Source organism: Methylotuvimicrobium sp. KM2 (genome assembly GCF_038051925.1).
Taxonomy (GTDB): domain Bacteria; phylum Pseudomonadota; class Gammaproteobacteria; order Methylococcales; family Methylomonadaceae; genus Methylotuvimicrobium.
The window spans coordinates 3,228,942-3,344,284 of sequence record NZ_CP150634.1; the positions used below are offsets into that span (position 1 = coordinate 3,228,942).

The 115,343-nt window shown below is 49.4% G+C and carries 90 protein-coding genes, 3 tRNA genes and 2 pseudogenes (1 of these 95 only partly in view); 33 read left to right on the forward strand and 62 right to left on the reverse strand.

Annotation, left to right across the window (positions count from 1 at the left end; translation table 11 throughout):
- From WJM45_RS13485 to WJM45_RS13530, 10 genes are all read right to left on the reverse strand, one after another.
- On the reverse strand, positions 1–199 hold the 5' end (the start) of the coding sequence (locus WJM45_RS13485) for an iron-containing alcohol dehydrogenase (RefSeq protein ID WP_341325615.1). 995 nt of this gene lie to the left of the window's left edge; 199 of the gene's 1,194 nt are visible here — the first part of the coding sequence; its start codon is at positions 197–199; its stop codon lies beyond the left edge, outside the window.
- A gap of 3 nt (positions 200–202) precedes the next feature.
- Positions 203–499: an antibiotic biosynthesis monooxygenase gene (locus WJM45_RS13490; protein ID WP_341325616.1), complete on the reverse strand. Its 297-nt coding sequence runs from the start codon at positions 497–499 to the stop codon at positions 203–205.
- 671 nt (positions 500–1,170) lie between these two features.
- A complete protein-coding gene (locus WJM45_RS13495) occupies positions 1,171–3,645 on the reverse strand; it encodes a fused MFS/spermidine synthase (RefSeq protein ID WP_341325617.1) in 2,475 nt (824 codons plus the stop codon).
- 17 nt (positions 3,646–3,662) lie between these two features.
- The gene (locus WJM45_RS13500) at positions 3,663–4,145 is read right to left on the reverse strand and encodes a protein disulfide oxidoreductase (protein WP_341325618.1); all 483 of its coding nucleotides are present in this window, start codon (positions 4,143–4,145) and stop codon (positions 3,663–3,665) included.
- Between the two features lie 177 nt (positions 4,146–4,322).
- Positions 4,323–5,072 (reverse strand): SprT family zinc-dependent metalloprotease, encoded by a 750-nt coding sequence (locus tag WJM45_RS13505; RefSeq protein WP_341328943.1) that lies wholly within the window; start codon positions 5,070–5,072, stop codon positions 4,323–4,325.
- A gap of 541 nt (positions 5,073–5,613) precedes the next feature.
- A complete protein-coding gene (locus WJM45_RS13510; RefSeq protein WP_341325619.1) occupies positions 5,614–7,131 on the reverse strand; it encodes a cbb3-type cytochrome c oxidase subunit I in 1,518 nt (505 codons plus the stop codon).
- 2 nt (positions 7,132–7,133) lie between these two features.
- Entirely contained in the window at positions 7,134–7,730 is a 597-nt protein-coding gene (locus WJM45_RS13515; RefSeq protein ID WP_341325620.1) for a cytochrome c, read from the reverse strand.
- On the reverse strand, positions 7,723–8,061 hold the full coding sequence (locus tag WJM45_RS13520; RefSeq protein ID WP_341325621.1) for a hypothetical protein: 339 nt from the start codon (positions 8,059–8,061) through the stop codon (positions 7,723–7,725). Before WJM45_RS13520 ends, WJM45_RS13515 begins: the two co-directional genes overlap by 8 nt.
- A gap of 480 nt (positions 8,062–8,541) precedes the next feature.
- Positions 8,542–9,528, reverse strand: coding sequence for an FAD-binding oxidoreductase (locus tag WJM45_RS13525; protein ID WP_341325622.1), 987 nt, complete (start codon positions 9,526–9,528; stop codon positions 8,542–8,544).
- A 17-nt stretch (positions 9,529–9,545) separates the two neighbouring features.
- On the reverse strand, positions 9,546–9,929 hold the full coding sequence (locus WJM45_RS13530) for a group 1 truncated hemoglobin (protein WP_341325623.1): 384 nt from the start codon (positions 9,927–9,929) through the stop codon (positions 9,546–9,548).
- Between the two features lie 197 nt (positions 9,930–10,126).
- Between WJM45_RS13530 and WJM45_RS13535 the strand changes: the two genes are divergently transcribed.
- Positions 10,127–10,762 carry an HTH domain-containing protein gene (locus tag WJM45_RS13535; RefSeq protein ID WP_341325624.1) on the forward strand — a complete coding sequence of 212 codons (636 nt, stop codon included), beginning with the start codon at positions 10,127–10,129 and terminating at the stop codon, positions 10,760–10,762.
- A 786-nt stretch (positions 10,763–11,548) separates the two neighbouring features.
- On the opposite strand, the gene WJM45_RS13540 is transcribed toward WJM45_RS13535, so the two are convergent.
- The 12 genes from WJM45_RS13540 to WJM45_RS13595 all read right to left on the reverse strand — a co-directional run bounded on the left by WJM45_RS13540 (position 11,549) and on the right by WJM45_RS13595 (position 26,802).
- Positions 11,549–13,171, reverse strand: coding sequence for a SulP family inorganic anion transporter (locus WJM45_RS13540; protein ID WP_341325625.1), 1,623 nt, complete (start codon positions 13,169–13,171; stop codon positions 11,549–11,551).
- Positions 13,172–13,739: 568 nt separating this feature from the next.
- Positions 13,740–14,915, reverse strand: coding sequence for a DUF3322 domain-containing protein (locus WJM45_RS13545; protein WP_341325626.1), 1,176 nt, complete (start codon positions 14,913–14,915; stop codon positions 13,740–13,742).
- Positions 14,912–15,697, reverse strand: coding sequence for a hypothetical protein (locus WJM45_RS13550; RefSeq protein WP_341325627.1), 786 nt, complete (start codon positions 15,695–15,697; stop codon positions 14,912–14,914). The genes WJM45_RS13545 and WJM45_RS13550 overlap by 4 nt, the downstream gene beginning before the upstream one ends.
- Before the next feature lie 519 nt (positions 15,698–16,216).
- On the reverse strand, positions 16,217–17,491 hold the full coding sequence (locus WJM45_RS13555; RefSeq protein WP_341325628.1) for a zinc-ribbon domain-containing protein: 1,275 nt from the start codon (positions 17,489–17,491) through the stop codon (positions 16,217–16,219).
- A gap of 158 nt (positions 17,492–17,649) precedes the next feature.
- A complete protein-coding gene (locus WJM45_RS13560) occupies positions 17,650–18,171 on the reverse strand; it encodes a type II secretion system protein GspG (protein ID WP_341325629.1) in 522 nt (173 codons plus the stop codon).
- Between the two features lie 177 nt (positions 18,172–18,348).
- Entirely contained in the window at positions 18,349–19,188 is an 840-nt protein-coding gene (locus tag WJM45_RS13565; RefSeq protein WP_341325630.1) for a transposase, read from the reverse strand.
- Between the two features lie 163 nt (positions 19,189–19,351).
- The gene (locus WJM45_RS13570) at positions 19,352–19,705 is read right to left on the reverse strand and encodes a type II toxin-antitoxin system PemK/MazF family toxin (protein ID WP_341325631.1); all 354 of its coding nucleotides are present in this window, start codon (positions 19,703–19,705) and stop codon (positions 19,352–19,354) included.
- Positions 19,705–19,962 (reverse strand): AbrB/MazE/SpoVT family DNA-binding domain-containing protein, encoded by a 258-nt coding sequence (locus WJM45_RS13575; protein WP_341325632.1) that lies wholly within the window; start codon positions 19,960–19,962, stop codon positions 19,705–19,707. Before WJM45_RS13575 ends, WJM45_RS13570 begins: the two co-directional genes overlap by 1 nt.
- Before the next feature lie 89 nt (positions 19,963–20,051).
- Positions 20,052–20,624, reverse strand: a complete 573-nt coding sequence (locus tag WJM45_RS13580) for a Uma2 family endonuclease (protein ID WP_341325633.1) — start codon at positions 20,622–20,624, stop codon at positions 20,052–20,054.
- A gap of 595 nt (positions 20,625–21,219) precedes the next feature.
- On the reverse strand, positions 21,220–24,573 hold the full coding sequence (locus WJM45_RS13585; protein ID WP_341325634.1) for an ATP-binding protein: 3,354 nt from the start codon (positions 24,571–24,573) through the stop codon (positions 21,220–21,222).
- Entirely contained in the window at positions 24,566–25,342 is a 777-nt protein-coding gene (locus tag WJM45_RS13590) for a DUF4194 domain-containing protein (protein ID WP_341325635.1), read from the reverse strand. The genes WJM45_RS13585 and WJM45_RS13590 overlap by 8 nt, the downstream gene beginning before the upstream one ends.
- Positions 25,339–26,802: a DUF3375 domain-containing protein gene (locus tag WJM45_RS13595; RefSeq protein ID WP_341325636.1), complete on the reverse strand. Its 1,464-nt coding sequence runs from the start codon at positions 26,800–26,802 to the stop codon at positions 25,339–25,341. The genes WJM45_RS13590 and WJM45_RS13595 overlap by 4 nt, the downstream gene beginning before the upstream one ends.
- 371 nt (positions 26,803–27,173) lie before the next feature.
- Between WJM45_RS13595 and WJM45_RS13600 the strand changes: the two genes are divergently transcribed.
- From WJM45_RS13600 to WJM45_RS13625, 6 genes are all read left to right on the forward strand, one after another.
- Positions 27,174–27,458, forward strand: coding sequence for a ferritin-like domain-containing protein (locus tag WJM45_RS13600; protein ID WP_014147637.1), 285 nt, complete (start codon positions 27,174–27,176; stop codon positions 27,456–27,458).
- 21 nt (positions 27,459–27,479) lie between these two features.
- Positions 27,480–28,001, forward strand: coding sequence for a peroxiredoxin (locus WJM45_RS13605; RefSeq protein ID WP_341325637.1), 522 nt, complete (start codon positions 27,480–27,482; stop codon positions 27,999–28,001).
- Positions 28,002–28,256: 255 nt separating this feature from the next.
- A complete protein-coding gene (gene gorA, locus WJM45_RS13610) occupies positions 28,257–29,609 on the forward strand; it encodes a glutathione-disulfide reductase (RefSeq protein WP_341325638.1) in 1,353 nt (450 codons plus the stop codon).
- 802 nt (positions 29,610–30,411) lie between these two features.
- Positions 30,412–31,839 carry an OFA family MFS transporter gene (locus tag WJM45_RS13615; protein ID WP_341328944.1) on the forward strand — a complete coding sequence of 476 codons (1,428 nt, stop codon included), beginning with the start codon at positions 30,412–30,414 and terminating at the stop codon, positions 31,837–31,839.
- A gap of 10 nt (positions 31,840–31,849) precedes the next feature.
- Positions 31,850–31,978 (forward strand): hypothetical protein, encoded by a 129-nt coding sequence (locus tag WJM45_RS13620; RefSeq protein WP_341325639.1) that lies wholly within the window; start codon positions 31,850–31,852, stop codon positions 31,976–31,978.
- A 49-nt stretch (positions 31,979–32,027) separates the two neighbouring features.
- Positions 32,028–32,609 carry a TIGR00730 family Rossman fold protein gene (locus tag WJM45_RS13625; RefSeq protein ID WP_341325640.1) on the forward strand — a complete coding sequence of 194 codons (582 nt, stop codon included), beginning with the start codon at positions 32,028–32,030 and terminating at the stop codon, positions 32,607–32,609.
- A 282-nt stretch (positions 32,610–32,891) separates the two neighbouring features.
- Here the strand turns inward: WJM45_RS13625 and WJM45_RS13630 are convergent, their stop codons facing one another.
- From WJM45_RS13630 to WJM45_RS13660, 7 genes are all read right to left on the reverse strand, one after another.
- A complete protein-coding gene (locus WJM45_RS13630) occupies positions 32,892–33,224 on the reverse strand; it encodes an exosortase system-associated protein, TIGR04073 family (RefSeq protein WP_341325641.1) in 333 nt (110 codons plus the stop codon).
- Positions 33,225–33,322: 98 nt separating this feature from the next.
- Positions 33,323–33,790, reverse strand: coding sequence for a bacterioferritin (gene bfr, locus WJM45_RS13635; RefSeq protein WP_341325642.1), 468 nt, complete (start codon positions 33,788–33,790; stop codon positions 33,323–33,325).
- 728 nt (positions 33,791–34,518) lie between these two features.
- Positions 34,519–34,594, reverse strand: a tRNA-Glu gene (locus WJM45_RS13640).
- A 54-nt stretch (positions 34,595–34,648) separates the two neighbouring features.
- Positions 34,649–34,724, reverse strand: a tRNA-Glu gene (locus tag WJM45_RS13645).
- Between the two features lie 18 nt (positions 34,725–34,742).
- Positions 34,743–34,818 (reverse strand) — tRNA-Ala (locus WJM45_RS13650).
- A 47-nt stretch (positions 34,819–34,865) separates the two neighbouring features.
- Positions 34,866–36,269 carry a glutamate--tRNA ligase gene (gene gltX, locus WJM45_RS13655; RefSeq protein ID WP_341325643.1) on the reverse strand — a complete coding sequence of 468 codons (1,404 nt, stop codon included), beginning with the start codon at positions 36,267–36,269 and terminating at the stop codon, positions 34,866–34,868.
- A 3-nt stretch (positions 36,270–36,272) separates the two neighbouring features.
- Complete coding sequence (locus WJM45_RS13660; protein ID WP_341325644.1) at positions 36,273–36,746, reverse strand: tetratricopeptide repeat protein; 474 nt, start codon at positions 36,744–36,746, stop codon at positions 36,273–36,275.
- 1,299 nt (positions 36,747–38,045) lie between these two features.
- On the opposite strand from WJM45_RS13660, the gene WJM45_RS13665 reads away from it, so the two are divergent.
- Entirely contained in the window at positions 38,046–39,029 is a 984-nt protein-coding gene (locus tag WJM45_RS13665) for an ABC transporter substrate-binding protein (RefSeq protein ID WP_341325645.1), read from the forward strand.
- Here WJM45_RS13665 and WJM45_RS13670 read toward each other — a convergent pair whose 3' ends face one another.
- Both WJM45_RS13670 and WJM45_RS13675 read right to left on the reverse strand, forming a co-directional pair.
- Positions 39,030–40,040, reverse strand: coding sequence for a Gfo/Idh/MocA family oxidoreductase (locus tag WJM45_RS13670; RefSeq protein WP_341325646.1), 1,011 nt, complete (start codon positions 40,038–40,040; stop codon positions 39,030–39,032).
- A 15-nt stretch (positions 40,041–40,055) separates the two neighbouring features.
- Positions 40,056–40,520: a CinA family protein gene (locus WJM45_RS13675; RefSeq protein WP_341328945.1), complete on the reverse strand. Its 465-nt coding sequence runs from the start codon at positions 40,518–40,520 to the stop codon at positions 40,056–40,058.
- 331 nt (positions 40,521–40,851) lie between these two features.
- Here WJM45_RS13675 and mutS point away from each other — a divergent pair, with 331 nt between their 5' ends.
- Entirely contained in the window at positions 40,852–43,419 is a 2,568-nt protein-coding gene (gene mutS, locus WJM45_RS13680; RefSeq protein WP_341325647.1) for a DNA mismatch repair protein MutS, read from the forward strand.
- Positions 43,420–43,642: 223 nt separating this feature from the next.
- On the opposite strand, the gene WJM45_RS13685 is transcribed toward mutS, so the two are convergent.
- From WJM45_RS13685 to WJM45_RS13710, 6 genes are all read right to left on the reverse strand, one after another.
- Complete coding sequence (locus tag WJM45_RS13685; protein ID WP_341325648.1) at positions 43,643–44,812, reverse strand: primosomal protein N' (replication factor Y) - superfamily II helicase; 1,170 nt, start codon at positions 44,810–44,812, stop codon at positions 43,643–43,645.
- 140 nt (positions 44,813–44,952) lie between these two features.
- Positions 44,953–46,050: an SPFH domain-containing protein gene (locus tag WJM45_RS13690; protein ID WP_341325649.1), complete on the reverse strand. Its 1,098-nt coding sequence runs from the start codon at positions 46,048–46,050 to the stop codon at positions 44,953–44,955.
- 188 nt (positions 46,051–46,238) lie between these two features.
- Entirely contained in the window at positions 46,239–49,019 is a 2,781-nt protein-coding gene (locus WJM45_RS13695; RefSeq protein ID WP_341325650.1) for an Hsp70 family protein, read from the reverse strand.
- A gap of 210 nt (positions 49,020–49,229) precedes the next feature.
- Entirely contained in the window at positions 49,230–51,083 is a 1,854-nt protein-coding gene (locus tag WJM45_RS13700) for an Hsp70 family protein (protein ID WP_341328946.1), read from the reverse strand.
- 263 nt (positions 51,084–51,346) lie between these two features.
- Positions 51,347–52,027 (reverse strand): DUF2760 domain-containing protein, encoded by a 681-nt coding sequence (locus tag WJM45_RS13705; RefSeq protein WP_341325651.1) that lies wholly within the window; start codon positions 52,025–52,027, stop codon positions 51,347–51,349.
- Between the two features lie 19 nt (positions 52,028–52,046).
- Complete coding sequence (locus WJM45_RS13710; protein ID WP_341325652.1) at positions 52,047–52,427, reverse strand: hypothetical protein; 381 nt, start codon at positions 52,425–52,427, stop codon at positions 52,047–52,049.
- A gap of 239 nt (positions 52,428–52,666) precedes the next feature.
- On the opposite strand from WJM45_RS13710, the gene pdxA reads away from it, so the two are divergent.
- Positions 52,667–53,680 carry a 4-hydroxythreonine-4-phosphate dehydrogenase PdxA gene (gene pdxA, locus WJM45_RS13715; RefSeq protein ID WP_341325653.1) on the forward strand — a complete coding sequence of 338 codons (1,014 nt, stop codon included), beginning with the start codon at positions 52,667–52,669 and terminating at the stop codon, positions 53,678–53,680.
- The gene (gene rsmA / locus WJM45_RS13720) at positions 53,670–54,458 is read left to right on the forward strand and encodes a 16S rRNA (adenine(1518)-N(6)/adenine(1519)-N(6))-dimethyltransferase RsmA (RefSeq protein ID WP_341325654.1); all 789 of its coding nucleotides are present in this window, start codon (positions 53,670–53,672) and stop codon (positions 54,456–54,458) included. The genes pdxA and rsmA overlap by 11 nt, the downstream gene beginning before the upstream one ends.
- A 194-nt stretch (positions 54,459–54,652) precedes the next feature.
- Here rsmA and WJM45_RS13725 read toward each other — a convergent pair whose 3' ends face one another.
- On the reverse strand, positions 54,653–57,133 hold the full coding sequence (locus tag WJM45_RS13725) for a glycogen/starch/alpha-glucan phosphorylase (protein WP_341325655.1): 2,481 nt from the start codon (positions 57,131–57,133) through the stop codon (positions 54,653–54,655).
- A 447-nt stretch (positions 57,134–57,580) separates the two neighbouring features.
- On the opposite strand from WJM45_RS13725, the gene WJM45_RS13730 reads away from it, so the two are divergent.
- Positions 57,581–59,272, forward strand: a complete 1,692-nt coding sequence (locus tag WJM45_RS13730) for an NAD-dependent malic enzyme (RefSeq protein WP_341325656.1) — start codon at positions 57,581–57,583, stop codon at positions 59,270–59,272.
- A 295-nt stretch (positions 59,273–59,567) separates the two neighbouring features.
- Here the strand turns inward: WJM45_RS13730 and WJM45_RS13735 are convergent, their stop codons facing one another.
- Together WJM45_RS13735 and WJM45_RS13740 are read right to left on the reverse strand one after the other, a co-directional pair.
- Positions 59,568–59,873 carry a hypothetical protein gene (locus tag WJM45_RS13735; RefSeq protein WP_341325657.1) on the reverse strand — a complete coding sequence of 102 codons (306 nt, stop codon included), beginning with the start codon at positions 59,871–59,873 and terminating at the stop codon, positions 59,568–59,570.
- Between the two features lie 123 nt (positions 59,874–59,996).
- Complete coding sequence (locus WJM45_RS13740) at positions 59,997–60,578, reverse strand: cytochrome c (protein ID WP_341325658.1); 582 nt, start codon at positions 60,576–60,578, stop codon at positions 59,997–59,999.
- A gap of 122 nt (positions 60,579–60,700) precedes the next feature.
- Between WJM45_RS13740 and WJM45_RS13745 the strand changes: the two genes are divergently transcribed.
- The 5 genes from WJM45_RS13745 (at position 60,701) to WJM45_RS13765 (ending at position 69,636) form a co-directional block, all read left to right on the forward strand.
- A complete protein-coding gene (locus WJM45_RS13745) occupies positions 60,701–61,195 on the forward strand; it encodes an NUDIX hydrolase (RefSeq protein ID WP_341325659.1) in 495 nt (164 codons plus the stop codon).
- Positions 61,196–61,353: 158 nt separating this feature from the next.
- Complete coding sequence (nifJ, locus tag WJM45_RS13750; protein WP_341325660.1) at positions 61,354–64,950, forward strand: pyruvate:ferredoxin (flavodoxin) oxidoreductase; 3,597 nt, start codon at positions 61,354–61,356, stop codon at positions 64,948–64,950.
- Positions 64,947–65,966: a dihydroorotate dehydrogenase-like protein gene (locus WJM45_RS13755; protein WP_341325661.1), complete on the forward strand. Its 1,020-nt coding sequence runs from the start codon at positions 64,947–64,949 to the stop codon at positions 65,964–65,966. The genes nifJ and WJM45_RS13755 overlap by 4 nt, the downstream gene beginning before the upstream one ends.
- Before the next feature lie 39 nt (positions 65,967–66,005).
- Complete coding sequence (locus WJM45_RS13760) at positions 66,006–66,902, forward strand: GGDEF domain-containing protein (RefSeq protein WP_341325662.1); 897 nt, start codon at positions 66,006–66,008, stop codon at positions 66,900–66,902.
- Between the two features lie 286 nt (positions 66,903–67,188).
- The gene (locus WJM45_RS13765) at positions 67,189–69,636 is read left to right on the forward strand and encodes a cation:proton antiporter (RefSeq protein WP_341325663.1); all 2,448 of its coding nucleotides are present in this window, start codon (positions 67,189–67,191) and stop codon (positions 69,634–69,636) included.
- Positions 69,637–69,953: 317 nt separating this feature from the next.
- Here the strand turns inward: WJM45_RS13765 and WJM45_RS13770 are convergent, their stop codons facing one another.
- The 5 genes from WJM45_RS13770 to WJM45_RS13790 form a co-directional block, all read right to left on the reverse strand.
- A complete protein-coding gene (locus WJM45_RS13770) occupies positions 69,954–71,453 on the reverse strand; it encodes a GTPase (RefSeq protein ID WP_341325664.1) in 1,500 nt (499 codons plus the stop codon).
- Positions 71,454–71,455: 2 nt separating this feature from the next.
- Positions 71,456–72,673, reverse strand: coding sequence for a DUF697 domain-containing protein (locus WJM45_RS13775; RefSeq protein ID WP_341325665.1), 1,218 nt, complete (start codon positions 72,671–72,673; stop codon positions 71,456–71,458).
- Between the two features lie 873 nt (positions 72,674–73,546).
- A complete protein-coding gene (locus tag WJM45_RS13780; RefSeq protein WP_341325532.1) occupies positions 73,547–74,563 on the reverse strand; it encodes an IS110 family transposase in 1,017 nt (338 codons plus the stop codon).
- Between the two features lie 257 nt (positions 74,564–74,820).
- Positions 74,821–76,752 carry a TonB-dependent receptor gene (locus WJM45_RS13785; RefSeq protein WP_341325666.1) on the reverse strand — a complete coding sequence of 644 codons (1,932 nt, stop codon included), beginning with the start codon at positions 76,750–76,752 and terminating at the stop codon, positions 74,821–74,823.
- A gap of 3 nt (positions 76,753–76,755) precedes the next feature.
- A complete protein-coding gene (locus WJM45_RS13790) occupies positions 76,756–77,139 on the reverse strand; it encodes a Plug domain-containing protein (protein ID WP_341325667.1) in 384 nt (127 codons plus the stop codon).
- 217 nt (positions 77,140–77,356) lie between these two features.
- Here WJM45_RS13790 and WJM45_RS13795 point away from each other — a divergent pair, with 217 nt between their 5' ends.
- The 3 genes from WJM45_RS13795 (at position 77,357) to WJM45_RS13805 (ending at position 79,397) form a co-directional block, all read left to right on the forward strand.
- On the forward strand, positions 77,357–78,304 hold the full coding sequence (locus WJM45_RS13795; protein WP_341325668.1) for a ZIP family metal transporter: 948 nt from the start codon (positions 77,357–77,359) through the stop codon (positions 78,302–78,304).
- Between the two features lie 49 nt (positions 78,305–78,353).
- On the forward strand, positions 78,354–79,013 hold the full coding sequence (locus WJM45_RS13800; RefSeq protein ID WP_341325669.1) for a TMEM165/GDT1 family protein: 660 nt from the start codon (positions 78,354–78,356) through the stop codon (positions 79,011–79,013).
- A gap of 189 nt (positions 79,014–79,202) precedes the next feature.
- The gene (locus WJM45_RS13805) at positions 79,203–79,397 is read left to right on the forward strand and encodes a hypothetical protein (RefSeq protein WP_017842585.1); all 195 of its coding nucleotides are present in this window, start codon (positions 79,203–79,205) and stop codon (positions 79,395–79,397) included.
- Between the two features lie 89 nt (positions 79,398–79,486).
- Here WJM45_RS13805 and WJM45_RS13810 read toward each other — a convergent pair whose 3' ends face one another.
- A complete protein-coding gene (locus tag WJM45_RS13810) occupies positions 79,487–79,621 on the reverse strand; it encodes a hypothetical protein (protein WP_341325670.1) in 135 nt (44 codons plus the stop codon).
- Positions 79,622–79,715: 94 nt separating this feature from the next.
- Here WJM45_RS13810 and WJM45_RS13815 point away from each other — a divergent pair, with 94 nt between their 5' ends.
- From WJM45_RS13815 to WJM45_RS13825, 3 genes are all read left to right on the forward strand, one after another.
- Positions 79,716–80,888, forward strand: coding sequence for an EAL domain-containing protein (locus WJM45_RS13815; protein ID WP_341325671.1), 1,173 nt, complete (start codon positions 79,716–79,718; stop codon positions 80,886–80,888).
- Positions 80,889–81,470: 582 nt separating this feature from the next.
- Positions 81,471–82,295 carry an HAD-IIB family hydrolase gene (locus WJM45_RS13820; protein WP_341325672.1) on the forward strand — a complete coding sequence of 275 codons (825 nt, stop codon included), beginning with the start codon at positions 81,471–81,473 and terminating at the stop codon, positions 82,293–82,295.
- Positions 82,288–83,502: a glycosyl transferase gene (locus WJM45_RS13825; protein ID WP_341325673.1), complete on the forward strand. Its 1,215-nt coding sequence runs from the start codon at positions 82,288–82,290 to the stop codon at positions 83,500–83,502. Before WJM45_RS13820 ends, WJM45_RS13825 begins: the two co-directional genes overlap by 8 nt.
- A gap of 467 nt (positions 83,503–83,969) precedes the next feature.
- On the opposite strand, the gene WJM45_RS13830 is transcribed toward WJM45_RS13825, so the two are convergent.
- Positions 83,970–86,144, reverse strand: coding sequence for a bifunctional diguanylate cyclase/phosphodiesterase (locus tag WJM45_RS13830; RefSeq protein WP_341325674.1), 2,175 nt, complete (start codon positions 86,142–86,144; stop codon positions 83,970–83,972).
- Entirely contained in the window at positions 86,134–86,916 is a 783-nt protein-coding gene (locus WJM45_RS13835) for an MBL fold metallo-hydrolase (RefSeq protein WP_341325675.1), read from the reverse strand. The genes WJM45_RS13830 and WJM45_RS13835 overlap by 11 nt, the downstream gene beginning before the upstream one ends.
- A 771-nt stretch (positions 86,917–87,687) precedes the next feature.
- Here WJM45_RS13835 and WJM45_RS13840 point away from each other — a divergent pair.
- Positions 87,688–89,139, forward strand: a complete 1,452-nt coding sequence (locus tag WJM45_RS13840) for a circularly permuted type 2 ATP-grasp protein (protein ID WP_341325676.1) — start codon at positions 87,688–87,690, stop codon at positions 89,137–89,139.
- On the forward strand, positions 89,139–90,110 hold the full coding sequence (locus tag WJM45_RS13845; protein ID WP_341325677.1) for an alpha-E domain-containing protein: 972 nt from the start codon (positions 89,139–89,141) through the stop codon (positions 90,108–90,110). Before WJM45_RS13840 ends, WJM45_RS13845 begins: the two co-directional genes overlap by 1 nt.
- A gap of 237 nt (positions 90,111–90,347) precedes the next feature.
- On the opposite strand, the gene WJM45_RS13850 is transcribed toward WJM45_RS13845, so the two are convergent.
- Entirely contained in the window at positions 90,348–93,032 is a 2,685-nt protein-coding gene (locus tag WJM45_RS13850) for a GNAT family N-acetyltransferase (RefSeq protein WP_341325678.1), read from the reverse strand.
- 148 nt (positions 93,033–93,180) lie between these two features.
- Positions 93,181–93,450 (reverse strand): hypothetical protein, encoded by a 270-nt coding sequence (locus WJM45_RS13855; protein WP_341325679.1) that lies wholly within the window; start codon positions 93,448–93,450, stop codon positions 93,181–93,183.
- Between the two features lie 693 nt (positions 93,451–94,143).
- Here WJM45_RS13855 and WJM45_RS13860 point away from each other — a divergent pair.
- Positions 94,144–94,554, forward strand: a complete 411-nt coding sequence (locus WJM45_RS13860; protein WP_341325680.1) for a hypothetical protein — start codon at positions 94,144–94,146, stop codon at positions 94,552–94,554.
- A 1,052-nt stretch (positions 94,555–95,606) separates the two neighbouring features.
- On the opposite strand, the gene WJM45_RS13865 is transcribed toward WJM45_RS13860, so the two are convergent.
- Together WJM45_RS13865 and WJM45_RS13870 are read right to left on the reverse strand one after the other, a co-directional pair.
- On the reverse strand, positions 95,607–97,052 hold the full coding sequence (locus WJM45_RS13865) for an HDOD domain-containing protein (RefSeq protein ID WP_341325681.1): 1,446 nt from the start codon (positions 97,050–97,052) through the stop codon (positions 95,607–95,609).
- A 440-nt stretch (positions 97,053–97,492) separates the two neighbouring features.
- On the reverse strand, positions 97,493–98,098 hold the full coding sequence (locus tag WJM45_RS13870) for a DedA family protein (protein WP_341325682.1): 606 nt from the start codon (positions 98,096–98,098) through the stop codon (positions 97,493–97,495).
- A 106-nt stretch (positions 98,099–98,204) separates the two neighbouring features.
- Between WJM45_RS13870 and WJM45_RS13875 the strand changes: the two genes are divergently transcribed.
- Positions 98,205–99,818 carry a SagB/ThcOx family dehydrogenase gene (locus WJM45_RS13875; RefSeq protein WP_341325683.1) on the forward strand — a complete coding sequence of 538 codons (1,614 nt, stop codon included), beginning with the start codon at positions 98,205–98,207 and terminating at the stop codon, positions 99,816–99,818.
- A 59-nt stretch (positions 99,819–99,877) separates the two neighbouring features.
- Entirely contained in the window at positions 99,878–100,459 is a 582-nt protein-coding gene (locus WJM45_RS13880; protein WP_341325684.1) for a DUF4405 domain-containing protein, read from the forward strand.
- Positions 100,460–100,553: 94 nt separating this feature from the next.
- Here WJM45_RS13880 and WJM45_RS13885 read toward each other — a convergent pair whose 3' ends face one another.
- Positions 100,554–101,153 (reverse strand): DUF3365 domain-containing protein, encoded by a 600-nt coding sequence (locus WJM45_RS13885; protein WP_341325685.1) that lies wholly within the window; start codon positions 101,151–101,153, stop codon positions 100,554–100,556.
- A 448-nt stretch (positions 101,154–101,601) separates the two neighbouring features.
- On the opposite strand from WJM45_RS13885, the gene mgtE reads away from it, so the two are divergent.
- The 3 genes from mgtE (at position 101,602) to WJM45_RS13900 (ending at position 104,445) form a co-directional block, all read left to right on the forward strand.
- Positions 101,602–102,954: a magnesium transporter gene (gene mgtE / locus WJM45_RS13890; RefSeq protein ID WP_341325686.1), complete on the forward strand. Its 1,353-nt coding sequence runs from the start codon at positions 101,602–101,604 to the stop codon at positions 102,952–102,954.
- Positions 102,955–103,242: 288 nt separating this feature from the next.
- On the forward strand, positions 103,243–103,722 hold the full coding sequence (locus WJM45_RS13895) for an inorganic diphosphatase (RefSeq protein WP_341325687.1): 480 nt from the start codon (positions 103,243–103,245) through the stop codon (positions 103,720–103,722).
- 408 nt (positions 103,723–104,130) lie between these two features.
- Positions 104,131–104,445: a hypothetical protein gene (locus WJM45_RS13900; protein WP_341325688.1), complete on the forward strand. Its 315-nt coding sequence runs from the start codon at positions 104,131–104,133 to the stop codon at positions 104,443–104,445.
- Between the two features lie 241 nt (positions 104,446–104,686).
- Here WJM45_RS13900 and WJM45_RS13905 read toward each other — a convergent pair.
- Both WJM45_RS13905 and WJM45_RS13910 read right to left on the reverse strand, forming a co-directional pair.
- Positions 104,687–104,989 (reverse strand): annotated as a pseudogene (locus tag WJM45_RS13905) (ATP-binding protein); the annotation flags it as partial.
- A 142-nt stretch (positions 104,990–105,131) separates the two neighbouring features.
- Positions 105,132–105,323 (reverse strand): annotated as a pseudogene (locus WJM45_RS13910) (ATP-binding protein); the annotation flags it as partial.
- 1,583 nt (positions 105,324–106,906) lie between these two features.
- Here WJM45_RS13910 and WJM45_RS13915 point away from each other — a divergent pair.
- Both WJM45_RS13915 and WJM45_RS13920 read left to right on the forward strand, forming a co-directional pair.
- Positions 106,907–107,317 (forward strand): tyrosine-type recombinase/integrase, encoded by a 411-nt coding sequence (locus tag WJM45_RS13915; RefSeq protein ID WP_341325689.1) that lies wholly within the window; start codon positions 106,907–106,909, stop codon positions 107,315–107,317.
- 33 nt (positions 107,318–107,350) lie between these two features.
- Complete coding sequence (locus tag WJM45_RS13920; RefSeq protein ID WP_341325690.1) at positions 107,351–107,488, forward strand: hypothetical protein; 138 nt, start codon at positions 107,351–107,353, stop codon at positions 107,486–107,488.
- 89 nt (positions 107,489–107,577) lie between these two features.
- Here WJM45_RS13920 and cas6 read toward each other — a convergent pair whose 3' ends face one another.
- The 7 genes from cas6 to cmr1 are packed head-to-tail and all read right to left on the reverse strand — an operon-like array spanning position 107,578 to position 115,115.
- Positions 107,578–108,501: a CRISPR system precrRNA processing endoribonuclease RAMP protein Cas6 gene (cas6, locus tag WJM45_RS13925; RefSeq protein ID WP_341325691.1), complete on the reverse strand. Its 924-nt coding sequence runs from the start codon at positions 108,499–108,501 to the stop codon at positions 107,578–107,580.
- A gap of 3 nt (positions 108,502–108,504) precedes the next feature.
- Positions 108,505–109,617, reverse strand: coding sequence for a type III-B CRISPR module RAMP protein Cmr6 (gene cmr6, locus WJM45_RS13930; protein WP_341325692.1), 1,113 nt, complete (start codon positions 109,615–109,617; stop codon positions 108,505–108,507).
- Complete coding sequence (cmr5, locus tag WJM45_RS13935; protein ID WP_341325693.1) at positions 109,614–110,000, reverse strand: type III-B CRISPR module-associated protein Cmr5; 387 nt, start codon at positions 109,998–110,000, stop codon at positions 109,614–109,616. The genes cmr6 and cmr5 overlap by 4 nt, the downstream gene beginning before the upstream one ends.
- 2 nt (positions 110,001–110,002) lie before the next feature.
- Entirely contained in the window at positions 110,003–110,875 is an 873-nt protein-coding gene (gene cmr4 / locus WJM45_RS13940) for a type III-B CRISPR module RAMP protein Cmr4 (RefSeq protein WP_341325694.1), read from the reverse strand.
- A 19-nt stretch (positions 110,876–110,894) separates the two neighbouring features.
- The gene (locus WJM45_RS13945; RefSeq protein ID WP_341325695.1) at positions 110,895–112,196 is read right to left on the reverse strand and encodes a type III-B CRISPR module-associated Cmr3 family protein; all 1,302 of its coding nucleotides are present in this window, start codon (positions 112,194–112,196) and stop codon (positions 110,895–110,897) included.
- Positions 112,189–114,126, reverse strand: a complete 1,938-nt coding sequence (gene cas10, locus WJM45_RS13950) for a type III-B CRISPR-associated protein Cas10/Cmr2 (RefSeq protein ID WP_341325696.1) — start codon at positions 114,124–114,126, stop codon at positions 112,189–112,191. The genes WJM45_RS13945 and cas10 overlap by 8 nt, the downstream gene beginning before the upstream one ends.
- Complete coding sequence (gene cmr1, locus WJM45_RS13955; protein WP_341325697.1) at positions 114,123–115,115, reverse strand: type III-B CRISPR module RAMP protein Cmr1; 993 nt, start codon at positions 115,113–115,115, stop codon at positions 114,123–114,125. The genes cas10 and cmr1 overlap by 4 nt, the downstream gene beginning before the upstream one ends.
- Between the last annotated feature and the right edge of the window lie 228 nt (positions 115,116–115,343).

A 115,343-nucleotide genomic window follows, 5' to 3' on the forward strand; every position in this document is an offset into this window, starting at 1 on the left:
CATGCGACCAGCAAACGCCTTGCATTTCCAAGAACTCGATAAACGACGGCCAACGATCCGTACCACAAAAAGATTGCTTACCGGTAACCAACAAGGCTTTGCCGCCGTAACTAGCCGTCAAGGCTGGCACTTCGCTGAGCCGGCCCCTGCCGTAGCTAATGCGCGGCAGGCGTGAAATCGAAAATGGTTTAAATTGCATCGTTTACCCCTGCGGAAAAAGCCCTTCGTAACGAATCCCTTGCCGAGGCTCGGCCATCCAATCGGCGACCGTATCGCGCCAAGCCAAATAATGCGCGGTTTGTTTATGGGCTGCGGCATCTTCGGCAGAAACGTAGGCTTCGTATAAAACGAATTGTCCCGGATTTTCGGGCGATTGCAACACATCGAAGCGGCGATTGCCGGCTTCGCGAATCGACGCTTCATGATTGCGTTTCGTGGCGGCGACAAAATCGTCGATATGATCGGGCTTAACGTGAACATGAACCAAAGTGACGTGCATAAAAACTCCTTGATACGTTTTGAAGGGTGAAAGCTTTCAGTGAAAGCTGAATCGTATTTCTTACTCTGGTTCCCACGGTCCTCCGTGGGAACCCATACCTAGGCTGCCGAAGCAAAATCGATATGCATTCCCACACCGGAGCGTGGGAACGAGAAAATAGGTATTCACTCAATCGCTGTAGCGCCGTACGCTGCGCTTACTATGGCAACCCATACGCATCAAGCTAACACCGATCCCCGTCTATAAATCGCTACCGTTCGCTTTCGGCGAGTCTACACAGCGTAGCCCGGATGGAGCTTAGCGGAATCCGAGAAGCTCGAAGCCACGCCATTCCCGTATTCCGCTTCGCTGCATACGGGCTACGCGCTAATTTTACCTCGATACCGTTTGTTGTCACCTACTCTCCCGACTTCGAAATCGCGACGAAGGCGTCGCTCCCACAGAGGGTGGCTCGGAGTGCCCACAACACCCTGTGGGAGCGATCCCCAGATCGCGATCATAGAAGCCCGGAAGTTTAAGATAACTAACAGATGATATCGAAGCCGAAAGCGCCAAGACCTCGATAAAAGCCAGTGGCTGCCAAGCAGCAATGGGTTCGACATCGCAACGAAGGTATTGCTCCCACAATGAGCACTCCTCCGTGGAAACGAGAAAAACAAGCGAGTTTCTCGCTATTGTTCTTCTTCGCCAAGCAATTTCCGATAGTTCGCCATGGCTTGCTCGGCCTCTTTAAGCCGACCCTGATAGCGAAACCATTGCGCCTTTTGCAAGTTGAAACCGGCTTGCGGCCATTGCTTCGAAGGTTCCGACACATCGACTATATAATCCGAAACGCTAGGTTGTAGCGCCTCCATTAATTCAATCAACTCCGCGCCGACCAGCCACTCCTGCCGTCCGGTTTTAATCGAGCGTTGACTCACCGGCGCGGAAAATTCAATGATAGGCCTGTCGTCGGTATTCAGTCGCGCCTGTTCGAAACGACTGCTTATCGAAACCAAATCGCCGGCAAAATGCAACAGTAGTTTTTGATGACGCCCCGCAGACAATGCCGCAAGATCTTGGTTACTCTTGCTACCCAACAAACCCAAAACCGGCCTTAATGCGCCAAAATCGGCTCGCCACACTGTCGCGTAAGGAAACACTTCCAAAAACGTTTTGGCGATCACATCGAATTCGACTTGAGACAATTGATAAGCCGGCAGCCATTGCATGAACAAACCGTTTTCATTCAAGCGTTCGGAGACTGTCTTAAAATGATCGAGCGAATAAAGACTTCCGGTACCGGCTTCCCAGGGTACGAACAAATCGCCGATAATCACATCGTATTGTTCACGCGCGCCGCGCAAATAATTACGGCCGTCCTCATGCAAGACACGCACTCTCGGATCGTAAAACAAACCATTGGTGTAGTCGCCGAAATATTTATCCGATGCCGCGACGACATCTTTCAGCAATTCGGTTACGGTCAGATTCCGGATCGGGTGTTTCAACACGCCGCCCGCCGTGATGCCGGTACCCAGGCCCAACACATAAACCGAACGCGGCTCACGATGCAAGGCAACCGGCAACAAGCCGGTTAATTGCTCAAGCTCGAAAGAACCTGTTCCGCCCAAGGTATAATGATTGTTGACCTTGATTTTCAAATGTTCGCCGCGCCGGATGACCGCGACCGTGCCGGCGCTGCTTTCCCAAAATTCCAGCAGGCTTTCCTCTTCGTTGACCGGATCGACTTTAACCAGGGGCAACTTGCCGGTGTCGAATGCCGAAACCGCCAATAAAATGCCGATTGCCGGTAAATACAAACCTCCCCGCTTATTCCAGTCTGATCTAAAAAATTTCTGACTTTCGGAACGGTCAGGCTGTCGACAGTAGGAAGCCGTCTCCGTGGTCCGACTAAACCAATAAGCGGCCGTCAAAAAATACAGCACCGCAATCAATCGAATTCCGGTCCATAGCCCTATCCATTCCAATATCAAGAAACCGGCGATGATGGAACCGGCTATCGCGCCCAAGGTATTGATCCCGACCAATTGCCCGACCAGCGTTCCACCGCTTGGTCCATGATTTTGCGCCAAACGAATCGACAGCGGCAAAGCCATACCCAACAGCAGCAATGGCGGCCCCATGATAAACGCCGCCGGCGCCGAGATTTGCAGCAAATAAGCATACCAACCGACATCCGAACCGATATAGTGTAGCTCGTCAGTCCACGCCAAAAACACGAAAGGTCCGAGGTTAACCAAAAGACCGCCGGCAATCAGCGACCCGAACAACAGCTTTCCGGCATCGAAGCGAACGGCAATCAACCAGCGCGCCAGAAACCCCGACAAAGCTAGGCAAACCAGAAACACCGATAGAATCAACGCGAAGGTGTAGACTGAATTCTGCAATACCTGCGCGAACATCCTCCCCCACAATACTTGCAGGGCCAGCATCGAAAGCCCCGACATGAACGCAATGACGGCGAGCGGACGAAAAGCGATGCCGTCGGTTTCAATCGGCGCTCGGCTTTGCTCAGTGTGCGGTTTCGATAAGACATAAGCGCCCGCCGCGACCGTCAACGAAATCGCCATCGCCAATCCGTAACTGGCCTTGAAACCTAGCCAAATCGGCAAATAAAACCCTGCCAACAGCGCACCGGCCACCGCACCCAAGGTATTGACGCCGTATAACAAGGCCGTGTTATGACCTAAATCATTACGATTCGGCGCCGCGAAATGACTCAGTACCGGCAGCGTGCCGCCCATGAAAAAAGCCGGGGGAAACAATATCGTCAACGACAAGGCGAATTTGACGCCGGTGAACAATCCGGCATGATTGCCGCAGCAATCGAATACCCACGGATAGAGCCGGCCATAGGCCGCAAGCAATAGAAAATAACCTGCCGCGCAAACGGCAACCGCGACTTCGAGCCCGGCGTACAATTTTAGCGGCTCACGATAAGCAGCAACTTTCCGCCCCCAATAATGACTACCGGCGGCCAGTCCCAAAAAAAACGCGGCCAATGTCGTCGCCATGGCTTGACTGGTATTGCCGAACAACAAACCCAGTTCTTTCAGCCAAAGCACCTCGTAAATCAACGCCGCCATGCCGGTCAAGAAAAACAGCGCGGCGACAGACGCGAGCGGCGGACTTGATGACCTCATCTCGGAATCTTTCACGTTCAAAACCAAGCAGCCAGCCAAAGCCTAAAGCGCAAGCCCCATTCGGTACTGTAGCCGACCGACGTAAAAACGATCTCGCCTTCAGGATTTAAAATAAAAACCGACGGTACACCACGAATCCCGAAGCGATCACCGATCAAACCGCCTTCGTCGTTGATCGCAGGCCAATTTAATGCTTTCTTATGGAGATATTCCTTCACCTCATCCGCATCGCCCGATCTCAAAGCCACAGTCACGCCCGGAAAATCGTTCAATACCGCACTAACCGGCGCCTGCATCATCGCGCATATTCGGCACCATTCGGCCCAGAAATAAATCAAGCCGGGGCCGGCCGCGATTCGGTCGGAAACATGCTCGCCCTGAATTGTCGTTTGCGCTAATTCAGGCGGTTTTCCGGTCGCCAGCCCCCGGCTGTATAAAAACTGCCCGGCAAACAAAATGACGGCAATCGCGCCGTAAAACAAAAGTTTTTTGATCGTCATCGGTATTTATCCTGAATTCGGCAGTTTAACCATGAAGCACATGAAGTTCATGAAGGATTCCAAGAACTTACCAAATCCTTCTCGCTAACCTTTTTGGTGAGTGAAAGTTCTATACAAACGCGTAATAAGCTATTGAATTAACTTCCTATTCTTCATGGTGAAATGCTTTTTCTAGGTTTATAGCCCCATCATCAGCCGGCTGCCTTGCTCTTTAAGCCAATTCCGCCGCTGCCTGTAATCGGGTAAATGGTCGGCGACCAACTGCCAAAACGAGCTCGAATGATTTCTAACTTTAATATGACACAATTCATGCACGACGACATATTCGAATACCTCGGGTGGAGCCAGAATCAAGAGCCAATTGAGATGAATGTCGTTATGAATGCCGCAACTTCCCCAGCGGCTTTTTTGCGAGCGAATCGAGATCGACCGGGGCGACAACAAATGTCTGTGCTTATGTCTTTCGACATAATGTTCGGTCTTAAGCTTGGCATCGATCTTCATCCACCGAATCAAAGCATCCCGTATCGCCTCACTATGATCGCCCGAAGGCATGGCTTCCGGCACATGAGCAATGAAACGATCGAAAAATTCGAGTTTAACTCGCTTCAAACGAGTCGGCATGACGTTGAGCCGATAGCGCTCGCCCTGGTATGGAATATCGACGCCGTCTATGTAAAACTCCGGCGCCAAACTTTCCACCTGTTGGACGCGTGCTTCCAAGCGGTTCAGCGCTTGAATAACCCACTGCTGTTTTTGCTCAACGAAACGATGCAACGTTCGCTCGGAAATCCCGGCCGGCGCGACGACTTGCACCTTTCCGGGCGCCACCGTGATCCGCGCTTTAGTCGCCTTAGAACTACGGCGAATTTGATAAGTAAAAGGTAAGCTGGAAATTGTCTTGTCTCGGATTGGTTCAGTTAGCAGTTAGCAGTTAGCAGTTAGCAGTTAGCAGTTAGCAGTTAGCAGTTAGCAGTTAGCAGTTAGCAGTTAGCAGTTAGCAGTTAGCAGTTAGCAGTTAGCAGTTAGCAGTTAGCAGTTAGCAGTTAGCAGTTAGCAGCATGATGCGACATTTAAAGCACTTGTCAAGCCCTAATTTCCTCTTTCCTCTTTCCTCTTTCCTCTTTCCTCTTTCCTCTTTCCTCTTTATCTCGTCTTGCCATTGGAACTGAGCTTTTTGATCTAGATATACTTAGAATTTGGTCATATACCTTTCGCACTTCAAATTTCGGCAGTGCCGGAAAAGGCGCCTGGGTGCTCAGGCGCCGAATTTTGATCTACTCCCTTTATAGTCAAAAAATGGCTAACTTTATGAAGGTATGGGGTGTGGCTAGGGAGGATGTCGGCAGCAGGGATTGCTGCCGTCAAGCCCCCATGGAAGGGTTTACGGCGGTCCTCGATAGACACATCCCACACCTTTTATTCTTAGACGGTTTTTCGATCAAAAGGGAGTACGACGGGTATATTTTTAAACCTGTTGCGGCATTTCGGCCTTACGCTCCTCGCCTTTGCCGATCGTTAACAAGTCCCAAACCAACAAACCTAAGCCGCTTGCGGTGATCAACCCGAAAAACAAACGCCACGTCATCGCGCTTTGGAAGGCCGGATGAGACTGCGCCGCGAAATAACCGCCCCAAGTCGATCCTTCGACGGCACGCTCGACGAACGATTGTTCGTAACCGGCAATCAATAAGGCAATCGTCATCCCAAGGACGCCAATATTCAGTAGACCCAAGGCCCATTTCCAGCGCCAGGCATTCTTGATGCCTCCAGCCATCCAGACATCGCCTCGCCAATGCTGTATCGCCAAATAAAAGAATGCGATATTAATCGTCGCATAGGCGCCGAAGAAGGCCAAATGCCCGTGCGAAGCTGACCATTGCGTGCCGTGCGTGTACAAGTTGATCTGCGGCAACGTATGCATGAAGCCCCAAACGCCCGCGCCGAAGAAGTTACCGAAGGCCTGCGCAATGATCCAGGCCAAGGCCGGATGGTTGCCGGTCTTGAACGAATGCGCGCCGGCGTCGTATACGGCATGCACGACCATCGCGACCAACGGTATCGGTTCCAGCGCCGAGAAAAAACCGCCGATCGTGAGCCAATATTCCGGCGTGCCGATCCAAAAATAATGGTGTCCCAAACCCAGTATGCCGGAACCGAACATCAGCGCCACTTCGATATACAGCCAGGTTTCGACGATTTTGCGCCGGACGCCGAGCAGTTTCATCAAGGACCAGGCCATGATCACGCCAACCAAGACTTCCCATGTCGCTTCGACCCAAAGATGAATGACCCACCACCACCAATATTGTTCGTGCGTGATATTGGTCATGTAAAACATGCCGGCCACATACAAACCGGCCAATGCGACCAAGTCCAGCGTCAACACACCTGCGATTCCGGACCATTTGCCTTTGCTGAAGGTCGCGACGACGTTATAAAAGAACGTCAACACAACCGCGACGATGCCGATATCGGCCCAGCGCGGCGCTTCGATATATTCGCGGCCTTCGTTGATGAACCATAGGCTGGAGTCCTTGCCCGGCCCGATTTGCACGAATAGATAAACCAACACAACCAAGGCCACCGCACCGGTCAATATCCAAAACGCCCAAATGCCATATTTCAAGCCGACGATTTCGGTTCCGCTTTCATCCTCCAACAGCCAATAGATACAACCGAAGAACCCGAACAGCATCCAAACGACCATCGCATTGATGTGTACCATCCTATTAACGCTGAAATCCAAAAATTCGTAGAGAAATCCCGGAAAGATAAATTGCAGCGCGGCCAACAGTCCGAACAGAATCTGCGCACAAAACAAAATCACCGCGACGATGAAGTATTTAACCGCCAGTTGCCTGCCCGGACTTAAGGTACTACTATCCAGTTGCACCCAGTTCTGAAAATCCTGCCAATAACCGCGCGACCGGTCGACCAATACGCCCGCGTTTTCAATCACACCCGCTAATCCGCCCGATTTCATGATCAATCCTCCGCATACAATGTTTTGAAGTTATAAGGGAAACCATTCGTGTCGATACTCGACATCCATTTCAAAAAGGCCACGACGCCTCTAGCTTCGGCTTCGGTAATGCCCAAGTTCGGCATCTTGCGGCCTGTACCATAAGTACGAGCGTTCTTTTCCGGGTTCATTAAAAATTGAATCATCATGTCCTCGCGCATCTCGGGACTGATCCAGCCTTGATCCAACCAGGCTTTGGTCAAGTCCGGCGCGTAATAGGCGCCGTTACCGAGCAAGGTATGGCAGTTCATGCAATTTTTAGCCTGTGTGGTCTTTTTACCCAAATCGACTAACTCCCTGGCTTCTTCCTCGGTGAATTCCTTACCGAATAACAGCTCTTCTCCGCCTATAACCGGCATAAATTTATTCAATTCCTTATCGAATTGATAATCGATTTGTTTATTGATCACCTCATAGGCCGGGACCCTCTGCGTTCCTGCCGTAGTTTTTTTGAGTGAATCGAATGTTAAGACGACTAAAATTAAAAACGACCCGGCCGTTACCCAGATCGCGGTTTTTTTCCAGAATGACTCCGATGCCCACAGCGGTGTTTCATTCATTGCTCCTCCTCTTATTTATTGTTATTGCGGCCTCTTCATTATGATGCGTTTTAACACATAGATGCCAGATGCCTATCGGTGCAAAAAAATAGCCGATGATCATCAAAATAGTGACAATCAGCCAGTAACCCGAAAAATTGGCGGCACTCGACAATACGCCGACCGATATGACCAACACGGCGTAAGAAAAGTAAGCGGCAATTTTGATTCGGGAATTCGGATTCACTTTAGACCAAGCATAGAGCAGCGCATAGCTTGCACCGGCCAAAATGATCAAAGCGGATGAAAAAAACGTGATGAAAAAATCTTTTAAGGCAACGGGTTCGATCATGGGCTACTCAAGAATTTGCACAGCGAAATCCGGCTGGAATGAAATAACTTCGACAACTGTTAGAAGGGGTTCGGTGGCTCGATTGACAGGTGTCGGCGGCAGGGCAGATTTTTGCTCCTCGGCAATTGCTCCTGCATTGCCCTAATACACGCCATCCGTGGCGTAATGCAAAATCTGCATTCATGCCATCCATGGCAATCAGATTCCGCCGTCAAGCCTACATGGATGTATTCACCCAGCCCCTAAATTCCATAGCCCATCGGTCATGGTTAATAGTCTTACTAATTTAGGGGCTGGGTCCTGTCAAGCGAGCCACCGAACCTCCGCAAAGCCTACTACTTGTAGCAGTTATTTTGTGCATATTCCTTAGGAACGGGGTCTAAGGCTCAACGAGAGGCATCGAACCATTGACAAACGTAATAGAAAAAAACAAACCTCGAAATAGGTACGCGATGCGTACCGTACGAAAATCCGTATATATCAATCCAGTGTAGGCGATGCGACATGAAATGCGTCGGAATAAATATCTTGTAGCGAAGCGCCGTTTAAGTAGGCCATTCTTTTCGCATGATTTACCATGTCCGGATGGCCGCACAAATAGACGCGCCAGCCTTTCAAGTCGGGAATGTTTGCCATTGCAACATCGTTAGCGCGGCCTTGCGCGACGCCTTCCGGCGCTTCGCCTCTCGATACGCAAGGCGTATAGTGAAAGTTCTCGTATTGTTCAGCGAGTTCACGCATCTCGTCGATCCAATAGAGTCCATCCACTTCTCGACTGCCATGATACAAATGGATAGGGCCGCTATGCCCCTCCTCCAAGGCTTCATGGATTATCCCCGCCAATGGAGCCAAACCGCTACCGGTGCCGATCAACAAAAGACTTTGTTCCATTTTATCGGGCAAATAGTAACAAAGTCCCTGAGGGTCGGATACGGCAATGGTATCCCCGATATTCAATTCCTGATGCACCCATTCGCTGAACTTTCCGCCCGCCAATCGACGAATATGAAAAGACAGTTTTTCCGCATGTCTTCGGCTATTGGAGATCGAATAACTCCGAATCAAACCGTCCGTACGTTTTAAATTGACAAATTGCCCCGCATAATAATCCAGTGCGTCCTTGCACTGTATCGTCAATAAAACAGTCTCAGGATTGAGCAATTCCTTTTCGATAACCGTACCTTCGGTGAAGTATTCGGGTAGATGGCCCAGAGTAATCGACATGTCCTGTTCGGGATAGCATAAGCAAGCCAAAAAATGGTTTTGTTTACACAATACATCCTTCAAGCCCTTTTGCGCATGAGCGGGGGGTGGAACGTCCAAACTGCGCACCATACAGCTTTGGCAGGCGCCTTGTTTGCAACTAAAGGGAATATCGACATTGTCGCGCAATAAAGCTTCAAGAACTGTTTCACCCTCATGGCAAATAGTCTCATGCTCGTCCAATATGATTTTTTTCAGGGCCATCGTCAAAGCTTCCCTAATTATCTGCCTAAAACATCGTTGCGGGTACTTTCTGCAATCGAAGCGACTTGCTCGATTAGGTTATCAGGCACGTTCAATTCTTTCAATGTTCCACCTAAATGCTCCATAACGGCATCAAAATGCGAATCGTCCAGCCCCATTTTGACCAGTCTAGCATGTGCGTTGCGCATATCGGCACCGGTGTAATTATTTGGTCCGCCGAATGCCATCGTTAAAAACGCTTTTTGTTTCGCCGCCTGCTGCTCCATGTCGACATTATCGAAAAAACGATTGATTCGGTGATCCGCTAAGACTTTACGGTAAAAAATATCGACCGCCGCATTAACAGCTGCTTCTCCGCCAATTTGTTCAAATAATGATTGATTAGGTGTTGCTTCACTCATCGTTATCTTCCTTTGTTTATGTTTATATTTCTATCGCTGAGCACCAAAAGCTCAACAACAAGTTTAGTCTCGATACCATGCTTTTGCAATATCTATATTACAAAAGTTACATATTTGCCTTTCTATGCTATGCTTGCTATTTTAAAAGCCTAAAAAGTCTAGGCGCGATAACGATTATTCAAGGGGAGGAGGTTGATTTGACAAAAGGAATCGGTACGCGACGCGAGCAAATATTGAAATTACTGCTCGAATCACGATTAGGCCTGGGTATCGATGAGATTGCCGAGCAGCTGGATATTTCCAGAAATGCGGTTCAACAACATCTATCCAGCCTTGAACAAGAACAGTTGATCAAAAAAGACATATTCAAAAGTACCGGCGGGCGGCCCTCCCGAAATTATGTCCTGACCGAGCGCGGCATCAATTATTTTCCGAAACAATATTCTTGGTTTGGTAATCTAGTGTTATCGGAACTCAAGTCCGAAATGTCTGAAGAAGCCTTTAGACAGTTTATGTGGCGACTCGGTGTAAAGCTTGCCAATACTCTGGCCGCTCAATTCAGCGACAAAAAGCTCGAAGAGAAAATCGTGGCGCTAATTAATACCATGCAAAGCTTGGGTTATCATGCATCGCTCGACACCAACACCGGTCAGCCTGTCATTAAAGCATCCAATTGCGTCTACCACGACTTGGCTCAACAATTTTCGGATCTTTGCGATTTCGATCATGCCTTGATTTCAACATTGCTCGATCGACCGATTGAACAAACCGCCTGCATGGCTCGCGGAGATTGCTCATGTAAATTTTTAATCAAATCCGAAACGTCCGGATGATGGAGTTTGTTAAATCGAAAGACGTATTTCTTCTATAAAGAACTGAAATATACCTTTCGCACTTCAAATTTCGGCAGTGCCAGAGGATCCGATTAAGGCTTTGCCGGCATGGAGCTGACATAGAGCCTACATGGACGTATTCACCCAGCACCTAAATAAGCCATGATTTTGAATCATTGCCAAAGACCTATGGAATTCATCCAGCACCTAAATTAGTCATGATATTAAACATAGCCAATCGGCTATGGAATTTAGGTGCTGGATTTAGGTGCTGGGTTCACGGCGTCCTTTAGCGGACACCCAGGCACCGAATTTTGATCTACGACGGGTATGTTTCCCGCAGAGGCGCAGCGTTTCTAATTTTCTAGTTTGTTAAACCCGATAAACCCAATGACTTGTGAAAGCCTAAAAGTATTTGTAATCTTTATACTCTCAGCGCCTTTTGCCCATACGCATCAAGCTAAAAACGGCCACACCACGTCTACTCTTTCCAAAGTTGCTATTAAAGCACGTAGCCCGTATGCAGCGAAGCGGAATACGGGAATGGCGTGGCTCCGAGCTTCCCGGGTTGCGCTACGCTCCATCCGGGCTACGCTGTTTAGACTCGCCGAAAGCGGTTGGTAGCGATTTAGCAGCAGGGATGTCTGTGCTTAGGATTTGGTCGTAAACAACTTTCCTATCTTAGGGAGTTTTCTTGCTTTTCACAACCGCGGCAAAGAAATCCAATAGCAACATACCGACAATCAATTTGAAACCGAAGTTAGGGCCAAAAGCCTAGTTCGACCCTCAATAATCTTTTTGCATAATTCTCATAGAATCGAGCTCATGAAGGCTTTGTAGTTGCGCAACCGGCGCCAGCGCTTCATGTAGACTCGTAAAAAGAATTCGCTCATTAAAACTCGAACTCTTTGCATTGAGTAATTGATCGCGCAGAGCTGACTTAACCAGAACTCTAACCTGCATCGAACGCCCCTGCAGATAGCGCACCACTTCATCCAACATCACGATAGCACTCAGATCCATCAAATCTACGCGCCGGCAGTCGAGTATCACCTCCTCGGTATCCATGATGCTGTCGACCGCCTCGATTCGGTCCAACATCTGACTGGTCGAACCGAAAAACAACGGTCCCTTGATCGACATAATTCTAACACCCTCCCCTGGTTTTTCTGTCAAATGATAGTCATGATTGGTCTCGAAACTAATGTCGGCCTGCTGCGCTAAACGCCAAGTCAACATCCCCATGGCCAAAATCACGCCGACCGTCACGCCAATGACCAAATCGACTAACACGGTCAGTAGCAACACACAAAACATGATCAGCAATTCCGAACGAGTCGAGCTCGACGCCAATTTGAACATTCTATAATCGATGATATTAAAACCGACCTTAATCAAGATACCGGCAAGCACCGGTAACGGAATTTGACTGGCCAGCGGCGACAGTTCGAGCAATAACAATAATAGGAATAAAGCATGCATCACAGAGCTTAGCCGCGTTTGCCCACCGGCCTTGACATTGACCACTGTGCGCATCGTCGCTCCCGCACCCGGCAAGCCGCCGATAAAAGCACACAAAATGTTACCCAACCCTTGCGCAATCAACTCTCGATTGGGCTTATGATGCGTGTGCGTAATCGAATCGGTGACTAATGAAGTCAACAAGCTATCGATACTCCCCAACAAAGCCAAGGTCAACCCTAACATAAATACCGAGGACCAATGTTCCAGACTAAAAGACGGGAAATGCAACTTAGGTAACCCGGCCGGGATATCGCCGATCACGGCGGTTTCAAGGCCTGCAAAGACGGCCAGCTGGGTTCCAATAAAAAGCGCCAACAACGGCGAAGGAATGAAGCGGCTGATTTTAATCGGCGTCAAAAAAACAATGGCCAAGGTCAACGAACCCAAAAACATCGAATCGAACTGGACCGATTCGAAGACTGACGGTAAATTAAACAAGGCCGATAGTGTCGAGGAATACGTTGTACCGCCTAAAAGCGGCGCCATCTGCAGAATGATAATGATCATGCCTACGCCGCTCATGAAGCCGGAAATCACCGGATAAGGAATAAACCGCACCAAGCCGCCCAACCGAATCAAACCGAACAAAATTTGTAACAAGCCGCCAATCAAAACAACGGCCAACGCCAACTGGAAATTCCCTCCGAAAGTCGTCAAAGCCGAAGCAAAAACGACCGTCATCGGCCCAGTAGGTCCACTCACCTGTAATTGCGTACCGCCAAAAACGGCGGCAACCAAACCTAACGCAATCGCACCATAAAGACCGGCCAATGCACCAGCACCGGATGCGACACCAAATGCCAGCGCCAACGGCAATGCAACGACACCCGCAGTCAACCCGCCGAATATATCGCCTTTCAGCATCGCAAAGGAATAGTTTTTCATAAAGCCCAACACCAAAAAAATTAACCCTTAAAACTCAAGCAATAAATAATCCAACTCGGGCTTCACAAATCTACTCCTGATTAGCAAGTTTCTTTAGCGAAAAACGGCCAAACCACATCACGCTCTTTCCCAAGCTCCGGCTCTCATCGTTATACATAAATTGTAGGGTACGCTGCGCGTACCAAAGTCGTGCCCTGGCGGCTCGGTTGGCACATGAACATTGCGGGGCTACCATGGTACGCACAGCGCACCCTACGCGGATCGCCTAGCCGCGAGTGTTAAGCAGCGTAGCCCGGATGGAGCACAGCGCAATCCGGGAAATTCGAAGCCTCGCCATTCCCGTATTCCGCTACGCTACATACGGGCTACCTAATTTAACAGCAGTTCAAGAAACTGGAGCGAGGGAAAGAGCGGATGCCGGTTGACCGTTTTTTTCTTGATACGTAAGGGAATAACCGTGCCTCACAACCCAAAGCACTTTCAGTTTCCGGGCTGATGAAAGCTTCTTCTTGATCGTTGAGTTTTAAATGCGTCTTCTAGGATAAAAAGGTGCCATCGCGGGTCATAATCAATGCCAGTTCCGCAAACACGCCCGAATATAATCCGGCGCCAAGCGCTCTTGTTCCAGCCGCGTTTTTTCGTAATGCCGACTTTGCAAGCGTTCAAACAATTGTTGTTCCGGTTCGGTCAGATATTCCGGCAGCCTAGTCTGGTGGCTCTCCTCATCGACCATGCGGTTTCGATGCTCGAGCACGGTAATATCATCCATCATCAACGCCTGCAAATGCGGTTGACGCCGACGCGCGTCGCTCAAAATCGTCAGGCCCCAGCTATCGATATCGCCCCAGTAAGCGATACTTTTCTGCTTGAGCCACTCGGTATCCATCCAGGCAGTATTCCTGCCGCCGCCGAATACCGCAATGGTGTCGTCCAGTTCCGGCAACGCATAACCGCTTTGCTTGTTCTCGACGACCAGAATACGATTGGCAGGCAAAACATAGCTTTGCAGCGTCCGCGTATCCATTTGCAAAACCGGCAAACCGGCTAATCGATCGCGGCTTTGCCGACACAACGGACGCACCAGCAGCCAGCCGCTCGGATTGGCGATACAATTCAACCAACGCAACAAGCCGCCTCGTTCGGTCACCGCGCCCTCATACAGCCGGTCCGCCAAGGCTTCGATCAGTCCATAATAATTTTCAACGAACTTGGTGTCGACGCCCTTCAGCGGCAAGGCGCGCAAATAAGCGCCCTGCCCCATGCCCCGATGCAATTGCGGCAGCAATTGCGCCAATAGCGCGCTATCGTCCGGCGCCATACTTTCCAGTACGGACAGTTGTTTGATTAAAACGGTAGACAAGCGAGCATCGATATTCAACAGCGGACGCATTAACTGCTCCCAGCGCTGTTTTCTAGCTTCGGCTTTCGAACCCAGAACGGCTATCAACGCCGGCATCGAATCGATTTGCACGGCAACGGGCAGTGCTTGCTCGCCCAGTTGCAGGAATTTTTTAGTTTGCCAGTTCACTTGACTTGGATTAGGCCAGCGCCTCCAGCTTTCGACAAAGCACCGGAAATGCTCGAGATCGGCCAAGGCCTGAGCACCGGTCGGCGCTTTGAGCGCTATTCGGATAGGAAAAGGACGGTCGCCGCTTAAACGGCTGCGCAGATTTTCAATATTCAGCCACTCGCGTGTTCGTAATTGCGCCAGCACATCTTCCGGCAACAGTCCCCATCGGCTCATTGATTACGGTTTGCTTGCTTGACTTGTCGGTAGATATCATCGAGCCTGGGCGTTTCCAAACCGGCCTCCTTCGCATAATGCAGGGCACGCTCCAAGCGAAATCGAGCGCTACGGCCGAGGCAATTTCTGCCGGGGCAATCCTCGATGCCTTCGATCATGCCGGCAATCAACTTTTCTGCAGGAAGTTCTTGGCCGCTTAGCCATTCCATAATACCGATCGCTTCCAATGCGACTTCCCGGACGAGTTCGCGATGCCTCGCCCATAGCTCTCCGACCGTACCGCCGCAAGACAAGCCGCAGATATTGACCGTCATGATATAAAGCGATTTGCGCAGAAGTTGGTATACCAATTGAGATTCATCTTTCAGTAAACGCGTAGGAATATCGATTGCCTCCAAAGCGTTTATCAGCAGATCGGCATGCGGGCCATACACCGGTGTATAGAGAATATTGGTCAACGCTACCCCCGGTTTCTTTTCAAACCAGACCACGGCAACGGTCGGATTATCGATGCCGTGCTGCCGCCAATGGCGAGGCAACAATTCGTTTTGCACGAGTCCGACTCTACCGCGCCAGGACTCGGGAAGGTCCTTCAATATCCCGTCCAGCTCGCTTTCTTGCACCGTAATCAAAACGAGTTCCGGTGTCGGTATTTGACGGGCCGCGTCAGGGATAGCTATTTGTCGGGTGATCGGATAAACCGGATGTCCGCAACGTAAAAAACCGCGCGCGAATTCGCCGCCTAACTCCCCGATGCCGATCAATACAATAGGTGCTTTCATAGTATTAACAAAACTTCCAGACAAGCCGGCGATGTTAAACAATTAACCATCACAACTCAAGCGCCCCGCCTTAAACAATTTGCATCCAACAAGTGACTAAAAATGCTTGAAGCACGATTCCGAAAGCCGCAAACTCCTTTTCGTTCTGGAACAAAAAAATCCATATGTCAATTACAAGGCCTGACCCCATCTTTCGTGACCCCATCTTTCGTGACCCCATCTTTCGTGACCCCATCTTTCGTGACCCCATCTTTCCGCACGACGGCCTTCCCTATACAGGCACGAGGTCGGCAACCGCATTAAGTTTACGAGGCTACATCTAGGTTCACTTGCGTTACGGCCTGCATCTTTGCCGTTTAGGAACTCACGACCCTTGATTGCTCAAACGCCGCTCCTGCGTACTACCAAGGCGTATGGACAACTCCTTGGACGGGACTTTAACCCGCTAGTTAAATTACTGTTACTGCGAACGCCTGACCCTTAATTTCTCTAACCTCTAATTTCTCACGTTGTTAGATTTCATTCTTTGTACTCTAGGACATCCTTTGCAAAATCCGTCGGCATATTGCATTGCAAAAGCGCCTTTTTCAGTATATCCAAGCCAACATATACCGATGCAGGTCGAACTCCTGATGAATAATACTCATTCGTGTATGTGTAAGCACCGTCCTTGACCGTTTCCTTGACGAATATTGCGCCCGGCGACTCCGAATAGTCTCGCTTGTATTGCCATGCCCCTTTTTCGCTTGGGGAAACTTCGTTCGGTAACGTATCGAGCACAGCCTCTATCAAGTCAAACTGAAGATGAGGACACAAACGACAGTTGTGCAGGTTTGTTTCAATTTCATGCCTAATCCGGTTCTTGTCAAATTCGAATACGACAGTCTTCGATAAAACGCCTGACTTCCTGAACGATCCGTATCCAAACCAGTCACCCCAATCACTCCACTCCATTCTTGCTTGTTTGCAGCCCCAGATATTTAAGCGCTTTTCATCAATACCGAAGCAATACTCATTCGGACGATATGCTGAATTGCGGTTACTCGCACACCAGGAAAACCCAAAAACATCGTTCCACTGAGTTTCCTTACCATCTAGGTAGACTTTTCTGTTACGTAATCCTTTTAGGTGTTCTACTAAATCTAGAGCATCCGCAATTTCACTCTTTGGCCATGCGCCTAAAAACCAACGCTTTTTTCCCTTAACGCATTCTTTGCTGATTGGCGCTTTCATAGATGATTGCACCGCCAATGCAAATCCTGCTCCTGTTGATTCTGCGAACTCTATAGCCACGCCGGATTCCGGAATTTCGTATGACACAGCAACGGGTTGCGTTGACAGCGACGTCTCAACGCTTTGCCCGCATTCAGGGCAGAATTTTGCAGACACACTTATTCTTGCGTTACATTTCGTGCACGTAACGTCCTGCGATGCATTAGAAATTGTTCGTTTCGCATCTTTGATTATTAGGGTCAATTGATCTTGACTTATTTTTACTTGCTTAGCGAAGTTAATCACATACTGCTTTTCGTCACCTTCGATGGCTCCATCAATTAGGGCAATATAGATTATGTGCTCAAGGTTCTTAATTTGGTCTGACCAAGACCCAACCACCCGGGGAATAAACGCATCGCTTTCGGCGTTTTTATAAGCCCTGTTCAGTTCTGTCTTTCGTGCGCCAATAGCCTTTTGAACAAGTTCGATAGCTTCCGTTTCTTGTCGAGTGATCTTCCCGTCAGCGCGTGCCAAGCCGATAACGTTAGCCAGATAATCAACTTGCTGTTCATTGCTCAAAATCTTTTTCGTCCCCAATGCGAATTAATGGACCCGGTACGCTTGCCACAAGACCTAACGATTTTCTCAGGCGCGCCGCGCGCCGGAAGCATGAAAAAAACACGTAAGCTTTCCGGCATCGCCTGGAGCTAGTGGTTAGGTTCTGTTAAAGTAATTTCTCAATACGACTTGATAGATAAAACAATATTACTAGAACCGCCGTTATTTTCATAAACAAAATCATCAATTGATTCGGCTATCAATTTGCTAATATATGGGCCATTCCAATGATTATAACCATATGGTTTATTTACTAGAGCGACTAAACCTTCCTCAGTGGACGGATAACGCCCAGTGTCTAACCGGAATAAATCTAATGCGGCTTGTAAATCTTCTTTTTGAACTTGTTTGGCTTGTAATTCAGTTTCATCAATTTTTGTTCGTATGTTTTTATTAATGCCCCCTAATACCTTTAGAGACATTAGAATTTTATTCACTTCAACTGCTGTTTCTGTGTCGGGATATGAAGAGATTATTTCTTTATAAACTTCAATTGCTTTGTCATTATTGCCTTGTTGCTGCAAAGTCATGCTTTCATTATAAAGCTTTCTAGCTGATGATTCTGAATCTGTACAGCCTTGAGTAACTAGTAATGAGAGAATCAATAACAATTGTAATATTTGATGTTGATGTTTTGACATTTAAATTCCTTTCAAAATTTACATTAGATAGCGGTGACGGCATAGAGAAACCTAACATGGAGGTCACCGGAGCTGCGCGGCTTTATCGCGCAGCAGAAAATCGGGGTCAAAGGAAAATCGCAAAGAAAATCGGGGTCAAAGAAAATCGGGGTCAGGCCTTACATTTGACTTTTACTCTCACTTTTCCACCTGTTTCACTGCGCGGCTTACTGTAGCATAGCTCACACCAAAATATTCGCCCACTTGAGCCAGCGTATAATGACCGCTTAAATAGGCATGCGCCATGCTTTCATTGCGAGTTTTATAACGTTCGGCATAATACGCCAACGGTTTTATCGGTGCCTGTTTTTGCTTTTTGGGGATATCCTTCAGCGATTGCTCGGGATCGAGTTTGCTTTGCATGTCCTTGATGAATTCATCATCGCCTAAATAGATCTGGTTCTTTAAGCATTGCCACGGTGACGGCTGCCTCTTGCCGGCTTTTACAAATTCGCGGTATCGCAGCTGCGCTTCATTTTTTGTGCCGGCAAATCCCGCAAGTATCCAATCCGTGGTTAAACAGGCATGAGCTTCATCATAACCGGCCGTTGCTCGATAACTGCTCCAACGCCATTGTTTGATAGCCCTCACCATTTGAGCCCTTACCGGATTCAACACGATATAACGGGCCAGTTCTAGCAGGTAGGCGTCTTTTTGTACCAATATCGCTTTGAATCGGCCTTGATATACATGACCGACGCGGTGATGCCGACGATTAAAAGCTTGCGTATAAGTGCCGTTAAGATATTTCATTCCCTTGGATAATGTCGGTGCGCCGGTTTCAATCAACAAGTGGTAATGATTGTCCATTAAACAATACGAATGGCAATACCAATCGTAACGATTAACGGCATTTTGTAACAATGCCAAAAACTGCTCCCGATCAGCATCGTCACGATAGATGTTTTCCTGAGCGTTGCCGCGAGCGGTCACATGGTACAGCGCTCCTGCAAATTCAATGCGTAAAGGCCTGGCCATTCTCGTATCCTGTCAATTTAAATTAAGCCTAAAAATAGAACAACAAGGCCTGGATGTCAAATTAAAGACCTGACCCTAATTTTTTCTAATTTTTTTATTTTTTTGAACAAAAATTACGCTGAGTAGTTACTCGAATCTGTCCTATGTTTGATGATCCGACAGCCTAGTCTTCAAAAAATGTCTCGGCTCCAATCAACGGAATCAAACGTATCAATGCCTCTTCCATGACGCCTACTTCTGCGGTTGTGATGAACTTGGCCTTTATATCCTTCCAAGACATTGTCTGAATCAAGCTGGCGGCAACGACCGACGGCTCGTCAAGGTTGCGGACAGGGACTTCCGTGATCCCGCCCCGAATACTCGTACTGATGGGACAACAAATCACTAATCCGCTGCTCTTGTTATATTCCAGGCTGGACAAGACCAAAGCAGACCGATATTTACCAATTTCTTTTCCCTTGACCGGTTCAAAATCCAGCCAGATAATATCGTTTCTCTTCGGGACATAGGCGGCCATCACTCACCCAATTCAGCGGAGGTGATGTTTGCCAACTCATCGGCATGGGCAAGGTAAGGATTCATCCCATTCAAAAGCTCCTGCTCGCTGAACTTTAGGCGCTCGCTCGTCTTCTTCTTTACGGGTTCGATGATAATTCGATTGCCCTCGGTTTGGACCTCAATTTCAGCTCCCTCCTCAAGATTTAACTGACGAATAATTCCAGCAGGAATGATGTTACCCAGGCTGTTACCTATTTTTCTGATGTGCGTGCGCATGACCCATCCTGTACTAACTTTGTTACCACGGGCATTGTTATCCGAATTGGCAAGAGTGTCAACTGATATCATTTAAAGGGGCAGAGCCCTTAAGGGCAGTCTTGCGGCAGCCAAAGATCGCCCAAGTTCATACTGATCGCATCGAACGGTGGCGCATTGACGATATCGTCATTCTGCCAAGTGCGCTCCAACAGCCAATGTCCGTCGAGAAGACGATAGACCTCTAATATCCGAAGATCGGGGTCGACCAGCCACAACCATTGTACCGACTCCGCTGCATAAATCGGCATTTTGACAACTCGGTCAGTGCGTGCGGTACCGGGTGAAATCACTTCACAAACCCAGTCGGGCGCGAGACTGAAATAAGCCTCATCAGGAAAACGCGGCATCCGCTCTTTACGCCAACCGGCGAGATTGGGTACCAAAATATGGGGCCCCAAATGCAGCTCCGGTTCATCCAAAATCCACCAGCCGCCCGGCCCGCCTTTGCCTTGATCGAAAGGCCCCATCACTTCACCGCCGATAATCGAGGCGGATCGGGCGTGTTTAGGTGCCGGACGAGGCTGGGTAATCAATTGTCCATGCAGAATTTCGCCGATGACATGCTCGGGCAAATCGAACAAGTCTTCATAAACGGCTAAACGATAGGCGGGTTGGTTCATAAACGGTTACCGGGAAGAAGATTAGGCTCGGGTTTTGAATTCATATCTCGACAGACATGCCCAATTATTGTTGACTGTTCTTCTGACAAATGCAAGATAGGCTTAATGCGCTACTAACGCAAAGGACACCGAAATCGTCATCCCGGCAAGCATTGCCGGGATCCGGAACACAAGGACGTGATGACCCTCGCCATTCATGATCTCTAGTCCCCGGCAGCCAGCCAGTAGGCTACGCATCGTGCACCCTTCGCCTCCATACGCATCAAGCTAAATCGCAATCAAACCTGCGCTCAAACAAAGCGATGGGTTTCCGCTTCGCTGCTACCCATCCTACGGCGCTGTTTCCCAAGCTCCAGTTACTGTGAAAGTTCGTAGATTGAGACTACTTATCTAATTTTTCGACATGCAAAAGCTCAGCAACAAAAATGCCGGTTCCGAATAGGGTGCGGTTGCTCGACCGGCAGGCGTCGGCGGCAGGGATAGCCGCCGTCGAGCTTACATGGACGTATTCACGGCGTCCTGTCGGGCGAGTGACCGCACCCTCCGCCACCAGAGAACTTTCATTTGCTGGGCGATGGACTGGCTTTCATGAACGTTAGGATGCCAATACCACGTCGAATGCTTCGGCTTGTTGCCGCAAACGCTCGTCGATCTCTTGCCAGGTCACTTCGCACAGGCTGCTTTCATGCACAGCGCCGTCGCGTTCGGCAATCAACAGCGAGCTGGCCGACTCGCGCGCCAAATTAAGATTCTTGTAGGGCGTGATCAAATTGACATGAATGTGGAGTTCCTTGAAGATGCGTAGCACCCGGCGGCTGACCGCTTCGGCCGTATTCGAAAAGGCCTCATCGAGAAATACGGTGCTGTAAACAGGCCGATCGCTGCCGTCCGGCGTCAATACATAGGCCAAGCTCGCCGCGACGATGGTGCCTGCAAACGATTCTTTCTCGCCGCCGGATTTACCGCTGGACGACATCAATACATCGCGAATCTCGCCGTCTTCCGCGCCGATTTCTTCGGCATAAAACGACAACTGATGACGCGGATCGAGCAAACGCAGGCTTTCCTGCGTATTGGCCGTGGCCGGATTGCTGGCCTTGTCCAGAATGGCGATGACCTGCTGCAAGCCGGCGAAACGCGCTTCGTGATCGTCGCTGGTCAATTGTTCCATGACTTTGCTCAACAAGCGATTGAAATGCTGCACATGCTCGTATTGCTCGTTTTTCATGCCCAATTGCAAATAACTTCCGGCCCGGAATTCGGTCCGCTCCAGCACCCGGTTTATCGTTTGGATGCGCTCGTCGATATCTTCCCGCTCCGATTCGATTCGTGTGCGTATCCCCGCCAGCGATTGCGTCGCGTGTCGGTTAAGGCGTTCGCGAAATTTTTCCACGAGAGCCGGCAAGCCTTCTTGCTCCAACTGAACTAAATGCGTCAGATAATCCTGCAGACTCAACAGATCCCCGCCCCAATCCGCGGCGATGACTTCCCATTTCGCGCGAAAATTGGTCATGATGCCGATCGCCGACCGGCTTGCCCGGTCTTTGCGGCCGCGAACGACGCCGCGTTGCTGTTCCATATCCCGGCGATAGCGTTCCTCGATTTTCGCGGCTTCTTCCAGTTGCGTATCCTTGAGCGCGCCTATTTTTTTCAGCAATGCCGCGCGCAAAACGTCGGCCACGCCGGTTTCGGCCAGCTTTAAGGCTTGCTGTCTGTTTTTTTCGGCGTTTTCATGGTCCTTGCCGATTGCGCTCACGCGCCCGATTTGACTTTCCTTTTGTTTTTGTAAATCCTGCAATGCCGCTTTCGAAGCTTCCCAACGCGCCTTCGCGGCGGCCAGGTCGCCTCCGGCCCGTTCCAATTGTTCGATATCGTTTTTATGACCCTCGATACGGTTTTGCCAAAACGGCACATCGATGTCGACCCAGCGGAATTTGCTGAGTTCTTCCCATTGCCGGTCGCGCAGGTCGACCGCGTCCATTGTCTCGCGTGCCTTGCCAACTAACGCCTCGAACTCGATGATATCCTGTTTCAAGCGTTCGACATCCTGACGCAACAGAGCCAGTCGGCTTTTGTTGGAAAATCCCAATTGCCAGGCGCGGCGGTCGTCGATGCGCTGCTGATCTTTTTTCTCGAAGCGCCCGCGATCCATATGCATTAAACCTTGCCGCGTCATCGAAAAAGGCGTCCGGTCGAGCCGTTCGGTGTTTTCGACGCAATGCAGATCGAAACGCGCCAGGTGCCGTTTCAGCCAGTCGCGGTAGGGATGATCGCGCCAGACCAGTTTGCGCAAATAACCATCGGCTTTAAAATCCGGCGCCTGATTGAGCTCGCGAACGACCTGCACGCGCACATGCAAGCCGGTGTGACGCTGATTCAACCAGCGCGTGACCAACGGAAAATCGCTTTCCGGCACCACCAGCGTCGTGCGGAACCCGCCTAACGCACGCTCTATCGCACCCTGCCAAGCGCGCTCGTCTTCGCGCACGTCCAGTAATTCGCCGATGAACATCAGCTTGCCGCGATCCAAGCCTAGCGCTTCGGCCATTTCATCGCGCAGGATTTGAAACTTGGCGTCGATATTGGAATCGGGGCGCGCCTCGATTTCGCCGATTTCGTCCTGCAAGTGCCGTTGCTGTTCCTGGGCATTGCTCAGTTTGGCGGCCTGAGCGGCGAAATCGTTCTGGACTTGCGTTTTTTCGTTGGCGATGGCTTCTCGGGCCTGTTGCGCCTGACGCTGATTGTCTTGAAAAACCGCCTCTTCGAGCCTACCGTCCAATTGCAATTCACCGGCGACTCGTTGGTAACGCGCAGCCTTGAGATTGACCTCGGCCAGTTTGGCTTCGGCGGCCTGCAAGTCTTTCTTGATGAATTCGATACGCTCGCCGCCGGCCTGCAGATAATCGGCATGGCATTGCTCGGAACGCTCCGCGGCTTCGTTCACTTGAATTTCCAGCCGTTCGAGATGCCCCTTGGCCTGCTGCAGCGCCGAAGCGATGGTTTCGATGCGCAACTGCCATAGCCCGGCGCATTGTTCGCCGAACCAAGCCGATAGGCCGTCCAATTCGGCATCCAGCTTTTGCAAATCCTGTTCGGCGCGCTGCAAGTCTTCGGTCACGCCGGGCAAATCCGCCAAGGCATCGCGCTGCTGACGGGCGTCGAGTAACTGATTGTGAATGCCGACCAGATCGGCGAATTCGTCGACCGCTTTACGCGCATCGTCGCGCACATTGCTGGGTTCGAGCACCAGATCGCGGATCAATGAAGTCAGATCGTCGATTTTCTTCAGGCCCAAAGCCCTCGCCAATAGCGCCGGCGCATTCGGGTTATCCATATGCAACAAGCGCCGGTAGCGTTCCTGATATTCGGAAAAACGGTCGTCGCAAGCGGTGATCATGGGATCCTGACGTAAAAACTGTTTCAACGCGCGCGGATCGCCGTCGCCGAAGGCATCGAGCAATTCTTTCAAGGTCACATTGCGGCGCGCGACTAGATAGACCCGCTTTAGGTCGCCCAGGGCATTACCGGCATGCGACATCCAAAACAAGGCCGCGAGCGTTATTTGCGAACCGTCGTCGGCCTGATAAAAAGCCCGAAGTCCGGTCACGACCGCGCCTTCGCGCTTACTCAATATTCGGGTTCGTCCGCCGTCGTGAGCGCTGCCGAAACTGCCGCGAATATAGCTCATCAAGCTTCGGTCGCTACGATCGCCCTGAGCCGCCGCGACATTGAACGTCGCCTTGCCGGCCGGCAGCAACAAGGCCATCAAGCCGTCCACCAAAGTCGACTTTCCGGCGCCGTTATCGCCGGTGATCAAGGTGCCGTCCGGATCGATACGGGCCGTATGCAATCCGTGGAACGAGCCCCAGTTGTAGACCGACAATTCTCGCAGCCGGATCGAACCGCAGGCAAACAAATCGCGGACTTGCGCGCTAGGCACATCAGTCATCGGATGCCTCCTGTTCCATACTCAGCCCGGCCCCGGCCGCCAGTTTCAGGTATTCCTCCAGCATTTGCTCGAGAAAGGCCGCATTGACCACATAACGGATCACCGGCGTAATATCAAAACGCTCTTCATCGCCGCGCACCGCCGCCAAAATTTTCCGGTCTTTCATGTTTTTCAAGGCGCCGCTCAACTGCCGCCGGTCGCTACGGCTGCTGTTGGTCAGCGGCAAAAACGGCCGCAAGGCAACATCGATGCGGTCGATATCGATAATGACGCGCTGTTCGCCGGCGTTTTGCCGCTCTTGGTAATGCTTGCGCAATACCAATAGCAATAAGGTGTCGTACAGAGTCAAGGTTCTCCGGACGATCAAACTGCTGACTTCGTCGTCCTCATCGAGATCTTCCGCTTCTTGCTGCAACAGGATAGCCAACCCCGCTTGTTCGTCCAGTAACAGGCGCAGATACATATCGGCCAGATGCGCTTCGATTGGCGCGCGGTAGCGGCATAAGGACTCGAACTGCAGCCGTTTGCCGTCGGCCATGATCACGCCGTGGCGCAGCAATCCGACCAGCGCACGGCGCGCCTCCGGCGGCAATCGACCGGAATGGTTTTCGGTCTCGCCGCCGGTTTCGGACGTTTCGTCGAGAACGAAGGACTCCTCCGATTGCTGCGCGCTTGAAAACTCAGCCGGCTCGATTCGGCCGCGCAGCATATCGAACAAATCGGGTTGCTCGGCAGACTGACCCCTAAGCGATTTATCGAAAAGACTCACAAAATCAACTCCTCAAGTTGTTCGGGAAATTGCTCGGCGCTGAGCAAATAATGCGGAATATCGGCTTTGAGACGCTGCCCGTTTCTGTCCTTGATCTCAACGGTTTCCCTGCCCTGCAATTCGGTCGCGCCGACCGCGCGCGCGACCCTGAGAAATGCGATCAACTCTTCCAAACCGGCCTGAATCGGCTGGCGTGCGACCAGACCGGCGATACTGAGCGGAATTCGGCTGACCCGCAAGGTATTGCGTAATTTTTCCGCGACAGCCAACACCTGTACCGCATGTAATTGCCGCAGCATCGTATCGCTGGGCGTGCCGGTATTGACGTGCTCTTGGACATCGCGCGTGTCGAGCTGTTCCTCGGGCATTTTCAGAGACCAACTGTCCGGGGATTGTATTTTGACATGGCCGCTGTCGAGTCTGAGATTTGTTTCGTGGCGCATGGAAATATCGGCTTCCTTAAACCCGACCGCCAAGCGTTCCAATTTGCCGAGCAATCGGTCCACGGCACGCATTTCACCGGCCGCGCCGCTTTCGACGAACTGCCGCAGATTTTCCTCGGTACGGCGGCGCACCTGGAATACCCTACCGCTTTCGCGGCTCAATTCGCGCATGAGTTTGCCGAGAAAGCGGGCCTGTTGCTCGCTGAGATTATTTGCGGCCGGGCGGCTCAAAATCGCTTTCAATTGTTCGCGCAATTCGGTACTGCGATTCTGATCGCACAACAAATGAAAGAAACCATCGAAAGCCCGGCCTGCATCGCTCGCGGCCAACAATTGCTCCTGCTCCAATAGATTCAGAATCACGTCGCCGCGACTGCCGCCGGATTCGATCATTTGCACGCGCAGAGTTTGGTCGATTTGCCGAATCTCGTCTTCGACACGGCGAAAATCGCCGGTCAATACCGCCGCCAATTGATAAATCTCGATAATCCGTTCGCGCTGTTCGGCATCCGATAGCTCATGCACGATACCGGCCTCCAGGTCAGCCAATTCCCGCTGAATTTCGGCCTTGCGCGATTCCAGCAATTGTATGCGCTCGGTCGGGTCGGGACTGATCGCGGCCGATAGATCCCGTACCGCATCCTGGACGATCCGCAAATGCGACGCGGTGGCGTTGGTCTCGCGCTGATCCAATTGCCGGCAGAAACGCAGCGCCACCTCGCAGGCATCGGTTTTGCTCAATTGATCGTCCAGTTCGCGCAGCCAACCGGCTTGAATCCATTGCCGCAAATAGGTCGAGGCATTGACTTCGAATTCGATGATGCCTTGTTCGCGCCAATGCTCCAACTCGGTATCGAGCGCCATCTTGGCACGGCCGAACGCAATTTCGTCGGCATCTTCGAACAAATCGGCGACAAAGGCCAGTATCAACGGCGCATTGTCCGAGCGCAACAAACGCCAGGCGGCATGCTCCTTGTGCAATCGGCGAAATCGGGCGTTTAGTTCGTGGAAACTCATGAATCGGTTTTAAGGCGCGGAATAAAGATTAACTGCGGATTATATCGTGTATCGACGCAATAAATCGCCTTGATAATGACAATCTCAGCAATTCCCAATTGGAGATCAAAAAGGGTGTGGGGTATGCTTGGCGAGGATGTCGGCAGCAGGGAGCTGCCGCCAAGCCCCCATGGATGGGTTTACGGCGTTCCTCGACAGGCATACCCCACACCCTAAAATCGGCGAAACTGCTCAAACTGGGAATTGCTGATGACAATCTATTATTCATTGCATTAAAACGGCGTTACACTGTCAATGAGCCGAGAAGGAAGATAAATCGTGGGACTCCCTTCCTAATCGACAATCATTTTTTCAGTAGACGAGGCTCCAAAATGGCAAATGAAGGTTATCACGAAGCAATAGAAGAACTCTCCGATGCAACGCGCGATATGCATCGGGCGATTACCTCTTTAATGGAGGAACTGGAAGCGGTCGACTGGTATAACCAACGTGTCGATGCTTGCAAGGATAAAGACCTTAAGGCAATACTCGCGCATAACCGCGATGAAGAGAAGGAACACGCAGCGATGCTTTTGGAATGGATACGCCGACAAGACCCGAAATTCGACAACGAACTACGCGATTATTTATTCACCGATAAACCGATCGCTCATTGATCAACCAACCGGAGAATCGAAATGACTTCAAACGTTCCCAATGTAGTTTTCAAAACCCGCGTACGCGATGAAAGTATCGGCGGCGACAATCCTTTCCGATGGCAAGATGTGAGTAGCGACGACATTTTCAAAGGCAAAAAAATCGTGCTGTTCTCTCTACCGGGCGCGTTTACGCCGACATGCTCGAGCACACATTTACCCGGTTACGAAGCAAAATACCAAGACATCATCGATCAAGGCGTCGATGATGTCTATTGTTTAAGTGTCAACGATGCCTTTACGATGTTTCAGTGGAGTAAACATCTAGGCATCGAGCATGTCAAAATGCTGCCCGACGGCAATGGCGACTTTACCCGACTAATGGGCATGTTGGTCAAAAAGGAAAATCTCGGCTTCGGCTATCGCTCTTGGCGTTATTCGATGCTGGTCGAGGACGGTAAGATCGTCAAACTGTTCAGCGAACCCGGATTTTCCGACAATTATCCGGACGATCCGTTCACGGTCAGCGATGCGGACACGATGCTCGATTATTTAAAATCATGATTTAACGATTCGCATCGGTCATTCAATCAAGAATGCAGGTGCGTTGCTGCTATCCTATAAACAGCATTTCACCATGAAGATCATGAAGAATAAGAAGTTAATTCAATAGCTCGTTATGCGTTTGCATAGAATTTTCGTTCGCCCGAAAGGTTAGCGGAAATGTTTGAGCAATCTCCTGAAATACTTTATGAACTTCGTGTGCATCATGATTGAACTGCCGAGTTTAAGATTATTCATCTATCTAAGAAAATTCACATGACTGATTACGATTTCGAGCTATTTGTCATCGGCGCGGGTTCGGGAGGCGTTCGAGCCGCGCGAACGGCCGCCAACCTCGGCATCCGCGTCGCCATCGCCGAAGACCGCCATCTGGGCGGTACCTGCGTCAATGTCGGTTGCGTGCCTAAGAAATTGTTCGTCTATGCCTCGCATTTTCGCGAGGATTTTGAAGCGGCTAAAGGTTTCGGCTGGTCGCTAAGCGAAACCAGATTCGACTGGCGGCGTTTGTTGTCGCAAAAAGATCGCGAATTGGAACGGCTGCAAGGCATATACGGCAGTTTGCTCGACAAGTCCGGCGTAACGCTGATCGAAGGCCAAGCGACATTGCTTGACGCTCATACCGTGCAAGTCGGCGAAACTCGATACCGCAGCGAACGCATTTTAATCGCGACCGGCGGCAAGCCGTTTATTCCCGATTTTCCGGGCAACGAACATGTCGTCGATTCCGATGACATGTTTGCCTTGGATAATCTTCCCGAGCGAATACTGATTGTCGGCGGCGGCTATATTGCCGTCGAATTCGCCGGCATCATGCACGGCTTGGGCGTTAACACAACATTATGCTATCGGGGCGAGCAAATACTGCGGGGATTCGATCACGATGTTAGAGCATTTGCCAGTCAGGAAATGCAAAAAAAAGGCATCGATATTCTGCTCAACACCAACATTAAATCGGTCGACAGAACCGAAAGCGGCTATCAAGCCCATACCGACCGGAATCAAATCGTTAAAGCCGATCTGATTTTATATGCGACCGGGCGAAAACCGAATACTACAGGACTAGGACTGTCAGAACTCGGCGTTGCGTTAACCAAGAACGGCGAAATCGTCGTCGACCACCATTATCAAAGCAACATTCCATCGATATATGCACTAGGCGATGTCACCGGCGGTCTCAACCTTACACCGGTCGCTACAGCCGAGGCGATGGCGCTGGTCAACAGTCTCTATACCGATAAACCCACCTCGGTCGATTACGAAAATATCCCAACGGCGGTATTCAGCCAGCCGAATATCGGCACGGTCGGGTTGACCGAATCCGAAGCCAAGGAGCGATATTCCGATATCGAGATCTATAAATCGGTTTTTACGCCGATGAAGCACACGCTGTCCGGTCTCGATGAAAAAACGATGATGAAAATGATCGTCAGAAAAAGCACCGACCGGGTCCTAGGCATCCACATGGTCGGGCCGGAAGCCGGAGAAATCATACAAGGCATGGCAGTCGCAATTCGAGCCGGCGCGACCAAAAGCGTCTTCGACTCGACGATCGGTATTCATCCGACTGCGGCCGAAGAATTTGTCACGATGCGCAAATCTACAGGCTGAAACGTGAATTTATAAACGATGTGAAAAATAATTACCTAACGTTCATGAAGGCCTGGTCATCGCCCCGGCAAATGAAAGTTCTCTGGTGGGGAGGGCGCGATCACTCGCCCGACAGGGCGCCGTGACGGCGCTCGATCGCCAAGGATGGCGTGAATGCAGATTTTGCAGGAGCAAAAATCTGCCCTGCCGCCGACGCCTGTCGATCGAGCAACCGCACCCTATCCGGAACCGGCATTGCCAGAACAGAGTTTTGTATTTCGAAAAATTAGATAAAGAGTCTCAATCTACGAACTTTTACAGTAATTACGTATAAGCTTCAGATTGTTGTAAGGAACGCTGTACGTCTCTAGGCATCGAAACCCTACTCAGGTCAAACCATAAGGGCTTGGGTTAATATTGGCGGGGTCACCAGGGTGCGCACGACAGAAAAGGGGTCGACAGAAAAGGGGTCAGGTTACTTTTTGATTAATAGTAATCGCAAATAAAAGCCCTCCCCTCCTTTTCTATGTAAGCTCTTGCTAACCGGTTTCGAGAAGCTAGAGCTTCTCGTACTGCACCCCAAGCAAAGAGCTTGGGAACGAGCGGAAATAGGGAAGTTATTTACGACCATATCCATAGTACATCCAGCCCGATTCCGATAAGATAGCGCCCATCGAAGTCACTCGTCCCTCTCCGATAGCTCCGCAACCTCCAGCAGTGCTTTGATATTTATTTTTAGCTATTATTCCCTATTTTATAACCGAAAAATGTTAAAGCCAGGTTTACAGACCCAAAGGCCTAAACTGAAATGAAAAAGGTTTTCATGTCCGGATTTTTCTCTAAACAACGCATAACCGCCTCTCCCGACTACAACCGCTGGCTGGTGCCGCCCGCCGCTTTGTCGGTGCATTTGTGTATCGGCCAAGCTTATGCATTCAGCGTGTTTAACGAACCTTTGACTCGGGTGATCGGAGTTTCGGCTTCTGCGCCGGACGACTGGAAATTGACCGAGCTGGGCTGGATTTTCAGTCTGGCCATCGTTTTTCTGGGCATATCGGCCGCATTCGGCGGTAAGTGGCTCGAAAAAGTCGGCCCGCGCTTGACGATGTTCGTGGCCGCGTGCTGTTTCGGCGGCGGTTTTTTGATTTCGGCATTAGGCGTTTTTTTGCATCAAATCTGGCTGCTGTATTTGGGCTATGGCGTCATCGGAGGCATCGGTCTCGGTTTAGGCTATGTCTCGCCGGTTTCGACCTTGATTAAATGGTTTCCCGACCGGCGAGGCATGGCGACCGGCATGGCGATCATGGGATTCGGCGGCGGCGCGATGATCGGCGCGCCGTTGTCGGTATTGCTGATGGATCATTTCCAACCGTCCTTATCGGTCGGCGTGATCGAAACATTCTTGACGATGGGCGTTTTATATTTTTTATCGATGACGATCGGCGCATTGACGATTCGCACGCCGCCCGAAAACTGGCAGCCTAAAGGCTGGAAACCGCCCGTACTGCGTAACAAGATGATCACGCATCGCCATGTACATATCGACCAGGCCTTAAAAACGCCGCAATTCTATTTGCTGTGGCTGGTTTTGTGTTTGAATGTGACGGCAGGTATCGGTGTACTGGGACAAGCTTCGGTGATGATTCAGGAAATATTCAAGGGACTGGTAACACCGGCGGCCGCGGCCGGTTTCGTCGGCTTGTTGAGTCTATTCAACATGGGCGGACGTTTTTTCTGGTCCACCGTATCCGACTATATCGGGCGCAAGAGCACTTATTTCGTATTCTTCGCAGTCGGCGCCGGGCTTTATGCGGCTGTTCCTTCGGTCGGCATGTCTGGAAACATTGCCTTGTTCATCGTGCTTTACGCGGTTATTTTGAGCATGTACGGCGGAGGCTTTTCATCGATTCCCGCTTATTTGGCCGATATTTTCGGTACGCGTTATGTCGGCGGCATTCACGGCCGACTTCTAACCGCATGGTCGACGGCCGGCGTGTTGGGCCCGGTTTTGGTCAACTATGTCCGAGAATTTCAGATCGCCCAAGGCATCGCGAAAACCGATGCCTATAACGTCACGATGTATATCATGGCAGGCATTTTACTCTTGGGTTTTTTCTGTAATTTATTGATCAAGCCGGTACATGAAAAGCATTATATGCAACACGATGAATTCGACGAACTGGACGGCGCTTATCCGCTCGATGAGTCTCGGAATACGAACACTTCAACATTAACGAAAACCGCTTTGTGAGCCTCCTCCGATGAAAAACAGCAAACCTTTTAAACCCGGCCAATGGATACTGTTGCTAGTATTCTGGCTTTATGTCGCCATTCCTTTGACTTGGGGTATTTGGTCGACTTTGCGTAAAGCCGTGGTTTTGTTTAATTAACCTGCCCAATGCGATTCAAGATTTAGGCGAATTATAGAAGGCTTATCGAATGAAAAGAATTTGCGTTTACTGCGGGTCTAGATCCGGAAAACGGCCCGAATATACTCTTGCTGCGCATCTTCTCGCTAAAGAGCTTGCGCTCCATGGCATCGGTTTGGTTTACGGCGGCGCCCACGTCGGGATAATGGGCCAACTTGCCGATGCCGTATTGGCGCTAAATGGAGAAGTCATCGGCGTGATTCCTCAAGATTTAGTGGATAAGGAAGTGGCTCACTACGGACTAACCGAGTTGAACATTGTCGGATCGATGCATGAACGTAAAGCCTTGATGGCCGATCTAGCCGATGGATTTATCGCTTTGCCCGGCGGACTAGGCACGCTGGAGGAATTATTTGAGATACTGACTTGGGCGCAACTGGGCTTGCATCGAAAACCCTGCGGCTTGCTCAATATCGACGGCTACTATAACGGCTTGGTTGCCTTTTTGGATCATGCCGTTGACGAACAATTCGTCAAACCGGTCGATCGTTCGATGCTGTTGATTGAAAAACACCCAAAACAATTATTGGATGCTTTTTCAACCTATCGAGCGCCATCAGTCGAGCAATGGCTTGGGCGGGAAGCCACGTAGAATTTAAATGACTAAACCAACCGGCTAGCTATTAATTCGTCTAAGGATTTCGTGATAAATAACGTCCTGGAACTATGAGCCTTGTTGAGGGTTCGGTCACTCGCTTAGCAGGACGCCGTGAATACGTCCGTGTAGGCTTGACGGCGGCTTTCCCTGCCGCCGACACCTGCCAATCGAGCAACCGAATCCTCCTTAAAATAGGGAAGTTATTTACGGCCAAATCCTAAATATAAAGTTAGCCATTTTTTGAGTATATAGGGAGTAGTTCCCAGGGCGAAAAAATTATTTAAAGTAATCCCAAGGGTACTCGGGTTTCAAAATCGGACGAAAACCGGCCGGCAATGGAAACGGAGCCGATAGAAACTCATAAACGCCAACCAATGTACGCGTAACCGTCATGCCTAAGCCGATAGCCAATCCCATCGGTATTCCGACTGCAGGGCCCTGAGCCTGACTCTCCTTGACCATGTTCCCCGGAATCTCGAGCACTCCGGTCGTCATCCCGGCCAATCCACGCAACGATTTATCGGCTGCGGAATACGCATTCGCGTTTTGCGTAGAAAACATCAGAAATACCATAAAAATAACGATGAAATATTGTCTTGGAATTCTCATATACCTTCCTTATACAAATTTAAATTAAATAAACCCTATTGGATAACAACATTGTTAATTCAGCCTTAACAGGCCAATACCGCGGCGAGAAATCAACATTATTGTTGCGATTGCAAATAATTTTGCAATCCGATTCTATCGATTAACCCCAATTGCTGTTCCAGCCAATGCGTATGATCGTCCTCTGTGTCCTTTAGCATGCTTTCCAAAATTTCTCGGGTCTGATAATCTTGCGCCGATTCGCAAAAGGCGATGACCGACCGCAATGAGGCAATGACCTTTAATTCCAATTCAAGATCGTTTTTTAGCATATCCGAGACATTCGCACCGACCTTTAGGGGCTCGCGCTTCGATAAATCAGGCGTACCCTCCAAAAATAAAATGCGCTTGATTAATGCATCGGCATGGGCAGTCTCATCTTGCACTTCATGAGCAATGCGTTCGTAGAGTCTACCGAACCCCCAATTTTCATACATACGCGAATGAATAAAATATTGATCGATTGCCGTCAATTCGCCGGCCAATAATTCGTTCAAGCGCTCGATAACTTGACTATTACCTTTCATCTGTGACTCCTTAATTCGTAACATATTGAACCGATGCAATAACTTAAACGGTTATGATAATGCCACAGGATAATACACTTACCGAAAAAGTGTACATATAAATAATACCGATCGTTTGTAACTATTCAGTCCCCCGGAAATTATCGCTCCCACGCTCTGCGTCATTGCCATTAAGTTAAGCCTTTTCTGGTTCCCACGGTCCTCCGTGGGAATCCGTGCCTTGGCTGTCGAAACCAGATCGGTATGCGTTCCCACGCTGGAGCGATGGGAACGAGGAAAAATCTCCCCCAGCCACTCTTTTTCAAAGAGGGGAGTAAAACTCCAAGGACCTTAACTTAATGGCAGCGACGCTCTGCGTGGGAACGCCTGAGTACCGCCCCAGCGGTACGAGACGCTAGAGCGTCTCGGTCTTCATTCCCACGCCGGAGCGTGGGAACGATAGGGGTGTGAATAATTACATGGAATTTAGGTGCTGGGTTCACGGCGTCCTGTCGGGCGAGTGACCGCACCTTCCCCACCAAAGGACTATCCTTTACCGGGGCGATGCCAGGCCTTCATGAACGTTATTGTGAAAGTATGCGAACCGCACCCTCCGTCACCAGAAAACTTTCATTTGCCGGGGCGGTGACAGCTTCTTCATAATCGTTACGGTTAGATGCTTTTTCTAAGATAGAAAACAGCAGGCAATAAAAAAGGCCTACGACCAAAGATCGTAAGCCTTCAATAAATGGCGTCCCCAGGGGGGTTCGAACCCCCGTTACCGCCGTGAAAGGGCGGTGTCCTAGGCCACTAGACGATGGGGACTAAAACGGATCGGTATTTTTTTCAGAACCGATATCTGAACTTTTTTGTGCGAAATGGCGTCCCCAGGGGGGTTCGAACCCCCGTTACCGCCGTGAAAGGGCGGTGTCCTAGGCCACTAGACGATGGGGACTTAAGACGCTAATTCAAATGGTGGAGCCAAGCGGGATCGAACCGCTGACCTCAACACTGCCAGTGTTGCGCTCTCCCAGCTGAGCTATGGCCCCTCACTTGAGTCCGCATATTCTACAGGATTTTAAATTCTTGTCCAGCTTTAATTTAAAGACTTGATAAAATCCACGGCACGAGCTAATCGCGCCAAGGTTTTTTCGCGCCCCAACAACGCCAATGTCATATCGATCGGGGGCGACACCGAAGTTCCGCAAACCGCTACTCGCAATGGCTGGGCGACTTTACCCAAATTCAGCCCCAAGGTCTCGGCTAAATTGACGACAATTTGATGCAAAGCCTCTCCTTGCCAATTATCCAGCCCGCTAAATTGATCATGCAGCTGTTGCAAAACATCCGCACTCTCCGGTTTGAAATTCTTTCTTGCAGCCTTTTCATCGTATTCATCGAAGTCCTTGTAGAAATAGCGACTGATCGTGGCCATTTCGACCAAGGTTTTGCAACGCTCTTTCTGAACTTTGACTAACTCAACCAAATCCGGTCCGTCGGTAGGGTCGATACCCTGCTCGCCCATGTGCCAGCTCAAATGCCGCGCAACATGAGCCGGATCCGAGTTCATGATGTATTGATGATTGAGCCACAATAGCTTTTCCGGATTGAATGCCGATGCCGACACATTGACGTCTTTTAGTTCGAAATACTCGATCATTTCGTCCAGGCTAAAAATTTCCTGATCGCCATGCGACCAACCCAACCGAACCAGATAATTCAATAGCGCTTCGGGTAAATAACCTTCATCCCGATACTGCATCACGCTGACCGCGCCATGGCGTTTGGATAGTCTCGCGCCATCCGCGCCCAATATCATCGGCAGATGTGCATATTCGGGAATCGGAGCACCCAACGCCTTCAAGATATTCATCTGTCTCGGCGTATTGTTTATGTGGTCGTCACCGCGAATCACATGCGTCACCCCCATATCCATATCATCGACGACGACGCTGAGATTATAGGTCGGCGATCCGTCGGAACGTGCGATAATCAAATCATCCAATTCTTTGTTCGAAACGACAATATCGCCTTTCACCAAATCCTTGACAACCACCTCACCGGCATCCGGATTCCTAAATCGAATCACGGGCATGACGCCTTCAGACACGCCCGGAGTTTCCCGGCATTTGCCGTTATAACGAGGCTTTTCCTTGTTCGCCATCTGCTCGTTACGCAGTTGTTCCAGCTCTTCTTTACTGCAATAACAATAGTAGGCGTCACCCTGGTCGAGCAGTTGCTGTATGACGGCTTTGTAGCGTTCGAACCGGTGCGTCTGATAGAAAGGCCCTTCGTCGTATTCCAAGCCCAACCAAGTCATTCCCTCTAAAATCGCATTGACCGACTCTTGCGTAGAACGCTCCAGATCGGTATCTTCGATCCTCAAAACAAAACGGCCGCCGTGCTTACGGGAATACAACCAAGAAAAAAGCGCGGTCCGCGCGCCGCCGATATGAAGATAACCCGTCGGACTCGGGGCAAATCGTGTTTTCGTCGTCATTTGTTATTTATTCGTTTTCAATAAAATCTTTTTTGCGTATTCATTTGGAATTTGCTTGGAAGCCCGCATGCGTATTGCCTGGTAGTTAAACCCCACACTACCCTTTGGCGCCTCGTTCTTTCCGAGAATAGCCAACGAAGCTCCATGACCTTTCGCCGCGGCCTTTTCATACCATTGCGTGGCTTTTTTGACATCTTGAGACATACCCAAGCCCCTATCGTACATCGCAGCAACGACGACTTCAGCTTCGAGCAGACCTTGCTCAGCCGCCTTAAGCATCCACCCGGCGGCTTGTTGCTCATCGACTTCAAAACCATCCCGACCCAATAAATATAAGGCGCCCATTTTAGCTTGCGCAAGCGCATCGCCTTGTTCCGCCGAAGCCTGAACAGATGATTTGGCACTGGCTTCTTCAGCATGAACCACACCTATTTCAGCCAAAATCAACAGGCAAGCTATCGTTATTATTTTAATCATTTCTCTAACCTCATGCATCGATTAACGACAGAGTTGCTGATATGATCCTTTCAACAAATCAAATGTTTTACTTTCCGACCCGCCGAAATGAAACAACTCTCAGAACGCGTATTATTTCACGACATAGCCCCGAGAGGAATTAAACATTCGGTAAATTCCGAATTCCGCACTCTTCTTAGAAAGGATTTACAATTCTTTTACCATTGAGCGAGCCTTATCTCACGACTCACAATTGAACATTCATGTCTATTTGCCTTGATTAGCTATTTGTTCGAAAATACACACCTTAACCAATATCCGGGACGGGACACGTCACATCGATTTCGGAGGAAATGGGCAAGGTGAGAGTCACTATTTCAGCCGGCGAAATTTTTCAAGCTCTAATTACCTTCGAAGCGTTACATGCTTTAAAGTAGCAATTAGGAGATGAAGTTTGGGTTAATTTTATACCTTTCGCACTTCAAATTTCGGCAGAGCCCGAGGCCGAATTTTCATCTACGAGTATAAGTCGAATTCAATCGTAACATTTTGAGGTAAATATGCTTTTACATTTCTTATCTCATAAGCGAGTTGACGAACCCATACGCATCAAGATAAGGATGTCGCTAAAATTAACTTAATGAATTGCCAAAGTTTCATTTAGGACGCCTCGAGGGCTTCGACATAAGCCGAAAATACCAGGCTACAATAAATGGCGCCAAGATCACAAAGACTAAAATATGCTGTTACCCAAGCTCCAGCTATTTTCGTTATACACAAATATCGGTAAACTTGCTAAACAGAGGTCATCGTATAACTGGAAACGGTGCTGTTTGATAAATCTGCGGCTATCGGATATCAGTGGCTCCGAGATCGCGATCTGGGGATCGCTCCCACAGAGCATCCAGCCCCTTGTGGGAGCGACGCCTTAGTCGTCCCTCACCTAACGCTAGCCCAGCTTTAACATTTACCGATCATAAGTCATTGAATATTAAGAAAAGAAAACATTATGGCACTACAACCCATTTTTGGCACGTTTTTTAATTTCTATGTTTCAATAACTTATAACGCAGACACTACATTTGTTAAGGCTGGGCTAGGTGAGGGAAAGACGGTTACGTTAAGCAACAATAAAGGGCATCGAGGTCACATTTGCCAAGATGGCAAGACGGTATATCTACGACTTATGTATAACGGCGAGAGCCCCAGCTTGGGAAAGAACGGATGCAGGTTAGCCGTTTTTTAGCTTTATGCGCATGGTTGCCGGATGCTCAACGAAATACGAATCTCTTAACTCTTCAAGTTTTATTACAATCAGTTGTGCCGACAACAAACTTTTCTGATCATTCATCCCGACGGCATTTCATTCGGCGCCTTACCGCACTGAGCCTATCACCCTGGCTTCCCGGCTGCGAATCATGGTTTGCTCAACGCATTGCGATTGCCGCTCATGCTTGGCCCGGTTATGAATTTCTGTTTCTAGCCCGGCGCGAAAAATGGTTGGATAACTCGTTAGTCGATTTGATTGAAACAACTTCTGCAACCGAATCATTAAACGCACTGCTCGACGGCAAGGTTGACGGGGCGGCATTGACGCTGGACGAAGTCTTAACGGCACGCGCTTCCGGATTGCCGCTTACCGTGGTTTTGGTATTTAACATTTCAGCTGGTGCGGATATGTTGCTAGCTAGGCCATACATAGCAAAGCTAGCCGATCTCAAGGGGCAGCGCATCGGCTTTGAACAAGGCGCAGTCGGCTCGTTATTGCTGCACAAAGCCCTGGATGCCTCAGGTTTGTCAATGGCTGAAATCACAGCGGTTCCATTGACAATCGATGCCCATTTTCAAGCCTGGCAACAGCAACAAGTCGACGCCCTAGTCACTTACGAGCCGGTTGCCAGCCGTTTGTTACGCGAAGGTGCAATCAAGCTTTTCGACAGTCGAAAAATCCCCGACACTATTTTTGATGTTCTGGCTTTTCGAACCGATCGTTTGGGTTTTAGTCGAGCCCCAGCCATTCGCCATTTGGTCTTAGCCCATCTTAAAGCACTTGAGCATCTGACCAAAAACCCACAAGACGCCGCTTACCGAATGGCACCGCGCTTTAAATTATCGCCCGCTCAAGTGCTTAGTACATATAAAGGTTTAGTCATTCCCGATCGAAGCAACAATCAACGCTTACTGCTAGGGTCATCGCCGATTTTGTTAAACAGCGCGCGCAAACTTAGCGCCTTCATGTACGAATCCGGAAAACTAGCGCACGAGAATGACTTAACCGGTTTGATTGACGCCAGTTATTTATGATTAAAAACGAATTAGCCGACCATCCTCGGCCGATTGCAGCGCTCCGACAATAATCCGACAATTGGTCTTAGCGTCTTCTAGCGAAAGCGCGGGGGTCTTGCCGCTCAAAACGCAATCGCTGAAGTGTTCGATTTCCAAACGGAAATGATCGGCGATAGGGAGTATCTCCTCAGATTGCCGCCCTCCTTCCGTCCACCAGGAAATGACCGGAATGTCGCCCGGATTTTGCCAAACGCCATGACATTTCAAACCGCCTTTTGTGCCGATGACTTCGTACTCGCAGCGCCGCGCGCGTTCGAAACTGAAATCGAAATGCGCGTATTTGCCGTCGCCGAAATCGAGCACACCGCTACACGCAGTATCGGCGCCGCTTTCGATATATTTGGCAACGGCAGTGACCGACTCCGGCATTCCATCGAAAAACAGCCTGAGCGAATGAATCGCATAACAGCCTATATCCCACATCGCTCCGCCGCCTTGATCGATACTATCTGCGATCCGATACCTTCTGGCCGGTTTCATCATGAACGAAAAACTCGCACGCACCGTTTTAACCTCGCCGATCTCGCCGGAACGTAGAATATCTAAGGCCCGCGCATGCTGCGGATGAAAACGGTACATAAAGCCTTCCATCACAGTAACGTTATGACGATGCGCCGCAGCTTCGATCGCTTCGATATCCGAAACCTTCAACGCCATCGGCTTTTCGCATAAAACATGCTTGCCCTTCTCGATCGCGCGCAAGGCCCATTCGGCATGTTCACGATTCGCCATCGGCAAATAAACCGCTTCGATTTCATCGTCATCGAGAATCGCTTCAGGGCTATCGTAAGCGCGAACACCTTGCTGATGCGGCGCATATTTCGCCAAGGTTTCCGCCGCGGCGCCGGGACGGCGACTGCCGATCGCCACCAATTCGGCATTGCTCGCATCGACAATCGCCGGCATCAGCCGCTCGTTGACCCTTGCCGCGCCTAAGATACCCCAACGCAATTTTTTGTGTTCGTTCATGATTCTCCTCCGTGTTTACTTATCAATATTCAACCATTCCGCCAATGCGGTCTTGATTGTTTTGGTTCTAATTTGGTGGCGATCGCCATCGAAATGCTTTTCGGCAATTTCGGCAATTGCACCGCGCCGCTGCCATGCAATGTAAACCGTGCCGACCGGTTTCACCGAAGTGCCGCCACCAGGCCCGGCAATGCCGGTCACTGCGATTGCCCAATCGGCCTGACTGTGTTTCAATGCGCCGCCTGTCATCTCACTCGCAGTCTCGGCGCTAACCGCGCCATAATTTTCGATCGTCTCGGCCCGGACACCCAGCATTTGTATTTTGGCGGCATTGCTGTAAGTCACGAAGCCTCGGTCGAACCAAGCCGAACTGCCCGGTATTTCGGTAATCGCTTGCGCAATTCCGCCGCCGGTACAGGATTCGGCGGTTGTCAGCAGCCAACCGCGTTCCTTTAAGCTCAACCCGACCACGCGAGCCAATTCGATGATTTCGTTCTCTGTATTTAATGGGACCAATGGGGCAAGACCTAATCAATTTAAGGATATCGTGACGAATATACTCATCGTAGATGAAAATTCGGTCTCGGGGTGCTCGTTAAAGGACGCCGTAAATACGTCCATGTAGGCTCTATGCCAGCTCCATGCTGGCAAAGCCTTTATCGAGCACCCCGAGACCTCCTCCGGCACTGCCGAAATTTGAAGTGCGAAGGTATAACTTTCTGAAGCTAAGGGCTTTGTCGCGGGTTCGGTTAGCCTGCATTAAAAAATAAGAAAGTTATCTATGACTCAATCCTAAGATAAAATAATATCTATGAGTATAAAACAAACCAGCAAGCAACACACCCCGATGATGCAGCAATATCTGCGCATCAAGGCTAACCATCCCGACACGCTCGTTTTTTACCGGATGGGCGATTTTTATGAACTTTTTTTCGACGATGCCAAAAAAGCCGCGCAGATCCTTGATATTACGCTGACGCAGCGCGGCCAGTCGGCCGGTGAACCGATTCCGATGGCCGGCATTCCGTATCATGCCGCCGAAGGCTACATCGCGAAATTGTTGCGCCACAGCGAATCTGTCGCGATTTGCGAACAAATCGGCGACCCGGCGACTTCGAAAGGACCCGTTGAGCGCAAAGTGGTGCGCATCGTTACTCCCGGCACCGTTACCGACGAAGCCTTGCTCGAAGACCGTAAGGATAATTTGCTGGTGGCGCTGCATGTTGCCGACTCCAAATTCGGTATCGCCGCTTTAGATGTGACCAGCGGACGCTTCGTATTGCAACAACTGGATTCGGCCGATACGATGTTGAGCGAAATCGAACGTCTGGACCCGGCCGAGCTATTGGTTAGCGAAGATATCGCTCTTCTACAGGCTTTGAAGCAGCGCAAGGGCATTTGCAAGCGCCCGCCTTGGCATTTCGAGCCTGACAGTGCGCGTCAACTGGTATTGAATCAATTCAACACGCACGATCTATCAGGCTTCGGTTGCGAAAATATGCCGATGGCTATTGCCGCGGCCGGCTGTCTGTTGCAATACGTCAAAGACACGCAACAAAGCGCCCTGCCCCATATTCAAGGCATTCGGGTCGAAAACAATTCCGAGGGCATTCAACTCGATGCCGCTAGCCGCCGCAATCTGGAACTGGACACGCATCCGACCGGCGAGCTGCGCTACACCTTATTCGGCGTACTCGACAAAACCGTCACAGCGATGGGCAGTCGTTGTCTGCGCCGCTGGATCAACCGACCGCTCAGAGATCAAGCTATTCTGCAAAACCGATATTCGGCAATCGAATCGCTATTGTCCGAACGGCTTTTAGATCCCGTTCGCAATCAATTGAACGCGGTCGGCGACATAGAGCGTATCAGCTCTCGCATCGCACTCAAATCGGCCAGGCCGCGCGATTTGATCGTGTTACGCAATACGCTGGCCGTTTTACCGACATTGCAGCCCTTGCTATCGAATACCGACAGTCCGGAGCTGATACGCCTGGCCGAACAACTTACCGAACAACCCGAGTTATCGGCGCTGTTGCAACAAGCCATTATCGACAACCCGCCGGTCCTAATTCGCGACGGCGGCGTCATTGCGCCCGGCTACCACGCTGCTCTCGATGAACTGCGCAACTTAAGCCGCAATGCCGATCAATTTCTGCTCGATATGGAGGAACGCGAAAAGGCCGCGACCGGTATTAGCGGCCTAAAAGTCAATTACAATCGCGTTCATGGTTACTATATTGAGATTTCGAGATTACATGCCGAGAAAGTTCCGGCACACTACCACCGTAAACAAACGCTGAAAGGCGTCGAACGCTACATTACCGAGGAATTAAAAACCTTCGAAGATAAAGTTCTGAGTGCGAAAGAAAAATCGCTGGCATTCGAAAAACTGCTATACGATCAATTGCTGAACAAGCTCGGCGAGTCATTAACCGATCTGCAGCAATGCGCGCAAGGACTAGCCGAACTGGATGTGCTGGCGACATTTGCCGAACGCGCCGAAACATTGAACTTGACTTGCCCGCAATTGACCGACAAGCCCGGCATCGATATCGAAGGCGGACGGCATCCCGTCGTCGAACAAGTCTCCGACATTCCGTTTGTCGCAAACGATCTTAAACTATCGCCTCAGCGCCGCATGCTCATCATCACCGGCCCGAATATGGGCGGTAAATCGACTTATATGCGCCAAGCGGCTTTGATCGTGTTGATTGCTCATATCGGCTGTTATGTTCCGGCCAAGGCCGCAACGATCGGCCCGGTCGATAAGATTTTCACCCGCATCGGCGCTTCGGACGACTTGGCCGGCGGGCGCTCGACTTTCATGGTTGAAATGTCGGAAACAGCCAACATTCTGCATAACGCAACCGAACAAAGTTTGATATTGATGGACGAAATCGGCCGCGGAACCAGTACTTTTGACGGTTTATCTTTGGCTTGGGCCTGTGCCGATCATTTGGCAAAAGTCACAAAGGCATATACCTTATTCGCGACGCATTATTTCGAGTTGACGACTCTAGCGGACGAGCAAAAACCGATCCATAACGTGCATCTCGACGCAATGGAGTACGGCGACAAAATCGTGTTTCTGCATGCGGTCAAGGACGGCCCGGCGAGCCAAAGTTACGGGCTGCAAGTCGCCTCACTGGCTGGTGTTCCGGCAACGGTGATCGACAAAGCCAAATTGAAATTGCAGCATCTCGAAAACAACACCTATTATCAAAATCAAACGGAATCCGGCAATCAGCAATTGGATTTATTTGCGACTCAGGAATGCCACCCGGCAGTCTGTTTGATCGAGGAGTTAGACCCGGACAACTTGAGCCCGAGGCAAGCCTTGGATACGCTGTATCGTTTAAAAAAGATGGTGGAGTGATCAGTAACGGGCGAAAACATTATGTGCATCGTGGAGCCAGGACGTTAGGCCGTTTTTTTCCATGCAAAGGTTGCGCTATTGCCGTTTATAGCGGACTGTTCTGCGATATAACCTCCAAAAAAGAACTCATCTCTTTTGACGGGAACATCCCGCAGGTTATCGTCTGATTAGCGAAAGACCCTCATTCGCAGTATTCATGATTTCTATCCCCATTTCAATCGCCTCACCATTGTTGATGATAAGGCGCAACATAATAAACACTTTGCTGAATATTCTGCAGCATGCCGCTGGCATCGAGATAATAATAAATACCGGCAGCCGTCAGCAGCGCGGCTAGCACCGCAAAGCCTATTTTCCACCAACTATAAGGCCGCTCGCCTTGCACTTTACCGGTACGACCGTTGATTACAAAACGATAAAATTTATCCCGATAGCGAAACGCGGCCGACCAGACCGGAAGCAAACAATGCTTATAAGTCGTTTTGTCGTGCCTCGTTCTTGCCTGATGGATACGCTGATGATCGCCGCCGATGTTGCGCGCGATATCCCGGTAAATCACGCTATCCATGATTTGCTTGGCCGCATCGAAGCCTTCATCGAGCTCGACCTGATAATATTCGCTACGAAAACCGCTCAAATATTTTTCGTCGTAAGACATCAGGTTGTAGAGATCCCAAGGCTGCAAGGCATCCAGAATCTTGCGCGGCAGCGATTTGCTCGCGCCCACCAACACATCGTCGAAAAAACGCCGTACGCGACCCGAAACCGGCGTCCAGCGTATCTTCGGCACTCGTCGCATAACGGTAACGGTACGGTTATTTCGTACCACTTGAACCGGTACCGTGACGTAATAGACATCGCCTCGCTCACCGACATAATCGGTCTCGGTGTCGCTATCGAAGGTCCAATAAGGCAAATAGACTCCGGTTAGCTTGGTATCGCTATGGGCATATTTTTTAACTACATTCGGCGCGAACCATAGCTTCGCGATCCAGCGTTGAAACTGCTGTTTAGCTTCAGCTTCGCCGATTGCAAACGGCAGCAGCGATTTCGGCTGAATCGGTTTTGCTTGCGCCGTCGTAGTCACGATCGGCGTTCCGCAAAAAGGGCATTCGCCGGCATGAATGTGACTATCGAACTGAAACCCGGCACCGCATTCATCGCAATGAATCTGTGCCTTAACCGTCTCAGCCTGTGGTTGAGCCAACTGCCGCAAAGCTTGCTGCAGGTCATATTCCTGAATCGGCGCGGCGCTTGGCTCGATATGATTTTCGAATCCGCAATACTCGCAGGCCTGATGCCCGGTACCGGGCGCATATTTCAAAATCGCGCCGCACTGCCCACACGGAAACCGCTCGACACCGGGTTTTAAAGACGCCTTAAATTTTGGCACGGCAACTATTCATAGCAATCCAATGTTACAAGATCCCAACGTTAGCGGTTAGCGGTGAATAGTGAAATGACGCAACATGTTAACCACTTGTCAAGCCCTAATTTCCTCTTTCCTCTTTCACCACTCCCTACTAACCGCTTTCAACCCGGCAACGGCGGAGGCACATGAGCAAACGCTACGGAAAACTCAGGCACTTGACCGACCGGCTTCCATTCCGCCATCCCAGCGCTCCAAACCAAGGTGTCGCGATTGATTTCGCCGCTGCGGACTTTTTGCTCGATGACTTTTAGCGCGTAGGGGCCTTCCTGATGTCCGTCTATCGCAACGAAATAGACCGTCGAAGTCGGAATCGGCGGCGGGGTAGCTTGCTGAGGAGAAGGTTGTTCGGAGAGCGACTTACCCAATTCGCGCGCGACCGCGAAACCCATGCCCATCCCGATGCCTTCGGAAGCGCCGCCGGAAGGATTTTGCGCGGCCGCGGCCATCGCTTCGGCGGCTTGAAATTGCGTGTAGCGGTGAAGATCGCCGATGATGCCCATACTGGTGCGTTTGTCGAGCGCCTTTTCGACTTCGGGCGGCAATGAAATGTTTTCAACCAATAGCTGCAGCACTTCGAGCCCGTATTCGGAAAATTCGGGTGCAATGCGTTCGGTAATGTACGCGCCAAGTTCGTCGTAATTCGCGGCCAGATCCAAGGCTGGAATGCCTGATTCGCCGATGATGTCCGAGAAGCGAGAAACGATCAGATTACGTAATTGCGAACTGATATCTTCGGTACGGAAGTGCCCATCGGTCCCGACGATTTCCTTAATGAAAGCTAAAGGTTCCTTGATTCTGACCGAATAGGTGCCGAACGCGCGTAACCGCAATGGACCGAATTCCTTGTCGCGCAACATGATCGGATTCTTCGTGCCCCATTTCAAATCGGTGAAGCAGCGCATGTTGAAAAAATAGACCTCGGCCTTGAACGGGCTTTTGAAACCGTGCGGCCAGCTTTCGAGGGTGGTCAAAATCGGCATATTACGGGTTTCGAGCTGATATAAACCCGGCTCGTAAAAATCGGCCACGCGTCCTTCACTGACTAATATCGCCGTCTGCGACTCGCGAACGGTCAGCATTGCGCCGTATTTGATTTCATTCCCATAGCGCTCGAAGCGATATACCATCGTATCACTGGAACTGTCGGTCCATTCGATCACATCGACGAATTCGCCGAACAGTTTGTTCCAAAAACCCATGTTGGTGCTCCTATCTATTTGGATTCAATGCCTACCTGACTTTTACTCCCGCAGAGGTGCGGGGATCCTCGTTCCCACCGCTCCAGCGTGGGAATGCATACCTTTCTTACAGCAGCAATCAACGCATGGATTCCCACGGAAGACCATGGGAACCAGAAAAAGAACTCAGCGCGAAATTATTTCTTGAATCAACCAATCAACTTTAAACCCGGCGGCAGGGCTTCGCCGAAGATTTGTTTCTCTTCTTTTTCGTCGAGTTCCTTCAGCGTTTCGACCATCGCAATCCACGACGTCGGCGCCTTGGCCGCTTTCAATTGCTCAATGATTTCGTAGCGTAACGCGTCATCGATATCACGACTTCTATCGCCGCTCATGCGCGCGATCAGCGTCGCGGCAAATCCGGCTTGGGGCGTTTTCTTCCAGTCGACTCGCATGATCTGTTTGAGCCAGTCGGATGCAGTCACGGACGGCACAATGTTATGACTACTACCATGAAACGGAATCCTCGCGCCGATTCGGCCGACCGCCCACCAGGTTTGCTCGGACTCGCCCGGACTTTGCAAACGTTTCAACAGCCATTCGCCGAGTTGTATTTTTTTCTCGACCGACAAACGTTCGAGCACGGCAGCAAGACGCACTATGTCGTCATAAGCGCGTGTCTTGAGTTGTTTCGCGACGACCGGTTGTCGCGCCGATGCCGGATTCAAATACTTATTGATATCATCGAAAATCTTTTCCTGCTCGGCTACATCGAGCCCGCCTGAAACACGCCGCCAAAGCGTCCACCACTCGCTCCATATTTGCGCTTCATTGACGTATTGAATCGATTGATCGTAAATCTTCCATAATTGTTCGACGCGCCATTCATCGAGCGGATAACCGAAGCCGGGACGCAGACAGAAACCGGTCAGACTCAACCAAACCCTTTCGTGATTTTCGGATCGTTTGCGGTATTTGATGCCGTCGAGCAAAGCACCGAACAAGCTTCGCAATAACGGCGTCTCCCAATCGGCGCGAGAACCAAGCAGTTTTTCGAGATCGGCACGCAAACTTTTGACCGCTTTCGGGTTAATTTGTTTGGACTTGGAACCGAACACCGCCTGCACCAACTCGACCGCCCTGTCGAATTGCGCCGGCAATTCAGCCTGAACGGCCGAGCCCGCTTTTTTGCGGATTTGAAATTCGACATCCCAACGCTTGCTTGAGTCTTGCACCGAAACGCACTGAATCTTCAGCGTGCCGACTTCAGTTTGCATGACGGCTAATCGGACAGTCACTTCGGAAGTAGACGGTTTTGCTTGTTTGGTTTCGAGCGGCGTCGTTTCGTCGCCTGACAACGCGACCGCCAGCGGCGGTAGCGAATGAAAACGCTCATCGTTGATCATAGTCAACTCGCCTGGCTTATATTCGGTGTCGCCCGTTGTCGAAGCCAGATGGAAGCGCACAGGCTGCCCTAATCGCAACGCGAATTGCCGGTCTTGTAAGACGACCTCGTGCCCCTCCTCGCTGCCGCGCGGCAAGATACAGACACCTTTCTGTTCGCCGCGTTCGGTATCGACAATCAAGAAATAACTGCGTGCCGCACCGCCGCCGATACGGACTTGTTTATTTCGCCTTGCCTGCGCGTAGCTAACCGCACCCAACGCAACCGACAATTCCGGATGTTTGTTTTCCAAAAGTCTCGGCGCACCACCTCGCCAGGATGCAATCAAATCGAGAATCCGCTGGGTCAGCGGGCGGCTACGAAACACTCCGCCGTTCAGCAACAAGGCATCCGGCACGGCACCCTCACCGTTCAAAGCATCGAGCGCGGCTTGGTTATGCAATTTCAAAAACGCTGCGATATGTTTGCTGACCGCCGGTTCCGCCGCATAAGGCAGACCGAATTCGACGACTCCGCTGCGCTTGCGGTCCGGTAAGTCATTCAAGCCCGATAACGGAAAGAAACCATCCAACGCGATGCTACGAATTTCATCGCGCGTCAACATCGCCGAGCGCGTGCCGCCGATCAATTTCGAACCGCCGCCGAGCAACGTGACGCCGAGTTGTTCCGGCGCCTCGTCGGCCAAGAGTTTTTCCTTGACGATGCGGCATTGCTCGATCAGTTGCGACATATCCGCCGCCGACAGGCGCTTACCGCCGCCTGTTATGCGTTGTTCGGCCAGATGCGCGAGAGCCAGATCGATGTTGTCGCCGCCGAGCATCAAATGGTCACCGACGCCGATCCGCGTCAGTTTCGGTTCCGGTTCGGCCGGCTCGACCTTGATCAGCGTTAAATCGGTCGTGCCTCCACCGACATCGCAAACCAACAGCAAACGCACGTCGGCCAATTCTTGCTTGATCCTGCCGTCATGACGCCGGAGCCAGTCGTAACAAACCGCTTGCGGCTCCTCGAGTAACTTGACTTGCATGAGCCCAGCCAATTTGGCGGCCTCGATCGTCAGAGATCTTGCGCCTTCGTCGAACGAAGCCGGAACCGTTATGACGATATCCTGATCTTCGAGCGGTGCGTACGGAAATTTGTGTCGCCAGACGCTACGGATATGCGCCAAATAACTGGCGCTAGCCTCGAGCGGCGAAACCTTCGAAATGTCGTCACTGCTGCTCCATGTACCCCATGGCAAAACGTCCGCGGTATGATCGATCGAAGGATGCGACAACCAGCTTTTCGCGCTGGTCACGAAGCGGCCCTGCGTTTTCGCGCCGAGCACACGCGCCGCCTCGCCGATTACAGCCTTGTCTTCGGTCGGCAAGAACGCCAAGTCTGCCTCGGACAATTCGCCTTCGGCCGGATGGTAACGCACCGACGGCAGCAACGGTCGCGCCGCGACTTCACCCGGTGCGACTAGCTGTTCGATGTCGAATATTCGAATTTCGGAGGCTGTTTGATCGGCGCGTGCGAAGGCTACGACCGTATGCGTCGTGCCAAGATCGATACCAACTAGAAATTGAGGATTTTGTTTTTGCACGGTAGAGTTATTGAAGCGATAGTATGGTTTTATTTATTGTTTCTCGCGCAGAAGCGCTAAAAATTTTCCTGATTCCCCCGGTTCTCCGTGGGAATCCAAGCATTGGTTGTCGGAGCAAGACCGGTATGCATTCCCACGCTGGAGCAGTGGGAACGAGGAAACTCTCTGCGCCTCCGCGCCTCTGCGCGAAATTATTTTTTGTAACCCGAATCAATCCTCTTCGCCGGCGCGAACGTCGAACTCGACTTTCCAACGCTTGTCGTCTTGACGCGAGACCGCATGCAATTCGAGGGTACCGACTTCGGTCACGGCCGAAGTCAGATGCACCGGAACAACCTCCCCGATTCTTCTGCCTTCTTCAGGCAAAGTAATCTCGATTTCATCCAGCTCTTCGAGCTCTTCATCGGTCCAATACTCCAACCGGGTACCGACTTGGTCCTCGCGGCGTGTATTCGAGCTGAAAAAACGGAATCGTACCGGTTCGCCGATGACTAATCCGAATTCGTCATCGGGCAATGCTGCTTCTGTGCCTTCTTCCATGCCGAACGGCGCGATACACAGCGCTTCGATCTCGGGCGGCATACCCGGCACCGCAGGCATTGCGCTTTCAATACCGACATAATAAGATGCTGCCGTGCCGCCTTTGATCCGAACGCCTTTACCTTTGCGCACATAACCATAATAGGCGGCTCCGCGCGCGACGGCCAAATCAAGGTCGGCACCTTCAAGTAAGCGCGCTTCGGGCGCTTGCTCTCCAGTCAACCAGCTGTTTAGAACTTCCATCAAGCGCTCGGCCAGCGGCGCGGCTTTTAATACGCCGCCATTGAACAACACAGCAGTCGGATGTAAAAACGATGCATGCTCTGGCAGATTGATATCTTTTAAGTCGTCGGTTGCGTTAAGTTGTTTGGCCAAAAACGCCGCCAAATGCCGTGTGATACCGGCATCCTGCGCATAAGGTAAGCCCGCCGTTCGCAGCCCGCCGCGAGGACGACTGATCGGACGGTCGGCGGCCGAGACTCGCGGAAAGAAACCTTCTATCAACACATTATTGATTTCATCGCGCGTCAATTCGGTACGCAACGAACCGCCGATTAACGACGAACCGCGATTCGGAACGACCAACGGCATCACATCCAACGAGGGATCGTTGAAAATCTTTTCTTTCGCTTCGCGGCAGCCATGGGTCAAGGCTTGAATTTGCCAGGACTCCAAACGCTTTCCGTCCTTTTCGAGCTTGGCTTTGACGGTATAAGCCAAGGCCAAATCCATATTATCGCCGCCGAGCAAGATATGGTCTCCGACCGCGACTCGCGTGAGTTCCAAATTTCCGTCCTGCTCGGTAACCGCGATCAACGACAAGTCGGTCGTACCGCCGCCGATATCGATCACCAATATGATATCGCCGACCTCAGTTTGCTTTCGCCATTCTCCGTTACTTCTTTCGATCCAGCTATATAATGCCGACTGTGGCTCTTCGAGCAAGAGCGCTTGTTCCAAACCGAGAAAACGCGCCGCTTCGACAGTCAATTCGCGAGCCGCTGGATCGAACGACGCCGGCACCGTAATGGTCAAGTCTTGACTAGCCAACGGCGCATCGGGGTGCAGTTGCGTCCAGGCATCACGTATGTGCTGTAAATAGGCGACGGTCGCTTGAAAAGGGGAAACCCGCTCGACTTCTTCGGGCGCCTCAGCCGGCAAAATTGGCGCCTTACAATCGACTCCGGCATGGCACAGCCAACTTTTCGCACTAGAAACCAACCGAATCGGAGCTTTACTCCCTAAACTGCGAGCGATCTCGCCGACTAAAAATTCAGGCTTCGAGGTCCAAGGCAAAGCCGTCGAGCCTTCCGCCAATTCGGAATGATGCGCCTGATATAAAAAAGACGGCAATTGCATCAATTCCTCGACCGCACCCGGCGAAGTTAATTGAGGTATCGCCATGACTTCTTGAGCATGGCCATCTTCATCGCTTTGACTCAAATCGACATAGGACAATACGCAATGCGTCGTGCCCAAGTCGATTCCAACCGAAAAACGAGGCCCTGTACTTTCATTTGTCATAACTTCGACTTCGCTACTTTCTTCAATGTTGTCATCTAACGACTCAATGTTGTTCGGCTCTTTTTCATTCCCTTCGGCCTGTAATACTTCAGTTTGCAACTCTTCAATTTCAGGCAGTCCTCCCTCAGCTCTTTCAACCTGTTGCTCCTCTTCTTGAACCTCTTCTATCTGAGATTCTGAATCTGCTATGTTTTCATTAGCTTTATTCGATTTAAAGATATCCTTGTTCGAATTTTCCGGTTTCAAATGTCCAAATAAACTTTTCATAACTCCACCTCAGCCGGTGCGATAATCTTGGCATTATGCCCCGCAGTCAATTTAGGGAGGCGTATTTCGGTCGCTTGCCAACCTCTATGAATCAAAGTTCCGGTAAACGGCGCTTCGCCGACAATGTTGCCGGTCAATCTAATCGACCCGGCATCGAAACCTTTCGGCAAAGTCACTTTATTTCCTTCTTGACCTTCATGAACGGCCACGAGTTTAAAGTGTTCGTTGACCGCCTTATTACAGCCTTCATGAACAACCCTTGCCGCCACACCGATATCGGCGTCATTGTAAGCGGTAATATCTTCTTTAATGAAGTCGATGAAGCGGGCTTCTTTTTGTAATAAACCCAGCAATTGTAAAGCCGCATCCGGCGTCGCTTCTTTTAATACGACCGGCTCCGGCGCCGGCGCTTGAACGACTTTTTCGACTTCGACGATCTTCTCGACGACTTTGACTTCAGGCTCGGGTATCTTGACGGTTTCGGCCATCGAGGCGGCGGACTCGCGTAAGACTTCTTCCAGCAGTCTTTTTCTACCTCTGGCGATTCCGATCAACATGACTATCAATAACACGATCAGCAAAATCGTTAATAAAGCCACCGTTCCCGCCAAACAAACATGCCATAAATCGAAGGTTGTCGGCTTTAGGGTTAAATCTATCGTATAGGTCGTATTCATAATATCCGTACTAATTTCATTATTGTTGTCCGGCTTTTCGCGCGGATTCGATGAACATCATTTCTCTGAGCACGTCGCGCGTGGTTTGAATGCGCATTTGCTTTAAATGCCGATCGGCAATTACTTCAGGTACCTTTTCCTGGAGATACACATTTCTCATATCGGCTAGAACATTCTCGCATTTCTTAACGATGGCTTCGGTACCTTTTCTAACATCTTGCGGCTTTGCCGAAACAACTTGTAATTCGTTAGCAATACATTTTTTATAATGATATTGCGACTCTTGAATTTTCTTGATCGTTGCGTCGGATAGCGATGTGTTATGCCATTCGTTTTTGGCATCGTCCGCTTGTGCGGATAAGGCAATGAAAGCCAACGCTATTATTAAAACCTGTTTCATCGTATTTCCCGTCTCAATTGAATAGTTATGACAAGATTTTACGCGAACAGACGGCAAATGAACAACAAAGCAAGAACCGCCAAGCTTTCAAATGCTGTAATTGACCTGTTTACCCTACCTGCCACACTTCGTATTTCGTTAGTGCCCGAGGACGCACCAGGGTTTTCGGCATCTAGCCTTAAAGCGCTTCCTGTAGATGCACGCTTACAGTAAAATATCCGTTTTTCTTAAATTACCCCATGGACGCACCCCCTACATTGAAGCGCATCGCCATTACCCCCGGCGAACCGGCTGGTATCGGCCCCGACCTTTGTCTCATGCTGGCACAACAGAGCCATGCCTGCCAACTCGTTGCGATCGCCGACCCCGATTTGCTAATCCAACGCGCTGAATCGCTGGATCTTAAACTCGAAATCAAGTCATTCGACCCGTCATCGGACCCCGTCGAACAAAGCGCAGGCTCTATCAGCATCTTGCCGGTTAAAATGCATACCCCTGCGCAATGCGGCCAACTCAACATGGAAAATAGCCGTTATGTCCTCAAAACGATCACGCGTGCTGCAAAAGGTTGCATCGACGGTTTGTTCGATGCGATGGTCACAGGCCCTGTGCATAAGGGTGTCATCAACGATGCGGGCATTGCTTTCAGCGGTCACACCGAATATATTGCCGGCCTTACCGGCGGGCATCCGGTCATGATGTTGGCGACACCGGGACTCCGAGTCGCACTGGCTACGACCCATCTCCCGCTTGCCGATGTCGCCGCCGCGATTACGCATAACCGGCTAAGAAGCGTTATACGTATACTGGCCCAAGATCTGCAAACACGCTTCAATCTGGCGAACCCGAAGATACTGGTCTGCGGCTTGAACCCCCATGCCGGCGAAAACGGCCACTTAGGATTGGAAGAAAAAGAGATCATAGAACCCGTTTTGGAAAATCTACGCGAACAAGGTCTCGACCTAATCGGCCCGCTCCCGGCCGATACGTTATTTACGCCGAAATATCTCGACACGGCCGATGCCGTATTGGCGATGTATCACGACCAGGGATTGCCGGTGTTGAAATATAAAGGCTTCGGCAACGCCGTAAACATCACATTGGGCTTACCGATTGTACGTACCTCGGTCGACCACGGCACCGCGCTCGATCTGGCAGGGACAGGTTCTATCGACACGGGCAGCATCGAATATGCCTTGGCAACGGCACTGGCAATGTCCTCATCCTCTCCAATCCGTACGCATGACACATAAAGCCCGCAAACGTTTCGGCCAGAATTTTTTAACCGATTATTCGATCATCGAAGAGATTCTCGGCAATATACAGGTCCGCCCGGGCGAACACTGGGTTGAGATCGGCCCCGGGCAAGGCGCGTTGACGGCGCCGTTATTGAACCATGCCATCCGGCTGGATATCGTTGAACTGGACCGCGACCTAGTGAGTCTGTTGAAAAAAAAATTCGGCGACAACGAACGCTTAACGATTCATAGCGCCGATGCATTGAGTTTCGATTTCCAAGCGCTTACGACGGACGGCAAACCGCTTAGAGTCATCGGCAACCTCCCCTACAATATTTCCACGCCATTGTTATTTCATTTATTGGAAAGCACATCCTGCATCGCCGATATGCATTTCATGCTGCAAAAAGAAGTCGTGGATCGGATTTGCGCCGAGCCCGGCAGCAAAAAATACGGGCGTCTGAGCGTGATGGCGCACTATTATTGCGCTGCGGAACATTTATTCGATGTCCCACCGGAAAGTTTCGACCCCGCTCCGCAAGTAACCTCATCGATTATCCGCCTGATTCCTCATAACAAGCCCCCGGTTTCGGTCAATTCGGTCGAAGACTTGAATCAGGTCGTCGTTCATGCCTTCTCTCAACGCCGTAAAACCATTCGCAACTCATTGAGGAATCTGCTTGACGAACAACAAATAGCAGAGCTCGGCATCGACCCGACCGTACGCGCCGAAACCTTGTCGCTGGAAGACTTCGCGGCATTGAGCCGCAACCTAAAAAAAGACAGCAAATAAACTGCGACAATCCGCCACGCGACAATTTGCCACATTTTCAAAGTCGGGTATCTTGCATAGACTATGCACAACTCTTGAGATGCAAACTTTCATATACTGCTATTTTTTTAAGAGCTTATATCCTTCTAATATCCTTTATGCGGCTTTTTAGCCGCATTTTTTGCCCGACACTTTTCCTAAAGACAGCGTACAGCTCAAATAAGTCTAAATGGATCCACTTCCGGGACTTCGATCGGCACCGACTCGACCTTCCAAATCTCCCGGCAATACTCGGCAATCGTTCGATCCGATGAAAACTTACCGGACCTCGCTGTATTCAGCACCGACATCCGGTTCCAGCGCGTTCTGTCGCGGTAAACCGTATCTATAGAATCCTGGCACTCCCGGTACGCATTGAAGTCGGCCAATACCAAATAAGGATCGCTGTAGATCAGATTATCGGTCAAATCACGGAACAAACCGGTATCGCCGTGCGAAAAAAAACCGTTTCGAATCAGATCTATGGCGTCTTTCAAAATCGCATCTTGCTGATACGCGTCATTCGGAGCATAACCCCGCTCATAAATTGAACGCACCTCTTCCGCTGTCATGCCGAACAAAAAGAAATTTTCTTCGCCGACTTCCTCGCGAATTTCGATATTGGCGCCATCTAGCGTACCGATGGTCAGCGCGCCATTCATCGCGAACTTCATGTTGCCGGTTCCGGAAGCCTCTTTTCCGGCCGTGGAAATTTGCTCCGACACCTCGGTTGCGGCATAAATCTGCTGACCGTTCGTGACATTGAAATTCGGCAAAAACACAACCTTGAGACGGTCTTTCGTCGACGGGTCGCGATTGACGACCCGCCCCACTTCATTGATCAGCTTAATAATGAGCTTGGCCAAATGATAGCCGGGCGCGGCCTTGCCGGCGAATATGAAGGTGCGCGGATGAATATCGAAATGCGGATCGGTTTTCAGCTTCCGGTAAAGAGCAATCACATAAAGAATATTCAAATGCTGTCTTTTGTATTCATGAATGCGCTTGGCCTGCACATCGAAAATCGATTCCGGATCGACGCTGACCCCGGTGCGCTTATAGAGATTCAGCGCGAAATCATGTTTATTGAGCCGCTTGGCATCTTCCCAACGATTTAAAAATACCGCATCGTCCGAAAAGCGTTGAAGATCTTGGAGTTTTCCCAAATTTCTCACCCAAGTATCTCCGATCGCTTCGCTAATGACCTTACTGAGCCTCGGATTACATAATGCCAGCCAACGCCGTGGCGTCACGCCGTTGGTTTTATTGCTGAACTTATCAGGCCAAAGACTATAAAAATCCTTTAGCACATCGCGTTTGAGCAGTTCGGTATGCAATGCGGCGACACCATTGATCGCATGACTGCCGGCACAAGCCAGGTGCGCCATGCGCACCATTCTTGCCCCGTTTTCGTCGATCATCGACATTCGGATGACTTTGGCAGTATCGCCGAGACATTGCGCTCTGACTTGTTCGAGAAAGCGACTATTGATTTCATAGATGATCTCCATCAATCTTGGCAGCAAACTTTCCATCAACTCCACCGGCCAACATTCCAATGCCTCCGGCAACAGCGTGTGATTGGTGTAGGCGAAAGTTCGTCTCGTCACGTTCCACGCCGTGTCCCAAGACATATCTTGCTCATCGACCAACAGCCGCATCAGCTCGGCGATGGCAATGGCGGGATGGGTATCGTTCAATTGCACGGCGAACTTTTCATGAAAATGCTCCAAACGGATGCGTTGGGTCTTCATGATGCGCAGCATGTCTTGCAATGAGCACGAAACGAAAAAATATTGCTGCTCCAAACGCAACTGCTTGCCCTGTAATGGTCCATCGTTCGGATACAAAATTTTGGTCAGATTTTCCGAAGCGACTTTTTCCTCGACCGCGCCGTAATAATCACCTTGATTGAAACGCTCGAAATTGAAGGACTCCGGAGCGACGGCTTGCCACAAACGCAAAGTGTTCGCGGTATTGTTGCGGTACCCTAGAATCGGGGTATCATACGGCACACCCTTGACCGACCAGCCGGGAACCCAATTGACTTTCATTTCGCCGTTATCGGCAACATAGCGCTCGGTATGCCCGCCCAATTTAATCTCGACCGCCCATTCTGGACGGACAATCTCCCAGGGATTACCGCGAAACAACCATTTATCGGTCTTTTCCACCTGCCAGCCATCGAAGATGACCTGCTCGAAAATTCCGAATTCATAGCGAATACCATAACCGACCGAGGGAATGTTCATTGTCGCCATCGAATCGAGAAAACAGGCCGCCAAACGCCCCAGCCCTCCGTTCCCCAAGCCCGGCTCCGGCTCTTCCCCGAGCAAATCGTCCAATTTCAAGCCTAGTTCAGCCATGGCCTGAGCGACCAATTCGGTCATGCCCAGATTCAACAAATTCGACGCCAGATGCGGTCCCATCAAAAATTCGGCCGATAAATACGCCACGGTGCGCGATTTTTTTTCGACGTATTCGGTCGCGGTGCCGACCCAGCGAGCCATCAACATATCCCGCACGGTATAGGACAAGGCCATATAATAATCGAAGGTGCTGGCCAATGCCGGAAACTTACCTTGCACATTGGCTAAATTGCGAAAGAAGTTTCGTTTAATGTCGTCGGTGGTCAATGGGAAATGATTTTGTTTCATAGTTGTCGTTCTCGTATAGGGTGAACAGTCTATCAAATTAAAAAGCAATACTAATGCCATGACAGGACTATACCTATTGTTAATCCGAATTCGACACCGAGACGCCGAAACTTGAGTCGTTAAGAGTATAATCATGCTGTAATAGGTAAGAAATAACTTGAACACTCATACACGGAGGGCGTGTGTAACTTGTTCAAATTATTTAGCGCATGTTATACCTTTCATACTTGAAATTTCGACAGTGCCTGATGAGGCTCTATGCCAGCATGGAGCTGGCATAGAGCCTGCATGGATGTATTCACCAAGCACCTAAATTCCATAGCCTTTTGGCTATGGTAACTATCTTGCGTAATTTAGGTGCTGGGCCTTTGACGGGCACCCCGGCGCCGAATTTTGATCTACGATGGGTATACATTCAAAACCAGGTTGACTAAGGAAACTTCCGTTATGACAGCAATGTCGAAAACTCCTCTTTATATCCCTTATGCAGGCCCTGCTTTATTGGAAATGCCTTTACTGAATAAAGGCTGTGCGTTCAGTAAAGAAGAACGGCAAACATTTAATTTAACCGGGTTGCTCCCGCCTCGATACGAAACGATCGAAGAACAAGTCCAACGCGCTTATCTTCAGTATTCGAGCTTTAAAAACGCAATCAACAAGCATATTTATTTGCGTTCGATACAAGACAATAACGAAACGCTGTTTTATCGACTCCTGCAGGACCATCTGCCGGAGATGTTGCCTATTATTTATACGCCGACCGTCGGCGATGCCTGCGAGCAATTTTCGGATATATATCGCAGTAGCCGAGGCTTGTTTATTTCTTACGTGGAACGTCAACAAATGGACGACATTCTGCGTTACACCACCAAAAGAAATGTCAAAATTATTGTCGTTACCGATGGCGAAAGAGTCTTGGGTCTGGGTGACCAAGGAATCGGCGGCATGGGCATTTCGATCGGCAAACTGTCGCTCTATACCGCTTGCGGCGGAATTAGCCCGGCTTATACCTTACCGGTAGTACTTGATGTCGGCACCAATAACGAAAAGTTATTACAAGACCCGATGTATATGGGCGAGCGTCATAGAAGGATTCCTCAAGCGGAATACGACGCTTTCATCGACCTTTTTTTACAAGCCGTCAAGCGCCGCTGGCCGGATGTTATCGTGCAATTCGAAGACTTCGCGCAACCGAATGCGATGCCGATATTGCAACGCTACCGAGACCAACTGTGCTGCTTCAATGATGACATTCAAGGCACTGCCGCGGTCACGGTCGGTACGCTGTTGGCTGCTTGCCGAGTTAAAAACAGGAAGTTGTCCGAGCAGCGAGTGGTCTTTGTCGGAGCCGGTTCGGCCGGTTGCGGCATTGCCGAGCAGGTCATCGCGCAAATGCGGACCGAGGGACTGTCCGAACGCGAAGCCCGTCATCGCGTTTACATGGTCGACCGTTTCGGTTTACTCACCGAAGAAATGACAGAACTTAGGGACTTTCAACAAAAACTGGCTCAAGCATCAAACCGACTAGAGGACTGGTCAATCGAAGGCGACTATCCGTCATTGCTTGAAGTCATTCAATACGCCAAACCGACCGTTTTGATCGGCGTTTCCGGCCAACACGGCATTTTTACAGAAACCGTGATTCGGACTATGACCCAAGGTTGCGATTGGCCGATCGTTTTTCCGCTAAGCAACCCGCCACGCCAAGTGGAGGCTACGCCCGAACAAATTATCGAGTGGACCGAAGGACGGGTTCTATTAGCCGCGGGTAGCCCCTTTCCTCCCGTCGAATACGGCGGTAAGCGCTATGATGTCACGCAGTGCAACAATAGCTATATTTTTCCGGGAGTCGGGCTCGGCGTTATTGCCGTGCAAGCCAGACGAATCTCAGACGAAATGTTGATCGCCGCCAGCGAAACCCTGGCCGCAGCATCGCCCTTGGCCAACACCGGACAAGGCGAATTATTGCCGCCATTGACGGAATTACCGGAACTGAGCAAATGCATCGCTTTCGCGGTAGGCAAAGTCGCGCTTAAGCAAAACTTGGCGCTTGAAATTAGCGATCAGCAATTACTAGAACGCATCGAAGAAAATTTCTGGCAACCGGTCTATCGGCACTATAAGCGGATTTGTTTTTAATTCCGCATAGCATCCGATAAATGCGTAAAAAAATAAGGCTCTGTATGCGGTAATAGTTGAAAACACCCACCACTACCGGAAGTACTTAAAAATTCAAAGTGAATTGTAGGGTACGCTGCGCGTACCTTGTCATAAGAAAGTCAAGCCCCATATTTCAACTATCAACGCGAACATAGCCAAAAATAAACTACGGCTTGCTCTTTGATCAATGAAAGATGTTATTCCAATAGGGATTGCCGGAATTCAGTAACCCTGGATAATGACTTAGCATAAGGCTTAACTATAACTGTTCCGTTTAATCGCTATTAATTTCTTCGGCACCTGATTGCCAACGATCAGCCGGTTTATTAAGATTATTCTGCTCAATATATTCGTTATATTTTCGGTGCCGTTCGCGTTTTTGTTCGAAATCTTCGTATCGGTTCATTGGACGTTTCGCATTATCCTTACTCCTACGATAGACTCGACGCTCGGGAAGCGCGGCATCGTCGAGATAGCGCCGCCGCATATTTTCGAAGCGCTCTTGTTTAGTCTTCTTCTGCTCCTGATCTTGTTCATTTCGCCGGTTCGTTTCGCCTACCTGTCTAGATCTGCTTTCCACAGGGGAGGATTCTGGCTGTCTAGCGATAGCCAGACCCGACTGAAAAATCGAAAACAAAATAGTTAACAATAAAAGATAATGTCTATTAACCACCCCAGCCTCCCGGGAATCATTGAGTTTGATTTATAAAGAGCCGAGATAAGCAGCCAAGACCTTGATATCTTCTTCGCTTAAATTTTTTGCGATGGCATTCATGGGACTGCCTTTACGCGTGCCGGACTTGAATGCTTTCAATTGTTTGGCTAGGTAATCGGTGTGTTGCCCTGCCAACCTTGGAAATTGCATTCTCCCTTCTGCGCCTTTGCCATGGCAACCTAGACACATCGTCGATTGTTTCTCGCCTAACTCGGCTAATTTTGGATCGACAACAGCACTCCTAGGTTGTTGGCTTGAAAAATAAGCCGCAAGATCGGCCATGTCTTCATCGCTAAGCCCCTGGGCCATATTTTTCATTATGGGGCCTTCGCGCGAACCGCTCTTGAAGGCTTTTAGTTGTTTGACGATATACCCGGGCCGCTGACCGGCTAGTATAGGAAATTGAGCATCGACACTTATGCCGTTCAAACCATGACAATTAGTACACGCTGACGCTTTATTCTCGCCTGCCTTTGCATCGGCGGCGATTGCGTTAGCATCGAAAACCAAAGAGCCGAATAAACAAACGGATGACAGCATGATCGAATTGTAAAAATTACTTTTTTTCATCGTTTCCTCCTAATTGCATCGGTAGGGTAGACATGATCGAATTTTTGAGTTAGAAAAATTCCGAATCAGTGTTGATCACTATAACGCGTCATCGGCCCCACTGTCAGTAACTTGTTATTTTTATGCCTGATCAATCATTAAAATCATTGCCCACTCCTATGATCGGCGTAAGCGGTATCGCTTTCAATCGCCATCGAGAAGTTTTGTTAATCCGGCGAAATCAAGCGCCAGCGCAAGGTCTATGGTCGATTCCCGGCGGCAAGTTGGAACCGGGCGAAACACTGATCGAAGCTTGCCGACGCGAAATCGAGGAGGAAACCGGCCTTAAAAATACCCGAGTACTCAGCCTCGTGGCACTTGTCGAACGCAATATCGAAAATTTTCATTATGTTATTGCCGATTTTTTGGTCGAAATCATCGACGGAGAAAACCGAACGCCTATTGCAAATTCCGACGTCTCGGAAGCTTGCTGGATTGCATTGGATCGACTCGATCATTACGAATTGGTCCCTGGCCTAAGAGACATCATTGAAAACGCCCATCGACTTTGGCAGTCTGGTACTTTACCCGGTTTGGTCGACCCCAACGGAAAAACCGGTGATTTTATCTGTACGTAAGCGATCTTTTACCGATCGAAACCCTGTTCTCTTTGTACGGTATATTGGAGTGTCATGCTCAAAATGACCCCCGCTTTGCGCTTTATGTGCTTTAGGTTACACTTCAAGAAGATCGAAATCATAGGCCTGAGCCTAATTCTCCGGAGAGGGGTACACTCATGATCACGACCAGAACGACCATCGACGGTAACGAAGCAGCTGCCCATATCGCCTATTTAACCAATGAAGTGATCGCGATTTATCCGATCACGCCGGCTTCGCCGATGGGCGAATTGTCCGATAAATGGGCTTCCGATCGACATAAAAATATTTGGGGTACGGTCCCGAGCGTCATCGAAATGCAAAGCGAAGGCGGCGCGGCAGGCACGATACATGGCGCACTGCAAAACGGCGCATTGGCGACCACTTTTACCGCCTCGCAAGGCTTGCTGCTAATGATTCCGAACATGTACAAAATCGCCGGCGAACTGGCACCGACGGTGTTCCATATCGCAGCGCGATCGCTGGCAAGCCAAGCATTGTCGATCTTCGGCGATCACAGCGACGTGATGTCGGCCCGCGCCACCGGATTCGCTTTTTTATCGTCGAATTCGGTTCAGGAAGTGATGGATTTGGCCTTGATCGCCCAAGCCGCCACCTTGAAATCGCGCATTCCGATTCTGCATTTTTTCGACGGTTTCAGAACCTCGCACGAAGTCGCCTCGATCGAGATGATCGACCGCGAGACGGTACGCGCGATGATCGACGACGAACTGGTCGAAGCCCACCGACAACGCGCGCTCTCTCCCGACAGTCCGGTGTTGCGCGGCAGCACGCAAAATCCCGATGTTTACTTCCAGGCCCGCGAGACGGTCAATCCTTATTATCAGGCCATGCCGGCCATCGTCCAACAAACCATGGACCGTTTCGCCGAATTGACAGGACGCCGTTATCGCCTATTCGATTATCTCGGCCCGGATGATGCCGAACGCATCATTGTATTGATGGGCTCGGGCGCCGAGACCGTCGAGGAAACGATCAATCACTTGAATACCCGAGGCGGCAAGAACGGCCTGCTCAAAGTCCGGCTGTATCGCCCGTTCGACCCTGAAGCCTTGCTAGCCGCAATACCCAATACCGTACGCGCCATAGCTGTGCTGGATAGAACCAAAGAACCCGGCTCCGACGGTGAACCGCTTTACAAAGACGTACTAACTGCACTGGCGCAAGACTCCATGAGCGGTCAGCCAAGTTTCGAGCACATGCCGCGTGTTGTCGGAGGCCGTTACGGCCTATCATCTAAAGAATTCACGCCGGGCATGGTCAAGGCCATCTACGATGAACTGGCGAAAGACAAACCGAACAATCAGTTCACGATCGGCATTCACGACGATGTAAGCCATACCAGTCTGGCCTGGGACCCCGAGTTTCGAAGCGACGCCTCGAAAGAAAATTTCAGTGCGGTGTTTTACGGTTTAGGCAGCGACGGCACAGTCAGCGCCAACAAGAACTCGATCAAGATCATCGGAGCTAAAACCGATCAACATGCCCAGGGTTATTTCGTTTACGATTCCAAAAAATCCGGCGCGGTCACGGTTTCGCATCTGCGCTTCGGCAAAGAAAAAATCCGCTCGAGCTACTTGATCGAAGATAACGAAGCCCGTTTCGTCGCCTGCCATCAACCGGTATTTCTCGAACGCTACTCGATGTTGGACAAGGCAGCGCCGAACAGCGTTTTTCTACTCAATTCGGCGCTGCCTGTCGACGAAGTTTGGTCTTCATTACCGTGCAGCATGCAGCAGACGATCATCGACAAAAACATCGACTTTTATACGATCGACGCCTATGCCATCGCGCAAGCCAGCGGCATGGGGAGACTGATCAACACCGTGATGCAAAGCTGTTTTTTCGCGCTAGTCGACATCATTCCGAAAGACGAAGCCATTGCCGCTATCAAGGAAGCGGTGAAAAAAACCTACGTAAAAGCCGGAAAGCGAATTTTAGAAGCAAACCTTAAAGCGATCGATTCGGCATTGGACGGTCTGCAACGAGTCAAAATACCCGATCAAGTCGACAGCGTATTCGAAATACCATCCTCCGTATCCGACGATGCACCTTCGTTCATCCGCGAAGTTACCGCCGAGATCATGGCCGGACGCGGCGATACGGTACCGGTCAGTCGCTTATCGGCCGACGGCACTTTCCCTACCGGCACTGCGCGCCTTGACAAACGCAACTTGGCCTTACAAATTCCGGTATGGGAATCGGATATCTGCACACAATGCGGCAAATGCGTCTTTGTTTGTCCCCATTCAGTGATACGCAGCAAAATTTTTAGCGATGCACAAATCGCCGACGCACCGACTAGCTTCAAACATGTGCCTATCTTGAGCAAAGCCTTCGGTGAAGACTTACAAATCAGCTATCAGGTTGCCCCCGAAGACTGTACCGGCTGCAATCTGTGCGTCGAAGTCTGCCCGATCCGCGACCGAGAAAATCCTGAACGTAAAGCGATAAACATGGCGCCGCAACCGCCATTGCGTGAACAAGAAAAAATTAATTGGGAATTTTTCGAAAAAATACCCGATTATGCACGCACGTCGTTGCATCCGAATAAAATCCCCGAAGCGATGCACCTGCAGCCGCTATTCGAATTTTCAAGCGCCTGCGTCGGTTGCGGCGAGACGCCTTATATCCGACTCGCCACACAATTGTTCGGCGACCGCATGGTTGTAGCGAACGCGACCGGCTGCTCATCAATTTACGGCGGCAATCTGCCGACCACGCCGTGGGCGAAAAATGCCGACGGACGAGGTCCGGCCTGGTCGAATTCGTTATTCGAGGATAATGCCGAATTCGGACTCGGCATGCGCGTTGCGATCGACAAACAACAAGAATATGCCGCCGAATTGTTACTAGGCCTTCGTGACACTATCGGAAGCGATTTGGCTAATGCCATCTTGAATGCCGATCAACACGATGAAGCCGGCATTTACGAACAGCGCGAGCGCGTCGCCGAGTTGAAAAGGAAACTGGCCGAATTAACCGACAATGCCGCGAAACAACTTTTGGGCGTCGCCGACACGTTGGTCAAACGTAGCGTCTGGATTATCGGCGGCGACGGCTGGGGCTACGACATCGGGTTCGGCGGTCTCGATCATGTCATGGCGGCCGGTCGCGATATCAATATTCTGCTGCTGGACACCGAGGTGTATTCAAATACCGGCGGGCAAACATCGAAAGCCACGCCGCGCGGTGCGATCGCCAAATTTTCGGCCGCCGGCAAGGGCACGCCGAAAAAAGACCTGGCCCGTCTCGCGATCGACTACGAGCAAGTCTATGTCGCGCAAGTGGCCTTCGGCGCCAAGGATACGCAAACCCTGCGCGCCTTTCTCGAGGCCGAATCCTATCCCGGCACATCGTTGATCATCGCCTACAGCCCGTGTATCGCGCATGGCGTCGATTTGTCTAACAATCTGCGCCAACAGGATTTGGCGGTCCGTTCCGGGCATTGGCCGCTATTGCGATACGATCCGCGTTTGGCCGATTCCGGTCATAATCCACTGCAATTGGACAGCAAAAAACCGTCGATTCCGTTCCGCGATTATGCGATGACCGAAGCGCGCTTCAGCATGCTCGGCCGCACGCATCCAGACGAATCCGAGCGCTTCTTGAATCAATCGCAAAAAGATGTCAATGCCCGTTATCGGCATTACCGGGAACAGGCCGACAAAGTCTTCGATAAACCGGCCGAGAAATCGGGAGAAAAAGCATGAGCGGTATCGATCTGAGCACAACCTATTTGGGCTTGAAACTCAGCAGCCCGTTAGTCGCATCGGCTTCGCCGCTGTCGCGTAGCCTGGATTCATCGAGGCAATTGGAAGATGCCGGCGCCTCGGCCATTGTCATGTATTCGCTGTTCGAAGAGGAGTTACGTCAGCAGGAAGAAGAAACGGCGCGCTTCATGATCAATCAGGGCATCGGTTTCGGCGAGGCGGATAGCTTTTTACCGTTCGACAGCCGTTATCAACATGGGCTGGATCAATACTTGGAGCAACTCGCCGAATTGAAAAAGGCGCTGCATATCCCGGTCATTGCAAGCTTGAACGGCACATCGCTAGACGGTTGGGTTGAGCACGGCAAATTATTGCAAGATGCCGGTGCCGATGCCTTGGAACTGAATGTATATTACCTGAGCGCCGACATCAACGAGTCCGGCGCCGCCGTCGAAGCTCGTTACCTGGAATTGCTGAAGGCCTTACGCGAATCGGTCGACATACCCATCGCGATGAAGCTGTCGCCTTATTTCAGCGGCCTGGCGCACTTCGTTAAATCGCTAGAACAAGCAGGCGCCGACGGCGTTGTGCTATTTAACCGTTTTTATCAACCCGATATCGATTTGGACGATCTGCAAGTCACGTCACAGTTGCAATGGTCGCGTTCGTCCGATGCTCAACTGCCCTTGCGTTGGGTTGCATTGCTCTACGGAAAGGTCAAGCTCTCGTTGGCAACGACCAGTGGCGTGCGCAGTGCCGATGATGTGCTAAAAATGATTCTGGCCGGAGCCGATGTCAGTCAAATGTGCTCAATATTACTGGAAAAAGGCCCGGCTTATCTGGAGAACATCAATAACGAACTGATCGATTGGCTTGAAGAACACGAATACGACTCCATCCACGAAATCAAAGGCCATTTAAGTAAACAGCGCTGCGCCAACCCTAATATATTCGAGCGTTCCAATTACATTCATTTACTGGACGGCTATACTCCGGCGCAAGGCGTTCGTGGCTGATCAACGCCTGCACCCTCGTTTTTTTTTACAGGAGAGCGAATGGACAATCAGCAAATGGAAACCCTAATCGATACTACATTGTCCGCGCATTCCGCAGACACTGCATCGCTCGAACCTTATCTGGTATTACTTTCCGGCAAACACACAGGCAAGCAATTTAAGCTTTTTCGCCCAAAAAACGTTTTCGGCCGAGGGCATGATGCGGATATTATTATCGCTGACCCCAAAATATCCCGCCGCCACGGCGCTTTTATCGTCAAATCCGGCGTCGTTATGGTAGAGGATTACGGCTCGACCAATGGCACCTATATCGATGAAAGGCGCATCGACAATGAGAAGATTTCCTTACTCTCGCGCATCCGTGCCGGCGGCACTTACATGCGCATCGATTATAAAAAACCAAGCGAAGCTCAATCTGAACTAGCTTTATACCAGGCTGCCAATACCGATGTTCTGACCCAAATACCCAACCGCCGGGCTTTTGTGATTCGCGGACAAGAAGAGCTGTCTTATTGTAAACGCAATCGCACCGGACTAACCGTAGTCATGTGCGATGTCGATCATTTTAAAAAAATCAACGATACATTCGGACATCTCGCCGGCGACCAGGTTTTGAGGGACCTGGCTGAAATGCTGAATAAGGAAATGCGCACCGAAGACACACTTGCGCGATATGGCGGCGAAGAATTCATTATGTTGCTGAGGGGTAGCTCGGAAAACCAGGCGCTGATTTTAGCCGAACGCATCCGTGAAAAAGTAGCGCGTAAGGCGTTCGAATATCAGCATCTGAGAATACCGGCAACACTCTCGTTCGGCATTTGCAGTCGTCAAAGCGCTTATATCGACTCGCTCGAATCGATGATCCGGGCCGCAGACCGAGCGCTTTATCAGGCCAAAAAAAACGGCCGCAACCAGGTCGCGATAGATCGAGTTTGAGAAGAATTATCCTACTTTCTTTATACTCAAAAAATGGTTAACTCTATGAAGAAAAGCCCATGAAATCAAAAATTTAATTATTCTTGCTCGTCATGGTTATTTCATTAAGATTGAATACTGTTACAGTCTCTTGAGCTTGGAAAACAACGGAACACTCCTATTTCATCTTGCATCTTTCATCTTTCATCTTTCCCCTTTCCTCTTCCACCTTCTTTAATCCAACCTAAACAGCTAAAATCAATAAATCTTTGTTTTATAGTGCCCAACAAGGCCACCGCCGACAGATATGCCGCTTTCCGAGACCTTATTCATCATCCTGCAGCTGTTGATACTGGCCTTACTGCTTTCCGGCTTGTGTCGCCATTTACCGCTCCCTTATACCATCCTTTTGGTCGTAACTGGGGTATCGATCAATTTATTGGCCACGGTCACGCCTTTCGCTCTGATTCCAAGCGGTTTTCATCTCAGCGACGAACTGGTTCTATTCATATTTCATCCGGCGCTTATCTTCGTTTCCGCTCTAAGTCTTGATGCACGCACGCTTATCAAGGACTTACTTCCTATTTTGGTCATGGCCATACCGGGCATGCTGATCTCTGCGTTGTTGGTCGCGACAGGCCTCAATTCTTTCTTTTATCTCGACTTCATATTGGCTTTCTTGTTCGGCGCGATAATTTCCGCTACCGATCCTGTTGCGGTTATTGCACTGTTCAAGGAGTTGGGAGTTTCGAAACGCCTTACTGTCCTGGTCGAAGGCGAATCGTTATTTAATGACGCTACCGCGATCGTACTTTTCAATATCGTACTTGGCGCCGTGATTCACGGCGAGTCGGCGCTGATGGACGCGCCGACGATGATTTATTATTTCACTGAACACTTCCTGCTCGGTGCGCTAATAGGCACTCTGATCGGCTTGCTCATCAGCGAACTGATGGTCAGGATGTATCACGGTCAACAGAGTTTCGTCGTAGTCGCCTCGATCGTCGCGGCCTATTTGAGCTTCATCGTCGCGGAACATAACTTCCATGCCTCGGGCATCATGTCGGTACTGGCAACCGCACTTTGTATCAAAGGTGTCGCGATGCCTCGGCTTTCCGGAGAATCGACCCACCATATCGAAGCCGGTTGGGATTCCATCGCGCTGGTTTTGAATTCGTTATTATTTTTATTGATCGGCTTGACCGTCGATATCCTTGCATTCGCGATACATTGGCAACAATTGATCTGGGTACTCCTGGCGATATTCGCCGCGCGCATGATTAGCGTCTATGGTTTGATACCAATGACTACGAGCCTATTCAGCTTACCGGCAATCAACCTGAATAGCCGCCATATGATGTGGTGGGGTTGCTCAAAGGGAACCATCGCCATCGCGATGGCGCTTGCGATTCCCGATACTGTCGTCGATAAAGGTCTGCTCTTAGAACTGACGCTCGGCATGGTATTGATCAGCTTAGTAATGAGCGGCCCGACGCTCAAACCCCTGATGCGCGCACTCAAAATCGATCGCTTGAACAATGACGAATGGCTCGAATTACAAGAAGGCATGGAGCAAATAACCACATCGGTCAACGACTGCCTACACTCGTTTTCGAGGCTGCATTTGCTCGAGAGCGATATGCAAGATTCGGTGTTGCAATCGCTTAACAGAAAAATCGCACCGACGCATGCGACGTTGACGGAAGCCCAGCAACTTAGACAAATTCATTTACATGCACTCAATGTCGAAGAAAGGGAATTGCAACGACTCCATGAAATCGGCTTGGTCAATTATTATACTTATCTAAATTTCAAGGATATTCTCCGCAAAGACAAAGCCAAAAGCATTGACGAGATGATTCGTTTCAATAGAAACCAGGATAACGCAAACCCTTTCTTGCGTTTTGAAATGTCGATAATCAAATTTTTAAGCGAATACGAATGGACGCTCAACTGGTTGATTCGCTATCAAAAAATTCGTTTTGCCAACTTAATACGCCATGATCTGGCCGGGGTTTTGATGGCTCACGAAGCGCTGTTGGCGCTGAAGCAAGTAGAGCCCCATTTTCATAGCGACAAGCTCAATATCACCAGAAAAATTTATCGGCAACGTTTGGAAAGAAGGCAAGGGCGGCTCAAAAAACTGGGCAATGAATTCCACGACTTTTATTATCAATTCGAATACCGCCTATTTCAAGAAGTCGCGCTCCGTTACTCGTTGAAGCTGATTACGGAGGACTTTGAGCATGGCAAATTGTCCGAAAAGATTTATCGGCGCCTGGAAAAACGTCTGGATGAAGCTTTGAAACAATTACCGGACCTAGCGCCGGAGTTGAGCCTTGCCAAACGCGACGATTGGCTGGATAACGTACCGATTTTTAGCGGCTTGCCTCGCAACGTACTAAAAAAACTCGCGAAAAACGCACATTATGTCAGCTTTCTTCCAAACGATACGATTTTTAACGAAAACGATCGGGGCGATTCGATCTATATCTTGGTTAACGGCGTAGTCAACGTTTTTCAAAATACCGGCCCCAATCAGCGCGTACATATCGCCGAACTGCGCAAAGGCAGTTTCATCGGCCGGCACGCCCTTTACGATCGTGCCGTAAGAACCGCGACGGTCAGGGCCAAAACATACGTCACGCTACTCCGGCTCACGACTCAAGACATCAAGAGCTTATCCAAAGCCCTGCCGGAACTTAATCAACGCCTACAAGAAACCGATATCAACCGTTACCCGAACAACACTTAACCCAAACGAAACCGCTAGCCTTCATTCCTTTCTTTCATCTTTTATCTTTCATCTTTCCGCTTAAATATGCATTCCCACGCTGGAGCGGTGGGAACGAGAAATCTTGCCCCATGTGGCTTCGATTCCGTTTATTGTCACTCAAGCTTACCGACTCTCCCTCACCTAGCATGTAGCCCCTATGCAGCGAAGCGGAATACGGGAACGGCATGGCTTCGAACTTCCCGGATTGCGCTACGCTCCATCCGGGCTACGCTGCCCCTTTCATCTTTCCCCTTTCCCCTTTCCCCTTTCCCCTTTCCCCTTTCCCCTTTCCCCTTTCATCTTTCCCCTTTTTTTATCTTCTTAACGCGCTCAACAGCAATCCGTCCCGCATTAGCCAATTGCTTGCGCAACATACCCCATTTCTCCTTATCCTTGGCTGCTATCAGGCATCGTAAATACTGAGCACGCAGGCTCTCCGGTAATTTCTCGGCAATGCCCGTCCAAACCGCTTCAATGTTGTACACGGAACGCTCTTTTAAACAAACCGGAAGACAATCTTCGAGTGGAACCGTTAATGTCTCGCTAATATATGCCAATGCCTCGCGAATCGATTGCTCCTTGGCATTTTGCGGATGACTTACGTCATAAGGCGGTTGCCACTCGCGTAGCGGACGCAGCTGATCGATGTGCGAAACAATCAGCAATATCGGCGGCTGCCTTCGCTCTAGGCGGTCGTCGAACCAAGTTCGCATCGCACTCAAAAATTCGGCATCGGCTTCGTGCCCTGCCTGGGTTGCCGAACATACCAATACAATCAAATCGAATTCGCCGAAAGCCTGCTCGGGATTTTCCTCGAACCAGCGCTCTTGGTCACCATAGCCTGGGCTGTCGACGATAACGACATCGCCGGTACCTTCATGCTGCAAACGGTAAACGGTCAACGCGCCGGTCAACGGCAAAACATCGGTCGGCGCCCTTAATTCGCCGAATAAGGCATTGACCAGACTCGATTTACCGGTTTTGAGCTGGCCGGCAACCAAAATTCGTAGCGGCCGCTTCGTCATTTCCATCGACTCAAGCGTGGGTTCCGATTCGGCAAAATCGATCTGCGGCGGAATCGCTTGCCCGCTATACATCGCGATCGCGTAATAACCGATTTTTTTAATCAATGTTTGCAGCAACCAGCGCTCGATCATGCCTTTCGGGTATGCCGAAGCCTTACCGGCAAAAAATTGACCCAATTCGCGCGGAATTGAAGCAATCGGACTCAATAACAATTTACCGACGCGATAGGCTATGTGTCCGCTTGCCAAACGATCCTTCCAGCGCCAAAGTTCCAGACCGTTACCGACCGTCAATAAATGACTGAACGGTACTTTTTCGTCGAGCATTTGCCGCATGTCCCGGCACACCTGCTCGGCAATGTAGAGAATGTTTCGCAATGGCACATCGAGTTCGGCCCGCTCGTGTTTCGGCGAATAATGACGCGCCACCTCGACCGTGACGCGTTTGGCCAGTTCCAGTATGCGCAAACTATCGGTCAACGGATACTCTTTCGGATCGATTTGTTCGGCCATTTTATCGAGCTTGGCCCAAATCTCGGTCGCGGCCGGCGGCCAAGCATCATCGGGTTTTACGACAGGCAATGCCAATAGCCCCTGACGTTTGCGCAAACCTCGAATCATCAGCCACGCCAACGCATACACAACACAAAACCCGGCAACCGCTTCAGTCAAATAAATGCTTTGCCAAAGCCAATAAATACCTGCGGCAACGAGCGCCAACCATGGCAGAACCAACAGAAAAGCCGATATTGACAGCAACGCTTTACGCATGATTAACCTTCACGTTTCATTGTTTCGCGCAACATTTCACGGCCGCGCGCGAATTCGGTCTTGAATACTTCGCGTAAGGATTCCGGAGTCAGCGCTTTGCCCCGTTTGGTTTGCGCGAAATAAAAACACAACGTCTGACCGAGGGCATAGGTCACCGCTGCGGTATAAAGACCCGAAACGCCTAGCGCGACGGTTTGCCCATAAACGGGAATCAATTTCAAAAGCTCGCGTCCGCCCATACCGGCCATGACGCCAATGCCGATTGCACTGCCGATTTCGCTGAGACTTTGCTTACTCAGCTCCAGCCCATAAACATTGGCGATACTATGAAACAATTTCGCCTGAATCGCGATCACGGTCGCAATACTCGCGGCCGGCACCGGAATGGCGGCGGCGATACCGGCCGATAACGAGTAACTGATAATATGCGGATGCGCCGCACGCCTGTATACATCGCTAATCATACCAATTTGTTGATGCTGTTCGAGCATGTCGCGCAAACCGAGCGGCAACGCTTCTTCTAACGCTTGCCATAAAGCTTCTGCACCATAATCAACAGGCTCGAAACCGTCTTCCGGCAAGGTAAAATCTATCGGAATGAACACGGCATCGATACCGGCAAACGTGTCGCGTTGCTTTAATAACGAAGTGCGCAAATCGGGCGGTATCGAACCGGCAATTTTGCCGTCGCTAAACGGGTAAGGGTGAATATGCGGCATCGCGGGATTCGGGTAACCTTCATGGAGCGAAGTTTGCGCCACTATGATAGGCCAGCGAGGATGCGCCAGATGAATTTGTTTGACCGCGCTGACAACGCTTTGCTGTTGGTGATCCATTACCTTGACCACGACGATCAGTAAATGAGCCTGACTTGCGCTCCAATGCATATCCTCGGTAGGATCGTAACCGACCTCCGACAAACCGCGCGTATCGAGGAATCGAACAAACGCCGTTTCCGGATCGGGAAAATCATAAAGCATGGCCGTGCGCGTACAAGGCCGAAAGCCGTTACCGATTTCGGCAGAAGTCGAGCCGGTCAGCACTCGAATTATCGAGCTTTTGCCGCTTTGCGTCTTGCCTAGCAACCAAATCACCGGCGGCGGCAAACACTGCCGAATCTCTTGAAGCTTTTCTTGCAGCAAGGCATCGGGAATCTGCGGGTCGAAGATTTGTTCGATCCAGTTTTTCCAATTGGCAAAAGGATTAGACAATCCAGGCATCACAACCTCGTCATCGGTGGCGGTCCGCCTAGATTAGTGAATTTTTTCAAGCGCGCCAAGACTTTTCACGAAAGCTAAATACGCCCAGGCTTGACGGCGGCCTTTCCTGCCGCTTATGCTCGCCAATCGAGCAAGGGAACCTATCTAACCGATACTTTTCACACTTCAAATTTCGATGGACGGATGTATACCCATATATGGACTCCTCGTTTATTGCAAGCCAAGTTTTCAAAAAATGATGTCAAAACAGAGATCAAGATTGCTGCCATATATTCGGTCTCTCAACAGAGGCTTTATTGCCTCAGGACTCCTGATGAATCTATCCGCGCGCTTATTCCTCAACCATCGTAACGGTTTCTTAAGAACCTATGGGTATAACGGGTTGTAAAAGCACCGGTCTGACCTGTTGTTGTCATCACTGATTGTCTACTTGCCTCCGCAATCTTGTGTACTCGGTTAAATCAATCTCACTCATCAGGGTTATCCACGCTTTGTCCATATATGGACTCCTCGTTTATTGCAAGCCAAGTTTTCAAAAAATGATGTCAAAACAGAGATCAAGATTGCTGCCATATATTCGGTCTCTCAACAGAGGCTTTATTGCCTCAGGACTCCTGATGAATCTATCCGCGCGCTTATTCCTCAACCATCGTAACGGTTTCTTAAGAACCTATGGGTATAACGGGTTGTAAAAGCACCGGTCTGACCTGTTGTTGTCATCACTGATTGTCTACTTGCCTCCGCAATCTTGTGTACTCGGTTAAATCAATCTCACTCATCAGGGTTATCCACGCTTTGTCCACGGGCTCCGAGCTCTCTTCTCTAGCTGGGAGCCGGTGGGCAAAGGGTGGATAACCCGGCCCAATGCCCGCGTTAGGCAGGCGCCCCTTGATAAGCTTCATTTTTCGTGGTCATTGCCCACAAGATGCGGGCGTTTTTGTTGGCCAGGGCAACCGCGGCCTTGTTAAAGCCGCGTCGCTCGACCAGCGACTGCAGCCACTGGCTGAGTTGATCTGTTTTGCCAGCACAGTTTTTGACCACCGCGCGTGCACCATGAATTAAGTTGGTTCGGATATAACGATTACCCCGTTTACTGATCCCCAGATAGCGGGGTTTATCGCCGCTGCTATGCTGCCCGGGAACCAGGCCCAGACTCGCCGCATAATCTCGGCTACTGGTATAGCCTTTGCCGTCCCCGATATCAGATGCCACAATCGTGGCGGTGATCGGACCCACCCCGGGAACATCCAGCATACGTCGGCTTAATGCATCGGCTTGACTGAGCCTGCCAAGCCGTTTGTCTTGCTCCTTAATCGCCTTATCCAATTCTCTTAACCGTTCGGCTTGCTCCGCAATCAGCTCTCGACACAGCGCTGTTAGTCCGTTCTCGGCATCTTCTAAAATATCAGGCAATTGTTTTCTGACTTGATCGACCCCTTTGTGAATGGCAATGCCGCGCTCCAGCAAGGCTCCACGAATCTGATTCACTACAGCAGTTCGTCGTTTGACCAGATCCTGGCGTAGATTATGAAGCAGTTGCATATCTTGCTGTACCTCGGTTTTGATCGACACCACCCGCTTATTGGGCCGGCCGACCGCATCAAAAATCGCTTGGGCATCGTTAAAATCATTCTTGTTGCCGACCAAGAAGCTCTTGACAAACTTCGCGTTCAATAACATCACTTCATGGCCCAGTTTAGTTAATTCTCTAGCCCAATAATGGCTACTGCCGCACGCCTCGATACCAATCGTGCTGACCGGATAATTGGCGAAGAAGGTCAAGACTTGCGCCCGTTTGAGTTTTTTCTTGATGACTTTATTATCCGCATTCAACGTATACAGATGAAAAATGTTCTTTGCGATATCTAAACCAATTACGCTAGTATTCATCTCGGACTCCTCTTGTTTTGTTTTTTACTAAGGTGCTATTTGACACCAACAGAGTGAGAGGAGTCCATATCATCATCGGAGATCAAAATTCGGCACAGGGGTGCCCGTCAAAGGCCCAACACCTAAATTCCATAGACCATTGGCTATGGTTAACTATCTTGGATAATTTAGGTGCTGGGTTCACGGCGCCCTGACAAGCGAGTTACCGAACCCGCTACAAAACTCATAGCTCCAGGACGTTATTTTTGGCTAGATACTTATATCGATAATCTCACACCTATCCAACCCGCTCTCGGCATTCCGGGCGAAACGAAACGTCTATCTTCGTAATTATCACCCAAAACTTCGTCGGCTTCGCCATAAACGCCGAATGAGCTGTAATTCACATCGAAAATATTGTCGACTCTTCCGAATAAAGCCAAATTCTCGGTGATTTTATATTCAGCCCTGCCGTTGAACAGCCAGTAACCGCCCAATTTAGCATGTTGATTGGCCTCATCCCCCCGGTAATACCGAGCACCGCTATAGACACCATCGATACCGAGCATTAATTTTTGCCACAAATCGACGCCGACCGAAGCCTTGAACATGTGCTCCGGTAGTCCCGGAATTCGGCGGCCTTTGTCGACCCAAACGCCATCCTCGTTATCCTCGTCAACCGGATCTTGAACCCTGAATCCGCTTAAAAACCGTGCGTTCAAATACGTGTAATTGGCCGAAAAATACCAATCGTCTATCGTACTGAATAGCTGCGGATAAGCGATCGAGCTACCGGCCTCTATGCCGTAACGCCGTGTCTTGCCGATATTACTGAAAAAACCTTCGCTGATGCTGTCGCCGCCGCGCTGAAAGATGATGTCATCGGAATTGATGGTATGGAAAAAGCCGAGATTCCATTTCAAGTCGCCTTTACCGAGCAATTCGTCCAGATCCCCCCGAAAGCCCCCTTCCCATGTCTTCGCAACGACTTGCGCCAACGGCGGATCGGCGACAAACGAGTTCGGTAGTTTACACGGCGCCTCGGGATCGGCGCAGCTGAGTTCCATCGGCGTCGGCGCCCTGGCCGATTCGCTGTAACTGCCGTACACGGTCAGATTGTCGAAAATACGGTACGTCAGGCCGGCTGACGGATTGAGCCGCTCGAACGTATGCGAGCCGTTCAAGTTTTTTTCCGCATCGGTGATATAACCGTCCGACATATTCATATGAATGTAGTTATAGCGTCCCGCAACCGTCGCGATCAGGTCGTCGGTGATCGAAAAGCTGTCGGACAAAAACACGCCGACCGCCGAAGTATCGGTATTCAAGCGCACTCTCGATTCATCGACTAGGATACCGCTACGCGTCGTACCGCGCGTTTCGGTCAACGCCCCCAATTCGGTATCCGATTGAAAATGCACTTCGGAATAATCGTAGCTGACGCCGACCGTCAGGTTATTCTTGTGGCCGAACAAGTCTTGGTCGAAAGCCGTCTGTATCGTGCCGCCGCGGCTGCGCATGTTGGTTTGACTGAAATTGTTGGTCGCACCCTCGACGCCGTCGGATGCGAGAACTTCGTTGCCATTGATATCGACGACACGCTCTTCTTCATCGCCTTCTTCTTCACACAAGAAACCGCCATTGACCGGGTCTTCACACGCTTCATAATCGCTGTCGTCGCCATTGAAGGTCTTGATCCGATTCTGCCTGAAATAAGCATTACCGCTGAGCACGATGTCGTCGGTCAGGTCGTACTTGCCTTCGAGTTCGGAAAAAAACATACGCGTGATCGTCTGATCCGGATGAGTAAAAATTGCGTTGCGATCTTCCTTCAGCAACTGCACCGGCACCGCACCATTGCCCAGCAACTTGTTGTCGTTCGCGCCGAGCGTCAAATCCAACGACCCCCTATCGCCGCGCCAACTCAATGTGCCGAACACTTGGTCGGCCTTGGTCGGGGAAAAATCGCGCCAGCCTTCTTCCTCGAAATGACGCAGATCGATGAAATAGCCGAACGAGCCGTTGTTCCAGCCGCTGGTCAATTCCTCCGAATGCCTGTCCCAAGAACCGCCATAAACTTCGAGCTCATGTTTCGGCGCGGAAAAACCGGTCTTGGTCTTGATCGAAATCGCGCCGCCCAAGCTGTTCAAACCGTAAACCGGATTCGACGGATACAATGCCATCGACTCGATCGCACCTTCCGGAATCAAATCTCAGTTCACGGTATCGCCGAACGGCTCGTTGAACCTGACGCCGTTGACATAGGTCGACAAGCCCTGTGGCAGACCCAACAACGGCGACGCGACGAAACCGCGATAATAGATATCCGGTTGCAGCGGATTGTTTTGCGCTTCGTTGACATGTACGCTGCCCATATAGCGGTTCAAATAGTCGGCCAACGAGATGCTTTGAGCTTTTTGCAAATCGTCGGCATGCACCGTCTGAACATGGGAGGGTATTTGATCGATCGGTACTTCGGAGCCTGGTATCGGCGATACGCCGACCACCTCGATCTTCTCCAACTCCATGACATTCTGTTCCGCTTGCGCCGCCGTAGCGCCCGAAAGACCAAGAATCGCAATCGCTATTTTTTTCATATTCCCTTCTTGATATTAATTAAGCTGCATATTATCGACGGTTGGTCAATTAAAAAATAGCCACTCTCAATAAAAAGGAAAATTTCCCGAATCCACTATTGCGCATCACCCCGTCCTACTTGCTCGAAATCTTATCCAAGTCTTGTATGTAAAACCCTTTAAAATAACGCTATTATTCTTACGATATTTTCAAAACCACTTAACCCGGGCCGCACTCATGACACAACCTACTTTCTCGACGACCATTCAAGATTATTTTTTTCGCCAATGGGAGACCATAATCTCGAGCGACCGCTATCGAAAAATCATGGCATTGCCTCCCGCCCAACGTTTGCTGACGTGGACAGGACTTTTTGCCGCTTCGCAAGTGGTCGTATTCGGAAGCCTCTATCTGATTTTCGGCGAAATTGTCGTGATCGGCTTTTTGTCCAGTATCCTGGCCGGCCTCGCTACCGGAGTAGGAGCCCTACCCGCCCTTTTCTTTACTGAAATATCGAAAAATCTATTTAATAGCCTTTTAGGCGCGGCTGCCGGTGTAATGCTGGCCGCTACCGCCTTTTCGCTGCTGGTGCCGAGCATCGACTACGGTAACCAAATTTGGCCCGGCAACGGGCTTTGGGTGGCATCTTTGGGAATGATGATCGGCGCATTGTTTCTCCATTTTGCCGACCGCAAACTGCCACATATTCATTTCGATAGCATTGCCGATCAACACCTAAACTCCTTGAATAAAATCTGGCTCTTTATCATTGCGATTACGATACATAATTTTCCGGAAGGCATGTCCGTCGGCGTGAGTTTCGGCTCGGGGGATATGAAAAACGGCATCATCCTGGCAACAGCGATTGCTCTGCAAAACATTCCGGAAGGTCTTGCCGTCGCATTACCGTTGGTCGGTCTGGGCTACAACAAATGGAAAGCGGTTGGCATCGCAACTTTAACCGGCCTGGTAGAACCGGTCGGCGGATTATTAGGCATCACGATGGTTACGATTTTTACGCCGGTTTTACCGATTGCAATGGGCTTCGCCGCCGGTGCAATGTTATTCGTCATCAGCGAGGAAATCATTCCCGAAACCCATTCCGAAGGCAGATCTAGGCACGCCACGTTTGCCTTGATGATCGGTTTCATTATCATGATGATTTTGGACAACTTACTCGGCTAATTTACTATTCACTGCTACCCACATTAAAAACCATTAATTTCAAAAAACCATGGATCCTATTCATCTACAGTGGCAACAAATTTCAAGCCTGCTTTTTTCCGATAATCTTGCCGAGTTTTCCACCGCTTCATTGACCTCTTTCGTATTGATTGCAGCCGCCGAAATCGGCGATAAAAGCCAGTTAGTCTGCATGACCTTGGCCGTCCGGCATCGCGCTTTACCGATTATTTTAGGCGCAATTGCAGCGTTTGCACTGTTAAATACCCTGGCGGTCATTTTCGGCGCAGCCATCGCAAAATGGCTGCCTGAATACATCGTGGCCGCATCCGTGGCCGTTTTATTTGCTCTATTCGGAGCGCATGCGCTCAGAGCTAACGAGGAAGAAGACACCGATGAAGTGATCAAAGAAAAAAGTGGACACGGAATTTTCTTCACGACCTTTTTTTTAATTACCGTCGCGGAATTCGGCGATAAAACACAATTGGCGGTCGCGGGATTGAGCAGCACCACCCTTCCCGCCGCCGTCTGGCTAGGCTCAACTGTCGCGCTGGCCATGACTTCCATTCTCGGAGTCTTGGCCGGTCGAACACTAATGAAAAAAATTCCGTTATCGACGCTTCATAGACTCAGCGGCATTATTTTTATAACACTTTCAATCGTCGCCGCTCATAAAGCCTATACCGCTTATACCGGCACTTTAAATCTCTAGCTTTTGATTCCCTTACCAAAATAAAAGTTTTTAATAATAGTTTTTGACATGTTTCTTCGATCATGTTAAAAATTGTCCCGTCGTGGAAATTCAATTTCGGCGAACAAGCTCTATAACTGACTTTTATAGAGTCCCCCTTTGAGGAGAAGGGGATTAATAACACTACTAAAATAACAAGAGGATAATAAAATGGCAGAAGCACAAGAAAAAGATACTTTTTGGCTGTGGATAGGCGCACTTATTCTTGGCACAGTAATCGGCGTATTCTTGCTGAAAGGCAGAGAAACCGAACATCTTGAAAGCAAAGCTGTCGGTCAAAGCGAAGCTCAAGTTCAAGCCGCAGAACAAAGAAGAAAAGCGGCTAAAAACGTTTTCGTAGAATAAAAACGTAAAAAAAGCCCTCCGCCCACAAGGCGGGGGGTTTTTTTATGCCTGGGATAAATAGCGCAACGCCATACCGCCCCACAAATCAACTACTCTGCATTTAATAAACTCTGCTTATTGAAGCAATCCTCCGCCGCACTACTTTTGCCCATCACCACCATTAAGCGCACCATTTCGGCAACAAAACACTTCATCTGTTTCCACGCATCTTTGCCAGCAATCATAAAAAATCGTCCACTACAATAAAAAAGGCATAACTATTGCTTGCTCATATTGGCTTTGCTAAAACCCCTTCTTGCAAACCTCATATATTCGGACATGGACTACAACCAATCTTTATTTCCTTATTTTCAACCCATTCTCGGTGCTGCCAGCGGCAACATAGTCGGCTACGAAGCCTTAGCCAGACGCCGCGACGAAAACCGCAGAATTGTGTCCGCCGGAGGGCTTTTTTCCGATCCCGATATCGCTAATACGGAACGCATCGAATACGACCGCGTCGTCAGACGCCTTGCACTCGAGAAGTTCACTCTTTTACCCGGCAATAGTTATCTTGCCATCAATATTTCAGCGGCATGGCTGGATTTACTCGATAACTTCCACGCCATCCCCACACTCCGCATGATCGATGAATTAAGAATCGATCAACAGCGCATTATCATTGAGATTACCGAAGCCCAAGGCGATCTACATAAACTCGCCGAAACAGTGAAAATTTACCGCAAAAACGGCTTAAAAGTTGCCATCGACGACTTCGGCACCGGTTTTTCGCAACTCGAAAGAGTGATGGCAATTAAACCGGACTTTATCAAATTGGACATGCGTCTATTCAAAATGGCAGTAAAAGGCGGCATCGCCAGCGATGTTGTTCATTTACTATCCAGACTCGGAAAGCTCAACGGTTGCAAAATTGTTTGCGAAGGCATCGAAACCGACGACGAATTTTTTTTCGGTCTACGTTGCGGCGCTCAATTCATGCAAGGCTTTCTATTTTCAGAGGCCGCACCGGACTTCGCCCCTACGGAAAAATACAGTCGCCATATCGCCTCGTTACGAAAAAAATTTCTACAGAAAACAGTTGAGACCGAACGAAAAAAAATCTCTCGGATTAATTTAATAAAAAACTTGATAGCGCAATTGCAAGATGCACTACAAAATGACTTCAACTTAAATGAACTCGCGGAACGACCTTTCGAAAAAAGCGGCGTCCTCCGATTCTATCTATGCGACAATCAAGGCACGCAAATTTCATCAAACTTTAATTTCAAACTCGGAAAATGGTTCGAAGACCCTAAGCAAATAGGCTTTAATTGGTCGTGGCGGCCTTATTTTTATCAGCTACTGGCCTTAGAACAAGCGGAGACCACCTCTCGCCCTGTCGCCTCATCCCGATACAAGGACTTTAACACCGATCAACTGTGTAAAACCCTGGCAATCCGGCTAGATAACGACCGCATCTTATTGGTCGACATTACCGCCGATTGGGATTAAGGATGGCTATGTATGCGTTAATAGCTGATACTTTTGAACTGAAAGCCAACATGAAAGCCAAGGATACAACTCTGAATAACTTTCCTTTATTCAATATCGCGCTAATGGTTGTAAGGAGGGTACGGTTGCTCGATTGACAGGTGTCGACGGCAGAGCAGATTTTTGCTCCTCGGCAATTGCTGAGTTACATGGATGTAATGAATGCAGAAAATGCAGGAGCATTTTTCTGCCCTGCATGGCCCCAATACACGCCATCCATGGCGTAATACAAAATCTGCATTCATGCCATCCTTGGCAATCAGTCGCCGCCGTCAAGCCTACATGGACGTATTTACCCAGCGCCTAAATTCCATAGCCTATTGTCCATGATTAATTGTCTTGGATAATTCATCCAGCACCTAAATAAGCCATGATTTTGAATCATTGCCAAAGACCTATGGAATTTAGGCGCTGGATTTAGGTGCCGGGCTTTTGACGAACACCCCGGTACCGAATTTTGATCTAAGGTGGGTATATCAATCGACTTTTAACCGATGCCCTCCATCTTCTCCTTCAGGAAATCCATGAAAACCAAGCACCATTATGCATCCTTATCTCATTTTTTCAGATCTTGACGGCACCTTATTGGGTCATGATTCTTACTCATTTGCACCATCTAAGGGCGTTCTAGCAAGAATCGCAGCCCATAAAATCCCGCTTATCCTAAATTCCAGCAAAACGCTGCCCGAAATCATTGATATTCGAATAACCCTCCACAATAACGACCCTTTTGTGGTCGAAAATGGGGCTGCCATCTATATTCCGGCTAATTTATTTAGCGAATATACGGCACCACTCACACCCGTTCGACTAGGCCCCGGTTACGAAGAAATCTTAGCCGTCTTGCAGACACTCAAAGCCGAGCATCAATTTCCTTTTACCGGATTTTCCGAGCTCAGCCTCGAAGCCGTCAGCAAACTGACCGGCTTAGCCTTGACCAAAGCGGCGATGGCCAAACAAAGAACCGGCTCGGAGCCGCTGCTTTGGCAAGGCGGCAATGCTGAATTAGCGCTATTCGAACAAGCCCTGGCAAAAAACGGACTAAAACTATTGAAAGGCGGTCGATTTTTTCATGCACAAGGACAAAATACCGATAAAGCCAAGGCCATGCATCAACTGATTGAGCTCTATCATCGAGACTATGGCATCGACTTTACCAGCATCGCCCTTGGCGATAGCCAAAATGACAGAGCCATGCTCGAGCAAGCAGACCTGGCTGCGGTCATTCGCAAAAAGTCAGGCACATCTCTTGCTCTAAATAAACCTGATGCGGAAGTCATCTATACTCAACATCAAGCCCCCGAAGGATGGCGCGAAGCGATGGAGGCTATTTTCAAACGTATCGACGGAGGAACCGACCATGAGTGATTTTTTTCAAAACGGTGCGATTACTACCTTACACCGCCTGCAACATAACCGACTGGCCGAAATGGAGAATGAATTACAGGCCTTTTCCAAAGAGAGGCCAATGGCGCTGGTATTGCCTTCGCTCTACTCGGAACTACAAGGCCCGGCACTGAATAACATTATCGAGCAAATACGAGAAATTCCTTATTTAAGCCAGATTGTCATCGGGTTGGACCGTGCCGACCGTAGCGAATTTAACCATGCTCGTGAATTTTTCAGCAAACTGCCGCAGCCCCATAAAATTCTTTGGAACGACGGGCCCAATTTGCAAGCGATCGATCGCCTGCTTGCCGAAGAAGGACTTGCGCCGATCGAGCCCGGTAAAGGGCGCAATGTCTGGTATTGTTACGGCTATGTTCTCGCCTCGCGCCAAGCGGAAGCGGTCGCGTTGCACGACTGCGACATATTGACCTATAACAGAGAACTGCCGGCCCGACTGTTTTATCCTGTCGCCAATCCCAGCTTTAATTATGAATTCTGCAAAGGCTATTATTATCGGGTCGCCGATAATAAACTAAACGGACGGGTCTGCCGTCTATTAGTCACGCCGTTGATCAGGGCGCTAAAACAAGTCATCGGCAATATGGATTATCTCAATTATTTGGACAGCTTTCGTTATGCCTTGTCCGGCGAGTTCGCCACTCGCGTCGATAGTCTCAAGGAAATTCGCATACCGAGCGATTGGGGACTGGAAATCGGCGTACTGTCCGAAATCTACCGGAATCATTCCAGCAATCATATCTGTCAAGTGGAAATTGCCGATGCTTACGATCACAAGCATCAAGAGCTATCGGAAGAAGATGCCAGCCGCGGATTATCCAGAATGAGCACCGACATCGCCAAGGCGATTTACCGCAAATTGGCAACGCAAGGCGTAATTTTTAACAAAGAAACGTTTCGAACCCTAAAAGCGACTTACTACCGAACCGCGCTCGATGCGATCGAAGCGTATTACAACGATGCCTGTATCAACGGATTGAAGCTGGATCGGCACCAGGAGGAAAAAACCGTCGAATTGTTTACTCGTAATATTATGCGCGCCGGCGATTCTTTTCTCGACAACCCAATGGAAACCCCATTCATGCCAAGCTGGAACCGAGTCATCAGTGCAGTCCCCGACATCATGCAGCGCTTGGACGAAGCCGTCGAAAAGGACAATACTCAGTAACCAAGAAGCCAGCCGTTTAAACTTCGATGAAGCGGAACGGAATAGCGATATAGTCGACTCCAGCTCATCCTATTCCACTGCGCTTCATCACAAAACGCCCGCCTATTCTTCTTCAACTTAGAATAAGAAGTTAATTCAATAGCTTGCCATGCCATTACAAAACAGCTTTGCTCTCCTGAAAGATGACTCAAAGTTTATGAATATCCTCTTGAAGATACAGCGTTTTCAACTTAAATGAGCGACTAACCATTAACAGCCTATGTCATCATTACCGCACTCCAGTCCCGCCATTGTTTTGATATTTTTTAGTCATTAACGGGATTTGAAAAACCTGTATTACTGCATTGAATTTATTGATTCAGTTCATCTGCGATATTGGGACAGCTTATAAAGCACTCAATTTTCTTCGCTTCATTATCTTCATGCCCTTCATGGTAATAAAAAAAAGCTATAAACATTGTGCTGCATCAGCACCCCGGCAAACTGTCGAGCGGCAAGCCGATATGAAATCCTTGTCCGAAATTAATCCCCATGTTTTTCAATAAATCAAAGATTTCCTCGGACTCGACAAACTCGCCGATTGTCATAATATCGAGCTCCTGACACAAATTCGACAAATTGCGCACCAGCGCCCGGTCGATCTTGGAATTGACGATATTGCGCACGAAAGCGCCGTCGATCTTGACATATTCGAAGCGTAATTCGCGCAAATAATGAAACGAATTATAACCGCTCCCGAAATCGTCCAAAGCAAATGCAAATCCCTTTTTGCGTAAATTGGTTAGAAACTTCCCCATATGCGTAATATCGCCGATTGCGTCGCGCTCAAGAATTTCGAACACGATACTGCTCGGCGGCACCTCCAATTGCGCACATAACTCCTCCGCATAGCCTAAAATACCGCGGCCTTGAATTTCCTGAGCCGATAAGTTGATAAACAAGCGTTTCGGCTGGCCCTGCGCCTGCATGATGGCTTTATTGACCTCGACAACCTTACGCACCATTATCCGGTCCAACTCACGGCCCAAACCGTATTTTTCGATCGTTTCAATGAATTGACCGGCGGCTGTAATTCTGCCATCGGTCTCAATTAAACGAGCAACCGACTCATACGCAAAGACTTCACCCGTTTTGCAATCGACAATCGGCTGAAAATAAGGCTGGATGCGTTCTTCTCGTAGCGCCAATCGCAAGTCTTCGACAAACGAACGGCTATCGCGCATGATTTGCGTCAAATGCGCGGCCGCATCGAATTCGCAAACTTCGTTCTTACCCAAGCCCTTGGCTTTATACAACGCCACATCGACGCCCGACATCAAATCCTCGACAGTCTGCATGTCACGAGGATAACTAATGATACCGACCGATGTCGTAATATGAAAATCCTTTCCGGTCGGCGTTTTGAACGCAATACTTTGCAAATTGGCCCGGATCGACTCGGCCGCGACCTTAGCGCCTTCCGGCGATGTTTCCGGCAAAATGATTGCGAATTCATCGCCGCCCATACGCGTTGCAATATCGCCCTTACGCATATGAGAGGTAATCGATTCGGCGATTATTTTCAACACCCCATCGCCTAATGGATGCCCGTACGAGTCGTTGATATCCTTAAAATCGTCAAGATCAAGCAACAACACCGAAAACTGATGCTTATGCCTTTCCGATCGCCCGATCTCGTATTCCAGCATATCGTTGAAATAACGACGATTATGAATCCCGGTCAAAGGATCATGTATCGAATAATATTCCAATTCGGACAGAGTTCGACTCAATACTTTACTAGACCCGACCACCATCACCATTACCGACAACAAAGAGCGAACGATTGCTTGCTCTTGGGTTGTCAAAGTATTGACCGATGCATAGGCAATGCCTAAAAGCCCATCCAGACCGTAAGCCTGGTCAGGGACCGGCACGGTAATCATCTTGATATCGCAGACATCGATTAAATTAACCTCGCAAGGAATCTCATACTCTTCGATATCGAGCAGCGCATTCTCCGGCAGCCCGAGTTGACTTAGCATGTCCTTGGCAAGGCGGCCGCGAACTTCTTGTTTTGCCGCATCGGAGTAGTTCCCCATGTAATAAAAATACAAGGACAAGCCATGCTCTTCGGCAAACGCGATAAAGAAAAAATTAAACGGAAAAATTTCATGAAAACCGATCAGGATCTCCTGAACAAACTCCTTCCATTGAGATACCTTCTCATGCGAAAAGATAATATTTTCCAGCACTTGGCTCTGTCGTTCGAGCAGGCCCTTTTCAACCAACACCGAAGCCAAATAAGAAGTGGTATCACCCAATTCGTCGACTACCGATTTCAAATATTTTCCGTTTTTATACCATTGCCGCTGCCTTTCATCGACCAGTTTTTCGAAAGCCATGTCAAGGCTTTGACAATCCGTGATCGCTTTACGGAACATCGCGACAGTCACCGGATCGTCGATACGCGCCAGGACTTGTTCAAAATTTTCTAAAATCTCGCCATGGACACGACGCACCAAAGCACTGATTGAAGATGCGAAACTTCGAGTTCGCGTTTGACTTTCAAGAAGCGAAAAAAGCTGGTTCATCAAGCGTACACGCAAATCCTCGATATGATCGGGATAAGCAGACGCTCCTTTACCAGAATCATGACGCATTTCGGCTCTCCATCTCGAAATGCCCGCTTCTGGTCATTAAATCGACACCGCATTGAAGCGTTTTAAACCAATTCAAAAAATCTGCTACGGCCCGCCCTCGATAAACCGGCCCATGCTGAGGAGCCAGCATCTCGATATCCAAAGCCGATACGGCATCGACCCAAAGACGCGCGGCTTTGTTGGAAACCATATAGCGGCGGTGGAATCCTTCTATGTAAGGTAAGTGCGCGGCAAAATCGTCGACGAATTCATATTCGACATCGACAGGCAACATCGCCGCACCAATATCGCCGGTGAACAACACTTTGGCTATAGGGTCGTATACATTAATCTGACCCTCTGAATGCAAGAAATGCGCGGGAACCAATTGCAATACAAAATCTTCAGCAAAGCGGCACTGCTTTCCCGCATCCGGAACCCCAACAAATTGAGCCATGCTGGCAATACCATAGTGCGGCAAAAAGCGGAGCCAGATGCTGGACACATATACGGGAGCATCGGTTAGCTCCAACCAAGTAGACAAGCCGCCGACGATATCGGGGTCTTGATGCGACAAAATAATCGCTTTGATTTGTTCGGTCTTAATGTAGCGCAACAATTCCGTGAGCACACTCGGCATCACTCCGAACCCGCCCGGATCAAGCAAAACGCCATTATCGCCATGCACGACGAGATATTGATTGGAACGAATCCCCTCCTCCTCGCCGGGTTCGCTTTCATTCAATAGTACGAATTTATGTACACTCGAATCGAACAATTTAATATTACGCATAAATTTTTTCTCCTATTTTATAGTTTACTAATTTCCATTATCACAATCAGCATGCAGAAACTTTGCATTACATATCAAAGCTATAAAGAATCCATGCAAAAACCCGCACACCAACTTTGCCGGCATCAAAACTCTACCCAATAACCTTATGGATAACAAGGATAAAAACCGCAGCATCAAACGCCTCATTCAAACCGAAACTTTCTTAAAAAAAACCAACCCGCAACCTTAATGCACCCTTGACTACGAATGCAATGCGTTCAATAACATTCTGCTTACCGGTTCACTAATTTACACTTCTATTTCTACTTCGAGCGATCGGATTGGCTCGCACGGAAATTGAACGCACCAATATGGACAAAATTTAAATTGGCGCGCATCACTTTGGACAACCAAGTCCCATATCGATCCCTGCTCTGTGTCACGGCCATTAAGTTAAATTGTCATGCGACTAAAGATCGGAACCTTCCTTGTTCCTACCGCTTCAGCGTGGACATACATACCGATCTTACTACGGCAGCTAAGGTATGGGGCTCCACGGAGAACCGTGGAAACCAAAAATAGTCGGGAAGTTATTTGTTGCGAAGCCTTAAATCGAGACCAAAACTTCATGTGTAAAAAGTGTATTATTGATCATGTCCAATCTTTGATTCTCTAGGACTTTGTTTATCATTCAGTTCTGAAATATACCAGGAAAGCAGCTCTTCTATTAATCAACTGGCACTTTTTATGCTTATTTTTTCCTAGCCCCCTTTAAGAAACCGAATTTTTATGTCTAGCATTTGGGAAAACTACAACACCGAAAACGCATACGACGAACTGATGCATTCGGAGTTTCAACCTCGAGCGGTCAGCTACAATCTATGCCAGTATTTGAATACGCTCAATAAGGAAGATATCGACAAACGTAAAACCGCCGCCGAACTGGCAATCATGGAAATGGGAATCACCTTTACCGTCTATAGCGACGAAGGCAATATCGATAGGGCTTGGCCTTTCGATATCATTCCTAGGATCATCGATGCGAAAGAATGGCACATCATCGAACGAGGTCTAAAACAGCGCTTAACTGCGCTCAACTGCTTCATCAGCGATGTCTATGATAAACAATCCTTTATCAAGGAAGGCTTGATTCCCGGCGACATCATCAACAGCTCGAAAAACTTTCGTAAGGAATGCATCGGAATGAAGCCTCGACATAACGTTTGGGCTAACATTTGCGGCACCGATTTGGTGCGCGACCGAGACGGCATGATGTATGTTTTGGAAGACAACCTCAGAGTGCCCTCGGGTGTTTCCTACATGCTGGAAAACCGCGTGATTACTAAGCGCGTTTTTCCGGAATTATTGCAAGACATTAATATTCTGCCGATCGACGACTATCCGACACAACTACTTGAAATGTTATCGTCGATTGCACCGAATCAAAACGGGCGTCCTCAAATCGCGGTATTAACACCCGGCATCTATAATTCGGCTTATTTCGAACACGCCTATTTGGCCCAACAAATGGGCGCACAATTGGTCGAAGGCTGCGACCTGATGGTCGACGATGACGATTGCGTTTACATGCGCACGATCGAAGGGCCGGAAAAAGTCGATGTGATTTACCGACGCATCGACGACGATTTTCTTGATCCGGAAGTGTTCCGCAAAGACTCGGTATTGGGCGCACCTGGCCTGATGCGCGCATGGCAAGCCGGTAATGTGGCACTTGCCAATGCACCGGGAGCCGGCGTTGCCGACGACAAGGTCGTCTATGCCTATGTACCGGAAATGATACGCTATTATCTGAATGAAGAACCGATTTTGCCTAATGTCGAAACCTATCTCTGCAGTCACAACGAACATCTCGATTATGTACTCGCGCACCTGGCCGAACTCGTCGTCAAACCTGCTAACGAATCCGGCGGTTACGGCATGCTGGTCGGACCTCATTCAACCGCAAAGGAAGTCGAGGCCTTTAAAAAAGTCGTTCTCAAAAACCCTCGCAATTATATAGCCCAACCCACGCTGGCTATTTCGACTTCGCCTACTTTATGTAAGGATATTTTAGAGCCTCGCCATATCGATCTGCGCCCGTTCATACTGCAAGGCGAAAAAACCTTTGTCACCGCAGGAGGACTCACTCGCGTCGCGCTCAAAAAAGGCTCGCTGGTCGTCAACTCCTCTCAAGGCGGCGGCAGTAAGGATACATGGATTATCAACCGGGAGAACGACTAATGCTGTCACGCTCCGCCGAACGCCTCTATTGGCTCGCCCGTTATCTGGAACGCACCGAAAATCTTGCTCGTCTGGTTAGCGTACACATGAATTTATTAATGGACCTACCCAAAGGGGTCGAGATGGGCTGGCAACAATTGATCCATATCAACGGTTGTCAGGAGGCCTTTCATGAACATTACAAACTGGCTCAAGAGCGCAATGTTACACGCTTCCTATTAACGGATCCCGGCCATCGAAATTCCCTTTTTTCATGCCTGAGCCTTGCCCGCGAAAATATTCGCACGACGCGCGAACTATTGCCCGACGAAGCTTGGGAACAAGTCAACGAGCTTTACCTATATACTAAAAAACATCTGGATTCGGTGTCGAGCCGGCGCATGAGGGTTTTATTTTTGAATGAAATCCTCGAAGGTTGCCAGCGCTTTACCGGTCTACTTTCCGGCTATATGAGCCACGACCATCCTTACCATTTCATTTTGCTCGGTCGAAACATCGAACGAGCCGACATGACTAGCCGGATATTGGACTTGAGTTCGTTATTACTGTCGGAATCGCGCAGCGATGAAATGCGTCAATATGAAAGCCTGCTGTGGATGAATGTGTTGCAGTCCTTGAATGCGCTATTGATGTATCGACGCCATGTGCGCAGCCGAATCAAAGGCGACGACGTGTTAAATTACCTGATATTGGATAGTGCGCTGCCCCGCTCGATTAATTGCTGCCTTTACGAAATGGCCGATGCCATCGGTAAGTTGCCTAATCACGATAAACTGCCCGAAGATGTCGCCGACCTGAAAGACTTTGTGCTATCGATCGACACGCGGCAAACCACCCAATTGCAATTACGCAATATCCTCGATCAATTACAAACGAAACTAGCCTTTTTACACGAACGTATCGCGAATAATTGGTTTTTAGCCCATTCGTTAGACGATCCCATCATTCAACAAGAACAAAAAGCCAATTGAGCCGGAAACCTTATGATTAGCGCTCATGAATCCAGTGTATCACCACGAAAAATGAAAGTGTGCGACGTGGCGAGGGTGCGGTCAGGCGCCCGATAGGACACGTCCCGGAGCCGAATTTCGATCTACGATGAATATAACTTTTTACGCTTCATGATCTTCATGGTGAAATGCTTTTTCTAGGCGACATATGCATTTTCATGACGAGCTTGCCGGTTCTTTCACTCCTCACTGTTAATATCACATCCTTAAATCCTTGACGACCCTAACGACTTCACTATCGCCGTGTATCGGCTCGATCGTAAAGCCGAGTTTTTTAACCAACGACAACATCGGCTTGTTAATTGCCAGCACCTCGCCTTCAAAAAAGGATATCCCTTTATACTTTGCGGCCTGCATCAGCGTTTTCATGATCCTCGAACCTATCCCCATGCCATGACACTCATCGGAGACCACGACAGCAAACTCGACCGAATGCCCGTCCGGATTGGCCATGTAACGGCCGACGCCTAACTCATTAGGCTTTCCGTCTTGCTCTTCGGTCACGGCTATAAACGCCATTTCACGGTCATAATCGATTTGCGTAAAACGCACCACCATATCCGGCGTCAACTCCTGCAAGGCCTGCATGAACCGGAAATATTTCGAGCGCTCCGATAACTTATGCACGAAATCCTTTTCCATTTCGGCATCCTCGGGACGAATCGGGCGAATACAAATATTCATGCCGTTCGGCAATTGATAATGCTGAATCATCTCGTGCGGATAGGGATGAATCGTCATATGACTATAGGGACTCAGCTGATGCGAAACACAGGCCTTGATCCGCGCATCGACCGCCATCACCCCTCTGTCGTCGACAATCAATGGATTGATATCGAGCTCCACTATTTCCGGTAATTCACTAACCATGCTCGACACGTTCAACAAGGTATTGACCAAGGCTTTCTTGTTAATCGGCGGCAATTGCCGGAACGCTTGAAGATATTTAGCCGCCTTGGTCTTGGCAATCATTTTCTCGACCATATATTCGTTCAACGGCGGCAAGCCCACGGCTTTATCGTGTAGAATCTCAACCATCGTTCCGCCTAAACCGAAGCTGATCGCTGGCCCGAATACCGGATCGCGAATGACGCCGATCATAAGTTCGCGCCCATTGAAAGACTTATGCATCGGCTCTACCGTCATCATCACTTTGTCGATCTCGGGATATTTCTGCTTGATCAGACCCTCCATTTCCTGAAAATGATGCGAAATATCCTTTGCACTGGAGATATTCAGCCGAACGCCGCCAATATCGGATTTATGACTGAACTCAAACATATTGACTTTCAACACGACCGGAAAACCCATCGTCTCGGCCGCGATCATCGCATCCTTTGGACTGTCGACTTTAATCGTCTGCGAAACCGGAATCCGGAAAGCGGCTAGGATCGCTTTGGATTCCTGAGTCGTCAGAACTTCGCGGCTCTCGGCTAATACCCGCTCGATAATCAAGCGGGCGCCGTCGATATCGGGCGTCGCCAACTCGTTTTCCGCACTGGGTATCTGCTTGAGAAGAATTTGGTTTTGTGTATATTGCGCCAGAAAAGAAAATGCATCGACAGCGACTTCGGGCGTACCGAAGTGAGCCACCGAACTATTATCAAACAAGGCCCGCCCTTCTTCGACGCGCTTGCCGCCGGTCCAAGACGCCAATACCGGCTTCCGAGTTGTTTTAGCCGCTTCGATAACCAATTCCGCGACCTGTGTCGGATTGGTCATCGCCTGTGGCGTCAGGATACAGAGCACGCCGTCAACATTCTCGTCTTTCAGACAAATATCTAGGGCCTGTTTATAGCGTTCCGGCGTCGCATCGCCGAGAATATCGATCGGATTGGCATGAGACCAATGCACCGGCAACACCTTATTTAACGCATCGAGACTGGCCGCACCCAACTCAGCCATCGACACTCCCGTTTCCTCCGCACGATCGGTACTCATAACCCCGGGGCCTCCGGCGTTGGTAATAATCGCCAGACGATTCTGTTTGACGACATAATTATTGGCTAGCACCCGCGCCGCCGAAAAAAGCTGTGCGATGCTGTAAGCTCTCACCACGCCGGCCCGCTCGATCGCCGCATCGAATACATCATCGCCGCCGACTAACGCGCCGGTATGCGACATTGCCGCCTTACTGCCGCTTTCATGGCGCCCCGATTTAATCAAAATCACCGGTTTCAGGCGAGCCGCCGCCTTCAAGCCGCTCAAAAAACGCCGTGCATCGCGGATACCTTCTACATACATCAGGATACCGGTTGTCTTGCTATCGAGCGCCAAATAATCCAATACTTCGCCAAAATCGACATCGGCAGCCCCCCCCATCGAGACAACCGTTGAAAAACCGATATCCTGCGACTGCGCCCAATCCAAAATAGCAGTGCAAACCGCTCCCGACTGCGAGAGCAGAGCTAGACGACCGTCTTTGATCATCCCGCTGCCGAAGGTCGCATTCAAATGCCCGCTTGGACGAATAATGCCGAGACAATTAGGACCGACAATGCGTATACCATAGCGATGGGCGATATCTAGCACTTCTTGTTGTAAACGCTTGCCTTCACTACCCAATTCGCCAAAACCGGCGGTAATGATCACCACCGAACTCACGCCTTTATCGCCGCACTGCCGAACGATATCAGGCACGGTCAGCGCCGGCGTAGCGATAACGGCAAGATCAATCTTGTCTGGCACCGTATCGATATTGGGGTAGGCTTTCAATCCTGAAATTTGCTTCCGTTTGTTATTGACTGGATACAGGCCACCCTTAAAACCGGCTTCCTGCATATTGACCAATATCCGATGACCGACACTTTCAATGCGTTCCGAGGCACCGATGACAGCAACGGTTTTAGGCGTAAAAAATCGACTGAGATAATGAGGACCCATGATTGCTCCGTAGTCGTATGGGGGATTTGAATGTAGATTTTAAAACCGCAACAGCTTTCAACGTTATCTTGAAATTCAAAGTTTTATGAAGAATAAGGCAGATTGCCTATTCACTGCTAACAGCCATTAAAACTCTAAAAGATTACCATTATTGGTGATCAACATTAACCATTACTCGGTAACAATATTCCGTGGAATCCTTAGTGCATTGAATCTGGGATAAAATACCTTTTTCGATCAAACCCTCTAAAGATTGCTCGATAACCAATCGTTCGAAGCTACAAAAACAGCCATAAATAAAACGTTTCGGACAGTCGGGGCAATCTTGTTCATTTTCAAAAAGCGGTCGAATATGCTCATGCCAAGCATCGATAGCTTTTAACACTGAAAGCTCTGTATTGGATAAGTCTTCGTTCATTTTATTTCTCCGTCCACTATTGAAAATCGCTCTATCTTAATCAAGCAAGCGGCTTACACTGCTTGTGCGAAAGCCGGCGAATGATCAGTATCCCCTAGTTGCAAAAACGCCTAACCATTGAATGTTGAATGAATGGCTTAAAATAGTATGCGACTTTTCATGTCGTGCAAAGATTAATTACGCCGGTTCGTTCAAAACAGCATCGTAAATTGAAGGTACGGAGTGACTTTGCCGGTGATGAAAAAGCGGGGAATAATCATTCAGCTGCCCAATAGCTATCAACAACACGGGATCATTTATACCCATCGGAGATCAAAATTCGGCGCCGGGGTGCCCGTCAAAGGACGCCGTGAATACGTCCCTGTAGGCTCTATGCAAGCTCCATGCTGGCAAAGCCTTTGCCGAGCACCCCGACGCCTCCTAAGTTACTGCCGAAATTTGAAGTGCGAAAGGTATAATTGACGACGATTCTAAAACACCGATATTGCTGTCAAAGTGTTTTCCGTAAAAAACCATTGCCATGATCAATCCTAAAGATCGCCTTTTCCGTGAAAGGTTGACGAAAGGAAGTATCGATACAATACTATTCATCCGAAAAATCAGTCTCTGAGTCATTTTTCGAATCTTAGTTTTAAAGCAGTGCGAAAAATCGATATGTATTTTGATTAACTAATTTTTTACGGTAAAGCAGACATGACACTATCGACCAATATTAAAATCGCGATTTTTATGTCCGTACTGGCGGCTATCCTAATCATGCCCGGAGCCGCTTTTTGGTTACTGGAGTCGATTGTAATCGGCTTGTTTGAAGTGCTTGAATTGGCATTGGATGAAATTGTCGAGCATCTTTTTCATACCAGTAGACACACGACTCAGGTTATTGTGTTTTACATTATGTGGGGTCTGTTTATTGGCGCCGCTTATTGGTTGTATCGTCACTCAAAACGCTTATATTCCAACGTCAAGGCCGAATTCCCGGATTGGTGGTTTCATACGCGCGAAAAGGCGTCATTAAACTGGAAGGAATTACCGTTTCGTAAAAAAATCAAAATGATTTCCGGTTGCTCGATCGGCGCGGCATTTGTCGCCGTAATCGTTTTATAAACTGTCCCGATTCACTAATGGCTTCAGCTAACAAACACCATACCCGCAATCTAAAGCCGCGGAATAAAAGCTTGGTAACGTCGATGCCCTTTTTGCAAACCAAATTTCGTCACTGGAGCACTAGTCAAACGGCGCTGTAAACATCAGCAATTCCTAATTTTTAGCCGGCATCAAGCCACCATGCATGGGTTTACCCAGAACCTAAATTCCATAGCTCTTTGGCTATGTTAACTATCTTGGATAATTTAGGTGCTGGGTGAACGGCGTTCCTCGACAGGCCTACCTAGCCCCCTGAATACGGCGAAATTTTTCAAACTGGGAATTGCATGCTTGGGATTTAAGCCCTCGCCCAAGAGGGATTGCCATGGAGAGCGGATATTCGGATTTTGCATGAGCAAAATTTTCAGGACACCTTGGCGCCTTGATACGCTAATAGCGGGACTTGACGCACGATAAGGATTTCGTAATAAATAACGTCCTGGAACGATGAGCTTTGTTGAGGGTTCGGTAACTCGCTTGGCAGGACGCCGTGAATACGTCCTTGTAGGCTTGACGGCGGCTTTCCCTGCCGCCGACACCTGCCAATCGAGCAACCGAACCCTTCCTAAAATAAGGAAGTTATTTACGAGCAAATCCTAAGCAGAAACTGATGGAGTAAAACATCCCATCAGATTAAGTTCTTGCCGATAGGAAGCAATTTCCCCCAAATGCTTCCGTGCTTTGAGAGTTGGAAAATAGGATTTTCCAACTCTTTTTTTTGCCCTCCACCTTGTGAACGCTCACACAAGCCATCCATCGCGCTGAAACCCGCTACCGGAAATCAGCAACCTCTTACCGGTTCCGTACTTGCCTAGTAATCAAGAAAAATGACTCTTCAGCACGATAAGGATTTCGACATAAATAAACTGCCAATTTTTGGCGAATTCGGTTGCTCGACTGGCGAGTGCCGGCGGCAGGGAAAGCCGCCGACAAGCCTAAAAGGAAGTCGATGCCAAATTTTGATCTACGATAGGTATATTTTTCGCGAAATCCTAAGCACCCGTTTCAACACTTTACCTCGCCTGCATACGGTAGAGAGACAGACCAATATTAGCCTGTTGAACAAAATGTTTGAACGCCTTGAATTCATCCTCGGTCAATTCAAGATTGCTGTAGGCGCGATCGCAATAAATTAAGCCGATAGGTTTGTCGCCTGAACAAACAGCCATCAATAAACAAGATTGTATACCGATCGTCTTGACATAGCTTTCGCTATACAAAGATTTGTTTTCTTTCGGGTTTATCCAATAACCCTCGTGATTGGCAATCGTTTGAAAAAACAAATTAGGCGGAGACTTACTAAGCTCGAAGCGAATCTTTTGTAAATAACTATCCTTACGCCAACCCAAAGCCACTTTCTCCAACAATGCATTTTTATCTTTTGTTAAAAGAGCGAAAATGGTTCGATCCATGCCGATTCCGCGTTGAATACCCTCCAATACGGTTTCAAGCAACAGGTTGATATCGATTCTTCCGCTCAATATTGTGGTGATATCTTGCAAAATTTGAAATTGCAAGACTTTTCGATCCATATTTTGCGTCGATGCATTCAATTCGGAATTTTGCCGAACATTATGTTGAATTAAATTCGAAGCCTCCGTTGCGCCGAAATGGCAAGCAATGTTTGCCGCAATGTCGGTATTTTTACGGAGACTCGCCTCAATCGCTTCTTTCGACTGTCCGGTCATGGACTCGATTTTTTCGACACAGGCGTAATAACTTTGGGTACCGACTCCTTCCCGTAACGCTTCGACGACTTCGCAGCCGATGCGAACGAATTTAACCCGCGGATCGACGTCCCTGGTGCTTTTTTTAATAGTCGCTTCGATTAAGCCTTTTAAATTCCAAGTCTTGCACAATGAAATATCCAAATCAGCCAGTTTGAAACCCAGCACTTGCTTTTCGGCCGCTTCGTTGCTTAGACCGTTTTTCAGCAAAGCCTGAATTCTATCGCCCTGTACCCCACAAAAACACCAAAAAGCAATGCTTCCGATATTTTTCAGCAACGCTGCGATAAAAACCTCTTCCGGCGAAGGATCTTTTGCCGCGACTGCCAAGGCCTTGGCCTGAACAGCCGTATGAATAGCCTTGGCAATTTCTTCATTGGCGCGGCGCCTGTTGTTCGGCGACAGAATCGCCTCAAAAAGCGAGCAAGCCAGTGTCAGCTCTCGAATGACCTCGATACCGAGAATCACAATAGCTCGAGATACGGTCACCATCTGTTTTCGCGAGGGATTGTAATAGATACTGTTGCTTAGCTTTAATAGTTTTGCTGTTAGATTAGGATCTTGAAGTATTACAGGGGCAAGTTCCATCGCGCCTTTCTTTTCGTCCTCTATAATGTAGTTGATACTCTGCACGGTATCTGAAAATACCGGCATTTCCCGATCGCGCAATACTGCTGTCCAACCCTCAAGCGACCGAGGCTCGCCTTTAATTTCAGCATCCTGTTTTTTCATGTTTTGGTCATATGTTAAACATTCTTATTATATGAATAGGCCGACGGGTTTGCATTATCCCAATAAAAAGCATTTTTCCCGCGAAACACACCAAAATAACGAAAAATCTCAATTAGCGATAAATATACCTTTAGCACTTCAAATTTCGGCAGTGGCTAAGTAGGCACCGAGGTATTCGATTCCTCACCTAACGCTAGGCGAGGAGCTGACATAGAGCCATGGACATATTTACCCAGCACCTAAATTCCATAACCCATTGGCCATGGTTAATGGTCTTGGATAATTTATCCAGCAACTAAATGAGCCATGAATTTTGTATCATTGCCAAATACCTATGGAATTTAGATGCTGGATTTAGGTGCTGGGTTTACGGCAACCTTTGACGGGCACCCCAGGGCCGAATTTTGATCACCGATGGGTAGATGCGTTTTAACCCAATCCTAAATATTGCACCGCTTGCTACGCCTTTTTTTAACATGAAAAAACAAATACCCTCCCACGATTGCCGCGATGATAAATACCACGATATTCGCTTGCATGACATACGCCACGACGGCTTTACCGTAATGATAATACAGCGAGAAAAAAACAATCGTCGAAATCGTGCAAGCCAATAAGTCCGCCAATGCAAACTTGATGAAACTCATCTTGCCTAGCCCCGCGCACAAAAACAGCCCGTTTCTAACCCCAAAAGGAATAAAGCGCCCTAATATCAGCGTTGCAATACCGTGACTTTCGTAATAGGCGTGAATCTTTTCGACCCTTTTCGGCGGCACCATTTTAGCAAAAAAGCGGATATGTAATATTTTAGGCCCGACAAATCGCCCCAAACTATAGCAGATCAAATCCGAACCGTAAGCACCTAGATAGACCGCGACAAATAAATAAGGCAATTGATCCGGATATTGCCTTGCCAACACCCCCGAAATAAACAGCATTGCATCCTCGGATACCGGAATATTAAGGCCCGCCAACAGCAGCGATCCGAAAATAATAAAATGAGCATATTCAATATGAGCTTGAATGAGAGCAATCAGCGTTTCCATGGATTAATCAAGTATTAATAATGTTTAAATTTCTTTGCATCGTCATGGCAGAGCCATGCAGAGTGTTTTACAATCAGTTTGTCAATCACTCATCCCCAAAACAAGCATGGCACCGCCTCAACTCAACAGCATACTGGAATATCACCAACGAACCAAACACCATTTGGACCGTTATGCCAAAGGCCCAAACGGACTCGATTGGGCCGACCAACCGGACCCGTTCAGACGTTTCGAAGGCTGTGAAAGAATTAAATTACCTTTACCCAAAAACGTCCCCTCACCCACCTATAACGAACTTCAAAATCCCGAGCTAATTCCACCACAGCCATTCAACCGAAATAATCTGGGGCTTATGATGGCATTGAGCTTCGGACTTTCCGCATGGAAACAATACGGCGAGGATCGGTGGGCTCTGCGCTGCAACCCGTCCAGCGGCAATCTCCATCCGACCGAAGCCTATCTAATCAATACAGTGGACACAGACCTTCCGCCCGGTGTTTATCATTATTTGAGTCACGACCATGTCTTGGAAATGCGCGGTAATTGGCGTCAGACGCCGGCATTTAGCGGGATATTGATCGGTTTGAGCTCTATCCATTGGCGGGAAGCCTGGAAATACGGCGAACGCGCATTTCGCTATTGCCAACATGACATCGGCCATGCACTAGGCGCGTTGCGCTATGCAGCCGCCACTCTGGGTTGGTCGGTCGAACTGCTGGCCGAATGCGGCGACGAAGCGATTGCGCGACTATTAGGTCTGGACCGCCACGACGAGTTCATTGCAGAGGAAAACGAAGCCCCCGATTTATTATGCCGAATTCACGCCGGCTCTCAGATATCTCCGGACGAATCGGTTAATCGCTACCTAGCTGAACTTAGCATCGACAATTGGTTTGGCAAGGCCAATCGCTTGAGCCGTTACCACCATTTTCATTGGCCGTTAATCGATTCAGCAGCGCAAGCTGCTGCCAAACCCGACACAGAAGAAAACCACCGGCATCCGGCGATGGCCGTATCGCCCCAATTAACAAACGCTTCTACAAGCGCGTTCGAAATCATTCGGCAGCGGCGTAGCGCTCAACATTTCGACGGTCAAACGCCGATCGAGCTAAATCATTTTTATCGCATTCTGCAAGCCACGACGCCTGAAAACTTAATCCCCTTCGATCTTTGGCGTTGGCCTGCGAAAATTCATTTATTTTTATTCGTGCATCGCGTCGAAGGCTTGCAACCGGGTCTCTACGCCCTCCCGCGAAATCAGGCAAGCCTTGAAATACTGAGGGAAGGCACTCGATCCGAATTCATTTGGCAAAAGGTCGAAGGTGTGTCCGAAACGCCGATGCTGTACAACTTACTCAACGCCGATTGCCGACGCGCAGCCAAAACGCTATCGTGCCATCAAGATATCGCCGCCGATAGCGCCTTCAGTTTAGCGATGGTCGCAGAGTTCGGCGATGAATTGGCAAAAGAACCGTGGCAATATCGCCGTCGATTTTGGGAAAGCGGCTTGGTCGGCCAAGCATTATATCTTGAAGCCGAAGTCATAGGAATGCGCGGAACCGGCATCGGCTGTTTTTTTGATGACGCGGTACACGAGGTTCTGGGAATAAACGACACCAGCCTACAAAGCATTTATCATTTTACGATCGGCAAGCCATTAGAAGACAGCAGGCTTCAAACGCTGGCGCCGTATTTTCATCTACACAATGAATCACGTTAAGCTTTTTGAAGAGCAAAGCTCAAGCAGTAACCTTTCAAGCATTTGCGGATAAACCGACAATGAAACGCAGCCATTTAAATTTCATCATCGATATCGTAGCCTTCGCGGGTTTTGTTTTTCTCACCACGACCGGCGTGCTGCTACGCTATCTGTTGCCGCCCGGTAGCGGACGCTTCGCGACAATTTTGGGGCTTGACCGCCACCAATGGGGAACCGTTCATTTCTGGGTATCGGTACTTTTTTTCGCGATATTGGCGTTACACTTGCTGCTGCATTGGCGTTGGGTTGTCGGCTTCATTTCAGGACGTGTCACGGAAGGGGCAGGGTTGCGTTTAGGACTAGGCCTAGTCGGCGTACTGACTTTGATCGCTTTTGCCGCTGCGCCGCTCGTCGCACCGATTGAAACATCGGGAACATCCGGCAAACAACTCCGTGCATGGAATAACGGATCTCTAACAATACGGGGCAGCATGACTTTAATAGAAACAGCGGAGACAGCTGGCGTACCGGTCGAATATTTACTTGAAAGACTGAATTTACCCGAAACAACGAACAAAACGGCAAAACTGGGCCCGTTAAGCAGACAATACAACTTCACGATCAGCGATGTCAGAAAAGCCGTAATCGACTATCGAAAATAAAAGAGAGCTTTCCCTTCACCCCGTCTTACCTATCCATGATTTTTTATCGACAACTGGACAAGTTTTTGCCCCTGAAAAGTCGACACTTTTTGGCTCATTCATAAGCCAATATCTGGCGTTTAATCGAAATCGCACCGCGTATTTCGCCGGCACTATAATTTATTGCGTCATCGTTCGGGTATTCGTGCGCCAATATCGTTTTAACCCCATCAGGTATGTCTTCCGCTTTACCATGACATTGCAAACACATCGGCTGAGTCGGTATGGCTTTCAGGTAACGAAACCAAAGCCCATCCGCTTCATCTACGATTGCGGACATTTCGAGCTCGTCGGTAGGTTCTCCAGATAAGTGATGCCTATCAAAACCTTCCAACTCGCGCCGCTCCCAGGTATCCGGCACTCCCATCGATTTGTTGCGGGATTTAAGCGATACCCGTTTCACAATCCATCCGTCTTTCGAATAATCGGCTGCCAATGCCGGCGCAATTTGTTTGCAAATAATAATCGCGTTTTCCGTGTCTGCTGATTCCAGTAACGATTTCAGCTTTCTACCCAGCGACTGCATGAACTCCTGCGCTGTTGCACGACTTTGTTCCAGATAATGAATTTGCTCTTTTGGGCTGTCGGCAAAGACATATGCCGAAGAAACCGAAGCAATTAAAATCAAAAGACTTTTGGTCATGAATTTTGGCATTTTATGCTCCTGATATGGAAAAGTTAAATAGGGATGACATGGCTTTAGGCCCCTTACTTCGCCCTTTGACAAGAGGAACCATTATGAAAAGAATAACACTATCGTAACAACCGGGACTATCGAGACAACAAGAATTCGAAACACCCTATCTAATCCCTATCATCTTCATATCTCATAACTAAGCCTAAAACAATATATCCAGCCACCTAGTCTTTACAAATCAATAAGTTGATATTATTTAACTTATTTAATAACCTATGCCGGCTGAATTGATAAGCGCTATCCAACAAGCCGATTATGGGAAACACCCTTTGAAATTTCATTATAGATTTACACAATCCCTTTACAATGTCTAACGCGTACTCCTTTCCCGCTACTTTAGCGACAACCTGATTCAGTTTGTTCCCGCTGCAGATAAACGAGTTCGCAAATAGAAAGAGACATAAATATGCCGACCGCCATTCTGAACGACTACCTGCGCCGAGCTATTGAACGTAAAGATTACCAAGCTGTTCGTCAATTTCTAGAAGAGTTTCAAGCCGTCGACCTGGCCGAACTGCTGCAAACCGTTCCGGTCGATGCTGCACGCGAACTGTTGATGTACTTACCGGTGGTGCAACGTGCGTCGGTTTTCGGGCATCTACCGGTCGACTGGCAGTCACAATTAACCACCGCAATGACCGATAAGGAAGTATCGCAGTTGCTTCGCCATCTCGACGCCGACGAAGGCGCCGATTTGCTCCATGTCCTACCTGAAAACCGTCACGACCGCGTGCTGCGTAAGATCGCACATGCCGAACGCGAAGCACTCAGACGCCTTGCGAGTTACGAAGAAGGCACAGCCGGCGCGATCATGACCAGCGATTATATGACCGTACCTGCCGAAATCACAGTTGGCGAAGCACTCGACGTTATTCGAAAAAGCGCTCCCAGCGCCGAATTGATATATCAAATTTATACTGTCGACGCTCAATATCGTCTAATCGGCACGCTATCGTTACGCGAACTAATCATGAACAAACCGGAAGCGCGAATCAAGGATGTCATGACTACCGACATGGTGAAAACAAAACTATCCGCCAAGCAAGAAGATGCCGCCAAATTAATCAGTCGTTACGATTTACTGAGCTTGCCGGTCGTCGACGATGACGAACGTTTGGTCGGCATCATTACCTATGACGATGCAATGGACGTTGCCGAGGCAGAGGCAACCGAAGACATGCACAGAGGCGCAACGATCGGCCCTTTGGCCGGCAACTTTCGCGATGCGAGGTTATTTACACTTTACCGCAAGCGCATTCTCTGGTTACTGCTCTTGGTCTTCGGTAATTTAATTTCCGGTGCCGGCATTGCTTATTACGAAGATACGATTGCCGCTTATGTCGTACTGGTGTTCTTTTTGCCGCTACTCATCGGCAGCGGCGGCAACGCCGGATCGCAAGCCGCGACATTGGTCGTGCGCGGCATTGCCACCGGCGATGTCGCAATCAGCGACTGGGGAAAATTGCTACTGAAAGAAATCGCCGTCGCAAGCGGATTGGGCCTAACCATGGCCGCTACCGTTTCATTGATCGGTGCTTATTGGGGCGGCTTCGACATTGCCTGGGTAGTTGCACTGAGCATGATATGTATCGTGATGACCGGCAGCCTGGTCGGGCTCTGCCTGCCCTTTATCTTGAACCGATTGGGCTGGGACCCTGCCACCGCCAGCGCGCCGCTAGTCACGACGATCGCCGACGCCTCCGGCGTGCTGATTTATTTCTGGATAGCGAATTGGATACTACAATTTCCGGCGCCTTAATCCATACACATCAAGCTAAAATAGGCCAATCCGCTTCTGCCCTTTTCCAAGCTGCTATTAAAGCATGTAGCCCGTATGCAGCGCAGCGGAATACGGGAATGGCGCTGCTCCGAGCTTCCCGGATTGCGCTGCGCTCCATCCGGGCTACGCTGTTAGGACTCGGCGGAAAAGGTCGGCAGTGACGGGGCGAGATAAAGGATTTCTGGTATAAAGCACGGACGTATTTAACCAGCCCCTAACGGGCACCCCGGTGCCAAATTTCGATCTACGACGGATTATATATTTCAGATGCAATCTTTAAACACTCTAGAACAAGCTCTTTTGGTTAATGTCATTATTGAGACACCTCGCGGCAGCTTTTTAAAGCGGGGTTCCACTGGAAAGCTGGACTTTATCTCTCCGTTGCCCTGTCCATTCAACTACGGCTCAATTCCGGCTTATATCGGTACGGACGGCGATTTTTTGGATGCGGTCGTGCTGGGGCCGCGTCTTCCTTTAGGAGCATCGATTTCAGTTTATGCATGGGGAACCGTTGGAATGATCGATGGAGGCATTTATGAAGATAAACTGATATGCGCTCAGAAACCCATCTCTGCGAGACAACAGCGGCTTATTCTTCTGTTTTTCATGGTTTATGCCAAGGCCAAATATCTGCTGAATTTAATTAAGGTGCGCAAGGGGCACAATAGCTGTGAAGGCTGGCACGATGCTGCAAGCGCACTAGCCAGAGCAATACCCTGTATTCATCAGGGCAAGAATTCAGTTTAAACATTGGACTGGCTGGTTGTGCTATACCCGTAGATCAAAATTCGGCACCGGGGTGACCGTCAAAGGACGCCGTGAACCCAGCACCTAAATTATCTAAGATAATTAATCCTAGCCAATGGGCTGTGGAATTTAGGTGCTGGGTGAATACGTCCATATAGGTCCCTCACCTAGCGTTAGGTGAGGGACCGATCACCCTTGAATTTCTTTAAGCACTGCCGAAATTTGAAGTGCGAAAGGTATAACTCTTGAAGGAACTCTGGCTTTCATCGCTAGTCGTAAGTTACGGAGATAGTAAAACGTCGGTGAGTTTGTTGTGTCATCACGCAGATTCACCGACATTTTTTATGCTCCAGGTTTTCGCTATTATTCCTTTCAATCACCTTTTCGGCATTCCCTCGGCTCCGACTCATGTTTAGAATTTACAAACGAACCATTCGTATTGGCACGACAAACGACCCCCAACGGCGACTTGAATATCACGTCGAAGAAAATTCCAATTCTAGCTTTGCCAAAATCCTGGCTATTCCGGCCATGATCGCAGCAGCTGTCGTCGGCGCTCTGGTCTTGTCCGTGTTTTTTGCCGTATTGTTAATCCCGTTGAGTATTATGGGCTTCAAAGCGTGGCGACTGATCAAAAACGCTCAACAAAAATCGGTTCGGCAATCCGAGCCCGATAGCATTACCGCTGAATACACCGTTGTTTCTGATGACGATAAGTCGTAAGTTAAATGAACACTAATCGTAAATATTCAGCCCCCGGTAATTATCGTTCTCACGATTTGCGTCATTGCCATTAATTTAAGCTATGTATGCGGTAATAGTTGAAAACTACCCACCACTACCGGAAGCGCTTATAAATCCAAAGTGAATTGTAGGTATGCTGCGCTTACCTAATGCCGGTGTCAATCAGCGTTCAAAAATTTCTACCTGTCAGCGTCGAAAATTTTCCACAGGGTTTAGTAGGTTAATGGGTTTTAATACCGGTTTTTCGATGCTTGAATCGATAAGATTCATTGCCGGCTTCCAGGATGTCGCAATGATTCGTAATGCGGTCTAAGAGCGCTGTTGTCATTTTGGCATCACCAAACACCTGAACCCATTCACTGAACTTGAGATTGGTTGTGATGATCAAGGATGTGCATTTATAGAGCTGGCTGATCAGATGAAACAGGAGTGCGCCACCGAATTCCGGAAACGGTAGGTATCCGAGTTCTTCGAGAATGACGGCATCGACTTGAATCAGCTTGCGAGCTACTCCCTTTTGACCGAAAAAGCGTATAAGAACGAGAAGGTGTGGGGTATGCCTAGCGAGGATGTCGGCGGCAGGGAGCCGCCGTCAAGCCCCCATGGATGGGTTCACGGCGCTCCTCGATAGGCATACCCCATACCCAACAAAGTTGAACGATTCCTCAGTAAGAAGGGAGTAAGGTTCCGGTTCGCTCTAACTGTTTTTCTTGCTGCAAACAGTTGACTAGATCCACTGCATTAAAGAAACGGACACGATTGCCTCGGTGGATCGCGGCTATTCCCAAGGCCGTGGCGAGATGCGTTTTTCCGGTTCCGGTGCCGCCGACCAGTATTAGATTATGGGCTAATTCCATTAGTCGCCCAATTTAGGTGACGGCTGAATTTCTCGCTTATAAACCGGCTCGCTTGTTGTGGTGAGATGTTTTCTAACGGTAGGACAGGAAATCTTCAATGACCTTGCGATCGAACTGATGGATTCCCCACTGACAAAAGACGCCTTTGGATTTCTGCAATGATATCCATGTATAACACTCCAGGATTCTCCGGCTAAAAACCGGTTATTGAAACAACTGGGGCGGCAACTTTTCAACGCTGTTTTCCCCAGAACCCTGGTAAGTTTTGCACGCTGATTAACACCAGAACACCTAGCAGCTAACAGCTAACAGCTAACAGCTAACAGCTAACAGCTAACATTTCTGACACACCGGGACACATTTTGGCCACATAAAAACGCAAGGCATAAAAAAACCAGTCGCCCGAAAGAATCTAACTGGTTATTTTATAAAGTATTTGGTGGTGGGTCGTGTGCGATTCGAACGCACGACCATCGCATTAAAAGTTCGAATCAAAATCACACCAAGCAACTGCATACGACTTATAACTCCATATAATCAATACCTTATCAGTCGTTTGAAGTTATGTAAAGACGTTTAAAGTAGTTTGAAGGAAAATAAACCACTGTAGTTTTTACTGTAGTTTATTTCCGAACAAATGCATCATTCCCCTTCCCCGAACTCAAATCATCATATCAATGCGACATTGACAGTTGCGACTATTGCGACACGTCACCAAGACAAATAATCAACCATACGCCAGACTGGAAAAACGCATTAAAGTACTTTCCTACCTGCTCAGCTCGGTAGCCATATCCCAGGTGGCCTTTTACTATTTCATGCTGAGTTTTGATATCTCTTGCAACAAGGCGGTGGATGTTTTAAGACTCAGAGTCAAATCGCTCGTCGACTCAAAAGAACCACTCAACCCATATTTCCGAATGGCTAAGTAGAACCCATTCTTGCCGGTCGCATTTCTCCAAACTGGCCAGTCAGCCATATCCAGATTCTGCGAGCTGGAGGTCTATAAAGCAGCCATTGATCATCGTAGCTAACGGCCAAAAGCGGACGACTACGTGTTTCAAACATTGAATAAAAAGCTGCCTATCAGTTAACTATGAATGCTTAATTGCAAGAAATATAACGTTTTCGTAAGACATCTAATCTTTTCGAATGAACCTATCGACAGTCATATCCAGACACACGGTAAAATTGTTCTAAGCTCTAAATGTACGAAAAAAATGAAAAAATATTCTAAAAAATCGTTACTAAAGATATAAGGCATTGAATTTGCTTGCATTTAAATAGCTGAGCTAAGAAAATTTCGACCGCCATCTGGGAATACACATAACTACTTGATTTTATTTATTTAAATGATCAGCATAAATTTACCGTGTATCCAGACAGTAAATAGCTGGCCGTAATGTAGCATTTTGTGTTATAGGAAATGCCTCCCAAAAATGAACGAATATATGATGCGTAAAATTTCTCCGGTTTGGGTATCGATGACTACATAAAAAGCCTCTGTGAGCGTCCGCGCAAGAGAAAGCTTCAGGGTTTGCGAGGGCGTGTTTTGAAGCTCAATACTGAATGTCGAGGTTGATGTGTTAGCCTTACTTAAAAACGAGCGGGATCGATTTTTATACCTCGACGAGCCTCCGCGATTTTTCGATGCCTTGGCTAAAGAAGAAAATCCTGATATGAGGGATTATTTTTTATTGGCCTTGTTAACTGGGGTTAGGAAATCGAACGCTCTAGCGATGCGCTGGGATGAAATTCATTTAGAACGCGGCGAATGGCGAATCATTACCAAGGGCAATTCCGCTCAAACAGTAACCTTATCACCCGAGGTCATTGATATTTTAGCAAACAGAAAACTCAGCGCTCAGAGTAAATGGGGGTTTCCCGGTATCGGTAAGACAGGTCATTTGGTTGAACCCAAAAAGCTTGGCAACGATTGCTTAAACGCACAGGGCTTACCGATTTACGAATTCATGATCTGCGCCGCACGCTAAGGCAGTTGGCAAGAGAAAACCGGAGCCAGTCTGTTGACGATTGGCAAAAGTCTCAATCATAAGAGCACCCAATCCACCGCGATTTATGCGCGACTCGATCTCGACCCCGTCAGGGAATCGGTCAATCGTGCCACGGCGGCCATGTTGAATGCAGCAAAAAACAGCGCTTAAAACTATTAACCGAAACCTTCCAATAAACCGTTGGATTAATCGCGAGCAGCGCAAAATCGTATGCGTATAAAGACGCACGAGCAGACCATTCAGTCAATGATTCGGTATCCTCCCATGCCAAAGGTGGTTTTATTGCCGACATGGAGCCATTGCCCCTGAGTCAAATAGGGCAGAAAGCTTGATAATGGCCCGGTCAGTTGCATTTCACCCAGTACTCCGGTAAAACTCATGGTTTGTTTTTGGCGAGAGGAGTAACGCTTCCATTGACACCAGCTAAACCGGTTGCGACTCCATACCGCTTCGGCCTGTTTGGCTAGCTCATGAAAGTCAGGCGACTGATAATCAATCCCATGAAATTCCTGAAGCAGATAATAGCGCCGAATCAGCGCCATCAGAAAATCTTTGCCTGTCATTTTCTCCGACAAAATTTGGCCTTTTTGTTGAATTCTCAAGGGCGTCATAACTTGCAAAGTAATCTGCTCCCGGTCATCCAGAGCGGGTAATTGAAAAGCCGGCGCAGAAAGCAATTGTCCTTCGTCGGCGCAATACAATTTTGTTTCGACAACATGTCCCGGTTCGAAAACGACGTCTACCAGTTCGGCCTTCGCTCTATGCTTACCGAGCCCATGTTCTAAGGCGCGCTGGATTGCAAAAATGATGATGGGTAGACACGCGACGGCTTGTCCGATCAAGACCAGGTTGAAGGCAAAAGGCTCCCCTTCCGCTAAATGTTTAGCGCCCATCGGTGGCGGCTCTAGTACAAAGGGCTGTGGAATGCGGCTAAATTGCTGAAATGTACTGTTGCGTGGCGGCGGGGTCTCGAAGACTTTCGGGTAGTTGCATTGCCGTTGAAGTAAACAAGCATTGCAATCGTCCAAGCGCGTGACGCAGACCGTTTTCCGCAAAGCGTTGCCAAAAGCGCCGCGGAGCATGGATCCGCTGTAAAAGCCAAAACGCAAAGACTCTAAGGCGCGGCAGTTGAATTGATAACGATGGGCTGTAAGTGCTTGCATGGTTTAGTTCCGTAAGCGCTGGAGCAGCTCTTTGGCTTTGGCGCTTTTCTTGGCATTCACATAAACTACTATGCTTTGCGCCAATTCAAGTAATTCAGCCCTTTCCGCCTCCGGCCAGGCGTCGGTTTGTTCGACCAACTTTTTTAGGTCATTGTACAGTGGGCCACCAATGGCTTCGGTGATGTTTTTGCTTTGCTTGTCCTCGAATTGTTGGCGCAGTTTTTCGATTTCCTTTTGCTCTTCGGTCAGCGTTGCTTGTTTGGCTTGCCGCGCCTGTTTTTTTTGGATAGCTTGTTTTTCTTCGGCATAAGTCGAATCCAAGCTTAGGTAGCCATAACCCGTGGCAGTTTTGGCACCGGCGCCTAGCCATTCTAGTGCATTATTCAAGGCATCAAATACGGCATCGAGTTGCTCGGCCAGAGCCGCTTGACGCGGAGCGATACTAAAAATCAAGCGTATATCGCGCACCGCCAGAAAAGGAATTGGCACCGGTTCATGCCAGTCGGCGGGCAGTTTATCAGGGCTATTCAAACAGACTTGGTCACCTTCGCTGTACCATTTACCCATGTGCGGCGTCATGATGTCACAGAGCAAGGTTGGTCTGCGATCCGGCAGCGCGTCGAAAAAAATCAGCCCACCGGCTTGTTCGGCAACATCGCCTTTATATTCGGTGCCGAACCAAGCGCGCAAACGGGCTTTTTGATTTTGTTCTGACAGGCCATCTTCGTTGCTTTCCACCCATGCGCGCACCAAGCCTTTCACGGCTGAACCGGCCAGATAAGGTACGGCTAAGGTCGGATGCCAACTCATGCCGTTTTCCACCGGATGCGGATTGCCCATGCCGCTGACGAAATGCCAATCGCTAGTATAGCGTTCACTGCGCCCGTTGAGATGCGAAACCAACGTCAGTTGTCGGGCATTGGTTTCGGCTAATTGCTCGTCATTGCCGGTGACGGTCAAGTTGGTGACGGTATCAATCCAGCTTTTTTTGGCGGTGTCTACCAATGTCCAGTTTGGACTGTAACGATTGAAAAAACGGTCGAACCATAAGCCGCCATGCGCCTGATCGGGTTTTTGGTTCGGCCATTCATCGCAGGCGTAAAGAGGTGTGCTCATCCGTTGTCCTCCGCTAAAAAGACTTTCGCCAATTTTTTAACCCAGCTCAAAAACACCAGGGCTTCTGCTTGGGCGAGTTGATAATACGCCATGTCACACTGGGTAATGCCGTCCAAAACATCGTGTTTACCCGCATAAGGTTGGCCTGTTAGGCATAACCAATCGGAAACCAGTTGATACAGTTGTTGGTAGGATTCCCGTTCATTTCCTTTCAACCGGCAAAATGCCATCGCTTGACCCAAGCCGTTCATGTGGATCATCGCCGGTAAGCTACTGGCATAGCTAATGAATTCTTTTTGTTGTTCTGGTCTCAATTGCGGGGGTAAAGCTTTGATGCGTGTCAAGGCAAAGGCCGCCCGTTGTTGTTCGATGGTTTGCGTCATGTTCAAGCTCCTGCTTCGCTAACGGTGACTTTACACCAACCCATGCCGACCGTTTCGTTACCGCCTAGTTGTAGATAAGGAAAATCACCAAACAGGTTTTGAGTAATGCAATGTAGCACTTGTTCAGCGCTGAGTCGGTGCTCATCATCCCGCGAACGCTGAGCGCTCAAGGCACTGTACAACAGGGTTTCCGGCGGCAAGGTTTCTTCGTACCAAAGTGCGCCCGGCTTGACCGTTTTGCTGGCGTTGTCGATGGCAATATGCGCGGCTACTGCCGTAGCATAACGCGATAAATAGCTGAATTGATTGTCTGAGACGATAACCAGTTGCGCGTGCAATGCAACTTCGCTCATACCGCTAAGTTGGTGCAGCGTCGTTATCAGGGCAGATAAGTCTTTTTGCTGCGGTTGAAAGCGGTATTCTTCCAAAAATAAATCACCCTCTCTGTTTTCGGCTTGCCAAGCTTGGTTGTCTAAAGGCTTATCAGGTACTTTGAAGGCCATAGGGATGTTTAAGCGTTGGCTGTCGCGTTGCAGGCGTTCAAGAATCGCCGGGCAGGTAACCCATTTGAAGTGGCTGTTTAAGGAACGTACCGGCAGCAGTAATAAGCGAGCATCACCTACCAACAAAGCTCCTGCGTGATCGGCGGCATGATCGGTATCGGGGCCAAACACATAGTCAATACTGTCGTTTTTGCCGATTTTATCTTCAGCTTTTGCGCGCAGCGCACCTTTGACCGCCGAACCATAGACACAGGGCCAACCGCTGTGCGCTTCGCGTTGTATCGGCAGATCAATGCCTTGTACCGAACTACCGGCACCGGCATGAATTGAAGTTTCGGCCCATAGGCCCAACAATGCGTTTTTGCTTGTCATATCTGCTTCCTATCGTATTTTATGCGTAATGTGAGTCGTGCCATTGGCCGAGCGCGATGTGACCACGCCCCCAGGCAGTTCCGTGTCCGATATGGAGGCCGTGGAGTTGTTCCAATAAAGTGCCCCATTCTATTTTTTGTGCTAGCCGACAGAACCAAACACTGCCTGCCGGAATCAGACTTTTGACCGGGCGAGGTTGATGTCGCTGCATATCCCAGCCACCTTCGCGGTGAACTTTGCCAAGCACCGCCGATTCGATGTGAAAAGGAATACCGGCCAGTTCACCGAGCCAAACCGTTTGGCCATCCTGATAGGTTTTTTCAAAGTTTGCCGGGTATAGTTGGCCGTTGAAATCCGCCGGGGTGACGAAATGCAGGCTGAACGTTTGGCAGACTTGGCCATTGATTCGGGGGGAAGGCTGAATCGTCGCTTCGTGATAAACCGCTGCCATGCGCCCTTCTCCACCTAATCGTATGATGGCTGATGGGTTTAACCGCATCCGTATGTTTTCGGGTATACCACTGACTTCGATTTCGACGGCGACCGAAGGCTGTAGGCGGAGATGTCGGGTTTGATATAGTTTACTTTTTTGAACGGCGCGGGTGCTGATATCGCGGGCAATACCCAGGCGAGCTTCGGGTGTAAACAATTGTTCCGGGCCGATAATGTCTTTTGCATCGGGTTCTTGGCCTTGCAGACACGTTAGCCAGCCTTGCTCGGTGAGCCAGCGTTGGTCCAGGGCTTTATAACCTTTTAATCCAGCGCACAATTCTGGCAAGCGAACCCGGCCTAAATCACAATAAACCGCTTTGCCAGGCTGTAATCGGGCCATGTTTTTGTCCTGTTGCATTAAATACAACGGAGCTGGATACAAGCGTTGGCCTTGATAAACCAACCAAGAACCTCGGCAGTGCAATAAGCCCAAGTTTTCAGAATCGCCAAACGTCGCCGTAAAATCAAAATCCGGTAGCTGGGTGCTCGCTAAATCCGACCAGTTCAAGCCAATTTGTTCGCCTAAAAAGGTCCGTAAGGCACCGATCAAGGTTCGCATGGGTGGAGGAAACAAGCTGCTCAATTCGCTGGCACCAACGGCATCATGCGGCCTTGATTCGCGAAAAAACCAGGTGTCGAGCGCTTCAAAACGTACCGTTAGGGTATCGTCACTGGGCAGCGCCGAGCGCTTGGCATTGGCCGTTGGTGCTGGATGCGGCGACTGGGGAGTGGGCGTCGAGGGGTTTGGAGCAGACATTGAATGCTGTTGTCGCTGTTGTTTGCGTGGATTGACTTGAGGCGCTTTAGTTTTTTTGTGTTTTTTAGCCATGATCAACTCCTTTTTGCGCTAAAAAGCGCACCAGTTGCAATGCATCGGTATCGAGTCTTGCGCTGCGGTTATAGATTACTTTGCTTTCGTCAACGTGTCGCTTGATTAGAAAACATTGACTCAATAAGTCCTGTAAACGTTGACGCGCCTGTTCGAGCGTAATCTTAGACTGTTCTTGCGCGACGCGATGAACCCCCGAGCTCAAATAATCGGCAGCAATCAGATCCACTAGCTCGTCATTCGAAAACGGTTGAACATCACCCCGATTAACCAAGGCAAAGCGTTCTTCGACATGAAAGAAAAAACTATTGGAAAACGGCGTTTTTTGTTGGTCCTTGGCGAAATCATCGGCTAGCGTCTGCATGATGACTTCGCCGTCTTTATTCAACGCTTTTTCCCACGGCATAGCCCATTGCAGATGTTGACCGCCAGGCTTCCAAACCCGTACCGCAATGGCATCGCGTCCGGTATGTTCTTTGGCGATGTCATCCAGTAACTGATGGGCGTCGGACAGCACCTTACCCAACGGCATCCGAATATGGGCGTATTCAATCGCGCCGGATAGCGTCGTATTGATGTCTGGCCAAGCGGCAAAGCATGTTAAATAGTGACTGCGCAGCGCCTGAGCGCATTTCAGTGCAAACTCCAGCGGTAACAGCGCTAACACATCGTCTCCACCGGCATAAACCAGAAAACCGCTGTTTTCTTCGACAATTTCCGGCACACCTTGAGTGAATTGATTCAGTCCATCGCTGATATGTTGCTGTTTATTGACATCGCTCATGTGACTACCCAGCGAATCGCCGTCCATCATCAACACCGCGTAGAACGGGCTGACCGATTCGATGGTTTCGGGGAGTGAGCGGCGCAGCGCGTTCAGCTTTTTCTTGGTTTGTTGCGCTAGAGTTTGATTGGCATAGATATTTTCATTATCCAACGCCGCCTCGAAGAACACGTTGCCATCGAGGTTTTTGGTGTACCACAACAGTTTTCGTTCGGGGTATTTGTCCAAAATATTATTGATACACTGTAAATCCGTTGCATATTCGCCATAACTGGCAGTCAGTTGTTTTGCGGCATCGTGAAAATCCCGCAAAGCGGATTCCGGCGCTTGGTCGAGCACTTTCGCCAACCAGGGAGCAGCGGCCATGTAGGCTACCGATGGCACAGCCGGGTTAACTGACCAACCGGACAGCCTCCAGCCTCCCGGCATCGGTACAGTCAATTCGTGGAAATAACGCGCGAAACGGCGTTTAATCAAGGCGATGGCGCACAGATATTCGTGTTCCCGCAAATCGCTGCCCATACCACGCTGCCCGTTTTGGCGCAAAGCCCGCCAGAATCTTGCCAAATCTTTGCTATTCGGAGAGGCAATACCGGACAGTTCTTGCCAGCCGTCCATCATCATGCATTTAACGCCTGTTTCTTCGGGCGGCAAATAACTGCGCCAGTTTTTACGTCGATCCAACAGATTGCTTTCGTTTACATCCGCAGACAAGGCCCAACTGATTTCCCAAAAATGCTGGACTTGCCGCTGCCAAATGGCACGCGTTTGCTCAGAGCACGCCGCCAAATCGTTATGCCAGACGCATTCACCCAACGCCATCCAGGCTTGTTGGATGCTGTCCACGACTTGCTGAGGTTGGAAATCGGCAGGAACTCTGGCTAAGCCGCCTTTGAAACGGTTAGGTACGCAGCCTTGTTGCGGCGAGGTGTCTTTGTCTTTGTCTTTGCCTTCCAGCCAATTCAAGTAGTTCTGATCCGCTTTCGGAAAAATGATTTCCCCTTGTTGTTGAATAACTGCGCGCATCGCCACCGCCGATAGCCAGGACAACAAAAAGGAACCGGCCCAGAAATCCCGTGTACGCCGAGCTTGGGCAACGAAGCCCTGAACCGGGCCGAGGGTGAAGTGGAAATAGCTCTGTGTCATGGGTAAACCTGCTCCATTGAGTCAATAAAAGCTTGTACGGGGCAATAAAAATCGAGTTGGTTACCACTGGGATAACCAGGATGAAAGATGGCGGGCAGCCAGGTAATAACTGACACATACTCATTGCCGACCGGATGCAAATGCATTAGCAAAGAACCGGCACGACGATTGTCTTCATCGGCTTCACCGTAATTGCCTGCTAACGGCAACCCAAACGGTAACTTATTCAAACCGCGACCGGCTCGCTTGCGCGCTTCGCGGTAGCGGTCACCTAAGCGATTCATGAGTAGTTTGACATCCCGCCCCTGACCGGCATCGACAATTCGGCTGGTCTGGCTAAAGGCGGTATAAATAGGCATAGAAGGCGCTGGATCGAATGCATTGAGCCGTTGGCTGATAGCGTCGAAATAGGCAGCGGTCGTGTCAAAGCGATAGCTATGGCCGTTCAGGCTGGTCATCGCGACGGAACCGAATCCTCGACGAGCGCGACTACCTAACCCGCCCAGCATGCCCCAAATGATAAGCGTATCTTCCAATTGTTGGATATGTTCTTCATTAGCCGTTTTTTTGAAACCTAATTGCAGAGTGAATGTCCCGTTAGCGATGCCCTTGCGATGTGGATCGCCGCTTTGCGTCGCATCTAAACCATAACCTAAAAAACCGGCGCCGCCTTCATTATTTTTGGGCCATGATTTTTCGATGCCTTGCGTTTTGACATCGGTTAATTTGAGCTGAAAAAGACCTTGGCCATAACGATTTTCCCGTGTTGCCGCACCAAATAGTTCGGCCTCTTTTTCATGCAGTACATTTAATGCAGCGATGTCATCGTTATCTTGTTCGCGCAAATAACGCCCCCAGTGCAGGGCCCGCCACCAAAAACGAAGCGCACCTTTGATGGAAGGCGGACGAAGCTCAGGTTTATCATTAGCATCAGCGCCGCCGATAAAAATCGGCGTGACAATTTCGTATTTCGCTTCGAGTATTTGCATAAAATCCCCAATTGTTATGATATTTTTTCCAGACCTAAAGTTTAGTCTCTTGAATCAAGCCATCTAGAGAGATGATGTTCTAATCAGTGAAGAAAGCGCATAAAGTTTTCGCCATCCAGCACCGTGCCTGCTCGCCGCCCCCCCATACAACGATTCAAGAAAAGGCTACCGAATATAATACTCAAATTAACAATGATCCAAGATTTTAGAATACTTGGCACGACGCCG

Coding starts and splice junctions, on each gene's coding strand:
- WJM45_RS13585 (WP_341325634.1), bottom strand. CDS start 24,573: ATGACTGATGTGCCTAGCGCGCAAGTCCGCGATTTGTTTGCCTGCGGT.
- WJM45_RS13855 (WP_341325679.1), bottom strand. CDS start 93,450: ATGAACGAAGACTTATCCAATACAGAGCTTTCAGTGTTAAAAGCTATC.
- WJM45_RS13710 (WP_341325652.1), bottom strand. CDS start 52,427: ATGAAACAGGTTTTAATAATAGCGTTGGCTTTCATTGCCTTATCCGCA.
- WJM45_RS13770 (WP_341325664.1), bottom strand. CDS start 71,453: ATGCGTAAAGCGTTGCTGTCAATATCGGCTTTTCTGTTGGTTCTGCCA.
- WJM45_RS13700 (WP_341328946.1), bottom strand. CDS start 51,083: ATGACAAATGAAAGTACAGGGCCTCGTTTTTCGGTTGGAATCGACTTG.
- WJM45_RS13845 (WP_341325677.1), top strand. CDS start 89,139: ATGCTGTCACGCTCCGCCGAACGCCTCTATTGGCTCGCCCGTTATCTG.
- WJM45_RS13670 (WP_341325646.1), bottom strand. CDS start 40,040: ATGAACGAACACAAAAAATTGCGTTGGGGTATCTTAGGCGCGGCAAGG.
- WJM45_RS13595 (WP_341325636.1), bottom strand. CDS start 26,802: ATGAGTTTCCACGAACTAAACGCCCGATTTCGCCGATTGCACAAGGAG.
- WJM45_RS13760 (WP_341325662.1), top strand. CDS start 66,006: ATGGACAATCAGCAAATGGAAACCCTAATCGATACTACATTGTCCGCG.
- WJM45_RS13580 (WP_341325633.1), bottom strand. CDS start 20,624: ATGAACCAACCCGCCTATCGTTTAGCCGTTTATGAAGACTTGTTCGAT.
- mgtE (WP_341325686.1), top strand. CDS start 101,602: ATGCCGACCGCCATTCTGAACGACTACCTGCGCCGAGCTATTGAACGT.
- WJM45_RS13800 (WP_341325669.1), top strand. CDS start 78,354: ATGGATCCTATTCATCTACAGTGGCAACAAATTTCAAGCCTGCTTTTT.
- WJM45_RS13740 (WP_341325658.1), bottom strand. CDS start 60,578: ATGAAAAAAAGTAATTTTTACAATTCGATCATGCTGTCATCCGTTTGT.
- WJM45_RS13795 (WP_341325668.1), top strand. CDS start 77,357: ATGACACAACCTACTTTCTCGACGACCATTCAAGATTATTTTTTTCGC.
- WJM45_RS13875 (WP_341325683.1), top strand. CDS start 98,205: ATGGCACCGCCTCAACTCAACAGCATACTGGAATATCACCAACGAACC.
- WJM45_RS13840 (WP_341325676.1), top strand. CDS start 87,688: ATGTCTAGCATTTGGGAAAACTACAACACCGAAAACGCATACGACGAA.
- WJM45_RS13495 (WP_341325617.1), bottom strand. CDS start 3,645: ATGAGGTCATCAAGTCCGCCGCTCGCGTCTGTCGCCGCGCTGTTTTTC.
- WJM45_RS13885 (WP_341325685.1), bottom strand. CDS start 101,153: ATGCCAAAATTCATGACCAAAAGTCTTTTGATTTTAATTGCTTCGGTT.
- WJM45_RS13515 (WP_341325620.1), bottom strand. CDS start 7,730: ATGAATGAAACACCGCTGTGGGCATCGGAGTCATTCTGGAAAAAAACC.
- WJM45_RS13690 (WP_341325649.1), bottom strand. CDS start 46,050: ATGGGTTTTTGGAACAAACTGTTCGGCGAATTCGTCGATGTGATCGAA.
- WJM45_RS13500 (WP_341325618.1), bottom strand. CDS start 4,145: ATGACGATCAAAAAACTTTTGTTTTACGGCGCGATTGCCGTCATTTTG.
- WJM45_RS13895 (WP_341325687.1), top strand. CDS start 103,243: ATGCAATCTTTAAACACTCTAGAACAAGCTCTTTTGGTTAATGTCATT.
- WJM45_RS13880 (WP_341325684.1), top strand. CDS start 99,878: ATGAAACGCAGCCATTTAAATTTCATCATCGATATCGTAGCCTTCGCG.
- WJM45_RS13870 (WP_341325682.1), bottom strand. CDS start 98,098: ATGGAAACGCTGATTGCTCTCATTCAAGCTCATATTGAATATGCTCAT.
- WJM45_RS13900 (WP_341325688.1), top strand. CDS start 104,131: ATGTTTAGAATTTACAAACGAACCATTCGTATTGGCACGACAAACGAC.
- cmr1 (WP_341325697.1), bottom strand. CDS start 115,115: ATGCAAATACTCGAAGCGAAATACGAAATTGTCACGCCGATTTTTATC.
- bfr (WP_341325642.1), bottom strand. CDS start 33,790: ATGAAAGGTAATAGTCAAGTTATCGAGCGCTTGAACGAATTATTGGCC.
- WJM45_RS13850 (WP_341325678.1), bottom strand. CDS start 93,032: ATGGGTCCTCATTATCTCAGTCGATTTTTTACGCCTAAAACCGTTGCT.
- nifJ (WP_341325660.1), top strand. CDS start 61,354: ATGATCACGACCAGAACGACCATCGACGGTAACGAAGCAGCTGCCCAT.
- WJM45_RS13605 (WP_341325637.1), top strand. CDS start 27,480: ATGACTTCAAACGTTCCCAATGTAGTTTTCAAAACCCGCGTACGCGAT.
- WJM45_RS13705 (WP_341325651.1), bottom strand. CDS start 52,027: ATGAATACGACCTATACGATAGATTTAACCCTAAAGCCGACAACCTTC.
- cmr4 (WP_341325694.1), bottom strand. CDS start 110,875: ATGACAAGCAAAAACGCATTGTTGGGCCTATGGGCCGAAACTTCAATT.
- gorA (WP_341325638.1), top strand. CDS start 28,257: ATGACTGATTACGATTTCGAGCTATTTGTCATCGGCGCGGGTTCGGGA.
- WJM45_RS13575 (WP_341325632.1), bottom strand. CDS start 19,962: ATGCGCACGCACATCAGAAAAATAGGTAACAGCCTGGGTAACATCATT.
- WJM45_RS13745 (WP_341325659.1), top strand. CDS start 60,701: ATGCCTGATCAATCATTAAAATCATTGCCCACTCCTATGATCGGCGTA.
- WJM45_RS13550 (WP_341325627.1), bottom strand. CDS start 15,697: ATGAAAGCACCTATTGTATTGATCGGCATCGGGGAGTTAGGCGGCGAA.
- WJM45_RS13530 (WP_341325623.1), bottom strand. CDS start 9,929: ATGAGTGAAGCAACACCTAATCAATCATTATTTGAACAAATTGGCGGA.
- WJM45_RS13725 (WP_341325655.1), bottom strand. CDS start 57,133: ATGAAACAAAATCATTTCCCATTGACCACCGACGACATTAAACGAAAC.
- WJM45_RS13560 (WP_341325629.1), bottom strand. CDS start 18,171: ATGTCAAAACATCAACATCAAATATTACAATTGTTATTGATTCTCTCA.
- WJM45_RS13830 (WP_341325674.1), bottom strand. CDS start 86,144: ATGCGTCATGATTCTGGTAAAGGAGCGTCTGCTTATCCCGATCATATC.
- WJM45_RS13815 (WP_341325671.1), top strand. CDS start 79,716: ATGGACTACAACCAATCTTTATTTCCTTATTTTCAACCCATTCTCGGT.
- WJM45_RS13860 (WP_341325680.1), top strand. CDS start 94,144: ATGACACTATCGACCAATATTAAAATCGCGATTTTTATGTCCGTACTG.
- WJM45_RS13730 (WP_341325656.1), top strand. CDS start 57,581: ATGACAGCAATGTCGAAAACTCCTCTTTATATCCCTTATGCAGGCCCT.
- WJM45_RS13780 (WP_341325532.1), bottom strand. CDS start 74,563: ATGAATACTAGCGTAATTGGTTTAGATATCGCAAAGAACATTTTTCAT.
- WJM45_RS13525 (WP_341325622.1), bottom strand. CDS start 9,528: ATGGCCCTGAAAAAAATCATATTGGACGAGCATGAGACTATTTGCCAT.
- WJM45_RS13810 (WP_341325670.1), bottom strand. CDS start 79,621: ATGATTGCTGGCAAAGATGCGTGGAAACAGATGAAGTGTTTTGTTGCC.
- WJM45_RS13570 (WP_341325631.1), bottom strand. CDS start 19,705: ATGGCCGCCTATGTCCCGAAGAGAAACGATATTATCTGGCTGGATTTT.
- WJM45_RS13865 (WP_341325681.1), bottom strand. CDS start 97,052: ATGAAAAAACAGGATGCTGAAATTAAAGGCGAGCCTCGGTCGCTTGAG.
- cas6 (WP_341325691.1), bottom strand. CDS start 108,501: ATGCAAGCACTTACAGCCCATCGTTATCAATTCAACTGCCGCGCCTTA.
- cmr5 (WP_341325693.1), bottom strand. CDS start 110,000: ATGACGCAAACCATCGAACAACAACGGGCGGCCTTTGCCTTGACACGC.
- WJM45_RS13520 (WP_341325621.1), bottom strand. CDS start 8,061: ATGATCGAACCCGTTGCCTTAAAAGATTTTTTCATCACGTTTTTTTCA.
- WJM45_RS13540 (WP_341325625.1), bottom strand. CDS start 13,171: ATGAAAAACTATTCCTTTGCGATGCTGAAAGGCGATATATTCGGCGGG.
- rsmA (WP_341325654.1), top strand. CDS start 53,670: ATGACACATAAAGCCCGCAAACGTTTCGGCCAGAATTTTTTAACCGAT.
- WJM45_RS13615 (WP_341328944.1), top strand. CDS start 30,412: ATGTCCGGATTTTTCTCTAAACAACGCATAACCGCCTCTCCCGACTAC.
- WJM45_RS13630 (WP_341325641.1), bottom strand. CDS start 33,224: ATGAGAATTCCAAGACAATATTTCATCGTTATTTTTATGGTATTTCTG.
- WJM45_RS13755 (WP_341325661.1), top strand. CDS start 64,947: ATGAGCGGTATCGATCTGAGCACAACCTATTTGGGCTTGAAACTCAGC.
- WJM45_RS13820 (WP_341325672.1), top strand. CDS start 81,471: ATGCATCCTTATCTCATTTTTTCAGATCTTGACGGCACCTTATTGGGT.
- WJM45_RS13790 (WP_341325667.1), bottom strand. CDS start 77,139: ATGAAAAAAATAGCGATTGCGATTCTTGGTCTTTCGGGCGCTACGGCG.
- WJM45_RS13625 (WP_341325640.1), top strand. CDS start 32,028: ATGAAAAGAATTTGCGTTTACTGCGGGTCTAGATCCGGAAAACGGCCC.
- WJM45_RS13565 (WP_341325630.1), bottom strand. CDS start 19,188: ATGGCCAGGCCTTTACGCATTGAATTTGCAGGAGCGCTGTACCATGTG.
- pdxA (WP_341325653.1), top strand. CDS start 52,667: ATGGACGCACCCCCTACATTGAAGCGCATCGCCATTACCCCCGGCGAA.
- WJM45_RS13835 (WP_341325675.1), bottom strand. CDS start 86,916: ATGCGTAATATTAAATTGTTCGATTCGAGTGTACATAAATTCGTACTA.
- WJM45_RS13660 (WP_341325644.1), bottom strand. CDS start 36,746: ATGATTAAAATAATAACGATAGCTTGCCTGTTGATTTTGGCTGAAATA.
- cas10 (WP_341325696.1), bottom strand. CDS start 114,126: ATGACACAGAGCTATTTCCACTTCACCCTCGGCCCGGTTCAGGGCTTC.
- WJM45_RS13510 (WP_341325619.1), bottom strand. CDS start 7,131: ATGAAATCGGGCGGATTAGCGGGTGTGATTGAAAACGCGGGCGTATTG.
- mutS (WP_341325647.1), top strand. CDS start 40,852: ATGAGTATAAAACAAACCAGCAAGCAACACACCCCGATGATGCAGCAA.
- WJM45_RS13945 (WP_341325695.1), bottom strand. CDS start 112,196: ATGGCTAAAAAACACAAAAAAACTAAAGCGCCTCAAGTCAATCCACGC.
- WJM45_RS13490 (WP_341325616.1), bottom strand. CDS start 499: ATGCACGTCACTTTGGTTCATGTTCACGTTAAGCCCGATCATATCGAC.
- cmr6 (WP_341325692.1), bottom strand. CDS start 109,617: ATGAGCACACCTCTTTACGCCTGCGATGAATGGCCGAACCAAAAACCC.
- WJM45_RS13620 (WP_341325639.1), top strand. CDS start 31,850: ATGAAAAACAGCAAACCTTTTAAACCCGGCCAATGGATACTGTTGCTA.
- WJM45_RS13765 (WP_341325663.1), top strand. CDS start 67,189: ATGCCGCTTTCCGAGACCTTATTCATCATCCTGCAGCTGTTGATACTG.
- WJM45_RS13805 (WP_017842585.1), top strand. CDS start 79,203: ATGGCAGAAGCACAAGAAAAAGATACTTTTTGGCTGTGGATAGGCGCA.
- gltX (WP_341325643.1), bottom strand. CDS start 36,269: ATGACGACGAAAACACGATTTGCCCCGAGTCCGACGGGTTATCTTCAT.
- WJM45_RS13600 (WP_014147637.1), top strand. CDS start 27,174: ATGGCAAATGAAGGTTATCACGAAGCAATAGAAGAACTCTCCGATGCA.
- WJM45_RS13545 (WP_341325626.1), bottom strand. CDS start 14,915: ATGAGCCGATGGGGACTGTTGCCGGAAGATGTGCTGGCGCAATTACGA.
- WJM45_RS13775 (WP_341325665.1), bottom strand. CDS start 72,673: ATGCCTGGATTGTCTAATCCTTTTGCCAATTGGAAAAACTGGATCGAA.
- WJM45_RS13825 (WP_341325673.1), top strand. CDS start 82,288: ATGAGTGATTTTTTTCAAAACGGTGCGATTACTACCTTACACCGCCTG.